We start from the raw sequence: 115,343 nt of genomic DNA on the forward strand, positions 1-115,343 counted from the left end.
CCAGGTGCGGCGCGGCGGTCACCAGGTCGTAGGTGCGGACGCGGGTCGCCAGCAGCGACTGGTGCGCGTCGCGGAACGTGGTGTCGGTGACGGCCAGCGCGTCCTGCGCGCGGAGTTGTTCGGCGAACGCGCGCGGCCCGAGCGCCAGCAGCCGGTCGCGGGAGCCCTCGGGGAACGGCGCGTCGGCGTCGAGCGCGGGGAGCTTGCCGGCCGGGTCGAGGTCGGTGGGCGCCTCGCCGTTCGGCCGGTTCACGGTGACGTCGGCGAGGAAGCGGACCAGCCGGGTCGCGCGGTCGCCGCTGGACCGGGCGGTGAGCAGCTCGGGATGCTCGGCGATGTAGGCGGTGGTGACGCCGCCGGCGTCGAAGTCGGGCTCGTCCAGCAGGGCCTGGAGGAAGGGGATGTTGGTGGCGACGCCGCGGATGCGGAACTCGGCGACCGCGCGCCGGGCCCGCCGCACCGCCTCCTCGAACGTCCGGCCCCGGCAGGTCAGCTTGACCAGCAGCGAGTCGAAGTGCGGGGTGACGACGGCGCCCGCGTGGGTGGTGCCGGTGTCCAGCCGCACCCCGGCGCCGCCCGGCGACCGGTAGGTGGAGATCTTGCCGGTGTCGGGACGGAACCCGTTCGCCGGGTTCTCGGTGGTGATGCGGCACTGCACGGCGAACCCGGAGACCTGCACGCTCTCCTGCGCGATGCCGAGGCCGGCGAGGGTCTCGCCGCCCGCGACGCGCAACTGGGCCTGCACCAGGTCGATGCCGGTGACCTCCTCGGTCACGGTGTGCTCGACCTGGATCCGGGGGTTCATCTCGATGAAGACGTGCCGGCCGCGGTCGTCCAGGAGGAACTCGACCGTGCCCGCGTTGACGTAGCCGATCTCGCGGGCGAACGTCACCGCGTCCTGGCAGAGCCGCTCGGCGACGGCGGGGTCGAGCCGCGGCGCGGGCGCGATCTCGACGACCTTCTGGTGCCGGCGCTGCACCGAGCAGTCGCGCTCGCGCAGGTGCACGGTGTGCCCGGCGCCGTCGGCGAGGACCTGCACCTCGATGTGCCGGGGCCGGTCGACGGCCTGCTCCAGGAACACCGTCGCGTCGCCGAAGGCGCTCTCTGCCTCGCGGCGCGCGGCGTCGACCGCGGCCTCCAGGTCCTCGCGCCGGTCGACGCGGCGCAGCCCGCGCCCGCCGCCGCCCGCGGCGGCCTTGACGAACAGCGGGAAGCCGACCTCGTCGGCGCAGGCCAGCTCGGCGCCCGGCTCCGGGGTGGCCGAGCCGAGCACCGGCAGGCCCGCGCGCCGGGCCGCCGCCACCGCCTCGATCTTGTTGCCGGCCAGGTTCAGCACGGCCGAGGACGGGCCGACGAACGTCAGCCCGTTGCGCTCGCACGCCTCGGCCAGCTCGGGGCTCTCGGACAGGAATCCGTAGCCGGGGTAGACGGCGTCGGCGCCGACGCGCAGCGCGGTCTCCACGATGCCCGCGACGTCGAGGTAGGCGCGGACCGGGTGCCCGTGCTCGCCGATCTCGTACGCCTCGTCGGCCTTCTGGCGGTGCAGGGACAGTCGGTCTTCGTAGGCGTACACCGCCACGCTGGCGATGCCGAGTTCGTAGGCGGCGCGGAACGCCCGTACGGCGATCTCACCCCGGTTGGCGACGAGTACTTTCCTGATCACGGCGTCCCCCAGGAGAGGAGTTGTGCGAGACCGATCCCGGGGGGTGCTAGCGAAGGCGTCGGCGGATTTCCCGGGGTCGGCCCCTCGGTGAAGGTGACCGGCCGGCCCAGGACGATGACCCCGGGAACGGCTTCGAGCGTGGCCAACATAGCGGGCCGTCGATGGACGGGCTTTACCCGGCCTCGCCGAGGTCATGCATCGCCCGGCACTTCCGGCACTCCCGGCGCGAGCAGTAGGGAACGCTGCATACCCCCCGGACCGTCGTACTCGTTACGCTACTCGGGCAAGATCGCCGATTCCGGGGGGACTTCGTGAGTGTCGGGCACCCATCGCCGGGACCCGCAGAACGGTCATCGGCCGACGACGACCCGCAGGTCATCGGCGAGCACCGCCTGGTGGGACGTCTCGGCGCGGGCGGCATGGGCGCGGTCTACCTGGGCGAGGACCCGGCCGGACGGCAGGTCGCGATCAAGGTCATCCGGCGCGAGCTGGCGCTCGACGACTCCTTCCGTGCCCGCTTCGCCGGCGAGGTCGCCAACGCCCGCCGCGTCGCCTCGTTCTGCACCGCGCGGGTCCTCGGCCACGGCGAGGACGACGGCCGCCCCTACATGGTCACCGAGTACATCGACGGCGTCTCGCTCGGCGACCTGGTCGAGCGGGACGGGGCGCTGGACCAGGCCCGGGTGCGGGGCCTGGCCATCGGCATCGCCACCGCGCTCACCGCGATCCACGCCGTCCGGCTGGTGCACCGCGACCTCAAGCCCGGCAACGTGCTGCTGTCGGCCACCGGCCCGCGCGTCATCGACTTCGGCATCGCCCGCGCGCTCGACTCCCCCGAGAAGCACACCCAGACCGGGTTCATCGTCGGCAGCCCCGGCTGGATCGCTCCTGAGCAGGTCTTCGAGGGCACCGTCGACACCGCCGCCGACGTGTTCGCCTGGGGCACCCTGGTCGCCTACGCCGCGACCGGCGCCCACCCCTTCGGCACCGGCACCATGATGGTGCTCGCCTCCCGCGCGCAGCAGCGCAAGCACGACCTGGACAAGGTCCCGGACGACCTGCGGCCCCTCGTCCACTCCGCGCTCACCCCCTCGCCCGCCGCCCGGCCGAGCGCCGAGGAGCTGCTCGTCGCGCTCGTCGGCGCCGAGGACCCCGAGCACACCGCCAGCCGGATCATCACCAACGAGTGGGCGCCCGTCCCGGCCGCCGCGTCCCTGGCCTCCGCGGCGTCCCCGGCCTCGACCCGGCCGCCGGAGGCGTCGCCGGCCACGCATCCGCCGCCCCCGCGGTCCGCCTCCCAGACGCCGGCGCCCGCGCCCGCGTCCTTGGTCGCGCCGCCGCCACCGGCACCACCGCCGTCGGCCCCGGCGACGACCGCGCCGCCCTCGTTGTCACCGCCGTTCCCGGCCCCGCCGCCGGGACGGTCCCGGCACGCGCCGCCCGCGGGCGCCCACCTGGCCGGGCCGCACACCGCGCCCGTCCTCCCCGGGACGAGGAGCGGGCGGCAGCGGAAGAGGTACACGCTGCCGGTCATAATCGTCGTGGGCGTCGCCGCCACAGCCGGCATAGCCCAGACCACGGCGCTGGTCATGGGGGGGTTCCTCGACGCCGCCGACAAGGCCGACCAGCCCCGGGAGCCTCGGGCGCTCAGCAGCCTGCCCGACCCGTGCAAGCTGCTGGGGTCCGCGGAACAGGCCCGGATCGTCCCCAAGGCGAAGTCCCGCGCCGGGAAGAAGGCGGGCGACGGCATCTTCCCGGGGAAGCAGACCGCTTACTGCCTCTGGACGTCCCCCGCGCGGAACGCCAAGGGGCAGCCGACGGCGCGGAAGCTGACCCTGCGGCTGACCCTCGTCGACAAGGCCGCCGCCGGGAAGGAGCTCAAGGCGGGCAGCAGGCGCCTGACCGCGCGCGTCCGCGAGTCGTCCGGCGCCGGCGCCGTCGGCGCGATGGACGAGATCGGCAGCCTCCCCCGGAGCGGCTTCGGCACCGGTAAGGGCTCGGCCTCGACCGCCACCATGGCCGGGCGGCACGGCAACGTCCTCATCGAGGTCGGCTACAAGAACCCGTCCGTCAAGCCCGTCAAGGCCGGCGACCCGCTGCTCGGCCCCCCGTACTCCCCCGAGGACCAGCGCGCCCCCTCGGTCGCCTGGCGAGTGGTGAACATCGCGGCGAAGGGCCTGGAGGGTTGCGACCCCTGCCACACCGACCCGGCCTCCTCGCCCTGACCGACGCTCTAGGCTGTTCCGCGCCGATTGATGCGTTTACGAGGGGATCGCGGTGCGTCTGCCGGAGCATCTGGAATTACTGGTCACCGATGAGCCGGTCCTGGACCTGTACTCGTACGGCCCCTGGCGGGTGCCGGACGGGCTGTTCGAGGAGATCCGCGCGCGCCTCGACAAGCTCGTGTCCGACCCGCGCTTCAGCGACCTCACCACCGACGAGCACTCGCTGCTCACCGCGCCCGCGCCACTGGTCGTCGCCGACCTGCTCCTGACGGTCGACTTCCTGTCCGGATCGGCGGCCATCAACTCCGGCACCCACGCCCGGCTCCAGCACCTGATCTTCGGCCGCTACCACCGCGAGCCGCGCGACCCGCTGCGCGCCCGCACCGACTGGGGCGTCACCGGCGGCGGCTTCCGCCCGCTGGAATGGCTGGAGGACATCCCCGACAAGGACCTCGCCCTCACCCTCGCCCGCGAGTCCCTCGACGTGCTCGAGGGGCTGGAGCCGCTCGAGGCGCGGCGCGCCGCGCTGGCCCGGCTGTACGACGACCCGCCGCCCGAGCTGGAGATCAAGGCGACGCAGGAGGACCGCGACCGCTGGGCCGCGCACGCCCCCGACGACGTCCTCGCGGCGCTGCCCGAGCTGGCCGGGCCGATCGGCTACCTCGACTGGGTGTGCTCGGGGCTGCTGCCCGTGCACGAGCACCTGCTGGAGGTCGCGCCGCACGACGAGCCCGTCCTCGATCTGCTCGTCAACCTGCTGCTCCAGGGCGGGCTCGACCAGGTCCCCGCCGAGCTGTCGGTCGCGCTGGACCAGGACCGCTACGGCGAACTGCTCGAACGGTTCGCCGCCCGGCGGGACGGGTTCGAGGCGCAGCCGTGGTTCGTCAAGGCCCGCGCCTGGCTGTCGCGCGCCCTCGGCGCCGGCGCCGCCGACGCCTGCCGCGCGTGGCTCGACATGTCGATGCGCTTCACCGGGACGGTGCAGGGCCTCCCCGGCGAGCCCCGCGTCCCCGAGCCGGAGTGGATCCCGGTCGGCGAGTTCCAGGCCGACCTGCGCCGGCTGTGCACCCCGCGGCGGCGCGTCGTCAACCCCCTCGCCGCCGACATGGGCAAGGCCCCGCAGCCGCGCACCCGCCGCCGGCGCGCCCCCGAGGCCGGCTCCGAGCTGGTCGGGCAGCCCGACGTCGTCGCCGCGCTCGCCGAGATCCCCGACGGCACCAAGCCCGTCCGGCTGCTGCTGGTCGGGCCGGACGGCACCGGCAAGCGGGACGCCGCGCAGGAGATCGCCCGGCTGCTCCAGGAGCGGCTGATCACCGCGCCGCCGCTGTGGCTGGCCGACGACTTCTTCGCCGGGAAGGAGGTGTCGGCCGCGACCACCCACCTGTACAACGACGCCCGCGAGTCCGCCGGGGCCCGGCTGATGGTCATCGACGGGCTCGACGACATGTCGCAGGACCCGCGCAGCGGCGAGGCCATCGTCGAGGAGCTGCACCGCGCCCTGGACGTCCACGAGGACCTGCACGTCGTCGCGCTGTGCGAGCCCGGCGGCGACGAGCGGATCCGCGAGATCAACCCCGGCCTCGCGCTCCGCTTCACCGTGGTGCACACGCACGGTTTCACCGCCGACGGCTACGCCGAGCTGTTCGACCGCGCCCTGCACCAGCGCGGCGCCCGCGCGCACAAGCGCGCCCTCGCCGCCGCGGGCGAGCTGCTCGTCCGCACCCCGCCCGTCCGCAACCTGCGGAACGCTCGGCTCGCGCACCGCCTCGCCGACGTCGTGGTGGCGGACGTCCGCGAACGCACCGAGCCCGGCGCCGAGCTGGTCGTCAAGCGCGCCGACGTTCCCGGCGCCTTCGACACCGCCGGGACCGCCGGCGACCCGATGGCCGAGCTCGCCGCGCTCACCGGGCTGCGCAGCGTCAAGCAGGAGATCGAGCTCCTCATCGCCGGCACCCGCGCCGCCGGGCTGCGCCGCGACGCCGGGCTGCCCGCCGCCACCCCGTCCCGCCACATGGTGTTCACCGGTAACCCGGGCACCGGCAAGACCGAGGTGGCGCGGCTGCTCGCCCGCATCTACAAGGACCTCGGCGTGCTGTCGTCCGGGCACCTGGTCGAGGCGTCCCGCGCGCAGCTCGTCGGCCAGTACATCGGGGAGACCTCCGTCAAGGCCCGCGCCGTGGTGCAGCGCGCCGTCGGCGGCGTGCTGTTCATCGACGAGGCGTACTCCCTCACCCACTCCGAGCTGAGCGAGGACTACGGCCCCGAGGCCATCGCCGAGCTGGTCAAGATGATGGAGGACCACCGCGAGGACCTGGTGGTGATCGTCGCCGGATACGAGCGCGAGATGCAGCGCTTCATCGCCTCCGACCCCGGCCTGGCCTCCCGCTTCCCCACCACCGTGCGGTTCCCCGACTTCACCGACGACGAGCTCCTGACCATCTTCGACGGCCAGGCCGCGCGCGTCGGGCTGGCCCCGGACCCGGCCGCCCGCGACAAGATCACCGGGCTGCTCCGGCGGGCCCCGCGCGGCCGGTCCTTCGGCAACGCCCGGCTCATGCGCAACCTGTGCGAACGCGCCATCGCCCTCCAGGCCCGCCGCATCACCAGCAAGAAGAAGACCACCCCCGGCGAGCTGACCGCGCTGCTCCCGGACGACGTCCCCGACACCCTCAGCGGCGTCACCCGCGCCGTCCCCGTCACCGACCCGCTCACCACGCTGGACGGGCTGATCGGGCTGCGCGAGGTCAAGCAGGAGGTGCACCGCCTGGTCGCCGAGGCGCGCGGCACCGAACTGCGCCGCGCCGCCGGGCAGCCCGTCACCGCCCCCACCCGGCACATGGTGTTCACCGGCAACCCCGGCACCGCCAAGACCACCGTCGCCCGGCTCATCGCCGCCGTGTACGCCCAGCTCGGACTGCTGTCGTCCGGCCACCTGGTCGAGGTCGACCGCGCCGCCCTCGTCGGCCCCTACCTCGGGCAGACCGCGCCCAAGGTCCAGGCCGCCGTCGAGCAGGCCCTCGGCGGCGTGCTGTTCATCGACGAGGCGTACGCCCTCACCGGCGACGCCTACGGTCAGGAGGCCGTCGCCGCGCTCGCCCGGCTGATGGAGGAGTACCGCGGCGACCTGCTGGTCATCGCCGCCGGCTACGAGCGCGAGATGGCCGGTTTCCTCACCGCCAACTCCGGCCTGGAGTCACGGTTCGCCAAGCGGCTGGCCTTCCCCGACTACGCCGACGGCGAGCTCGTCGCGATCTTCGCGCACCTCGCCGCCGCCGACGGGTTCACCCTCGCCCCCGACCTCACCGGCGCCCTGCGCGCCCTCCTGGCCACCGCCCCCCGCGGCGCCTCGTTCGGCAACGGCCGGCTGATGCGCAACCTCCTCGACGCCGCCATCGCCGCCCAGGCCCAGCGCCTCACCTCGGGCGACCGTCCGGCGAACGACGAGGTCGTCACCCTCCGCGCCGCCGACCTCCCGTCCACCGCACCCGGCACCGCCGACCGCCACGGCTTCTACCTGTGAACCGCGCCGGAGCAGCCCTTCACGGGGTCCCTGACGACCCCTGACGCCACCGGTGCGGACGGGCGCGAAGCGGTGCTCTCCCCTTGTCTAGACTCGTGCCATCACATCCGCCGACGAGGCCCTGAAAGGTGATCGGTGACCGTTCGGGACTGGCAGCACACCGTGCTGCACCACCTCGGTGCCACGGAGACCGGACTCGTCCCGCCCACCGCCCGGCCGGCGCCGAGCCCCCCGCCCGTCCGGCGTCCGGATCCCTCCCGCGTCGGCACGATGATCTTCCCCCCGGCGCCGTCCCCGGTCGAAGCGGCAGCACCGGCGTGGAACGGCACACAGCACACGCACAACGTGGCACCCCAGATGCAGGGCGCCGCGCCCCGAACGCCACCCCGGAGCGCTCCTCCTCAGCCGCCCCACGCACCACCACCTGCCCAAGCCCCAGCACCCCAGCCGCCCCACGCGGCACCACCACCTGTCCAAACCCCGGCACCCCAGCCGCCCCACGCAGCACCACCACCTGCCCGAGCCCCGGCACCCCAGTCGCCGCCCCCGGCGCCCCACGCGCCCGGGCCAGCCCCACAGACGCAGCGAGCCGCACCACAGCTCGCAGCGCCGCCAGTATCGGGGGGAGGCGGGACGGCACCTCGAGTGCCGCCTTCCTGGGGCGGGACGGCGCCGGGGATCGCCTCGCCGCCGGTGCGGAGCCCAGGGGCCGGGGCACCTGCGGTCCCACCGGCTGAGGCGTGGGCGCAGGGGCAGGACCTCGTCCGCCGCAATCCGCACGGTGATCCGATGCTGCGGCGGCTGGGACGCGGGATGCGGAAGGGGATCGGGGCCTCCGCGGCGGGCCAGGCCAGGGAGCTGGCGCGGCTCACGGCGCAGCTCGGCGCGCCCGTGCCGTCCTGCCGCCGGATCGTGGTCACCAGCGTGCGGGGCGGCGCGGGGAAGTCGACGATCGCGGCGCTCGTCGCGGGCGTCATCCGGCGGCACCGCGACGACCGGGTGATCGCGATCGACGCCGACCCCGGACTGGGCTCGCTGCCGCTCCGGCTGGACGTGCGGGGGGCGCGCTCGCTCCGCGACCTGGCCGCGGCGCGCCCGCAGAGCTGGGACGAGACGGCCGCGTTCCTCACCCGTACCGAGGAGGGCCTGTGGGTGCTGCCCGCGCATTCCGAGCGGAAGCTCGGCGGTGATCTGGACGATGAGATCTTCCGGGCCGGCGCGGGCAGGCTGGGCCGCTACTTCTCCACCTCGGTGATCGACTGCGGCGCCGGGCTGGTGTCGGGGTTGCAGCGCGGCGTCCTGTCCGGCGCCCACGCGCAGGTGTTCGTCGCGCCCGGCACCACGGACGGGGCGGCGAGCGCGCGGGCGGCGCTGGGGTGGTTCGCGCAGAACGGCCACGGGCCGCTGCTGTCGCGCACGGTCATCGCGCTCGTGGCGCACACCCCGAGTCCGGGCGCCGAGCTGGAACGGGCCGCGGAGGAGCTGAGCGCCGCGGGCCTGCTGGTCGTGCACATCCCCTACGACCGGCATCTCGCCGCCGGGATCGCGATCACCCCCGAACGGGTCGGCGGGGCGGCCCGCGACGCCGCGACGCTGATCGCGGCCGAGGCGTTCGCCCGTTCGCTCTCGGGAGGCGCGACGTGAGCAGGGAACTGGTGGTGCTGACCCGGGAACGTCCCGACCTGGCCGTCCTGCCCGATCTGGTCGGCGGCAGGGGCCTGAGCGTGGGCGGGGCGTACGTGTTCGACGCCGGCGACCGGTTGCTCGTGCGCGTGCGCGAACCGATCCTGGTGATGGTCCCCGGCGAAGTCGAACGGCTCCTGGACACCGATGTCGAAGCGCCGGTGTGGTGGACGGACGTACGGGCGGCGGCCGACCTCGCAGAGGCGCGGATGGTCGCGCGGCACTGCGCGGAACAGCTCGCGTCCCGCCACGACGGCACGGTTTGGAGCGAGAGCAGCTCGTGACGGAACGGACCGGGCAGCCCACCGCGGGCGGGGCCGACGCGCTGACCGAACGCGCCATGGTAGTCCTGCTGGAACGGCCCGTCGTGGCCCTGAACGCCGACCTGGCCGAGATGCTCGCCGAGTGCGAACGCTCTGGGCGCGTCCTTCAAATCGTCACGCCGCCCGGCAGCCGCTTGACCCTTCCGCTGCACAGGGTCGTCACGGGAACCGAGGCCCGGTGGGTCGTCTGCGACGGCGACGCGTACTACGAGGGCGCGACCGGACGGCCGCTGTACTGGGACGGCTCGTCCTTCGCCCTCGTCCCCGACGCGCTCGACTACGCGCCGGGCTTCATCGCGCGTCCGACCGCGCCGACCGGCGCACAGGTCGCGCTGACGTTCCAGGTGCGGCACCCGTCGGACGGGACGCTCGGCGGACAGGTGGAACGGCTGATGGTGATGCTGACCGGCCGTCCGCCGATCGGCTGGGGCGCCACCGAACCCCTCGAACACCGCTGGGAACCGGCCGCCCTCACCGCGTCCGCCCGCGACGCGGTGCGGCGCGGCGGCATCGCCAAGCTGATCGCGATCGGCGCCGGCCCGCGTACCGCCATCGCGACACTGGAGTTCTCCGCGTTCGCGCCGCCCGCGACCGGGATCGCGGAGATGTCGGTACTGACGGTCGGTTACGCGCCGGACGATCCACCGCCGGTCGCGGACCTCCCGGCGCTGGTGGACCGGCTCGCCGCCGAACACCACCTCGGCGCCCTGCTCGCCCAGCTCACCCCGGGCAGCGCGGACCTGACCACCGAACCGCGCTGGACGGGTTCGCCCGCGCCCATCGGCCTGGCCGCCGCGGGCGCGCTCACCGGTCCCCCCGGCTTCACCAGGCAGCGCATCGGACCGGAGCACGCGCCGATGACCTGGTTCGGCCTGGGCGACGGCCGTTCGCCCGAGTACTGGCGGCGGCATCAGGAACTGCTCCGCCACCTTCGCTCGACGTCCTGACCCAGAAGGCGGACGGCGAGCAGCGTCTGCCACGTCCAGCCGATGGTGAGGGCGACGCGCTGGAGCAACCCGCCCACGTCCGCCAGTCCGGCGTCCTGCCCGTACGCCCGGGACGCCAGCACCATCGTCCCCGCGAAGAGCACCCCGCTCGCGACCGAGTAGAGCGCCCACCCTCGCGCGCCCGCGCGAGCGAACATCCGTGCGAACACCAGGCACGCTGCGGTGAGCGCCACGAATCCGGCGAACGAGAAGAGGTCATGGAGAACACCGTGCACGGAGGCGTCCACGACCCGGTCGGGCGTGCCGGACGGGTAGCCGCCCACCGGGTCGGTCACGAAGGTCCCGGCGCAGAGCAGCCCGACCCCCCACGCGCCGACCAGCAGCGGCCCCCGGACCGACGCACCGGCCGCCCGCTCCCCGGACGCGCGGCGCAGACCGGTCGCGAACGCCAGCGTGAGCAGCCCCGCGGCGAGGAAGGCGGCGCCCTGCGTCCAGCCCGCGTCACCGAGCGCCAGCGAGCTGACCGGATGGCGCAGCGGACGGTAGTGCGCACGGGTGACGCCCTCGACGAGGTAGGTGACGGTGAACAGCGGTCCGGCGAGGGCACCGCAGAGCAGCGGCAGCCGGACGGATGGATCAGCCATAGGTGTCAACATAGGTTGACATCACCAGCGCGTCAACCAACATTGACACCCCACCATCTCAGCCCGAACGCGTCCGGATCTCGTTGACCAGCTTCTGCATCGTCCTCTTCTGGTCAGGCGGACCCGTGAGCACCACGGCGACACCGCTGTCGGGCCGCCGGCCGCCGTCCCCGAAGACGTGGCTCATCGCGACCCGCAGGATGCGCCCGCCCTCGTCGTCGGTGCCCTCGACCTCCGCGTACATCGTCGTCGCGTCGGTCCGGCGCCAATCGCCGGCCTCGAGGGCGAGCTCCTCGCGCAGCGCGGCGCGCTCGCCGTTCCGGCACGGCTTCGGGCACTCCTGCACCGCGACCAGCCCGCCCGCCCCGCCGAGGTCATCGTCGTCGGCGCACACCCAGCGGCTGACGAACGGCGCCTCGTCGCTGACCATGCACCCCCACGTGCCCGGCGCGTCGAAGACGAACGGCAGGCCCTCCGGCTTCATCCGGTAGGTGTCCTCGTCCTTCCCGAACGTCGGACCCGCGACCGGACCCGGCGGCCCGTCCTTCCCCTTCTGACGCGGCGGCGTCCTCCGCGGCGAGGACGGAAGCGGCGCGGGCACGGTGGGTTCGGCCGCCTGGCCGCTCCCGGTCTCGCTCCTGCGCAGGCCCGGCCCGCTGAGCGAGAAGGCCGCCCACACCACCAGCAGCAGCACCGACACCACGAACACCGCCAGCCCGACCACGAGCGCCCCGCGCCGCGCGGGCCGACCCCCCGCGGACGCGTCCGGAACCGGATCCGGTAGCGCCCACCCCTTGTCCGGAACGTCCGCCCAGTGCGGAGCGAAAGCGGGCCCGCCGCCGTCACCCGAGGTCAGCGCGACGGCGTCGAGCAGCGCCACGGCGTCCTCGAGAGCGCCGCCGGCCACCGCCGCCCAGGCCACCGGGTCACGCGGCCCCGCCGACGGCACCCTCCCGCGCCGCGCGAGCGCCCCCACCGCCGCCTCGAACCGGTCCCGCGCCGCCGAGTCGTCCGCGGCAGCCGGATGCAGGACGACGACCTGCGCCTCCGCACCGTTCCCGTCGGCGCCTGCGAGAACGAGTCCCGCGTCGTGCTCGGACAGCCGGGCGCGCAGCCGGAACGGTCCGAGAACCTCCGGATCCCGAGGCCGCAATGGGTCGTTCACCGACGACATCACCCTCCCTACGATCGCCCGTCCAGAAAATAGACGTCCGCGATCGGTCACCGGTTCGAGAGTGCCATTCGTCCGCGAATGCGTTTCGGTACGCTCACCCGATCCGTGCCGACCGGAAGGAACCATGAAGCGTCCGACGACGTCCCTTCTGGCCGCCCTGACGAGCGCGTTCCTCCTCGTCTCCTGCACCGCGCCCGCCGAGGACGAGGTCGGCCCGGCCGTGCGCGCCGTCCGCACCACGGCCGGATCGGGCGTCCCGCCGCTGTCCGAAACCGGCCCCGCCCCCGGTGGCCTCCAGACGGCCTGGCGGCTCGGCGGCGACCGCGGCCACAGCGTCGTGGACGGCCAGCTCGTCATCGCGAAGCCCGAAGGCATCGAGGTCCGCGACGTCAGAACGGGCAAGGTCCGCTGGCATTACGCCGAAATCCGCCGCCATCTCATCGCGTCCACGGTCACCGGCGGCGCGATCCTGGTCGCGACCGGCTCCCGGAAGGCCATCCCGGACCGGTGGGTCAGCCTGGACGCCGCCACCGGAAAGGTCAACTGGACCAAGGCGAGTCAAGGCTTCACCTTCCCGTCCGGAATGCAGACCCGAGCCGCCGCCGCGGCCGGCGTCGTGCCCGCGCTGAACGGCTTCAACGCCAGAATTCTGAAGGCGATCGACCTCCGCACCGGACACGTCCGCTGGGCGACCGGCAAGCTCGCCGCATCGGGCTGCGTCATCGACACGCTCGACACCGCCGTCAGGACGGTGCACGGCGACGACAGCCTCTTCCTCGTCCCGGTCGGCTGCGGCTCGAAGCGATGGACCATCGCCGTCGACCCCGCGACCGGCGCCGAACGCTGGCGCCACGCCGGCTCCACCGACGACGCCGCCGAGGCGACCGTCCACAACGGCGTCACCCAGCTCACGACCGACTCCAAGTCCCTGCTCCTGGACGCCAACGGCCGCGAACTGCTCCGCGACGGCAGCACCTGCCAGGGCGAATGCGCCTTCTACGCCGCCCCCGACCGCGTCTTCATCTCCAGGGACCGCCTCCTGGCCATCGACCGCCGCACCAGCAAGCAGCACAGTCTCCCCCTCGGCCCGTACTCGCTCCTCACCATGACCGGCGACCGCCTCTACGGCCTCCGCGACACCATCGCGCCCGGCCTCCTCGCCCCCGGGCTCGACACCATCGACCCCGCCACCGGCGACGCCACCACCATGCCCATGCCCCTGGCCGTGGGCCACCACCGCTTCGGCTCCACCGCCCCCGCGGCACTGCGGGTCGCCGGCGGCCGAGCCATCCTCACCCTCCGGGACACCGCGGACATGAACTGGTCCACCTCGTCGTCCGCCCCGCTCCCCCGCGCCCACGGCCCCGCCGAACTCGGCGGCGTCCCCGTCGCCGACTGGCCGGACGCCTGCAAGATCGCCCCCAGCGTCCGCCCGCCCCGGTACCTGGACGACGAGTCCGAGGACGCGCACATCGGCCCCGTCAAACTGACCAACGTCACATGCAACTTGGACGCCCCGTCCGGCACCTCACCCGTCACGCTCACCGTCGCCTGGGTAGCCCGCACTCCCGAGCTGGCCAAGGCGTACCTCCCCACCGCCCCGCTCCCCGAGAACACCGAAAGCGTCCACCTGGGCGACGACGCCTTCCGCACCAAGGACGGCATCATCATGCGCTCAGGCCGCTACATCTTCCGCCTCACCGGAACCGACACCACAGCCCTGGCCCGCAAAATCAACCAAGCCCACTCCACCCCCTGACCCGACTGCCAGTGTCATCCACCCGCACCAAGGTCCGCGCAATGCCGAACGACCCGCTCAACAACCTCGATCCCGTCGCACAACGCGTGCCGAGCCACACCGCCTCCGGGAACGCAGTATGAGATCCCCCTTTCCCCCACCCACACATTCACCGCCGCCTGCACGCAGATGACCGCCATCCCGTGCCCCAGAGAACACCGGACCTCCCCCACCCCGCGCGCCTCCAGCAGGGCATAGAGCTCCCAGGCCACCTGCCGTACAGGCCGAGACTCCGTACTCACCACTCCGGACACCGGCACAGATACGAACACCGCCTTCCCAGGTGCCGACGCCCCCAGCCTCGAACGCGTGCGGTGCATCCCCCAGGCACCGCCATGCTCGACGGCCAGCGCATCGACGACTTCGAACCCGCGCCCGCCCTCCGACTCCGTCCCGGGCCGCAACGGCCCGTACCGGATCGGCCCTCGCCACGGAGCGGTGTCGAACACCTTCACCACGAGCTCGGACCGCGCCCTCCGCACGTAGATCCACATCTCCGCCGGCCCGGCCTCCTGCGGACCCGCATGCACGAACGCGTTGGTGGCGATCTCCGAGACCGCGACCGCCAAGTCATAGGCGAGCCCGTCCGGCATCCCCAGCCCACCGGCGACCTGCCGGACCACCCTCCGCGCGAACCCCGCGCAGGTCCCGTCGCCGGGCAGAGCCCAGACGGCGCACCCTCCGGCCAGGATCAACGTCACCGGACCGCCCATGGCCTACCTCCGTCTCACGCGTCCGCCAGTGGCAGCGCGACGCCCTCTACGTCCAGCACGCCCACACCAAGCCCTACGCTGTGTGCACGCTTGACTACGGGCACAATGTAGATGCAAATCGCACGACGGTCGTGCGAGTTGCACGATTGGTGACCGGATCCGGCCACAAGACGACAGCGACCTTGAAGGGTTCGATCATGGCTTTCGTATCCAGCCCCACGACACGTGGACGACGCCTGGCCTTTGAGCTTCGCAACCTCCGTAGCCGGACCGGCCTGACCCCCACACAGGCCGCCCGGCAGCTCGGCTGGTCATTGAGCAAGCTGACCCGGATCGAAAGGGCTCAGACCCAACCCAAGATCGCGGACATTGAGGCCGCCCTCGCCCTCTACGGGGTGGACACCGCCAAGCGCGCCGCCCTGATCCAACTCGCCAAGGAATCCTGGAAGCGCGGCTGGTGGACCGCCTACGCCGACGTCTTCAGCGGGAGCATCGTCGCGCTGGAGGACGAGGCCAGCCTCATCCACGCCTGGGAGCCCCAACTCGTCCCAGGACTCCTCCAGACCGAGGAGTACGCGAGCGCGATCATCGGTCTACTCCGCCTCGATGCGGAGTCCGTGCACCGCCGTGTCGTGGCCAGGATGAATCGAGGGATGCTCCTGCGGCGACCGAACGGACCGAACCTGCACGCTCTGCTTGACGAGTCGGTGCTCCGCCGCATCATCGGCAGCCATGAAGTGATGCGCGGTCAGCTCTCGGCGCTGGTCCGGGCAGCGGAACGCCCGAACATCACCATCCAGGTCGTCCGCCTCGATGCCGGAGCGCACATCGGATTGGAAGGCGCCATGGAGCTCATCAGCTTCGCCGAGGACTCGGAACTCGACGTCGCCTACGCCGAGGGGCCCATGGGAGACATCTACCTCGAGAGCACCGAAGAAGTGAACCGTATTAGAGTTGATCTCGAGTCCATCCGCAGCACGGCAATGTCCCCCTCGGCATCGGTCGAACTCATCACCGCTCTTGCCGGGGAGTAGTCCCCACCCTCCAGGAGCACAGCACATGACTGCCCCCAGCCGCGTTCAATGGCGCAAGTCCCGTCGAAGCGGCACCGGCGACAACTGCGTTGAGGTCGCTCAGTTTCGGCACAGCATCGGTGTACGCGACTCAAAGGCCCCCAACGCCGGCACCCTAGTCTTCTCCCACCAAGCCTGGGCCGTCTTCATCACGCACATCAAACAGAACAACGAGGACGCATAGAGCACTTTCATCTCCTCTCCCCATCAGCCCAATGAGAACTCAATCAGAAGAGACGTGCGACCCTAGCTCCGCATCGACCATCCATGTCGATCGAACATCGTCGTGATCTCCATGTCCATGGGGCTCCAGCACCGAGCGCAGGCGACTCAGTCGGCGATCCGCCCCACATCAGCCGATTCCTCGGCGAGTTGGCGCAATCTCTCAGCGACGTCCCGGACTCGAAGATCCCCCCGCCGCCCTCGAACCATCGCCCCAGCCAATGCAGAGATCTGATCAGCGGGTAGTAGCGCCTGACGGCGGCCGGGATCACGTATCCACAGTTTGATCGTTGGCTGCCCCACGACCAACCGGGGCAGTGGCCCACCAACCCCCATCGGAGCCGGCGAGGCCATCTCTAGCGCAACCGAGTCCACACTGAGGTCACACTGGCGCATCCCGCTCACCCGTCTCTGCATAAGTACCGTTCCCTCAAGCCAGTACGCCTTTCGACGCATCTTGACCCCGAGACCAGCGACCGCACCACACAAAGCAAGAATCACTAGACCGAATACAATTGCCAGCAGCCAGCCAAAAAGACCGGCATATCGAACTCCAAAGACCAATCCCATAACGGCGATCAACCCGGAGGGGAGAGCAGCAGCCACGACAAGAAAGCACAACAGCCAATCCAAAGCCCCCAACCCGACCGCCAGCCGCACGCGACCTGTATCGCAGGACATCACAACCTCCTAGAGGCCTACAGGGCAAACGACCCGCCTCGCCCGGCCACAAACCAGCCCAAGCCGACTCTGATCTGCCTCTCTAAATACGACCATGAACGATCCACGACGACCTCTTCAGCATCGTTTCGCCCCCCACGAGACGACCGAGAGCAAGACCACTCATCGTGCAACCCCGCCTCGCCCACCATCCAACCTGCCGCAAATCATGACTTAGAGACCGGTAGTCGGTAAAGTCATCCGCGATCTTTGCCTTCAGGACGCCCCCACGGGAGGAAATCCGTGCAAGCCGAACCGGCCTCGTGGTCCCCCGGTGCGCATCCGCTCACCGCGGAAGACCCCCCGTCCATCGGCGCGTACCGCCTCCTCGGCAGGCTCGGCGAAGGCGGTATGGGCGCCGTCTACCTGGGCCTCAGCGACTCAGGACAAAAGGTCGCCGTCAAAGTGATCCGCCGCGAGCTCGCCGGCACCGCGTCCTTCCGTGCCCGATTCGGCAGCGAGGTCGACCACGCTCAGCGCGTCGCCTCGTTCTGCACCGCCCGCGTCCTCGAACACGGGGAGCTGAACGGCCGTCCATACCTGGTGACCGAGCACATCGACGGCCCGTCTCTCGCCGACTACGTAGAGGCCAACGGCGCTCTCTCCGCCGGCCCGCTCCGCAGTCTCGCCGTCGGCGTCGCCACCGCGCTCACCGCGATCCACGCCGTACGTCTGGTGCACCGCGATCTCAAACCGGGAAACGTCCTGCTCTCCCCGACGGGCCCCCGCGTCATCGATTTCGGCATCGCCCGCGCCCTCGATTCCGATGAGCGCCACACCCAGACCGGCGGCTTCGTCGGCAGCCCCGGCTGGGTGGCGCCCGAGCAGCTCTTCGACGGCCAGGTCAGCACCGCCGTGGACGTCTTCGCCTGGGGCACCCTCATCGCCTACGCCGCCACCGGCCGCCACCCCTACGGCACCGGCAATCTGGCGACCCTCGCCGCCCGCGCCCAGCAGGGCCAGCACGATCTGACCGGCGTCCCCGCCGAACTCCTCCCCCTGGTCCGCGCCGCTCTCGCACCCACCTCAGCCGGACGCCCCAGAGCCGACGCCCTCCTCACCGGCCTGGTCGGCACCAGCACCGACCCCCAGCACGCGGCAACCGACATCATCAGCCGCGAATGGACCCCGGGCCAGTTCTCCCCGATGCCCAACCACTTCGCTCCAGCGCAGACCGCCACCCGCGAGGACCGACTCACCCTGCCAGCCGCCCCATCACGGCCTCACGGTCGAACCTGGGTCCTCACGGCCATCGCGGCCGTCTCCACCGCCGTCCTCGTCGGAGGCGTCAGTGTCGCCGTATTGTCCCTCCGGAACGACAAGAACAGCGGAAGCCCCCCACCCGCGAGACAGGTCTCGGCGAGCGCCTCCACACAACCGCCGGCCGCCTTCACCAGAGTCTCCGACCCCTGCGGCACCGTCTCCAAGGTCACGGCAAGCGAACTCGCCCCGAACGCGACGCCGACCCCATCAGAGAACGTGGCCGACGGCGTCTTCGGCTCCTCCGGTGTGGGATCGGGCTGCACCTGGACATCCAGCAAGCAGCCCGGCTCCGAAGTGCAGAAGGCCCGAAGTCTCACCGTTGAGCTGGTCATCAGCCCCGAGACCACCGGGGGCGCCAACCGGACGGGACAGGATTTCGCGACCGGACGGTCGAAGCTCCAAGGACGCGCCAACACAACCATGGACGAAGTCGAGTACGGACCGATCACACCTCTCCTCGGCGTCGGCGACGAAGCCTTCAGCGCGACGTCACAAGGAAAACAGGGCAAATTCACCATCGGCAGCGCGGCCGTGGGCGTTCGTCTCAAGAACGTCCTCATCGAGGTCCGCTACGGGGGCGGCGACCACCCGTCCGACCCCAAGAAGAAGGCTGCGGCCAATCTCACCGCGCTCCCTCAGCAGCAGGTGCGTGAGGCCGCAGAAAGGGTCGCGCGCGAACTCGTGAAGAACCTCATCGACTGCCCCCACTGCTACAACGAATGACCAGCACCAACAGGCGGCCCCTCCGGAGGACTCCATGACCCACGGTCCAGGATCATCCCCCACTGTGTGGGACCAGCCACCGAAACCACCCCGACGCCGCCCGCCCTGGCTTATGCCTATTGTCGCCTCAGTCATTGCCGGTCTTCTCACCGCCGGGACTGTATTCCTTACCTCAGCTATGCAAGGAGAACAGACCAAGGAACATCTGCACACTACGCCAAGCACACCGGTTGGTCCCGCGCCTCTCCAATCACAGAAACGGCAGTTTACCAAGCTAAGTGAAATCTGCGACACTGTGCCGATAGGAACGCTCACCGCACTAGTACCAGACCACGATGAGCCACACTCTGAGCCACTTCGACACAGCTCAAATGGTGGGTCCAATACATACTGCGAGTGGAGCGCAAGATACGATGAAAGTAGTGCAATCCAGAGAGAACGTACTCTAAAGGTTCAACTCTCACTGTTCCCCAACACAAATGAAGCGGCCAGCACCACCAACTTTGAGCGCGGTTTGGCAAAGCGGCGTTCAAGTACTAAGGACATTACCGCCCGAGGCGAGTTCAAGACAGGCCCCTACATCGAACTCCAGGGCTTCGGCGACGAAGCCTTTGTACAGCAGACCAACCAGGAAGAACAAAGGCGCGTGACGGCGAGCCTCTCGCTTTGGGCGCGGCACGCCAATGTCGCTATCAGTATCGACTACAGCGGAGCTGATACTCCAACCGCCGGAAACAGGAGATCAACCCCGCTGAACGCACAACTATTGCGCTCCGGAGTCGAAACTGCGGTCCGCGACGTTATTAATTATCTCTCGACCTGCACAAGCTGCCACGACTGATAGCGCCATCACAATCATCCGGTTGTACGGAGCTTGTCGACAGCCCCCTTCACCAAGGTGACACAGTTCTGTGCGTTGATCATTCCAAGTGGAGACTTCGTCTCTCCCTGACTCGCGACCCCACGCGTGCAGGAGATAGCCAAGATTATATTACGGTCAATGACACGAAGCCCAACAGATGAGCCGGGCTCGATTGCGCCTATCATCAAGGAACTTCCTGTCAGGTAGGCACCGTCACCAATACCTGGAGAGTTTTGACAGGAAGGCCCGACATTATCGCACGAGGAGGGTTTGTCGCGTTCAAATGCCTTCTTAGCCGCAGAGACACCGCCATTCTTCTTGGCGTAGATTCTCCCCGCGAGATCGACAGAATTCCCACCTGACGAGGCAAGACTCCAGGAGCACGCTGATTGCTCATCCCCAGGTCGAACATCGGGTGGCGTTGATGCCTCTGGGCGGATTTGAGGGCCAGTGAACTGCTGAACAGCATTTAGATTGATCAACGAACACGCAGATCCAATATGGGTATACGCGGTAGCGCCATCACCCGCCGCCATGGAACACGCCGACAGAATCAGTGTGACCGCAAATATTCCCAGCCACGCGAGGGCCTTCACGCGGGCTTCCAGATGTTTAGATCGGCCATGGCGGGAACTGGCCCTGGAACCGGCTTTATCGCATTGATATTCTTCACAACTTCCCCCAAAGCCGAATTATATCCCGCAGTGATATCTACAGCTCCATCAATGAGATCATTAACGTGACCGGCGAAGCTCGACAGCAAATCCGTAAAATGGTTCATGATAAGCGCTAGTGACGCTCCATCAGTTGGGCCGGCGGCAGCTACGGCCAGAACAGCCTTCCAGTCACCAAGTAGACCTCCCCCGAGATTGAGGATATCTTGCGCACAATTTGTAATGAACCGAGTCGCTGTCTTATAGGCAGCAATTACCGCCAGGTACATTTGATTTGTCGCGGTAATCGCACCTTGAAACGCAGCGACGTTCGAACTCACAGCAAGTTTCGCGTCGCCAGCAAAGGTACTAAATGATGCCGAGGCACCTCCCGACCATTGAGCGAGAACTTGACTGTGAGCCCTGGAAATGTTCTCGTACGATTCATTCATGACTCGTACGGCTTCTCCCCAACTATCTACCGCGCGTTGGACATTATTGGGGTGTCCTATCATGTCGCGGACCAAATCCAACGCATCTAGTGCATCATTATGCAACGTCAGGCGAGCGGCCTTTCGAACTATTGATGCGTTTTTTTCGGGAAATGGGACAGGTGCCTCAAGGGTCATTGCATAGCCTTCTTCAGTTCGTTGATTGCACGATGGTCGGCTCGTCCATAGCTAGCCGCTACAGCCTCGAGAGCGAGCGCCATCATATTTATGTGACCAACCCCGTCACTTATTCGCTGCCAAACTTGATCGACGCCAGCATTATACTTGGCTACAATATTGGCCTTTTCTCCAATTATGCCGAGGTCATCACTGGCCAGCTTTGCATTACCGAGACCACTACCTATAACTACCCATTTCTCTCCAGCCTCAGCAATATAGCCGGCGGCAGTACGCAACGCCGATTTATGTACACTATATTGATCGCCCATTAAAATCTCCTAGCGTTTCGTATTTCACTAGAAACGGTCTACTATTTTCTGGGCATCTTTCTTTAGAGTGTCTCTCACGGAGTCTTCTGCATCATTTATACTTGACATCAAGCGATTAGCCAGATGGCCGATCGAGCAACTTCTCATCTTTTTTTCATCTAGGTGAATTTCCCGAACACTGCCGAACCTGTCAACTTTGATCTCGCCATATTCGCCTTGAATCTGGAAAGTAGAATAAGATTCTGATTCAGGAGATGTACGCGACCGAATTTCGCTCGTCTCCGCCTCCAGAGCGTCAACGAAATGCTTCAGCGAGCGCAACGAATCTTCAATTTCGTCACTTGGTGCCATTTCATCAATCCTTATTGTCCATATTCCTTGTCGACGACTACTCCTTGATATATGCGAGCCAACCACTGCTCAGTTGCTGCCGCCTTAGCCGTTGAGATCGCTGCCATGACTGCACTCTCGACGGCTCGACTCGAAGAGCGACCCATGTCGTCGTCTATATGCAGATTGATCAATCGACCATTTCCATTGACCATGGCCACGACTTTGTTATCGTCACTATATCCCGAGAAGCTTATTGCCAAATTCTCCTTCAGGATCGATTCAAGTCGCCTGCTTTGCATGTCGGCATTGATCGATATCTCGTCTTTCTCGGAACTTTCTCGGAGAAAATTTGAGTCTTGACGCCTTCCTTCGGAGATTCCCTCGAGCTCCTCTCGGCTGGAACGCTCAGACTGAACAGTCGCCGAGAAGACGGATCGTGACGATGACTGTGGCTTGTCTAGGTTCTTTAGCTTTTCTAGAATCGCAGACAGCTCTGGATCACTAGGTTCGTGGCCAGCAGAGCTAGGCGCCACTTCCTTGCCTCTGATTTTAGCTGCTTCCAAACGAGCCGATACCTCACTCTGTGTAAGCGGGGCCTTAGAGACATTGACATTCAATGCTCGTTTTATATTACTCTTCTCGTCTACCACTTGACTCTCCATAGAATACAAGATATGTCGCAACCGTCGAATCAGAATTATTCAATGACTTTTGCATCCTGTCGTAGATATCATCAAATTCCATGGCCAGCACCGTCTCTCGCCAGATTCATCCCCTAGCCTTCATTCGTCGAAGTCCATAGAAGCCGAGGCCCACCACAATGGCTGTCAGCATAATTATCCCTGACCAGATCCACGACGACGATTTCTCGAGTCCGGTTGTCCGTGATTTTTCACTCGATGTACTTGGAGACCGGCTGGGCGAGGCCAGTCCTCCAGGGGACAATCGCTCGAGGCGGTCGTATACAGGGTTTGGGGCGTCAGCGGGAACGTCGGCGGTTAGCGCCAGGTAGGGAATGAGAGCACCGTAACCCGCACGTTCATCCCAGCCCTCCGGGCCGACATCCTTAGCCGTGGCAATGAGGCGTTGGACCACTTGACGGGCCGGCATCCTGGGGAAGCGGGATCGCATCAGCGCTATCACCCCCGACGTTAGCGCCGTCGCTTGGCTAGTCCCGTTGTTCTTCCAGCTGAATGTTCCGTCTTTGCCAATGGAGCCAACCGACACACCCGGCGCGGCGAGCATGACATTATCTCCGGGAGTCGTCTTCGACCAGATCTTGAGGTTCGAGTCGACTGCTCCGGCTCCTAGAACACCCGGACAGTTCGCTGGAGCGTTGATGGAGGTCGTAAGGTTCCCGTCGTTGCCGGCAGCCGCGACGATCACCACGTCGTGTTGAAGTGCATATGTGACTGACCGTTGTATCGCAATGGGGCATCGCGCCGCAGGCGTGCTCGAAGATATGCTGATCACCTTGGCGCCGTGGTCAACGGCATAGCGAATGGTATCCGCGTAATTGAACTTGGGTTCGCTGATCGGGAGTATCCGACTATCGGGGGCGACTCCCATCATGCCAGTGCCACGGCCCTGACCTGCAATGAGAGCCGCCATCGCCGTTCCGTGACCACCGTGTTCCTTATCATGGTCTCGGCGGCCATCCCCATTTTGGGTTCCGCCGTACTCATAACCGTGGAGTACAGCACCCTCGAGATCGGGGAGAGATGCCTCAACACCCGTGTCGATCACGGCAACGACAATTCCACGTCCTCGGGTGAGCGGCCATACTTTCTCTTCAATCTCCCATGCGTCGAACCACCACTCCTCCGAGCGAGGTTGCGGGGTTGCGAGTGCAGGGTCCGAGTGGAGTACGAGAAGAGCCGAGCACGAGATCAGCGCGATCAACCTTCGCCCAAGTACCATGCGTTTCCCCGCTCCTCGCTCATCACCCTCGCCATCCGCGAACCGGGTCAGCCCATGTCCCCAAGAACCCGAGGTGCGATGTCTCGCTCATCACTCCACAGATCCTCATCATCTACTAGCCAGTCCTTGCGTTCCCGCTCTTCACTGAACCCGGCTGCTGGTTTCCTGCCTCCTGGCATACCGCCTCCCAAGGTGCGATCCTGTCTGGCAATCCGCCCACCCCTCTCCTCACTTTCGGTCGGCCTGGCCCCGCTGCCTATAACCCCCCCAGTGGACAGGCCCGGGCGTGCCGCCCGGGCACCGTACCCTGGTCCACTTCCAGAACCGCCGGGTCCAACCGCTGGCGAACCACCCAACACTCCGCCCGCTCTTAGCGAGCTGGTGCCGCCGGAGTTTTTCACCATTCCCATCCCTGGGTTTACTACGGCTGGCGGCGCCGGCCGGATCTCACCTGTGAGCGGCGGGTAGCCGCCAAGGCGTTCTAGGCCGAGGACTGGAGGTATGAGGCTAAGCCCAGGCGGGAGGCCCCCTATCCCGGGACCGCCACCACCTCCAATTCCTGGAAGAGCTGGGCCTGAAATCCCTGGAACTGGGCCGGGGAGGCCATGAGGCGCCGACTCCATTCCTTCGAGATTTGTTGGATCACTCATTCCGGCGATGCCCTGTGGGGACGAGGCAACACTGCCAGGACCACTTGCCTGGTCCGCATATGCTGTGGGCTGAATGCCGGCGAGCGCGCCGCCATTTCCATATCCGCCCCCGAGGTGGCTCGGTGTTGAAATGTGACCAATACCCCCGATGGCTGAGCCGCCTCCACCTGCACCTCCACGTCCGGCTGGGTCGCTCTCAGACGCTCCTCCACCGAACCGCTCTTCCCCACGGCCCGGTTCGGGCAACTCGATGGTGAGTGATGTGGGAATCTGATCGAAAGCGGAGGCTAGCCCGGAATTGGTCTTGGCTAGGTGCTCCTGGGCCAGCTTGTCATCAGCCGTCCTGGTGGCCTGGGCCTGGACCGGGTCCGTGGATGGAAGCACGCCAAGGGGAGTGCTCCTGGTCGGCAGATTCGCCTGCGAGATCTTCACCGTCGAATAGGCGCTGGACATGGCCTTGCCGAACTGCCCGCTCGTTTCCGCCAGGGTTCCCGACGCTTGACTCAAGCGTCGGATGTCCGCAATCCCGAGTTCCTGAGCGTCTCCCTGCCAGACGGAGTTCAGGCGTCTCACATGTTGTGCGAGACCTTGTTCGGCCCTCTGAAATGCGGCATGGGCCTGAGCGTACGCACGTTCCACCGCAGCGAGCGAAGTCGGATTTGCTCCCTGGAGGTAGGCGACGATCGTGTCGTAGCCATAGCTCGCTGGATTCCCGTGTCCCAGCGTGCCTGACCTGACGTTTGTCTGGAACTCCTGACCACCCATGGGCTAAGCCTCCTCGTAGGCGATACCGACGTTCACCTGTTCTGCCATGGCGTCACATGAGAAGGAGGCGTTGCCGCTCCAGCACCGCGAGCAGCCTCAGTGGCCAACTGCTCTGACTTTCCATAGTTCTTCGCAGCCTGCTCAACCTTCCGGATCGCGGCGGCGTACGCCTCGCAGAACTGGTTGATGCCTGCGAGCATGCCTCGGTGCGCGGTATCCACTTTTGGGCCGAGTTGCTGGGCAACGTCCCAGGCTCCGATCATTCCCGCCTCCGTTTGCAGCCCGGTCAGCGAATACTGAAGCGCGTCGAGATCCTTGCGCATCTGGCGCGCGACCTGGAGGAGCTGCTCGCGCTGGACCTCGACCTTGTTCGCCCCCCTGCTCCCCTGGCCGCCGGGGGCGCCCTTGGGGATGGGCCACGTCTTGGGGTCGGCGGGGTCGATCCCCGGCCCCTGCGGGAGCACCCCCGGGAGGAGGTCGTTGAGATCGGGTTGCTTGTCCTGGGGCGCCATCTTGTGTCCTCCCCGTGTGATGGCTGCATGTCGCCGCATCGGTGGCCGCTGTCAGCGTGTGGAGCGGGCGGAGTACGTCCGGAGACGGGTGGTGCGCGGTCAGCCGCCGAACATCTGGGTGTTCCGGTTCTCGGTGGTGCGGTAGCCGTCGTGGGACTCACCGATGGCCTGGCCCATCTTGTGCACGCTGTCGCCCAGCTTCGCGCCCGCCCTGTTCCACTCGTCCTGCTTCACCTCGTATGCACGTCGGGCGTCGCCCTCCCAGTCGGCGAGCGTGGTCTGGATCTTCCCCTTCAGGTCGTCGAGGATCGCCGTGTACGAGCTCAGGGCCTTCTGGAAGTTGGCCTGGGCCTCCTTCATCGCGGCGAAGTCAACGCGGGTGTAGTCACTGGTCACGGCTTTGATCCTCCAGTTCGATGGGGTGCGGTGCGACGGGTCGCGGTCCTAGCTGTTGATCAGACCGCTGAGCCTGTTGACCCGGGCGGTGGTCTCCGCCTCGTTGGCGTCGTACTTGACGCGGGCGTCCCCAATCTTCTGCTGGATCATGTTCAGGTCGGTCAGGACCCTGACGAACTGCTCGTCGAACTGCTGGAAGACCTTGACGAAGGCTTGCGAGCCCTCGCCCTGCCACCGAGTGGCCAGGGACTGCTGCTCGCTGTTCAACTGGGAGCGGGTGCGCCTCAGGTCGTCCTCCGCCTTCTGGAGTGCGTCGCCGGCCTTCCGCATGCTTTCGCGGCTGTGGGCTGAGGTCTGTGCCATGCGTGGTTCCTCCCCATGTGTCGTACTTATGACATATCGGCTTAATGGCCCTGAAACTGTCGGTATTGCGACACTCCCCGTGACTGTCAGCAAGGTCGAGGGTAGAGAGGGGGCGGAAGGGCTGTCCACCGGAAGAAGGGGCTTGGAACGGCCTGCTGGGGTGGTGGTTTTGGTGGCGGATCGCTGAACAGGGTGGCCCTTGTCAAGAGGGTTCTTGACAAAGGGATCACGTGGCCGGAACCGGTCGGAGGGCCGCCGCGGAGGCCAGGGCCGGGCCCTCTCGGAAGAGTTGCAGCAGGTTGGCCGGTACGGGGACCGCGGTGGACGTGGAGTATCCGAGCTTGGTGACTTCGTCCTGGGTCGGGACGGGGTAGCGCAGGCCCTGGTCGGTGATCAGGGAGAAGGTCTGCGGGCGTTGCCCCGGTCCGGAGAGGGTGCCGGCGAAGGTGCCGCCGCCGGGGAGGGACACCTCGTCCAGGCCGGCCGCGCCCCCGGTGGACGGGGGAACAGCGCCGCCGATGGTGAAGCGGGCTTCGGCCGACAGCCTGTCGGTGTCGCGATAGACGGCGCAGAGGGGGTCGGTCTGGGTGTACGGGACGATCTTGGGCGGTGTCTCAGGGAGGTCTCGGCTGTGCAGGTTGGTCTTGGACGGATTCGAGGCCGCGACGCCCGGGGTGATCTCGCGGGGCTGGCCTGGGGCGTTGGGGCCCGCGCCGGCCTCGTCCAGGAGGAGGCGGGCCTGGCTCTCGGAGATGCTGGAGAGGCCGCCGTCCGCCAGGAGGACGTAGTAGCGCTGACCGGTGCCCGCCACGGCGGCCACCCGGTAGGTCTGGCCCACGGGGGACGGTGTTCCGTCGGGGCCGGGGACGCGGGTCGACCATTTGGGGATGGGCGGTGCGGCGAAGTCGGGGCCCTGCGGGAGGCCGTTCAGCCAGCGTTCGTCGACCGGGACGGGCTGGTCGAGGCTGAGGACGCGGGCGGCCTTGGGCGAGATGCGCATGCGGGTGTTGTGCCAGATCAGCCAGGCTTGGGCGCCGCCGTGGACGACCAGTCCCTGACCCTCGCCCAGGGGGCGTCCGCCCACGTCACGGCCGCCGACCAGGGAGACGCGGGAGCCGTTCACGGCGCCGGAGTCGCGGACACAGAGGGACCAGGGGGCCTTGGCCGGTTTGTTGGGGTCCGGGAGGGATTCGGGGGCGCCCTGGATTCCGGTCATCGGGCCGCGCCCGTACTTGGCGAGGGACTTGGCGGAGACCAGTTTGCGCTCGATCGAGGTGCTCGACATCGCCAGGCGCGCGGAGGTGTAGTTGAGGAACGGGGTGAGCTTGCCGCTGTCGGCGCTGTAGGCGTAGCTGGCGCCGGTCTCCTTCTCGATGATCAGAACGCCGGGCTTCTCCAGGTTGCGGGCGCCGCCCTTGAAGAGCAGGCCGGAGATGCCGAAGCCCGCGGCGACCAGGACGGCGACCATGACGCCGCAGAGGGCGCCGACGCCGGTGCGGCGGAGGGGCGACTCGGCGGCGCCGGGGCGGCCCTGGAGGAGGGCGAGGGCGACGCGCTGCGTCATCAGGCGGTGGGCCTGGTAGAGGTCCTTGCGGGTCTGCATCAGCCGGCCAGCCCGCGGAGCCAGGAGTAGAGGTTCAGCAGGCCCATGGCCAGCGGGAACAGGGCGACGATCAGGGCCAGGTCGACGATGTCGCCGGCCCGTCCCCAGAACGGCGAGGGCTTGTGCGCGGGCAGTCGGAGCGCCATCACGATCATGACGGTGACCGCGACCAGGGTGGGCAGGACGACGGCGGCGAGGGTTGTGCCCGGGGCGGACGTGGCGGCGCCGCGGAGCGCGAGGAGGGTGAGTCCGCCGAGGCCGGAGCCCAGCATCCACAGCCGTTGCGGGCGCCTGAGGAAGACCCGGGCGCGGAGCAGGAGGACGAGCGAGATGCAGAGGCTCATCGTGAGGGCGAGCCAGCCGGTGGAGGTCACCAGGGCGAGCTGCGCGCCGACGCTGACGAGGCCGACGGCGGCGACCAGGCCGGTGGCGAAGCGGTCGGCCTCGCGGGTGCGGCGCAGGAGGGTCGGGCCGTCGAAGGTCTGGGAGCCGCGGAGCTCTTCGGCGTTCTCCGGGACGGGCGGCAGAGGCAGCCTCGCCAGCCGGAAGGCCAGCGACGGGATGAGGGCGGTCAGCGCGAGGCAGAGCGCCGAGGCGAGGGACGCCGCGCCCTGGGGGGCGAGGCCGAGGCCCTGCACGAAAGCCGTGGCGATCACGCCGAGGAGGGCGGTGAACGCGACGCCGAGGAAGGTCGGGAGCCCTTCGGCGATGGCGAAGGCGGCGACGACGGCGGCCAGCGTCGCGGCGCCGAGGGCGGCGAGCAGGTGCGGTGCGCCGAGGTCGAGGATCGCGATGGGACGGGCCGGCGCGAGGAGGCCGCCGAGGAACGCGTACGGGAGCGAGCTGTAGCCGAGCACCGCGCCGGCGCCGGAGTCTCCGAGGGCGCGTGACAGCACGGTCCCGGTGACGAGCAGGAGCATCGCGACACCGCCGGCGGCGATCGCGAGGAGGCCCCAGGGCGGTCCGGTCAGGGCGATGCCGGCGGCGCCGGCGGCCAGGACGGCGGCGCCGCCGAGCAGGCCGAACCGGCGGGTGGTCTCGGGGCGCCAGCGGTCGGCGTGCTCGTTGATGCCGGTGGCGACGACATCGGCGACGTCGTCGAAGGTCACCTCGGGGAGCTGGGCCAGTTCGGGCCGGAAGTAGAGGAGCTCGCCGTCGCGGACGCCGAGGGCCGACAGCGACCGGGACTCGTCCAGGGGGCCCTCGTCGAGGCGTTGCAGGATCCAGCCGGAATGGCCGAGTCCGGCGTTCGCCAGATTCTGCCCGGCGACCTGCAACAACGTCGGGAGCATATGGGCCAGCGGAATATCCGCGGGGAGGGAGAGGTCGAGACGGCGATGGGGGGCGACGATGACCACACGGCACAGATCGGCCCCAGTCGTCGTATTCACACGGCCTCCGGTCTTTCTGAACCAACGAGTCCTGGGCGCTCGCGATGACCGGACCTTGACTATCAGCCGTACCGGTTTTCCGCCACCTCGGGATTCGACCACGGATGGCGGTGCGGCAGCAGGGTGAATGACAATTCGGCTTCGCGGTTCGGAGCCGCGGATCACTAGGATGACGCGTCATTGACTTCCGGTCATGATGATCAGTGCCGGTACGGCGAAGGGATCGGGCCTTGGGCATCGTTCTGGTTAGGCGGCCGGAACGGCGCCCGCCGCCGCGGCTGCCCGAGGGCGAGATCATGCTGGAGCCGCCGCCGGAGCTGCCCGAGACGGTGGGCCAGGGGTTCGCCAACGCGCTGATGTACCTGCCGATGGCGGCCAGCGGCGGCGCCATGGGGCTGATGTTCATGGGCGGCGCGGGCGGCGCCGGCGGCGGCAACCCCATCATGTGGGTGGCGAGCGGGCTGTTCGTGCTGTCGATGGTCGGGATGGGCTTCGGCCAGATGGGGCAAGGCTCGGGCGAGCGCAAGCAGCGGCTGAACGGCGCCCGTCGCGACTACTACCGCTACCTCGACCAGATCAGGGCGCGGGTGCGGAAGGCGGCGGCGCAGCAGCGGGAGGCGCTGGAGTGGAGCGGGCCGGCGCCGCGGACGCTGTGGTCGCTGGCGATGAGCAACCGGCTGTGGGAGCGCCGGCCGGCCGACGCCGACTTCGGGCAGGTGCGCCTCGGCCGCGGCCGGCAGCGGCTCGCGGTCGAGCTGATCACACCGGAGACCAAGCCGATCGAGGACCTCGAGCCGATGTGCGCGGGGGCGCTGCGCCGGTTCCTGCGCGCGCACGCGACCGTCCCGGACCTGCCGGTGGCGGTGTCGCTGCCGGCGTTCGCGCGGATCGTGCCCACCGGTGACCCGGAGGCGGTGCGGGGGATGGTGCGGGCGCTGGTCGCGCAGCTCGTCACGTTCCACACGCCCGACGACGTGCGCGTCGCGGTGTGCGCGTCGCCGGAGCGGATGCGCGACTGGCAGTGGGCGAAGTGGCTGCCGCACTGCCTGCACGGCACCGCGCACGACGCGGCGGGACCGGTGCGGCTCATCGCGAACTCGCTGACCGACCTGGAACCGCTGCTGGAGGACGATCTCAAGGACCGTCCCCGCTTCTCCCCCGGCACGGGCACGCAGGACCTGCCGTTCTTCGTCGTGGTCGTCGACGACGGGATCGTCCCGCCCGATTCGCAGCTCGCCGCGGACGGCATCAAGGGCGTGTGCGTCATCGACCTGACCGGGGCGGTCGCGCCGACGTCCGACGCGACGATGCTGCGGCTCCAGGTGACGCCGGACGGCATGGAGATGCTGGAGCGCGACCACACCGGCAAGGACGTGTCCAGCCCGCTGGGACGCGCCGACCGGTTCACGCCCGTCCAGTCGGAGGGTCTCGCGTTGCGGCTGGCGCCCCTGCGCGCGGGGGCCAACGAGGAACCCGACCAGAACGCGCTGGCGGGCAACCTCACACTGACGTCGCTGCTGGGGCTGCGCGACCCGTACGGCATCGACCTGCGCGCCTCGTGGCAGCCGCGGGCGCCGCGGAACCGGCTGCGGGTGCCGATCGGGGTCGACTCCGAGGGCCGCGCGATCGAGCTGGACATCAAGGAGTCGGCGCAGGGCGGCATGGGCCCGCACGGGCTGCTCATCGGGGCGACGGGGTCGGGCAAGTCCGAGCTGCTGCGCACGCTCGTGCTGGCGATGGCGGTCACCCATTCGTCCGAGACGCTCAACTTCGTGCTGGTCGACTTCAAGGGCGGCGCGACGTTCCTCGGGCTGGAGCGGTTGCAGCACGTGTCGGCGGTCATCACCAACCTGGAGGAGGAGCTCCCCCTCGTCGACCGCATGTACGACGCGTTGCACGGCGAGATGATCCGGCGGCAGGAGCTGCTGCGCGCCTCGGGCAACCACGCGTCGCTGCGCGACTACGAGAAGGCGCGCGAGCAGGGGGCTCGGCTCGCGCCGATGCCGACGCTGTTCGTGGTGCTGGACGAGTTCTCCGAGCTGCTGTCGGCCAAGCCCGAGTTCGCCGACCTGTTCGTGATGATCGGACGGCTCGGCCGGTCGCTCGGGGTGCATCTGCTGCTGGCCTCGCAGCGGCTGGAGGAGGGCAAGCTCCGCGGGCTCGACTCGCACCTGTCGTACCGGATCGGGCTGCGGACGTTCTCGGCGATGGAGTCGCGGGTCGTCCTCGGAGTGCCCGACGCGTACGAGCTGCCGTCCCAGCCGGGCAACGGCTACCTCAAGGTGGACGTCAGCGACATGGTGCGGTTCAAGGCCGCGTACGTGTCCGGCCCGGTGAGCGAGGAGGCCCGGGCGCCGGGCCGGGCGAGCGGGACCGCGACGCGGCGGCAGATCCTCCCGTACGGGACGGCGTTCATCCCGCCGCCGGCGTCCGAGCGGCCCGCGTCCGAGACACCGGAGGAGCAGGGCGGCGGAGAGAGCCTGTTCACCGCGATGATCGACCAGGTCGCCGGGCAAGGGCCCGCCGCGCACCGGATCTGGCTGCCGCCGCTGGACGTCCCGCCGTCGGTCGACCTGCTCCTGCCGCCGCTGTCGGCCACCCCCGACCTCGGGCTGACCACCGTGGGCTGGGAGGGGCGCGGCCGGCTGGCGGCGGTCGTCGGGATCGTCGACCGGCCGTTCGACCAGCAGCGCGACCCGTTCTGGGTGGACCTGTCGGCCGCCGCCGGGCATGTGGGCATCGCGGGCGCGACGCAGACCGGCAAGTCGACCATGCTGCGCTCGCTGATCACCTCGCTGGCGCTGCTGCACACCCCCGAGGAGGTGCAGTTCTACTGCCTGGACTTCGGCGGCGGCACGCTGAGCTCGCTCGCCGGGCTGCCGCACGTCGGCGGGGTGTCCAGCCGGCTGAACGCCGACCGGGTGCGCCGCACCGTCGCCGAGGTGTCCACGCTGCTGGAGCGGCGCGAGCGGGAGTTCACCGATCGCGGCATCGACTCGATCTCCACCTACCGGCGGCTGCGCGCGTCCGGCGAGCTGCCCGGCGACGGGTTCGGCGACGTGTTCCTGGTGGTGGACGGCTGGATGACGCTGCGCCAGGAGTACGAGCGGCTGGAGGAGGTCGTCACCGACCTCGCCGCGCGCGGCCTCGGGTTCGGCGTGCACGTGGTGGCGACGGCGGGCAAGTGGTCGGAGTTCCGGATGGGCATCCGGGACGTGTTCGGCACCCGTCTCGAACTGCGGCTCGGCGACTCCTACGAGTCCGAGATCGACCGGCGGCTCGCCGGGAACGTGCCCGAGGGACGGCCCGGACGCGGCCTCACCCGCGACGGCCTGCACTTCCTGGCGGCGCTGCCGCGGCTGGACGGGCGCGGCGGGACCGAGGACCTGACCGAAGGCGTGGCCGGGCTGGTGGAGGCGGTCACCGCCGCCTGGTCCGGTCCGGTGGCGCCGCCGGTCCGGCTGCTGCCCGACCTGCTGCCCGTGGCGGCGTTCGCGGACGAGCCGGCCGAGCGGTGGCGGGTGCCGATCGGGATCGACGAGGCGGCGCTGGCCACCGTCCGGCTCGACTTCGCGGCCGACCCGCACTTCGTGGTCGTCGGCGACACCGAGTGCGGCAAGTCGAACCTGCTGCGGGTGATCGCGGAGAGCGTCGTCGCCGGGCACACCCCGGCGGAGGCCAGGCTGATCGTGATCGACTACCGGCGGGCGCTGCTCGATACCGCGGACACCGAGCACCGGATCGGGTACGCCGCCTCCCCGTCCGCCGCCGCCGACCTGGTCGCCGACCTGGTGGAGGCGCTGAACGACCGGCTGCCCCCGGCCGACCTGCCGGCCGAGCAGCTTCGCGACCGGTCGTGGTGGAAGGGCTCGGACGTCTTCCTCTTCGTCGACGACTACGACCTGGTGGCGACGGCCGGGAACCCGCTGCTCCCGCTGCTCGACCTGCTGCCCCAGGCGCGCGACCTCGGCGTCCACCTGGTGCTGTCGCGGACCATGGGCGGGATGGGCCGGGCGCTGTACGACCCGGTGATCCAGCAGCTCAAGGACATGGCGGCGCCGGCGCTGATCATGTCCGGGAGCCGCGAGGAGGGGCCGCTGTTCGGCGAGGTCCGCCCGGGACCGCTGCCGGCGGGCCGGGGCACCCTCACCGACCGGCGCACCGGCGCCCGCCTGATCCAGACCGCCGCCCTCGACGCGTGACGGCGCCGTCCCTGCGGGGACGGGCGGCTCGTTCGGGGCGCCGCGGCCTGCCGGGACGGGCGGTCAGTTCGGGGCGCCGATGGTCCCCCGGTCGGGGCCCTCGGGGACGGGGTCGTCCTCGATGGGCCGCTCGCTGAGGACCACCCGGCCGGGGCGCCAGCCGCGCCTGCGCCCCAGCGGGACCACCACCCCGGCGAGCGCCGCGACGCCGGCGGTGCCGAGCGCGCCCGCGGCGACGGTGATGGAGATGCCGCGCGTGCGGCCGTCCACGGGCACCGGGGCCGCCAGCCGGGCGGGGCTCGCGGACGGGCGCGGCGCCATGGCGGGCGCCGCGTTCTCGTCCGGGACGACGGCGGTGACGGCCTGGACGGGGTTGACCATCCCGCGTCCGGTGCCGGCCCCGACGTTGCCCTCGGCCGTCGCCAGGATCCGCTGGACGACCTGCTTCTGGTCGAGCCGCGGACGGTAGGAGCGCACGAGCGAGGCCACGCCCGAGACGAACGCGGCGGCGTAGCTGGTGCCTTCGGCGCCCGCTTTGTAGCCGCCGCCCGTCCAGGCGACGGGGACGCCCTGGCCGGGGGCCCCGAGGTCCACCCTGGACTGGAGGCTGGAGCTCTCGACCCTGCCGCCGCCCGTCCCGAGGGAGGCGACGGAGAGCACGCCCGGGTAGCTCGCCGGGTACGCGGGGCCGTCGTCGCCGTTCTTCTTCTTGGCGTTGCCGGCGGCGGCCACGATCACCGCGTCCTTGCCCTGCGCGTAGTGGACGGCCGCCAGGAGCGCGGGCGACGGGACGGTGCGGATGGACACGTTGATCACCTGGGCGCCGGCGTCGGCGGCCTTCCGGATCGCGGTGGGCAGCCGGTCGCCGCCGCCGTCGTCGCGGTCGGCGTTCTGCTGCTTGACGATCAGCAGCCGGACGGCCGGCGCGACGCCGCTCAGCGGGACCTCGCCGGCGGAGAGGTCGCGTCCGCCGATGAGGGCCGCGACGCCGGTGCCGTGCCCGACGCAGTCGCGCTTGCCGGTGCCGGTGAGGTCGAGCGCGTCCGGGACGCGGCCCGACAGCATCGGGTGGCCGGAATCGGCCCCGCTGTCGACCACGGCCGTGGTCACGCCCTGCCCCATCGTGAGGCCCCAGGCCCGCTGGAAGCCGAGCCGCTTCTGAGCCCAGGACTCCCCCACCGGCCCCGGATCGGCGCGCTCGGGACTGCACTCGGCCGCGGGCGGCGGGGCAGCCGCTGGGGACGGCGAACCGGAGGGCTTGCCGGACGGTTGGGTCGAGGGCTTGGTCGAGGGCGAGTGAGGGGTCGGCGCCGCCCCAGGCCGCGCCGGCAGCCCGGACGCGGCGGACGCAGCGGACGCTCCTGGGAGGAGTGCGGCGGAAGCCAGGGCGGCCATCGACGCTAAGAGTGCGATTCCGCGCATCGGCCATCTCCCCGGGGCGATCGGCCCGGCTCGGCTCTGTGCGGCCGGCTCGGCTCAGCGCACGAATCTAGGGGATGACGCCCGGACTCGGCGATCGCGCAGGCAGCCGCGACCGCGCAGGCAGCCGCGACCGAGCGGGTCAGCCGCGGCGGACCGCTTTGCGCCGGTGGCGGGTGATGCCGACGGCGAGAAGGGCGAGTCCCAGCAGGGAACCGACCGGGAAGCCCATGAGGAACCCCCGGACGGCGCCGTGGCCGGGGGTCTCTCCGGTGGTGAGCACGCTGAGGCCGAAGACGAGCGCTTCGACACCGGCGATGACAAGGACCAGGTAGACGGCCAGGCCACGGCTCCAGTACATGCGGCGGCGCGGGGCGTCGGGCGGGGCGTCGATTTCGGCGGCGGGCCCCACGGTCGCGGCGGCGGGACGCTTGAAGTAGAGCCAGATCGTCCACGCCGCGGCGACCTCCCAGCCGTCGTCCGCGAGCCGTTCGGCCGCCGCCCGGCGGCGCGGCGGCGGGACGATCTCGCGCCGGTACTCCCAGCGCTGCGGCCGGTCGAGGGAGCGGCGGCAGGCGAAGCCCGCCTTGGCGTCGTAGGAGAGCACCTCCCAGCCCTGCCCGCCGAACTCGTTGAGCTTCCCGACCTCGTTGAACGCGTCGGCGTGGAAGTCCCAGGTCTCGGCGTCCGGGTCGGGGGCGTCCGGCGTGCCGTCCGGCGCGGTGTCCGGCGCGGTGTCCGGCGCGGCGGCGAGTTCCGCGGCGAAGTCGGCGACCGGGCCGAACTCGTCCTCGGGGGCCGTCCCGGACTCGGCGAGGTAGGCGGCCAGGTCGTCGACGGTGCCCGCCACCTCGGCGGCGGGGACGCCGCAGTCGCGGAGGCGTGCGGCCAGCTCGTCGAAGTAGCCGGCGGCGGTCATCAGATTCCTCCCTGGGCGAGCACGGACCGGACCGAGGCGTCGAACGCCAGCCAGAGGCCGCCCTGCTCGGCGAGGGTGTCGCGGCCCTGCTGGGTGAGGTGGTAGTAGCGGCGGCCGGGGCCCCGGTCGGCGACCCGGAACTCGGCGGAGACCAGGCCGGCCTCTTCGAGCCGGTTGAGCACGGGGTAGAGGGTGCCGCCCTTGATCTGGCCGAGTCCGGATCCGGCCAGCGTCTTGGCGATCTCGTAGCCGTAGCTCTCGCCCCCGGTGAGGCTGGAGAGCACGAGCAGATCGAGGACGCCCTTGAGCCAGCTCGCACGGCGGTCAGTGGCCATGAGCTTCATCTTCACAGTCATCCAGGTAGCGCCGCAATCTAGCCGGCCTGCGGGACGGCATCGACCGGCCGGGACGGCACGGGGCGGGCGGGGGCGGGCATGACGACCAGGCCGCGGACGTCGATCAGGATGTGCGCGACGATCGGCACCAGCAGGCTGCCGGTGGCCAGGTAGGTCGCGGTGAAGAGGTAGCCGAGCGCGGCCACCGCGAGCATGCCCTTCCAGCCCTGGTAGAGGTGCCCGAGGACGAAGACCGCCAGGGCCGCCCCGGCGGCCGTCGTGAGGTCGAGGCCGGCGGCCACGCCGAGAGCGATGAGCAGGCCGCGGAACACCAGCTCCTCGCAGACGCCCGCGGTGACCGACATCGCGAGCGCGGCGCCGCGCTCGGCGCGGGTCCGCGGGAGCATCGCGGCGTAGGCGCCCTGGCCCGGGGCCGCCCGCCCCGAGCGGGCCCGCAGGTGGAACAGCACCGCGGTGATCACGACCATCAGTGCCAGACCGGTGAGCATGCCGAGTACAGCGCTCATGTCGTCCGGCGGGGCCAGTCCCACATCCGCGGCGCGGACGCCGGGCGAGACGAGCACGATGACGGCGGCCACCCCGGTGAGCGCCCAGGAGTCCGCGATCCAGCGGGTGAACATCCTGGTCAGCGCCCTGGGGTCGTGGTCGCGCGTCCGGCGGAGCCGCTCGTAGGAGCGCTTGCCGTACACCGACTCGACGATGACCAGGTAGGCCACCAGGGGGGCGGCCAGGGCCAGTCCGAGGGGCGAGAAGTCCGGGGTGATCTGCATCGTTCCGCCGCTTCCGGTCGTGCGCCGACGCGCATCGTCGCCTGAACGATCTAAACGGTAGAGCAAGCTAGTTAGAAATACAACCTATGTAGTCACGAATAGAACGATCACTCGGAATAGGGCGAAGGATCTTGCGGTTGCAACTAACGCATCCAAGATCTGGAATCCGGATCACCCACCCCCGGCACCGACCACGGAGGTACCCGTGCCCAGCAGCATCCCCAGGCCACGACCGCACACCGGACGCAAGCACGTGAAGACCACGTCGCTGCGCGCCCTCGCGGTCGCGGCACGACTCGAACAGCGCCACGCCCCGGAGGGTCCCCCGGGCCATGGGGGCGGCCGGGCGGCGCACCGTCCCTCGCGGCGTACGCCCGACCCGGCCTGACGACACCCCCCGCACAACCCCGGATGGCCATATCCGGCCGGACCGTGCGCGAAGCCCCCGCGGCGATCACGGCTCCGTGATCGCCGCGGGGGCTTTCGGTGCGCCGCCGCCGGGGCGCCGGCGGGCGGTCCCGAAGCCGCGCGAGGGCCGGGCGCCGCCCCCGACCAAGATCCCTGAGCATGGCCGCGGGGCCGTCCGGGCCTGCCGACCTGCGCGGCGTACCGCTGGCCGCGCCGTCCGGACGATGCCGCACCGCGCCCGCCGGGATGAGAGGATGTGCGGACGTCTTCGTCCGACGCTTCCTCACATTTCGGAGCAAATACCATCTTCTGGCCATAGGCTTGCGGGGCATGTGCCAGTAGCGACGGGGAGCGAGTGGTGTGACGGACAGGACGATGCCGGACGCCCATCCGCTGCGGTCGGGCGATCCGACCCAGCTGAGCGGATACGAGATCCTGGGCCGCTTGGGCGAGGGCGGCCAGGGCGCGGTGTTCCTGGCCCGCCGCACCGGGCAGGCCGCAGACGCGCGCACCGCCGACCACGTCGCGATCAAGCTGCTGCACGCCGGGCTCACCGGCGACGACTCGGCGCGGGCGCGGTTCGTCCGCGAGCTCGAGGTCGCCAAGCGGGTCGCGCGGTTCTGTACGGCGCAGGTGCTGGACGCCGACGTCGCGGGCGACCAGCCGTACATCATCAGCGAGTACGTCCCGGGCCTGTCCCTGCACCTGGTGGTGCGGCACGAGGGCCCGCGCACCGGCGGCGCGCTGGAACGGCTCGCGATCAGCACGCTGACCGCGCTCATGGCGATCCACCAGGCCGGGATCGTGCACCGCGACTTCAAGCCGCACAACGTGATGATGGGCCCGGACGGCCCCCGCGTCATCGACTTCGGGGTGGCGCGGGCGCTCGGCGCGGCCGGCGAGACGCAGAACGTCGGCACGCCCGCCTACATGGCGCCCGAGCACTTCACCGGCGGCGAGGTCGGTCCCGCCACCGACATGTTCGCCTGGGGCACCACGATGGCGTTCGCCGCGACCGGGCGTCCCGCGTTCGGGAACGACGAGATGGCCTCGGTGATGCACCGCATCATCACCGCCGACCCCGATCTCGGCGACCTGCCGAGCCCGCTGCGCGACCTGGTGCTGGCCTGCCTGCACAAGGAGCCCGCGGAACGGCCCACCGCGCGCGAGGCGCAGGAACGCCTGGTCGGCGCGGCCACCGGCGGGCCTCCGGCCGTGCAGCCGCTCGCGCCGCTCCCGGCGTTCGGCGGAGGAGGCGCTCCCGCACCCGGGGCGGCGCCGGTGATGCCGGTGCCGCTGGGCGGCTCGACCGACCCCGGCGCCATGGCCGGTGCCGTCCTGCCGCCCGACCAGATCACCGACGCGAACGGCGTCCGTGGACGGACGGCTCCGCAGCCGGCGTCGTCCCCCGACATGGCGCCGCAGCCGAACGGCCCCCACGGACCGCCTCTACCCGGTTCCGGCCACAACGGCCATGGGGCCGTTCCGCACGGCAACCCCAGCGGACCGTATGGCCAGGGCGCGCGTCAGAAGGGCCACAACAGGCTGGTGCCGGTCATCGCCGCAGTGGCCGTGCTCGCCGTGGTGGGAGCCGGTTCGGCATGGGCCGCGACCCGTTCCGGGGGCGGTGCGGAGGACGGCGGTCCCGCCGCCGCGGGCCCGGCCGCTAACGACGGTCCCGCCGAAGCCGCTCCGGGCGACCCCGCCAACAAGGACCCGAAGAAGCGCACCGGGCAGCCGCAGGGGAAGCAGACCCCTGGGAAGCCCTCCCCCTCGCAGCAGCCCGGTTCGGGACAGCCTTCCCGGCCAGGCCAGCCCCAGGCCCCCGGCACCAGCCAGCCTCCTGCAAAGGGAGGCGGCGCACCGCCCCCCAAGGAGCCGGCCAACAAGTACTCGCCGCAGAGCGTGTGCAACTCCGGCGGCCATGGAGGCGGCTACTACGTGCAGCGCTCCGTGGCCGGTTCGGGCGGAACGGCGTACTTGCTCTACAACAGCTCGGGGTACAACTGCGCCGTCACGCTCAAGACCAAGAGCGTGGGCAAGGCGTCCCCGGTGTCGGTGTGGATCCAGCGCCAGGGCTCGGGCCAGATCAAGGACGGCGGATCGTTCGCCTGGTACGCCGGGCCGGTCTACGTGTCGGCGGCCAAGAAGTGCGTCCGCTTCGGCGGCGACGGCGGCACCGCTCCCTACGGCAACTGCGGCTGAGCGCCGCACTGAGCCGCTCGCAGGCGCGGAGGGTCACTCAGACCTGGGGCGGCGGTTCCGTGGCGGGACGGCGCCGTACTGCGCGGCTCGACGCCGCGGGCTGTTGACGGGCCGGTAGGGGACGCGGCGATCGCTCGGAGCGATAGACCGCTCCATGCCGCGCACCCCGTCCGGACGGGGTGTACCACGCCCGAGAGCTGCGGCGAGTCGACGTCGGGAGCGCCGGCTCGCCGCGACCCGATGAGCCGCGCGGCGGGCCGGACGGGATTCCGGAGTCGAACCGGGGAATCCCGCGGCGGCCCGTTCAGCGGGGGGCGGACGGTCAGTTGCGGGAAGCGATGAGATGGTCGAAGTCGCCGTCCTTGGCCCCCAGGATCAGGGCCTCGATCTCAGGACGGGTGTAGATGAGGGCCGGGCCCTCCGGGTGGCGGGAATTGCGCATCGCCACTCGCCCGCCGGGCAGTTCGGCGATCTCGACGCAGTTCCCCTGGGAGTTGCTTCGCTGGGACTTCAGCCACCGCGCTCCGTGGAGCTTGGTCGCGGGCATCCCGTTGTCGTAGGTGTTCGGACCGGCCTTGAACTGGCCGTGATCGGTCTTGAGCATCATGTCTCTCTGAGAAGATCACCGAGAAGCTCGACGGTGCGCTCCGGGGTCGCACTGTCGACGCACAGGCGTTCCATCGCCTGGAGGTACGTGTCGACGTCGTCGCGCTTGTCCAGGTACATGGCGCCGGTGAGGTTCTCTACGTAAACCACGTCCGGCAGGTCCTGCTCGGGAAAGCGCAGGATCGTGAAAGCCCCACCCTCGGCGGCGTGGCCACCGAATCTGAACGGCATGATCTGGATGGTGACGTTGGGCAGCTTGGACATCTCGATGAGATGCTCGAACTGGCCCCGCATCACCTCCGGACCCCCGATGGGACGCCTGAGCGCCCCCTCGTCCAGCACCGCCCACAGGCGCGGCGCCTCCGGGCCCGTGAGCCGTTCCTGCCGCTGCATGCGCAACTCGACCCGCTGGTCGAGCTCCTGCTCGGTGGCGCCGGCGTTGCCCAGGCGGATCACCGCACGCGAATACCCCTCCGATTGCAGCAGTCCCGGGACGAACTGCAACTCGTACGTGCGGATCAGCGCCGCCGACTCCTCCAGACCGACGTAGGTCTGGAACCAGCCGGGCAGAACGTCGTTGTACCGGTGCCACCATCCGGGGGTGTTGGCCTCCCGCGCGAGCTGTAGCAGCGCCTCGCGTTCGGTCTTGTCGCCGACGCCGTACAGCGTGAGCAGGTCGTCAACGTCGCGTTCCTTGAAACTGACCCGCCCGAGCTCCAGGCGGCTGATCTTGGACTCTGACGCGCGGATGACGTAACCGGCCTCCTGACGGGTCACGCTCCGCGCCTCTCGAAGGCGACGGAGCTGTGAACCGAGCAGGATCCGACGCACCGTCGACCCGGTCCCCGGCGTCTCTGGAGCCACGCCCAACCTCCCGGCTAAATGGCGGACAGCGAACCTAGTGTGCCACTGGCCTCCGTGTCCTGCGGATACCTCCGATCTTCCACCCGCAGCGCGCTGCCCGGCATCCGCACGAGTCGGATGCACGTGCATTGGGCCTTGCATTCGCACGCTACGATGCGCAGGATAACGCACGAGACTTCCGAGCCATGGCTGCACAACGAGATCACTCTGCGGGGTCCGGGGAATGACGTCACGCCACGCGCACGAGGACACGCGGTGGGGAGCTGGCCCCGTCGTGGGACCGGCGGACCCACAGGACCACGCCGTGAACTCGACGCCCATACCCGAGTCACGTGATCTGCCCGCGCGCCTCGACACCGCGCTGACCGCGCTCACCGAGCCGTCCGGGCCGACCGTCACCTTCACCGTCCTCCCCGACCCCGAGTCGGTCACCGAGGCCCGCCACTTCACCATCTCCCGCCTCTGCGAATGGGGCGTGGGCGCCCTCGTCGACGATGTCGGCCTGGTGGTCTCCGAACTCGTCACCAACGCACTGCGGCACAGCGGCGGCGTGGCGCGGTGGCGGCGGCCCGGCTCCCCCGTCCGCCAGCGTTCGAACGGCCCCGCGCACCAGCGGCCGTCCGGGCCCGCACACCAGCCGAACCAGCCCAACCGGTTCGCCGACCCCACCGACCCGATCGGCTCCGCGCCGTCCGCGATCCGGCTGCGGCTGGTCCACGAGGCCCCCTGGGTGCTCTGCGGGATCATCGACGCCAGCCCGGCCGCGCCCCGGCGCAAGGAGCCCGACTACATCGCCGAGACCGGGCGCGGCCTGCACCTGGTCGAATCGTTCAGCGTCCGCTGGGGCTGGCGCGGCCTCGCCCACGGCAAGGTCGTCTGGGCGCTGTTCCGCACACCGTGATGGACGGCGGGACGCGGGCCGTGATGGACGGCGTACGCGCGGGCGCGTGTGGCCGAGGTCGCATCCGCCCACGCGGATAACGGCCGGGCCCGCGGGTATGGGGCCCTTCCCATGAGCAGCCGACAGGGAGTGACCGGTGGAATTCGCCGTCGAGCATCGCGTCGAGAAGGACCTCACCGTCGTGAAGATCAGCGGTGAGATCGACGTCTTCACCAGCCCCCGGCTGCGCGAGATGCTGCTCGACATCATGGACGGCGGCGGGACGCACCTGGTGGTCGACCTCGGCGAGGTCACCTTCCTCGACTCCACCGGGCTCGGCGTGCTGGTCGGCGTCTACCACCGGCTCCGCGCCCGCGCCGGCTCGATGTCGTTCATGGGGGTGAACGACCGGGTGCGCCGGGTCCTCCACGTCACCCAGCTCACGAAGATCTTCGTCCTGCACCGGTCGCTGGAGGACGCCGTCGCCGCGCACGAGGCCGGCGCCGGGTCCGGCCCGGACACCCGCGCCCAGGGGCCGCGGGCCTCTCGCTGACGGGCTTCCCGCCCCGGACGACCCGGTACGGTGAGACGGAGATCAAGCCCGCCGCCGGGCTCCCGTCCTGAACACGGTCCCGCCCACGCGCGCGGTGCTGTTCCGTCAACCGAATCATCGACCGGACGGGAGCGCTCCGTGGCAGAACAGCCGCTGCATGAGCACACGCTCGGCAATGGCCTGCGCGTGGTGGTCTGTGAAGACCATGTCGTACCGCTGGCCGCCGTGAACATCTGGTACGGCGTGGGCTCGCGGCACGAGCGGGCCGGCCGCACCGGGCTTGCGCACCTCTTCGAGCACCTGATGTTCCAGGGCTCGTCCAACGTCGCCGAGGGCGAGCACGCCGCGCTCCTGGAGAGCGCCGGCGCCGCGTTCAACGCCAGCACCTCCTTCGAGCGCACCAACTACTACGAGACGGTTCCGGTCAGCCACCTGGAGCTGGCGCTCTGGCTGGAGGCCGACCGGATGGGCACGCTGCCCGCGGCGCTCACCCAGGCCAACCTCGACAACCAGCGCGACGTGGTGAAGAACGAGCGCCGCCAGCGTTACGACAACCAGCCGTACGGCACCGCCTTCGAGCGGCTGTGCAGGCTGACCTTCCCGGCGGGCCACCCGTACGCGCACACCCCCATCGGCTCGATGGAGGACCTCGACGCGACGACGCTCGAAGACTGCACCGACTTCTTCGGCACCTGGTACGCGCCGGGCAACGCGGTGCTGTCGATCGTCGGCGACGTCGACCCCGAGCAGGCCGTCAAGGCGGTCGAGCGCTACTTCGGCGGACTCCCGACCGGACCGGCGACGCCGCCCGCGCGTCCCGGCGACCTCGGGCCCCTCGGCGGCGTCACCGCCGAGGACGTCGACGAGGACGTGCCGTCGCCCGCGTACTTCGCGATGTTCCCGCTGCCGTCCGACGGCGGCGGCGACATCGAGGCCGCCGAGCTGGCGGTCGAGATCCTCGGCGGCGGCTCGGGCTCGCGCCTCTACGACCGGATGGTGCGCCGCGACGAGATCGCCACCGAGGTCTGGGCCGGGGTGACCCGGCTGGCCTCCGGCCAGTCGCTGGCCATCGTGGACGCGGTCGGGCCGGACCCGGCCAAGATCGCCGAGGTGCTGGACGAGGAGCTGGGCCGGTTCGCCACCGAGGGCCCGGACGCCGACGAGGCCGCCCGGGCCACCGCCCAGGCCGAGCGCGGTTTCCTGGAGCAGACCGAGACCGTCACCGGCCTCGCCAACGCGCTGTCGCAGAACGCGACCCAGTTCGGCGACCCGTCCCGGGTGTTCACCGCGCCGGGCCGCGCCGCCGCGGTCACCGCGGGCGAGATCAAGGACATGGCGGAGCGGTGGATGGCACCCGGCTCCCGCACCGCGCTGATCTACGGAGGTGCCTCGTGACCCAGTCCCCAGGCGCGGGCCCGGCCTTGCAGCCCCGTCCCGTCCCCGGCCCGGTCCCCGCGTGGGCGTTCCCGGCCGGCGACGCGGGACGGATCCCGTCCGGCCCCGCGACGCTCCGCTGTGACCTGCCCGGACGGCGGCTGGCGGCCGTCCGGCTGATCCTCAAGGCCGGTGCCGGACGCGAGCCCGGCGGCGCCGAGGGCGTCGCCGCGCTCACCGCGCACGCGCTGCTGGAGGGCACCGAGCCCGGCGGCGGCACCGCGCTGACCGCCGCGTTCGAGCGGCTCGGCGCCAGCCTGTACGCGTCGGCCGACCTCACCGCGCTGCGGATCGCGCTGGACGTCCCGGTGACCCGGCTCGGTCCGGCGCTGGAGCTGTTCTCCGCGGTGGTGCGCGACCCCGCGCTCGCCGACGCCGACGTCGCGCGCCTCGGCCGCGAGCGGCTGGAGGAGATCGCGCAGGAGGACGCCGACCCGGGCAGCCGCGCCATGCGCGAGCTGCGCGCGGTGATGTTCCCGGACGAGTCGCGCGCGTCGCGGCCGACGGGCGGATCCCGTGCGTCGGTCGAGGCCCTCGGCGGCGCCGACGTGCGCGCCTTCTACGGCTCCGTGGTCCCCGCCGAGGCGACCGCGGTCGTCGCCGGAGACCTTTCCGGGACCGACGCCGACGCGGCGCTCACCGCGGCCCTGAAGGGCTGGGGAGGGGCGGGCGCCGCCGCGCTGCCGTCCGCCGACACGATCCCGCCGTCGTCGGCCGCGCGCATCGTCGTCGTCGACCGTCCGGGATCGGTGCAGACGTACCTGAGCCTGGGGCACGGCGTGCCCGACCGGTCGCACCCCGACTGGCCGTCCCTCATGGTGGCCTCGCACGTGCTGGGCGGCGGGCTCACGTCCCGCCTCAACGCGGTGCTGCGCGAGGACAAGGGCTACACCTACGGCGTCCGGGCCGGGCTGCTGAGGCTGCGGCACTGCGGCCTGTTCATCACCCAGGGCGCCGTGCACACCGAGGTCACCGCCGACGCCGTGGCCGACGCGCTCACCGAACTGCGCGGCGTCGTCTCCCGCGGCATCTCCGACGAAGAGCACGGCTCGTCGGTACGGGCACTCGCCGACCGCGCGCCCGCAGAGTACGAGACGGCCCGCGCGGTCGCCGCCGAACTCGCCGACGTCTCCGCCAACGGACTGGGCGCCGACTACCCGAGCCGCTACCTGGAGGCCGTCCGCTCGTCCACCCCGGACGGTGTCGCCCGCGCCTACCGCGAGCACATCGACCCGGAGGCGCTGACCATCATCGCCGTGGGCGACGCCGAGCAGATCCGCGAACCGCTGGAGAAGCTCGGCTACGCCACCGTGACGGTCGCCGCCGCCGAGTAGCGCCGCCCCACGCCGTTCGTGTGGCGGCCCGTTCTGCGACGAACGGGCCGCCACACGTCCGCGTCCGCGTCCGGAACGGCGTGAACTTCTGCCCGTGATGTGCCGCTGTCGGTGTGAACCGATGGCATGGTGGATTCCATCCGATGGTGGACTCCGTCGGGAGAGGGGAATGACCGGTGTCCTACGGGCAGATGGGCGGGTACGGAGCGGCTGGTCCCTCCGTCGACGCGATCCTGGCGGAGCCTAACTGCCGGCCCGGCGGGGTCGTCTCGGGCAAGGTCCACCTTCGAGGCGGCGACCGGCCGCTCGACATCCGGCACGTGACGCTGGCGCTCATGCCGCGCATGCAGACCGGCCACGGCGGCGAGAGCGCCGGGCCGGAGGTCTACCGCGGCGCGCTCACCCGGCCGTTCCGGCTCGACGCCGGGACGGACCACGCCCTCCCCTTCTCCATCCCGCTTCCGTACGAGCTGCCGTTCACCACGGTGCTCGGCCGCGAACTGCCGGGCTTCACCATCGGCCTGTGCACCGAGGTGGACGTCCAGGGGCGGCCCGACCCCGGCGACGTCGACCGGATCTCGGTGGAGCCGCTCGATTCCCAGCAGTGGGTGCTCACCGCGATCGCCCGGCTCGGCTTCAGGATCCAGAACGTCACGTTCGAGTCCCGCACGCTGCGCGGCGTCGCCCAGCGGCTGCCGTTCCACCAGGAGATCCACCTCGTCCCGCCGCCCGCGTTCCAGGGGCGGCTCGACCAGGTCGGGCTGAGCTTCGTGGCGAGCCCGAACACCATGGCCTTCGTCCTGCGCGCGGAAGACCGGTCCGCTCCGTCGGACGAGTCGTTCGGCGTCTTCCAGAGCGGCCACAAGGAGGCCGGCGAGACCGACTGGAACGCCAAGATCGGCCGGTGGCTCGAAGCCGCGGCGGCCCTCCCTCCCGCGCCCTCCCACCACGCTGCCCCGCCGCCTCACCCTGGTGGCCCGCCGCCCGGTGGCCCACCGCCGCAGGCCGGTCCGCCGCAGGCCGGTCCGCTGCCTCACCCTGGCCAGTCGTTCCACGGCGGACCGCCTCCCCCGGAGGGCCAGGGAGCCTTCCCTCCTCCGGCTCCGCCACCCGCGCCGGGTGGGCCGCCGCCGTACTCGTATGGTGCACCGCCCGCCCCTTACCCGCATGGTGCGCCTCCCGCGTATGGCGGGATCCCTCCGGCGCCTCCGGCCGCGCCACCCGCGGCCTACCCGCCCGCCGCCTACCCGCCCGCCGCCTATCCGCCCACCGCCTATCCGCCCGCGCCGATCGGGCATCCCGCGCCTCCGCCGCCCGTTCATGTGCATCACACCGGGCCTCCTGCGCACTACGGTCACCACGGCCACGGCTGGGCCGGAGGCGCCGCCGCGGCCGGAGTCGTCGGCGGGGTCGCCGCCGTGGGCATCGCCGGGGGCCTGGCCGCCGGCGCGATGGGGCACGCGGCCGGTGAGGCGGTCGGGTTCGCGGGCGACGTGGCAAGCGATGTGGCGGGCGGCATGGCCGGTGACTTCGCGGGCGACGTGGCCGGAGACATCGCAGGTGGCGCCGCGGATGTCCTGGGCGGGCTGCTGGGCGGGCTGTTCGGCTGAACCCGCCGCCGGAGGTCCCGATCGTCCCGCCGGAATATGACGGGTCATTCGGACGAGATGCGGCGGCTCCGCGCCAAGGCCGCCACGGATGGTTAGGGTCGAGAGCGCAGCCCGCCCCCCGAGGAGCTACATGACCACCGTGATCCTGGTCCTGCTCTGCCTGGCGATCGCCGGACGCGAGCTCTATCTGGCCTCCGACAAGCGACTCCCCCGCGCGCAGGCGGAGCTGCGCGAGCTACGCACCCAGGTGGCCGACCTGTCCAAACGGCAGAACGCCCTGTCCTCCGAGGTCGCCGCGTCGAACGAGCCGTCCGGGATCCCGATCCCGCAGCCGCTCCAGAGCGAGGCCGTGCCCGCCGGGACAGTGCAGATGATCGACGCGCTGAGCGGCCGGGTGGACCGGCTGGAGAAGGAGATCGGCGAGGTCTCGTCCGAGCTCGCCGGTCTCGAGCTCGACCGCGACGCGCAGCGCGCCCTGGCACGGTCCCTCGACTCGGCCGAGCAGGACATCCGCGAACTGCACCGCGAGATGCTCGACCGCCTCGACCGCGAGGAGGGCGTGGTCCCCGGGCTGCTGCTCAGCGAGGGGGGCGAGGCCGAGGCCCTGCTCGCCGAGGCGTACGAGCGCTGCGCGTCCGAGTACGGCCTCCGGGTCCGGATCCGCGACCAGCGTTCCGCGGAGGCGGCCGACGGCGGCTACTGGGGCACGTCCTACCGCCTGTCGGGACGGCGTCCGGGCGCGCTCACCGAGGAGCTGTTCTCCTACGTGCAGGGGATGTACGACCAGCAGGACCCCTCGGCGCTCGGCGCGCTGCTCATCGAGCTGGCGCACCTGCGCGGCGGCGGCATCGTCCGGTTCGGCTCCTTCACCATCGTCCGCACGCCCAACTCGCTGCTCTGCGGAGTGCTGCCGGACGACCTCGCCGCGCCCGGCGAGCCATGGGAGCTCGCCTCCCAGCTTCGCGAGCTCCCCGGCGAGGGCCGGATCGACCTCTCCTGGCTCCGCACGGAGGAGTGACCTAGGGCCGCACGAAGCGCGGCGAGCCCACCTCGGTCGCGTCGACGCCGAACGCCAGCAGGCAGCGCGGCGTCCGCGCCGAGTCGATCTGGAGGCACACGCCCAGCCCCAGCTCGGGATCGACGAGCACCACCCGCCGCAGCGCCCGCAGGGCGCGGCGGGCGCGGGCCCGCGTCTCGGGCCGCGCCGGCTCATGCAGCGTCGCCGCCACCACCCGCCCCGCGTACCGCCACAGCGCGGACGAGTCGAGCACCCGCACGCCCGCCGAGGTCAGGTTCGCGACGATCACGACGCCGCTGTCGTCCTCCTCGCCGACCGGCGCCCGGGGCGCGGTGAGGTCACCCTCGCCCGGCGCCAGCGGACCGCCGACGGCACGGTGGTAGCGGAGCGGATCGAGGGTGTCGACGACGAACGCGCCCGCGTACGGGCGTGACGCGCGCGGTGGGGCGGCCACCCTGGAGCCGCCCACGGACTCGCGCCCGTTCAGGTGGGCGCTGAGGTCGAAGACCATGCCCGCGGCGTCGAGCCATACGGGGAGGCCGAGCTTCTTCGCGCCCGCGCGGTCGAGGCCGTCCATGTTGCGCCACAGCTCATCGGTACGGCGCGACAGGGTCGCCGCCATCCCGAGCCCGGGGAAGGCCCCTTCGAGAACCGCCAGGGTGGCCCGCCAGGTGGTGCTGGCCACGAACTCCGCGACGAACGCGTCCGCCTGTGCCTTCCGCTGCACCGGCCCCTCGGGACGGGGCGGATTCGGAGGACGCACCACTGGAGGCGTCGACTTGATGAGCGGTACCTCCGCAGGAGGCCGCGCCGGAGCGGGCCGATCTGCCGACAGTCCCCGCGGGGGCATCGGTGGCCGTGCAGGCTCGGACCACTGGGGACGCAGCGGCAGGTCCGGAACCGTGTCCGAAAGAGGCGGACTGGGCGAGGCCAGATCAGGCGGAGGGGGCTCGGCCGGGGGCGAATCAGATCGAGGCGGCTCGGCCGCCAGTCCCTTCCCTGGGAGGAACGGCTCGTCCGCCCCCGTCTCACGCCCCTGCCAGCGACCCGGACCGGACTGCCCGAACGTCGAAGGCGCAGACGGCGGGGGCGCAGACGGCGGGGGCGCAGACGGCGGGGGCGCAGACGACGGGGGCGCAGACGACGGAGGCACGGGCGGCGGAGGCACCGGTGGCGGAGGCACGGGCGCCTCGGTCTCGCCGCCATGCGTCGGCTGTACGTGCACCCACTCCGTCGGCCCTGCGGGGGCCCTTGGCCCTGTGGGGCCTCCAGGTCCTCCAGGGGCCCCGGGAACTCCGGGCCCCCCGGGTGCGCCGGTGGGGCCGGCGGGCGGCGGCTCCTCGGCCGGTCTGCGGCGTCCCGCCACGTGGACGTCGCCCGGGTGGGGGGCCTGGCGGGGGTCGCTCAAGTCGCGGGCCCCCCGCGGATCGCCGGTATCGCCGGTGCCACGGGGGTCCTCTGGGTCGCGGGAGTCCTCGGGTTCAGGGCTCGGACGGTCACGCGGGCCGGTTCTCACGGGCACGATCCTGCGCCGAGAACAAGATCATCGGCAAGGTCGCAGGTCAGCGGCGCCCGTTGAGGACGCACCGAACAGCCCGGTGCACAGGGCCTCCAGCCGGTCGGGCCCGCCGTCGGCGGCCTGGACGGTCAGCGCGCCCGACGCGGCCGGATTCAGCCGCACCCGCACCTCGCGCGGAGCCCGCCCCGACGCCCGCTCCGAGCCGCGCTCCGAGCCCCGCTCCAGGCCGCGTTCCGATGCCTGCTCCGAGCCATGTTCCCCGGCGCCCTGCGCGGCGGCCACATCCCGCAGGGAGACCGAGACGATCGCGGGGAGGTCGACCACGACGCGCTGCTCACCGGCCGGAAGCTCGGCCAGCCACAGGTCGAGCACCCGGCGGGCCAGGCCGTTCATCAGCTTCCCCCAGGGTTCGAGCAGGCGCGGCGGGACGTTCTCGGTCTGCAACTCCGGCAGGCCGAACCGGGCCAGGCCCTTGGTCGTGAACCAGAAGCCGCGCGGTCCGGCGGTGTGCGGCAGGAGCATCCAGTCGGTCAGCCGGACGGCGCCGTCCGGGCCCGGCAGCGACCGGTAGACCTCGGCGCGGGTGAGCGTCTGCGGGGTGAAGACGTCGACCACGTGCTCGGCGATCGACCCGGCGATGGCCCGGGTGGCCCACTCGTGCGCGGGGGGCCAGCCGGGACGGTAAGCGGCGCGGACGGCCAGCAGGTGGGAGGCGGACTCGATGGCGGCGAGCTCGGCCGGTGCGGCACCGTAGGCGGCCAGCAGGTCGGCGGGCAGCGGCGGGAACCCGGCGGCGGGGCGCAGGTCGAGGGTGACCATGGGGCTGTCGAGCATGCCGAGGACCAGGTCGCGGAGCGGCGCCGCGACGCGCCTGGTCACCTGCTCGCGGGCGAGTTCCCGGGGGTCGGCGGGGGGCGCGGCGAAGGCGACCGCATAGGTGGCGTGAAGCGTCTCTGGAACCGGCAATGTCAGAAACTCACCCAACGCGTCCCCCGACCCCGCCCCGGGACCCGGCCCGGCCCGGGTCCCTCGATCCGACACCCTCGATCAGAGCCGAAAAGGACGTTGGACGGTATCTGTCGCAGAAGCGACAATCCCCTACCACGTTCGCGAGCGGGGTGCCGCGTCAGCCGGCCAGCGGGTGCTCGAACCACACCACCTTGCCGTGCTCGGTCCGGTTGGTGCCCCAGCGCTCGGCCAGGTGGCTGACGAGCTGGAGGCCGCGGCCGGACTCGTCGGTGGCGTCGGCGTGACACAGCCGGGGCAGCTCGTGACCGTCGTCGTAGACCTCGCAGAGCAGCGCGCTGCCCTTGATCAGCCGCATCCCGATGGCGCCCGCGCCGTGCACCAGGGCGTTGGTGACCAGCTCGCTGACCATGAGCAGGACACTGTCGGTGAGGTCGGCGAGCCGCCATTCGGCGAGCCGGTCGGCGACCTGGGCGCGGGCCCGCGGGACCATGCTCGCCTCCGCGTCCAGGTTCCAGACCGCCACGTCGCCCGCGGCGATGCCGTCGAGGCCGACCGCGACGAGCGCGACGTCGTCGGCGGGGACGGCGGTGGTGAGCGCGTCCAGCACGGCGTCGCAGGTGCTCTCCAGGGGCTGGGTGGAGCCGGCGAGATGGGCGCGCAGCTCCTCCAGGCCCTCGTCGATGTCGCGGTCGCGGCGCTCCAGCAGGCCGTCGGTGCACAGGACGAGCCGGGAGCCGTCCTCGACCTGGACCTCGACCGTCTCGAACGGCTCGCCGCCCACCCCGATCGGCACCCCGGACGGCGCGGGCAGCACCCGGCTCTCACCGGACGGCGAGACCAGCACCGGCGGGATGTGCCCGGCGTTGGCGAACCGGAAGCGCCGCTCCACCGGGTCGTACACCGCGTAGAGGCAGGTGGCCAGGTAGCCCTCGCCGAGCCGCTGCGCGAGGCCGTCGAGCTGGCGCAGCAGCCGGTCGGGCCGCAGGTCCTGGGCGGCCAGGGTGCGGACGGCGGTGCGGAACTGGCCCATGATCGCGGCGGAGGTGACGCCGTGCCCCATCACGTCGCCGACGATGATGCCGAGCCGCGACCCGGGCAGCGGGATCGCGTCGAACCAGTCGCCGCCGACCTGGGCGGTCTGCCCGGCCGGCCGGTAGCGGAAGCAGACCCGCGCCCCGGCGATCTCGGGCGGGACGGTGGGCAGCATGCTGCGCTGCAACTCCTGCGCCGTCTGCGCCTCGCGCCGGTAGAGCCGCCCGTTGTCGATGCACAGCGCGGCGTGCCGGGCGAGCTCCTCGATCAGGGCGAGGTCGGGCTCGTCGAAGCCGGGCCGGTCGGACCTGCGCAGCAGCCGGAAGGTGCCGAGCACCTGCCCGCGCGCGATCAGCGGCATGATCAGCATGGCCCGGCCGGCGAGCAGCGGGCGCAGGTCGCGGTCGCCGTGCGAGGCGGAGAGCTCCTCGGCGCGCTCCCTCCCGATCCGCGGGATGTGCACGCCGCGGCCGGTGCGCATCGCCTGGACGGGCGGCGTGCGCTCGGCCAGGTAGAGCAGCTCCCCCTCGGGGACGGTGTCGTCCCAGCGGCCGGGCTCGTCATCGTGCACGACCGCGATCCGGCGCATCAGGGTCGTCTCGCCCACCGTGCGGGACGGCTGCTCCCAGTCGGCCGAGGCCACCTGCTCCAGCAGTTCGACTTCGGCGAAGTCGCCGAGCCTTGGTACCAGGACCTCGGCCAGTGTCCGCGCGGCCTGAAGATGGTCGAGCGAACTGCCGATCTGCTGTCCGGCCTCACCCAGGAACGTGAATCGATCCGGCACGGCCTTCGCCTCCGATTCCTGTCTGGGGGGGCCCGGCGATGTACACGAGCCTTCTGGGGAACGGCGGGTGGCGTATACGCCCTTGGCCGCGCCCGCGTCCGGCTGGGGCGGCGCCGGCGCCGGGACCGGCACGCGTGTGACGCGCGGCTTGAGCCGCAGGGCGCGCGGCATGCCGCCCCAGTACGGGACGATGGGCAGCCGGACGGTGAGGCTGAGGTTGAGCGCCGGGTAGCCCAGTTCCAGGACGCGCGCGGTGACCTGCTCGGCCGCCACGGGACCGGTCAGGGGCAGCATCTCGGCGAGACGGCGGCCGAGCGGCGCGGCGTCCGGCCCGGCCATCCGCACCAGCGCGGGATCGGCCCGGAGCACCCGGGCGGCGGGGGCGGCCTCGCGCCGGTCCCGGCCCGGCGGGACCACGAGGACGTCGCCGAGGCCGAGCCCGAGGCCCTCGTCGCGCAGCCGGCGCAGATCGGCCGCCAGCGCCAGGACGCGGATGCCGGGGGCGCCCGGCGCCCCGCACTCGGTGGCGTCGCCGCCGGGCCGCTCGATCGGGTAGACCCACCAGGCGACCTCGGCGTGCTGACCGTTGTCGACCCGCGGGACGGCGCAGGTGCCGCACCACACGGCCCCGAACGCCTCGGGCTCGAACACGCCGCGGTGCTCGGGCGGCAGGCTGAGCAGCGCGGTGAGCGACCGGCCCAGCGCCTGCACCCGGCCGACACCGAACAGCTCGTCGGCGACCTGGCTCCACTGGCTGATGCGGCCGTGCCCGTTCAGCGCGATGACGGCCATGCGCGCGACGCCGAGCACCTGCTGTTCGAGTAGGCGCGGCGGGGGCGCCTCGGCACCGCGCGCCCCGGCCGGCTCTCCCCTCCCGGGGCCGACGGCCTTCTGTGCGGACGCCATCGGCTGACCTTGAGCGATGCCCACACGGACCCCTCCCTGGGCGGCTGAGAATCGAGTGCCCGACACCCGCAGTAAGGAGGACGCTACCCCGGGTGAGGGATCGTCGCTGGCCGTCTGCTGAACTGACGGCGGCCCGTCCCCGGCGGCGCGCCCGCCGCACCCCGGCCGCGTCGCCCGGCCGCGTCGCCCGGACGGCGGCATGGGTGGGCGCTCACTCAGTGACTTGCCCGTGCTAGTGTCCACCCGCGCGGGAGGCCGCGCAGGGGGAGGCGAACCAAGGTGGCACCGGTGGCGGAGACGATGCGGGACCGGATCCTGACCGCGGCGATCCAGGTGATCAGCGGGCGCGGGATCGTCGCCGCGACCACCAAGGAGATCGCGCGCACGGCGGGCGTCTCCGAGGGCAGCCTCTACAACCACTTCGCCAACAAGACCGCGCTCTTCGCCGCGGCGCTGGGCGAGGTGACCGGGACCGCGCGGACGGCGATGATGACGCTGATGGGCTCGGCCGGGCAGGGCACCGTCGAGGCCAACCTCACCCGCCTCGCCGCCGAGATGACCGCCTTCTATGGCGAGCTCCTCCCGATGACCGGGCCCGTCCTGGCCGATCCCGATCTGATCGCCTGGCTCCGCGCCGACGGCCCCGCCAAAGCGGGCGCTCCGGGCGGAGGCGCTCCGGCCACAGGCCCTGCGGGCGGAGTCCCTGCGGGCGGGGCGATGGCGCGGGCCGGGGCGGCGAGCGGGCCGATACTCGGCCACGCGGGCCTGATCGGCTACCTGGAGGCCGAGCAGCGCGCCGGACGGATGGCGGCCGACGCGCCACTGGCGTTCATGGCCGCGGCCCTGCTGGGCGGGTGCCAGCAGCACGCGTTCCTGACGCGGCTGGCCGGCGCGGAGGCGGTGGCGGAGGGTGCGCGACTGCCCGCCGATCACCAGGAGTTCGCGTCCGGGCTGGTCCGGACGGTCCTGGCCGGCCACCTCACATGACCCTGGGGTGACCTCGGTCACGGAGATCGCCCGTTACCATGACGGAACGGCGCCTATACCGTCATTCGCGGGCTTGGACGGACATTTTCCCAGGATTTGTGAGTGACGTCACGCAACCCCTTGGGGCGCATCGTGCGTCTTACTAAGCGGGAACACCACTGACGAGTGAAGGCGCCCGACCGGGCAAGGCCCGCGACGTCCCGGACCAACGGGGTCGCCCTGGCGAAGCCCACCGGCGCCACTCGCTCGGCCCACCCTCCAAGCGCGGCCGAGTCCAGACCCGGTACCACCGGCTTCCCGGAGCGTCCGCTCCGTAAGGAACGTCACGGCCCGCGACAGGTATTTCGCCTCGGCCGCGTCATGAACCGGAGCCGAACCCGTCGGGAGCGGTGGAACGACCTGAACACGGGGGGCGGCCCGTCCGCCCGGCCCGCGTGCGTCCCGGCGCACGCCAGCAACCGGCCCTGCGGGGCCATGACCAACGGGGGAGCGCAGATGAACACTGTCACCGCGCCTGCGGACACCGAGAACAGCCGGCGTTACGAGCGTGACGTGCTTCCGCTCGCGGACCCGCTTTACATCAGCGCCGTGCGGATGACCCGCAACAGCGCCGACGCCGAGGACCTGGTGCAGGAGACGCTGACCAAGGCGTACGTGAACTTCCACCAGTTCCAGGAGGGCACGAACCTCAAGGCGTGGCTGCACCGGATCCTCACCAACAACTTCATCAACATCTACCGCAAGCGGCAGCGCGAGCCGCAGCGGGCCGGCTCCGAGGAGCTGGAGGAGTGGCAGATCGCCCGTGCCGAGTCGCACGCCGAGGGCTTCCGCTCCGCCGAGTCCGAGGCGCTGGACCGGATCCCGGACACCGAGGTCGTCACGGCACTGCGCGCCCTGCCGAAGGACTTCCGGGACGCGGTCTACCTCGCCGACGTCGAGGGCTACGCCTACAAGGAGATCGCCGAGATGATGGGCACCCCGATCGGCACGGTGATGTCCCGCCTGCACCGCGGCCGCAAGCAGTTGCGCGAGGCGCTCGCCGACCACCACCGGGCGCACACGCTCGCCGCGTAGTCCCGCAGCCATATAACCGCATAGCCACGCGCGCCGTGTGACCCCTTGCACGCCGCGCGCGTGGCGTACCGAACCGCGGGCACCACGTGTAGTCATGTGGATACATTGAGCGATGATCCGTACCGATCATCGGGAGTATCGATGCCGCACCTCGTCGCCACCGCCCTCGCCGGCGCCGCACTCGCCCTGCTGCCCGCCGTCCCCGCGGGGGCCGCGACCCGGCCGGCCACCGCGCCCGCGGCCGTCGGGCGGCTACCCGCGGCGGGCACCTCGCTGCGCCTCACGCTGACCTACCCCGGCGCCGCCGCGTCCGGTACGCGGAGCGTCACGCTGTCGTGCGACCCGCCTGGAGGGAGCCATCCCGAGGCGGCGCGGGCGTGCGCGCAACTGAGCCGTTCCGGTGGGAAGTTCACCCGCGAGCCGGCCGACATCGCCTGCACGACGATCTACTCACCGGTCGTCGCCAAGGCCGACGGCCTATGGCGCGGGCGCCCGGCACGGTTCCGCGCCGAGTACGCCAACGACTGCGCGCTGCACGCGAGCACCGGTGCCATCTTCGCCTTCTGAACGGGCACTATGCGCAAACCCGCATAGGCCCGCTCACTGTGGGTAGAGCGCGCCTAGGCCACGACGAACGGTGAGGTGGGGCGCATGGCCGAGATCAGCAAGGCCCCGCCCAACAACTGAGGCGGCCATGGGGCGGCGAGAAGGACGCGATCGGATCCCGGGATGCCGGGCGCCAGGCGCGCACGCGTGCGCGGACGGTACGGCGGACCGTCCCCCAAGCGCGTACGTCGAGCGCGCCGCGCAGGATACCTTCGGTGGCGTGCCGCCCGTCGAAGCCGTCCTGACCGACCAGCTCGCCCTGGAGATCGCCCGTCTCGGGCTCGTCGGGGAATCCTCCGACGCGGGCACCCTGCACCGCGTCACCGAGCTGGCCTCCCGCACCGTTCCCGGCTGCGCGGGCGCGTCCGGGATCCGGTGGGCGCTGCCCGCCGGGGGCGACGACCGTCCCGAGCCGCTCGCCACCGCGTCCAGCCACCCCGACCTCGCCGAGCTGGTCGACCGGCAGCTCGCCCGCGGGGAGGGCCCGGTCTTCGACGTGGTCGGCAGCCGGCAGCCGGTCCACTCCGGCGACATCCTCGCCGAGACCCGCTGGCCCAAGGCGATGGCCGAGATGCTCCGCCGGGGGGTGCGCTGCTTCACCACCTCCCCGCACCTGAACCCGCCAGTCCTGGTGACGCTGACGCTGTACGGCGTGACGCCGCGGGCGCTCGACCCGAAGCAGAACGCCCTGGCGGCGCTGCTGGTGGCCCAGGGCAGCGCCGCGGTGTCGAACTCCTTGCAGTACGACACCGTGCACCGCACCGCCGTCCAGCTCCAGGAGGCGGTCGAGGCGAGGGCGCTGGTCGACCAGGCCAAGGGCATCCTGATGCACGCGCTCGGCTGCGACGCCGACGAGGCCTTCGCGGAGATGCGCAAAATCTCCCAGACCCGGCATGTGAAGCTCACCGCGCTGGCCCAGCGCATCATCGGTGACCAGGGACTGTCTTAGGTCACGAACCAGGCCGTCGGCTCCGATCAGGGCATAAGCTTCGCACGGCGGTCCTGGTGACCGCGGGACTGCTAGATCCGGGCGCCACCGGGTCTGGTCTCACCCGTGCCCCCCGGACCACAGGGAGTCTGGATGCCCGATCAGCCGGATCAGCTTGAACCCGAGACCGTCATGCGGGAGATCGCCGACCTGGAGGGCAGGATCGGCGAGCTGCGCCAGGCGGCCGGGATGCCCGATCCCGACTTGCGGGCGACCCTGGACGCGGCGCTGGTCGAGCTGGAGCTCACCCTGACGGCGCTGCGCACCATGGGCAACGACCACACCGCCTCGGCGGGCCTGTCGGCGACGGCCGAGTCCGAGCGGCGGGTGCTGCGCACCGTCTTCCAGGACGCGCCCGTCCCGCTGTTCCTGCTCGACCGCGACGCCGGCGTGCGGCGGGTCAACAAGCAGGCCGCGGCGCTGCTCGGCACCTCCCCCGGGTACGTGTCGGGCAAGCAGTTCACCGCGTTCTGCGACCTGGCGACGCGGGCGGCGCTCCGGTCCCAGCTCGCCGCGGTCGTCCGGACCGGGCGGCGGCGCCGCGCGCAGGTCCGGTTCCTCGGCCGCGACCACCCGATCGACGCGGTGGTGACGCTGGCGCGGGTGTGGATCCGCGGCGAGCCCGACCCGATGGTCGTCGCCGCGGCCGGGTCCACCGACACCCCGACCGAGGAGCCACCGGCCCGGCGCGGCGACGCGCCGTCCCCGGGTGACGACGAGGCGGTGGCGACGATCGTGCACCGGATGGACGTGCTCGCGACCGCCAGCGAGCTGCTGCTCGACGAGCCGGTGCTGAACGAGACCGTGGCGATGCGGCGCTGCGCCCGGCTGCTGGCCGCCGAGCTGGCCGACTGGGCGTTCATCGACCTGGCCCCGGGCCCGGCCCCGCTCGGGCAGCCCGTCCAGCCGGGCGGGACCGGTCCCGCCGCGCTGCGCCGGCAGGTGGTGATCGGCCCCGAGGGCGAGCACGCGCACGAGGCGGCCCGGACGCTGGAGGACCTGGTCTCGGACCGGGACACGCTGCCGTACACCGTCTACGCGAGCCGGCAGAGCGCGCTGCGCCCGCACGTCGAGGACCTCGACCTGCTCGGCCGGTTCCCGGACGGGCAGCCGGTACTGGCGCGGATCGGCGCGACGTCGGTGCTGTGCGTCCCGGTGGAGGACGGCGACCGCTGCATCGGCGCGATCACCCTGGCCGGGAGCGGCGAGCAGGGCCCGTTCGACCTGACCGACCTCGCGGTCGTCCAACGGCTGGGCCGGTACCTGGCGCTGGTCATCCGGGCGTCCCGGCTCTACCGGCGGCGCGCCGAGGTCGCCGACACGCTCCAGGCCAGCCTGCTGCCCAAGGAGCTGCCGTCGATCCCCGGGCTCGCGCTGGCCGCGCGGTACATGACCGCGACGCACGGCGCCGAGGTCGGCGGCGACTTCTACGACGTGTTCCGCACCCGGGACGGATGGGGGCTGGTGCTCGGCGACGTGTGCGGCAAGGGCGAGGACGCCGCCGCGGTCACCGCCACCGCCCGGCACTGCGTGCGGCTGGCCTCGCGCTGGAAGTCGCGTCCCCGCGAGGTGCTGGGCATGGTCAACGAGACGCTGCTGGACGAGGACCGCTTCGTCACCGCCGTGCTGGCCGGGCTGGAGCCGGACGCCGACGGGATCACGGTCTCGCTCGGCACCGCGGGGCACCCGCCGGCGATCGTGGTCCGCGCCGACGGGGTGATCCGCACCGCGTCCCGCGGCGGCGTCCCGCTCGGGCTCTTCGACGACTTCGAGGCCGGGCACGACACGCTCGCCCTCAGTGTCGGCGACACGCTGTTCCTGCACTCGGACGGGGTGCTGGACGCCTGCGACATGGCACGGCACCAGTTCGGGCAGGAGCGGCTACTGGAGTCGCTGGCGGCGCACGCCGGCGACTCGGTGGAGGACATGCTCGGCGCGGTCGAGCGGACGCTGCTGGAGTTCTGCGACGGCGACCTGCGCGACGACGTGTCGATGCTCGCGCTGCGCGTGCTGCCCAAGTCGCTCACCTGACGCCCGTTCACGCGGCCACGGCCACGGCCGCCGGCACCGGTGACGGTGGTGGCGGCCGGGGCGGAGACGTGCCCAGGTGGAGACGTGCTCCAGTCGCGGGACGTGCTCTAGTACGCCTTGCCGAAGATGACGCGCTTGCCGTAGGCGGACGGCTCGCCGCACTTCACGCAGGCGCCAGTCTCCTCGGGCGCCTCGGCCGGGATGACGCGCGGGGTGGCCGCGGTGTCGGCCTTGATCTCGTCTTCGCAGTCGGTCCGGCCGCAGTGGAACGAGCGGGCCCAGCCGGTGCCGACCTGCTCGGCGAACGCCTCCCAGGTGTCCGCCGTCGCCGTGTGCTCCTCGCGGAACGTCTCGGCGCGGGCCAGCAGGAACGACTGGAAGTCGGCGAGGATGCCGGGCAGCAGCTCGGGCACCTTCTCCAGCGGGATCTGCTCCTTGCCCTGCCCCTCGGCGGTCGGCAGCCGCCGGACCAGGGTGGCGACGCCGGCCTCGATGTCGCGCTTGCCGAGCTCGATGCGGACCGGGACGCCGCGCATCTCCCACTCGTTGAACTTGAAGCCCGGGGAGAGCTGCGGCCGGTTGTCGTCGACGTGCACCCGGATGCCCATCGACTTGATCGCCGCGCCGAGCTTGCGCGCCTCGGCGGCGGCCTGCTCGCCCTGCTCCTTGCGTCCGATCGGAACGATCACCACCTGGTGCGGGGCCATCCGCGGCGGCAGCACCAGGCCCTTGTCGTCGCCGTGCGTCATGATGACGGCGCCGATCATGCGGGTGGTCATGCCCCAGGAGGTGGTGTGGGCGAGGGTGAGCTCGCCGCCCTCGTCCTGGTACTTGATCTCGAACGCCTTGGCGAAGTTGGTGCCGAGGTAGTGCGAGGTGCCGCACTGGAGGGCGCGGCCGTCGCGCATCATGCCCTCGATCGTGTACGTGCGGACCGCGCCGGCGAACCGCTCGCCGGGGGTCTTCTCGCCCGCCACCACCGGGATCGCGGCCAGGTCGCGGGACACCGCCGCGTAGGCGTCCAGCGCCCAGCGCGTCTCGCGCATCGCGTCGTCCTCGCCGGCGTGGGCGGTGTGGCCCTCCTGCCAGAGGAACTCGGTGGTGCGCAGGAACATCCGGGGCCGCATCTCCCAGCGGACCACGTTGGTCCACTGGTTGAGCAGCAGCGGCAGGTCGCGGTGCGAGTCGATCCACTTGGCCATGTACTCGCCGATGACGGTCTCGGAGGTGGGCCGCACGACCAGCGGCTCCTCCAGCTCCTTGCCGCCCGCGATGGTCACCACGGCCAGCTCCGGGGAGAACCCCTCGACGTGCTCGGCCTCGCGCTTGAAGTAGGACTCCGGGATGAACATCGGGAAGGACACGTTGTCGTGCCCGGCATCCTTGATCCGCCGGTCCAGGTCGGCCTGGAGCAGCTCCCACACGCGGTAGCCGTACGGTCGGATGACCATCGTGCCGCGCACCGGGCCACGGTCGACGAGCTGCGCCCTGACGACCAGCTCGTTGTACCAGGCGGAGAAATCCTCGCTCTGCGGCGTCACACCTTCTCGACTCACGTTGACGAGGGTACTAACAGCGACACCCCGGTCAGCACCGGTTCATCGTTCCGGCCGGTGTAAGGTCCGCCAATGCGCTGGTCCCAGATGTTCGTGCCCACCCTGCGTGACGATCCGGCCGAGGCCGACGCCGCCAGCCACCGGCTGCTGCTGCGCGCGGGATACATCCGCCAGCTCACGGCGGGCCACTACTCGATGCTGCCGCTGGCGGTACGGGTCCGGGCGAAGGTGATCGGCATCGTCCGCGCGGAGATGGACGCGATCGGCGCGCAGGAGATGCTGCTCCCCGAGATGCACCCGGCCGAGCCGTGGCGGAAGTCGGGCCGCTGGGACCAGATGGGCCAGGAGATGTTCCGGCTGCGGGACCGGCGGGGCGCCGACATGGCGCTCGGCATGACCCACGAGGAGATCTTCGCGACGGTCGCGCAGGAGCTCGGCTCGTACAAGCGGCTGCCGCAGCAGTGGTACCAGTTCCAGACCAAGTTCCGCGACGAGCCGCGTCCCAAGGGCGGGCTCATGCGCACGCGCGAGTTCACGATGAAGGACGCCTACAGCTTCGACATCGACCAGGCGGGCCTGGACGCCTCGTTCCAGACCTACCACGGCGCCTACACGCGGATCTTCGAGCGGCTCGGGCTGCCGGCCCTGGCGGTGGACGCGTCCAGCGGCATGATGGGCGGGGCCGGGTCGACCGAGTTCATGTGCCCCGCCGAGATCGGCGAGGACCTCGTCGTGCACTCCCCCGCCTGCGGATACGCGGCCAACATCGAGCGCGCCACGTCCCGGCTGGCCGAGGCCGAGGTCGCGGGCGAGGCCGGGCCGGCCGCGCCCGAGCCGTTCGGCACGCCCGGGGTGCGGACCATCGAGGACCTCGCCACCGGGTACGCGGCGCCGGCCGACCGGCAGATCAAGACCCTGGTGTACGTCCTGGACGGCGCGCTCACCCTGATCCTGCTGCGCGGCGACCATCCGCTGAACGAGCAGAAGCTGGTCGACGCGACCGGCGCCGCGGACCTGCGGGCCGCGACGGCCGAGGAGATCCGCGACGCGCTCGGCGCGCTGCCGGGCAGCCTCGGCGCGGTCGGCGTCACCGCGCTCCCGGTGATCGCCGACGAGGCGCTGCGGGGCCGCCGGTCGATGTTCACCGGCGCCAACGTCGACGGGACGCACCTGCGCGGCGTGGACGTCGAACGCGACATCGCCGTCGGGACCTGGGCCGACCTGCGCGAGGTCGCGGCCGGGGAGCCGTGCGTGCGCTGCGGCGAGCCCCTCCAGGTCGAGCGGGCGATCGAGGTCGGGCACATCTTCAAGCTCGGCGACAAGTACGCGCGGGCGCTCGGCGCCGAGGTGCTCGACCCGGACGGCAAGCTCGTCCCGCTGGTGATGGGCAGCTACGGCATCGGGATCGAGCGGGCGATGGCGACGATCGTGGAGATCCACCACGACGAGCGCGGGATCGTGTGGCCGGTCGCGGTCGCGCCGTTCCACGTGGCGGTCGTGCTCGCCCAGTCCGACGACGGGGCGGTCACGGCCGCGGGCGAGGAGATCTACGCCGCGCTCGGCGCCGCGGGCGTCGAGGTGATCATCGACGATCGGGCCGAGCGGGCCGGGGTGAAGTTCCGCGACGTGGAGCTGACCGGCATCCCGTACCGCGTCACGGTCGGACGGCGCGGGCTGGCGGACGGCGTCGCGGAGGTCACCGCCCGGTCCACCGGGGAGACCGTCAAGATCGCGCTCGACGAGGTCGTCCCGCACGTGCGGGGCCTGCTCGGGCTGTAGCCGGGCCCAGGCGGCGCCGGGGTCACCGGATGGGGTCGACGTGCCGGCTCGCCAGGCTGTCGGAGACGAGTTCGGCGAGACGGACCTCGTAGGGCGGGAACGCGCGGGCCTCGCCGTCCTCCCCCTGGTCGCCTGCCTGGTCGCCGTGCTCGCGCCGGATCGCGGTGAGCGCGGGCCCGACCTCGGGGGCGGCGGCGAGCGCCTCGGCGGGCATCCCGGCGAGCACGTCGAGCAGGATGGTGTAGTCCCAGGCGTCCTCGTCGCCCGGGTCGGCCTCGGCACGCCGTCGGATCTCGGCGGCGATCACGTCGGCGGTCTCCGGGAGGCCGATCGCCCGGAGGGTGAGCTTCGCCTGGTGGCGGGTGTCGCGGTAGATCTCCTCGTCCTCCAGCACGTCCAGCAGGGTCGGCGTGACCGGTGCCGCGGCCGGGCCGACCCAGGCGAGGGCGCTCATCAGGTCGTACTTGGTCGACTCGTCGCGGAACCAGTGTCCTGTGTCGTCCTGCGCCGGGAAAGGGAAAGCGCGCAGGGCGTCGTGCAGGGCGGGCACCACCGCGGCGCCTCGTTCGGCCAAGGCCGCCGTGGTCAGCCGGCTGAGGAAATTGCCGAGGGCGGGGAGGCTCGCTATGAGCGCCTCCGTCGTCGGCGCGGTCTCGCCGGTGAAGTGGGCCAGCAGCCTTCCACCTCCTTCGGGACCGTGCCGGTTGAACATCTGGCTGAGTCTCATGGTGGCCGTGTCCCTCTCGACCTCCGCCAGGGCGATCGCGGCCGTCTCCCTGATGTGCCGCTCCTCGGCGACGACGACCAGTTCGCTGAGAGCGTCGACCGCCCGCGTCCGCAGCGACCGGTCGACGAGCCCTTCCACGCCGCCCGGCGTCCCCAGCACGCGTGCCGCGCGGGCGGCGGCCCGGGCGTCGGAGCGGTGGCCGCGGACGTCGTCGATGAGCGTCTCCGCGTCCAGGGCCTCGGTGGGCCCGGACGAGCTGCCGGTGCGCAGCGGGACGAGCGCGCCCTCCAGAAGGTGCACCTGGCCGCCGGCGCCGCCGATGAGCCAGTGCCGTCCGTCCGGCGTTCCGGTGGCGGCAGTGAGCGCCCACGGGTCCTCGTGGCCGTACGGCACGGCGGGACGGTACCGGGGCGCGGGGGCGAAACGGGCGACGGGTCCGCGGCCGTGCAGGCGCCACAGCGCGGCCGTCCCGTCCTCGGACGCGGAGAGCACCAGGTCGGTGCGCGGGGCGAGGGCCAGGGCCCGGATCCGTCCGGTGTGCGCGCGGGCGACGCGTCCCAGGCGATGCCCGGTGCACGCGTCCCACCAGGTCAGCGAGCCGTCCCGGTCGCCGAGGACCACCAGCGGCGCGTCCGGGTGCGCCGCGATCGCCGTCGGCCGCCCGTCCGGGACGAACGAGGCGACGGGCGCGCCGGTCTCGGCGTCGAGGACGGCCACGCGGCCGTGGCGCGGCGACACCACCAGCCGTCCCCGGTCGCAGCAGCGCATCAGCCGCTGGCCGGACGGCTCCCGCTCCCGGAACGTCCACACCTGTTCGGGGTCGGACCACCGGTCGAGCGGCGGCATCCGCCACGCCCCGACCTCGCCGTCGTCGCCGCCCGTGATGATCAGGCCCGTCCCGGAGAGCGCCAGCGCGTCGAGTCTGCCGAACCGCTGGAACCGGCCGTGCTGGGAGCCGTCCAGGCTCCACCAGCGCAGGTCGCCGTCCTGCACGACCATGACGGACCGCCCGCCGTGCCCGAGGACCGGCGACCGCGAGCCGGGCTCGTGGCTGATCCGCCGCCCTTCGAGGCCGTCGCCGCGCAGCGTCCAGCGGGCGGCGCCGCCACCGGTGGTGATCAGGCTCGTCCCGGCGAGGACGGCACCGGCGACCGGCTCGTCGCCGAAGCCGCCGACAGACGCGTGGAGCCGTCCCCCGGGCGGGTCCCAGAACCGGACCTCCCCGGACCGCGAGCCGGTCGCGCCGAGCCGTCCGTCCGGGGAGATCGCCACCGCCGTGACGGGATCGCCATGATCGTCAGAACGCATGCGCAGAGTGAAGCAGCCGTATCCTCGGTTGTCGCCTGAAAATGCGTTTGACGGGGTCGGCGGGCCTTCTGGAGACTCGAAGGCCGGACGGCGGTCGGCAAGGAGGAACCGGTGGGGCACGTTGAGGCGGGGCACGTCAGCCATACGCTCCCTGACGGGCGGGTGCTGCTCGACGACGTCTCGTTCCGCGTGGGCGAGGGGGTCACCGCCGCGCTGGTGGGCCCGAACGGCGCCGGGAAGACCACCCTCCTGCGCCTGGTCGCCGGTGATCTCACCCCGCAGGACGGCACGGTCGCGCACAGCGGCGGGCTCGGCGTGATGCGGCAGTTCGTCGGGAACGTGCGGGACGCCTCGTCCGTCCACGACCTGCTCCTGACCACCGCTGCGCCCCAGGTGCGGGAGGCCGCGGCCGTCCTGGACGCCGCCGAGCTGGCCATGATGGAGCGCGACGACGAGCCGGCCCAGATGCGGTACGCCAACGCGCTCACCGGGTGGGGCGACGCGGGCGGCTACGACGCCGAGGTGCTGTGGGACGCGTGCTGCGTGGCGGCGCTCGGCGTCCCCTACGACAAGTGCCGCTACCGCGACGCCGGGACGCTGTCGGGCGGCGAGCAGAAGCGGCTCGTCCTGGAGGCGCTGCTCCGCGGCCCCGACGAGGTCCTGCTGCTCGACGAGCCCGACAACTACCTCGACGTGCCCGGCAAGCTGTGGCTGGAGGAGCGGCTCCGCGAGACGTCCAAGACCGTCCTGCTGGTCTCGCACGACCGCGAGCTGCTCGACCGGGCCGCCGACCGCATCGTCACGGTCGAGGCGGGCCGGGCGTGGATCCACGGCGGCCGGTTCGCCACCTACGCCGAGGCCCGCCAGGACCGCAACGAGCGGCTGGAGGAGCTGCGCCGCCGCTGGGACGAGGAGCACGCCAAACTCAGGCAGCTCGTCATGATGCTCAAGAACAAGGCCACCTTCAACGACGGGCTGGCCTCCCGCTACCAGGCGGCGCAGACCCGGCTGCGCAAGTTCGAGGAGGCGGGGCCGCCGGAGGTCCCGCCGCGCGACCAGAGCATCAAGATGCGGCTGCGCGGCGGCCGGACGGGCAAGCGCGCGGTGGTCTGCGAGGGGCTGGAGCTCACCGGCCTGATGAGGCCGTTCGACACCGAGGTCTGGTACGGCGAGCGCGTCGCGGTGCTCGGCTCCAACGGCTCGGGCAAGTCGCACTTCCTGCGCCTGCTGGCCGGCGTCGCCGAGACCCTCCCGCGCGGCGCGACCCCGGTCGAGCCGGTCGCGCACACCGGCGTGGGCCGCCTGGGCGCGCGCGTCGTCCCGGGCCTGTTCGCGCAGACCCACGCCCGTCCCGACCTGGCCGGACGGACGCCGTGCGAGATCGTGATGACCGAGCACGCACGGCTCCAGAACGCCGCGATGAACGCCCTGGCCCGCTACGAGCTCCAGCTCTGCGCCGAGCAGCCCTTCGAGACCCTGTCGGGCGGCCAGCAGGCCCGGTTGCAGATCCTCCTGCTGGAGCTGGGCGGCGCCACCCTCCTCCTCCTGGACGAGCCCACCGACAACCTCGACCTGGCCAGCGCCGAGGCCCTCCAGGAGGGGCTGGAGTACTACGAGGGCACCGTCCTGGCGGTGACACACGACCGCTGGTTCGCCCGCTCCTTCGACCGCTTCCTGGTCTTCGGCGCCGACGGCTCGGTCTACGAGTCCCCCGACCCCGTCTGGGACGAGACCCGCGTCACCCGCCCCCGCTGACCGCTTCGGGTCGCGCCGTCGGTCAGGACGGGACGGAGCGGAGCCAGCGGGCTACGCCGCCGTGGTGGCTGCACGTTCCTCGGCGGTGCGCCGAATAGGAGATGTTGCCGTCACGGCAGACCGCCGTCGCGCCGGCCGGGTAAGCGGGCTTCACCTTCTTGGGCGTCCTGGGCCGCGCTCTTGGGCGGCTCGGTTTCGGGGTCGGCCGGGTACGGGTCCGCGTCGGCGCCGGCCTCACGCGGGTGGGTGCGGGGGTGGCGGTCGGCGTGGACTCCGTCGGGGTCGGCGATTCGGCCGGGGGCTCCGTGGACGGGATGGACGACTCGGCCACGGGTTCGGAGGTCGGCGCCGCCGTCGGGGTGCCGGCACCGCATCCGGCCGCGGACAGCACGGTCGCCAGTGCGGCGACGAGTAGGGCGAGACGCTTGGGCAAGGGGGCCTCCCAGAATGTCGATGCACCGGGAAGACGCCGCGTCGCCTCCGGCGGATGGCGGCGGACCCGGTTGCGGCCAGTGGGGGACGCCGCTCTCCGGAAGGCGGTAGACGCGCGGTCGCCCGATCGGGCCCGGCGGTTGCCCCGGCGTCCGGCATCGGTCAGGCACCGACCCCCTGACCTGCCCGTTTTAGGTGATTTTGGGTAAGGTGCTCTGGTGCGCGTAGTGGTGACGGGGGCGGCCGGGTTCATCGGGGGGCAGGTGACCGATGCGCTCTCGCACGCCGGGCACGAGGTCCTCGCGGTCGACGCGCCGGGACGGGCACTGTGCCCGGACGCGGCGCGGCCGGGCTGGGCCCGGCTGGCCGGACGGCCCGGCGTCACCCGGATCGAGGCCGATCTGGCGCTGGACGATCTGGCCGGGCTGGTCGAGGCCGACGCGATCGTCCACCTGGCGGGACGTCCCGGCGTCCGCAGCTCGTGGGGGGCAGGGCGGGCCCTGGCCGAGCGCGACAACGTGACGGCGACGCGGCGCCTTCTGGAAGCGTGTGCCGGACGGCCCGCGCGGCTGCGGCCACGCGTGGTGGTCGCGTCCAGTTCCTCTGTGTACGGGTCCGCGGGGCTCCGTCCCAACCGGGAGGACGACGCGCTGGACCCCGCGAGCCCCTACGCGGTCAGCAAGGTCGAGGTGGAGCGGCTCACCCGGCAGGCCGCGCGGGACGGGCTGCGCACGGTGCTGCTGCGCTACTTCTCGGTGTACGGGCCCCGGCAGCGGCCCGACATGGCCTTCCACCGGTTCGTGGAGGCGGTGCTGGACGGGCGTCCGCTGCCGGTGTTCGGCGACGGGCGGCGGTCCCGGTCGTTCACGCACGTCGGGGACGTGGCGGCGGCGACCCTCGCGGCGGTCGCGGCGGAGCTGCCGCCCGGGATCGCGATCAACGTCGGGCATCCCGAGCCGGTGCGGGTGCGGGCGGCGATCGAACTGCTGACCGGCGTGCTGGGCGTCCCGGCGGAGATCCGCAGCGAGACGCCGGTCGCCGGGGACGCGACGCGGACCTGGGCCGATCCGGGACGGGCCGCGCGGCTCCTCGGCTGGACGGCGCAGACCGCACTGGCGGGCGGCCTCGCCGACCAGATCTCCTGGCACCGGGGACTGCGCGTCCACGAGGAGGTGCGGGCCGGATGAGGCCGCCGTTCCGGCACCGCGCCGCGTACGCGGCGTTCGACCGGTTCCCGTCGAGCAAGGGGTCGGCGGTGCACATCGCGCAGATGGCCGACGAGCTGTTCGACCGGTTCGGCGGCGGGCTGCTGGGCGTGCTCGGCGGCGGGCTGCCGCGCTACCAGTGGGAGGGCGGCCGGGAGATCGCCCGGTTCGACGCGCGGATCCCCAACCTGATCGACCGGGCCGAGGCGTTCTCGGGCTGGCTCGCCGGGCACCTGGCGCCGCACCTGGACACGCTGGAGGTCTGCCACGTCCGCGACCCGTGGAGCGCCCTGCCCGTGGTCACCGCGGAGGGGCGGCGGCACCGGGTGGTGTACGAGGTGAACGGGCTGCCGTCGATCGAGATGAGCCACACCTGGCCGTGGGCCGCGCCCGCGACGCTGGCGAAGATCCGCGAGCTGGAGCGGTTCTGCCTGGAGCGCAGCGACGCCGTGGTGGTGCCGTCCGCGGTGATCGGCGACGCGGTCCGGAGGCTGGGCGTGCCGGCCGGGCGGGTCCACCTGGTGCCGAACGGCGCGGATGTCGTCCCGCGGCCGGCCCGCCCGGCGGACGCGCCGGGCCGCTACCTGATCTACGTCGGCGCCTTCCAGCCCTGGCAGGGCCTGGACGTGCTGCTGCGCGCGTTCGCGCGGCTGGCCGACCTGGACGATCTGCGCCTGGTGATCTGCGCGTCGGTGCCGGAGCGGCGGGCCAAGCCGGTGCGGCGGATGGCCGAGCGGCTCGGCGTCGCCGAGCGGGTCGACTGGCGGTTCACGCTGCCGCATCACGAGGTCGCGGCGTGGCTGGCGCACGCGGAGGCGTCGGTGGCGCCGCTCACCGGCTGCGCCCGGAACCTGGACCAGGGCTGCGCGCCACTGAAGGTGATCGAGTCGATGGCGGCGGGCGTGCCGGTCGTCGCCTCGGACCTGCCGGTGGTGCGCGAGCTGATGGCGGGCGGCGAGCACGGACGGCTCGTCCCGGCCGACCGTCCGGCCGAGCTGGCCCGCGCCGTCCGGATCCTGCTGGAGTATCCGGACGAGGCCGCGGCCATGGGCGGACGGGCCCGGCGCCGCGTCCAGGACGGGCTGACCTGGACGCACTCGCGCGCCCGGCTCGCCGAGGTCTACCGTACGGTCGCGCCATCGCGGCCGGCGCCCACGTCGGAGGGCCGTCCCGCCGAAGACCACATGCCCGACCCGACCTGACCGATTGATGGTGTTCCGTCCAATGTTCTGGCGCAAGCAACGTGCGGCCATCGAAGGATTCCACCCCCTGCACCAATCGCTGATCTGGCATCGGAGCTTCTCGGTGTCGATGCGGCCGGCGGAGTGGGACGCGCTGATCCGGGGGCTGGCCCGGCACGAGTCGGTGGTGCGGCGCCGCAGGTGGCGGCTCCCCGCGCGCACCCGCACGGCGCTGGTGCCGCTGGTGCGGGTGCTGACCGAGGACATGCGCCCCGACGGCGTGCTGTCGGTCGCGCTGGACCTGCGCGGGCCGAAATTCCCGGAGAAGACCGGGCCCAGGCACGAGATGCCCGTCCAGCGGCCGGTGACGTCGATGAAGCAGTGGTTCGTCGTCGATCCCTGGCTGCGGCTGCGGGCCGAGCTGCGCGACGGCAGCGTGCTGGAGCTGGCGGTCACCGACCGGATCAGGTACCGCCGGATCCGCAAGCGCAACCCCCGCGGCAAGATCAAGGTCAAGTACAAGACCAAGAAGGTGCTGCGCGTGGACGCCACCCGCCGGTTGGCGAAGGCCGCCGCGGTGCGGCGGCCCGCGAGCCCGCCCCCGGGCTGGATCGTGGTCCGGGTCAAGGACGGCCCCCGGCCGGTGATCCGCGCAACCGCGAAGATCCCGGCCGCCGCCGACGAGCGCGCGCTGGTCGAGCCGATCCTGACCGTGTCGACCGAGCTGTTCCGGTGGACGCCGCCCGGAACCGGCGCGCAGAGGAGGACCGCGTGACCCGCTGCACCGTGACCACGGGCTTCTTCGTGCTGGGCCGCTGCGGACGGCCGTCCGTCGCGGCGTGCCCGCAGTGCGCCCGTCCCGTCTGCGACGAGCACGCGGCCGGACCCAACGGGCTCTGCCCCGAGTGCGCCGCCGCGCAGGGGTACGGGTCGCACGACGCGCACGACCCGGGATGGGCCGGGGGCTACCGGCGCCACTTCTACCAGAGCACCTCGTCCACCTATCAGGACCGCGCCTGGTACTCCTCGTTCGACTCCTACGACCGGGGCTCGTTCGAGCGGGGCGGCGACCACTCCTTCGCCGAGGGCGACTTCGACGACGACGACACCGGTTTCGTGGACAGCTGATGGCGCGGATCCTGTGGATCACCGAGCACTACCCGCCGGGCAAGGGCGGGATGGCCGAGTCCTGCGACCGCATCGTGCGCGGGCTGCGCGCGGCCAGGGCCGAGGTCGACGTCGCCCACCTGACCCGGCGGGCCCGGCCGTGGAAGGTCGAGCGCGAACACGGCGGCCGGCTGCTGACCGCACCCCTGGAGGACGATCCCGAGCACGCGCTGCGCCGGTTGTGGACCGCGCTGACCGCCGAGAACGCCGCATACACCCACGTGGTCGCGTTCGGCGGCACGCACTCGATGCTCGCCGCGCCCGTCCTGGCGGCGCTGCTGGAGGCGCCGCTGGTCACGCTGCTGCGCGGCAACGACATCGACGTCGGCGCGTTCTCGATGCGGCGCCGGGGCGTGCTGGCCGACGCGCTGCGCGCCTCCGCCCGGGTGTGCGTGGTCGCCCGCTCGCACGCGCCGCTGGTCAAGGCGCTGGCGCCGGACGCCGCGGTGACGTTCGTGGCCAACAGCGTCGACACCGCGCAGTGGCGCGTCCTGCCGTCCGAGCGGGAGCGGGGCGAGCGGTGGCGGGCCGCGAACGTCGCGGCGGGGCGCCGCACGATCGGGATCATCGGGCAGCTCAAGAGCAAGAAGGGCGTGGGGTTCCTGCTCGGCGCGCTGCACGCGTCCGGCCACGCCGGGGCGTTCCACCTGCTGCTCGTCGGCGAGGTCGAGGAGGCCGTGACCGGCTGGCTGGACGACCGGGCCGGCGAGGTGCCGCACTCGTTCCTGCCGTTCCTCGAACGGTACGACCTGCCGGCCGTGTACGCCTCGTGCGACCTGGTCGCGCTGCCCTCGTTCTACGACGGGATGCCCAACGTGGCGCTGGAGGCGGCGGCGCTCGGCGTCCCGCTGCTGGCCTCGGACGCCGGGGGCCTCGCGGACGTGGCGGGCGACGGGATCGGGTTCGCCTTCCCCGCGGGCGACGCGCACGCCTGCCGCGCCGCGATCGACCGCGCCGCGCGGGCGGACGGCGCCGAGCTCGCTCGGCTCGGCGCGGCGGGCGCGGCACGGGTCCGCGACCGGTTCACCCCGGCCGCCGAGACCGCCGGCTACCTGGCGGTCCTCGCGGAGGCGGCCGGTCGTTGATCGCCTGCTACGCGAGCGGCGGCGGGCTCGGCCACCTCACCCGGCTCCGCGCGTATCTGCACACCACCGGCCCGCACGAAGGGGCCACCCCGGTCACCGTCCTGACCCCGTCGCCGTTCGCGGCCGACCCCCGGGTGGCGGGCGGCTGGACGGTGCGCCGCGCGCCCGCCGGGCTGGACCGCGCCGGCCTGACCCGCTGGACGGCCGCGACGCTGGCGGAGACGGCACCGCGCGAGCTGATCATCGACGCGTTCCCGGCCGGGCTGCGCGGCGAGCTCACGGCCGGCTCCGTGCCGCCTGGGACGACCGTGACGCACCTGGCCCGGCTGCTGCGCTGGGACGCGTACTCGCGCCTCCTCCCCGCCGCCCCGCCGCGCCTGGACCGCACCCTCGTCCTCGAACCGCTGGCGGCGGAGCACGCCGCGTATCTGCGCGCGGCGTCCGGCTCGGTCACCGTCCTGGACGACCTCACCGACCCGCCCCCGGACTCCCCGGACGGTGGGCCGGGCGGCTGGCTGATCGTGCACGCCGGGCCGGACGCCGAGATCCTCGAACTCGCCGCCTACGCGCAGGACATGGCGGCGCTGGAAGGCGTCCGTCCGCGGCTGACACTGGTCGCCCCGCGCCGTCCCGCCGGGCTGCCCGGCGAGATCGCGCACCTGGACCGCTACCCGGCCTGGCCGCTCGCCGCGCGCGCCGAGCGGATCGTCACCGCGGCCGGGTTCAACGCCGTCCGGCAGTTCGCGCCGTGGCGGGACCGGCACCGGATGCTCCCGTTCCCGCGCAACCTGGACGACCAGTTCCGCCGCGCCGCGCGGGCGCGGTCACTGGACGGCGCGCTCAGCGGGGCGCGGGCGGAGGCGCGGGCGTCAGGCGCAGGTGACCTCTAGCTGAGGTTCGTACTCGGTGTGGAACCGCTGCCGCCTGATCTCGCGGCCCCCCAGCACCAGCACGCGCCACACGTCGATCTGGAAGCCCTGCCCGCCCCGCATCGGGACGCAGGCGTGGCCGCGGTCGGCCTCCGACCCGTACGCGGTCAGGCCGTAGCGCCGCGACGACCGGGAGCGGACCTCGTAGCGCCGCGTCCCCCAGAGCGCGACGGTGAGCGCCGTGCCGGTGAACTCGGTCGTGACCATCACCGGCCGGCCGGTGTCGTTGCGCCAGGTGAAGTCGAGGTCGGGGAACGCCACCGCCGCCTCCCGGCCCTGCGGGTACTCGGGCATCCACAGGGTGTGCGCGCGGGCGTCGCGGATGTCGAGGCCGGCGTCGAAGACCGCGTTGAACAGCGTGGTGGAGACCTGGCAGATGCCGCCGCCCACGTCGTCCACCAGCCGCCGGCCGATGATCGTCGGGGCCGGCACGTAGCCGCGCCGCTTGGTCCGCGCCCCGATGGCGCGGTTGAACGAGAACGTGCTGCCCGGCGAGGCGACCTGCCCGTTCAGGGCCCGCGCGGCGAGCTCGATGTTGCGCACCCGCGGCTCGCCCGCGGTGTAGCGGGTGGTGTAGGCGCTGATCCGGCCGGTGATGCCGAGGGCCCGCATCTGCGGCGTGACCGCCGCGGCGGCGCCGCCCGCCCGCCGCGCGTCGAACCGCGGCTCGGTCCGCCGCTCGGCCGCCGACGCCCCGGTCTCGCGCGGCACCATCAGGTACGCCCCGAGCAGGACGGCCGTCACACCGAGGGATCCGACCACGAACGGCCACCAGCGGCGCGCGCACTCGACCAGTCCGGGCTGGCCGTCGCGGCGGTCGTACCGAGCGCACTGGGCTGGACGGCCTCGCCCCACGGACCACACCCCCAAGATCGGCCATCGCTCCCGGCGGGCGCGGTGCGGTCCCGTCTGGCTCGGGGACCCGCGCGTCCGGGACTGCGAAGCCGATCCTTACAGGGGTGGGGGGCCGGGCGCAGAGGATTGACGCCCGGCTTTACCTAATGTGAGGACTTAATTGACCTTCGCATGCCCGTCGCGGGGGTAGGGCCATGCCGGATCAGCGGGCGCGGGCGCCCTCCCTCAGCCGCGCGGGGTCGATCTCGCGGCCCGGCCGGCGGCGCAGGTACTCGGCCTCGAGCTGGTTCGTCCGCCGCGTGTGCTCGGCGTACGCCTGATCGGCGGCGTGCCGCAGGGCGTCGAGCCTGGTGTCGTACAGGCTGCCCAGCTCCCGGAGCAGGTCCTCGTCACTGAGCACGCCCGGATCGTTCCCTGCCGTCATGTCTCACACCCTCCAGCCGTGGTCGGCCCGTCTCTTACCCGCTGCCCGGCGGACGAATCGCGGGGGGACTTGCGGCCGGGCCGTCTACCTACCTAGCGTTTGTTCATGGACCCCACGCTCCCGGCGGGCTTCCCCGACGGGCACTTCGCGCACGGCCACCCGCACGCGCTGTACGAGCGGATCCGCGCGCACGGCGGCCCCGTCCGCCATCCCGCTCCGCCGCCGGGCACCGGGGGCGCGCTGTGGGTCGCCGGGACGCACGCCGCGGTGCGCGCGGCGGCCGGCGACCCGGCGGCCTTCCGGTCCGGCGCCGGCATCCTGCTCGGCGAGCTCGGCCACGCCTACGCCGCACCGCCGACGATCATGCACACCGATCCGCCGGACCACGCCCGCTACCGGGCGCTGGTCGCCCCGGCGTTCCGCCCCTCGGCGATGCGGCGGCTGGAGGGCGCGGTCCGGGACCGGACCCGGGCGCTGCTCCGGCGGGTCGAGCCGGGACGGCCGTTCGACGTGGTCGGCGGCCTGGCCGTGCCGCTCCCCCTCCAGGTGATCTGCTTGCTCCTCGGCATCCCGGAGGACGACTGGCCGCGCTTCTTCCGCTGGTCCGAGGCGATCGTCCCGGGCGCCGCGCCGGACCTGCCGGACCCGGACCGCGAGGCGCTGCGGGCCGAGTGCGGCGGCTACCTCGTCCGCACCGCGCACGAGCGCCGCGCCGCCCCGCGCGACGACGTGATCTCCCAGCTCGCGCGCACCGAACCGGACGGGGACCGGCTGACCGACCTGGAACTGGTGATGTTCCTGATCCAGCTCCTGGTCGCCGGGAACGAGACGACCCGGCACGCCCTGTCGGGCGGGCTGCTGGCGTTCGCGCGCGACCCCGCGCAGTGGGCGGCGCTGCGCTCCCGGCCCGAGCTGATGCCGGGCGCCGTCGAGGAGATCCTCCGCTGGACCTCCCCGGTGGTGTACTTCCTGCGCACCGCGACCCGTCCGGTCACGCTGGAGGGGACGGACCTGGCCGCCGGCGACCGGGTCATGCTGCTCTACGGGTCGGCCGGCCTGGACCCCGCCGCGTTCGGCCCGGACGCCGGCCGCTTCGACGTCGCGCGCCGCGCCGACGCGGCGGGCCTGGCGTTCGGCCACGGCCCGCACTTCTGCCTCGGCGCGGCGCTCGCCCGGATGGAGATCCGCGTCCTGCTGGAGGAGCTCCTCGCCCGGCACGGGCACATCGCCCCGGACGAGGGCTCCGTCCCGTCCTACAACGGCTCGCCGGTCGTCACCGGCCTGCGCGACTGCCGGCTCGTACTCGGGTGACTCGGCGGGGGCTCACCGGGGGCTCATCGGGGGACGGGCGGGCAGAAGACCGGCAGCCCGCCGGGGTGCTTGCCGAAGCGCAGCACCGACGAGAGCGTGGAGACCTCGCCGTCGCGGGCCACCGGCAGCCCGCCGTCCAGCGACACCAGCTCCAGCGAGCCGCCCGTCCAGGCGCGGTAGCCGGGCGTCAGGTGCAGGTGGCCCGCCAGGATCGCGGCGACGGCACGGACACGGGGCACCCGGTGCCCGGTGGTGACCATCCGGATGTCGAGCCGTCCGTCGTCCAGATGCTCACGCCAGGTCGGCGCGGGGCCGCGCGAGCCGTAGGCGCAGTTGCCGACGAACCCCAGCCACACCCGGCGCCGGCGCCCGTCCACCACCACCTCGACCGGCTCGGAGTGCCGCAGGGTGCGGACGGCGGCCACGGCCAGGGCGGGCCACTTCCCGAGCCGGTCCTCCAGCCGCTCGCGGCGCTCCACCAGCTCGGTGTAGGCGCCGAAGCTCGCGGTGTTGAGGAAGGGAAGCGCCTCGTCGGCGTCCGGGCCCGCGCCGGTTCCGCCGCGGGTGGGCAGGACGAAGGCCACGTCGACCCGGCCGAGCAGCGCTCCCCGGTAGGCGGCCACCGCGTCCGCCGCCGTCTCGATGCCGAGCGCGCGGGCGAAATGGTCGAACGTGCCGCCGGGGACCACCAGCAACGGCACCTCGTGCCTGAGCGCGGCCCGCGCGGCGGCGTTGACGCTGCCGTCGCCGCCCACCACCGCCAGCACGGCGGCCCGCCCGGCCGCCTCGTCGAAGACCTTCTCGATGTCGTCACCGGGCTCCAGCCGGACGATCTCGGCGGCCGGAAGCTCACGCGCCAGCAGCTCCAGGGGCGGCTCCCCCATGGACGGGACGAACGCCGTCGCCCCGGCGCTCCGCTCGTCCACCCCCGCCCCCGGACCCGGCCCGGACCCGGGGTTGGCGACCACCACGACCCCCTGCCCGTCCTCGGTGATCTGCACCGGCTCGGTGGTGGTGCGCGTTACATGCGCCACCGGCGGGCGCGCGGGCCAGAGCAGCCGGGTGCCGAACCCGGCCAGCGCGCCGATGCCCAGCCCGGCCAGGACGTCACCCGGGTAGTGCGCCCCGGTGTAGATGCGGGAGAACGCCACCGCGACGGCCGTCACGGCGACCGGCGCCGCGACCGCGGCCGGCGCCTCCAGCGCCACCCCGGTGGCGAACGCGGCGGCCGAGGCCGAGTGGCCGGACGGGAAGGCGTGCGAGGTCGGCGGCTTCCACCGGATCCGGATCGGGGGCACCAGGTCCAGGACCGGGCGCTTGCGGCGGAACGCGTGCTTGCCCGCGATGTTCACCAGAGGGCTCGCCACGGCGATCGCCAGCGACCCGCGCAGCGACGCGCGGCGCAGCCGGGCCCGGTTGCTCGCGCCCAGCACGGCGGCGCCGGAGAACCACAGCAGACCGTGATCGGCAAGCCGCGACAGCCTCGGCAGCACGTACTCCAGCCCGGGGAGCCGGGCGGAGGCCACCCGGTCGAACGCCCACCGGTCGAGCCGGCCGAGCCGGCGCAGCAGCACGGGCCCGCGTTCCGCCGCCGGGATCCGGCCCCGGCCGGTACGGGACCGGCCGATCCTGAACCGGCCGGCACGGGGCCCGAACCGGACTCGCAGCGACGCTCCGCACACGGATCGTGATCTCGGGGTTCGCTTTCGGTGATTCGCCAGCATGACCGGGGTATCCCCTGAGAGGCGGGCATGACTCCGAAAGATCTCAAATCAGGGGTCACATCCGTGCGAACGTCCCTGACATATCGCCGACTGCAATAGGCTTCCCCGCATGAGTCACCCGGAACGGCTCAGCTCCTCGGGTGGCGAACCGGTCAGCACGATCTCTGAGCCTCCTCGCATGAACGGGATGAGCAGCGAGTCGCTGGCCCAATTCGCCGCGCGCAACGGACTGAAGCAGAGCGCAGCCCGCCCCTCGCTGCGCATGTACATCACCCAGGTCTGGCAACGGCGCACCTTCATCTGGAACTTCGCGTCCGCCAAGACCTCCTCGATGTACACCAGCTCCCGCCTCGGGCAGCTCTGGCAGGTGCTGACACCGCTGCTGAACGTGGCGGTCTACTTCCTGATCTTCGGGCTGCTGCTGAGCACCAGCCGGGGGGTCAGCAACTTCATCCCGTTCCTGGTGACCGGGGTGTTCATCTTCACCTTCACCCAGCGTTCGGTGACGGCCGGTGCCAAGTCGGTCAGCAGCAACCTCTCGCTGATCAGGGCGCTGCACTTCCCGCGCGCCTCGCTGCCGTTCTCGTACGTGATCATCGAGTTGCAGCAGCTGCTGATCTCGATGGTGGTGCTGTTCGCCATCGTGCTCGGCTTCGGCGAGCCGCTCGGCTTCCAGTGGCTGCTGATCATCCCGACGCTGGCACTCCAGCTCGTCTTCAACATGGGGCTCAGCCTGGCGCTGGCCCGGGTCGGGGCCTTCACCCCCGACGTCCAGCAGCTGCTCCCGTTCGTGCTGCGGACCTGGCTCTACACCTCGGGCGTCATCTTCGCCATCCCCGAGGTGGCCAAGAAGATGCACAACCACCAGTGGCTGATCGAGATCCTCAAGGCCAATCCGGGCTCGATCTACATCGAGCTCGCCCGGACGTCGCTGATCAAGTCCTACCGCGGTGACCTGGCCGGATGGCACTGGAGCGACAATCATCTGTGGTGGTACGCGATCGCCTGGGCCGTGATCGCCTTCGTCGGGGGCTTCTGGTACTTCCACCGCGCGGAGGAGAGGTACGGCCGTGGCTAAGGCGCTGAAGGAGAAGGCCACGGTGAACGACGCCCAGCCCGAGGTGGTGCTCGACCCCACCCGCGAGCCGATCGTGGTCGTCGACGGCCTGCACATCGTCTACCGGGTGTACGGCGGCGGTGGCAACAAGGGCAGCGCGGCGACCGCGCTGATGCGCGTCGTCCGCCGCGAGGGCCGGCCGCAGATGAAGGAGGTCCACGCCGTCAAGGGCGTCTCCTTCGTCGCCTACCGCGGTGACGCGATCGGCGTCATCGGCACCAACGGCTCGGGCAAGTCGACGCTGCTGAAGGCCATCGCGGGGCTGCTCCCGCCCGCGCGCGGCGGCGTCTACACCGACGGGCAGCCGTCGCTGCTGGGCGTCAACGCCGCGCTGATGAAGGACCTGTCGGGGTCCCGCAACATCACCCTCGGCTGCCTGGCGATGGGCCTCAACATGGAGGAGACCCGGGCCCGCTACGAGGAGATCGTCAAGTTCGCCGACCTCAAGCCGGGCTTCATCGAGTATCCGATGAGCACCTACTCCTCCGGCATGGGCGCCCGGCTGCGGTTCGCGATCGCGGCGGCCCGCACCCACGACGTGATGCTCATCGACGAGGCGCTGGCCACCGGCGACGCCAAGTTCAAGCGGCGCAGCAAGGCCAAGATCGACGAGCTGCGCAAGGACGCCGGCGCGGTGTTCCTGGTCGCGCACAACCTGGACGTGATCGAGGAGACCTGCAACCGGGTCATCTGGCTCGACGAGGGCCGGATCCATATGGACGGCGACCCCGACGAGGTCATCGCCGCCTACACCGAGGCGTCCGGCAAGTAGCCGGGCGCGGCGGCCGGCCCTGGGGCCCCTGAGGGGCGGGCGACCCCTGATAGGTATGGGGAGACCAACCGCACCGAACATCGAGGAGTCGTCATGACCGGCCGGCCGCCACTTCCGCACGAGTTCCTGCCCGAGGTCCCCTCGTTCACCCTGAAGAGCGACGACATCGCCGAGGGGCGGACGCTCGGCGACCCGCAGGTGTTCGACGACTGGGGGTTCAGCGGCGGCAACCGGTCCCCGCACCTGCGCTGGTCGGGGTTCCCCGCCGGGACCAGGAGCTTCGCGGTGACCTGCTTCGACCCCGACGCGCCCACCGGCAGCGGGTTCTGGCACTGGTCGCTGTTCGACGTCCCGGCCGGGGTGACCGAGCTGCCCACCGGCGCCGGCACCGCCGACACCAAGGTCGGCGTGCACGCCCGCACCGACTACGGCACCAAGGCGTACGGCGGCGCCGCCCCGCCGCCCGGCGAGCCGCACCGGTACGTGTTCACCGTGCACGCCCTCGACGTCGACTCGCTCGGCGTCGACTCCGACACCTCGCCGGCCGTGGTGGGCTTCAACATCACCGCGCACACGCTGGCGCGCGCGTCGATCGTCCCCGTCTACGGGTCCTGACCGCCCGCTGATCCTCACGTTCCCCCTGGGGCCGTCCGTACCGCGGGCGGCCCCAGCCCTTTGCCCACGGACGTAGGGGGTGCTGTGATCGCTCTCTATGGGGGCGCCCTTGGGGTGAGGGGGCGGTCAGCGCGGGTCGCCGCGCCCGGCCCGGGCCAGGAGGTCGGCGAAGGCGGCCCGCGAGAGGGCCAGCGTCCCGTCCGCCGGGGCCTTGGAGTCGCGCATGGCGACCAGGCCGCCCAGCGCCGCCACCTCGACGCACTGGCCGCTGCCGCTGCTCCGGGAGCTCTTCCGCCACTGGACGCCGGGCAGGTCATGGGGGGTGCTCATGTCGCCACTCTTCCTGTCTAGGTCTCGCCCGAAGCCTGCCATGGTGACGGTACGAAATCAGGCGATCGCACAAGGTTCATCCCTGGCCAAGCCCTGACATGCGATCGGCGCCGGTGGCATTTGTCCTGCTCACTGGGGCACGTACTGACTTACGAGGACATTGAGCCCTCTGCACCGGACGGGAGGCGGTGGTGATGATCATGGAGGCGAGGCCGTCATGACCGTCCAGGCCATGCTCGGCTCGGTGACGCTGCCGGGCGCGCCCGAGAGCGTCGGGCACGCGCGGCGGTTCGCGCTGGACGTGCTCGACTCCGACGCACGGGCCGACACCGCCGAGCTGCTGGTATCGGAGGCGTGCACCAACAGCGTGCGGCACTCCCGGTCGCGCTTCGGCGGGACGATCACGCTGACGCTGCACGAGGCGGAGGGGGTGCTGCGGTGCGAGGTGGTCGACGACGGCGCCGCGACCCGGCCGGTCGCGCGCACCGGCGACGAGCTGCGCGAGCACGGCTACGGGGTGATGCTGATCGAGACCCTGGCCGACCGGTTCGGCCACTTCATGGGGGACGAGGGCCGGCTGCACACCTGGTTCGAGCTCGGCTGAGGATGCAGCGTGCCGCCCGCCTTCCGGGCGGCACGCCACATCCTTAACGCGAGGTGATGGCCGAGACCGGGGCGGCCGGGGTCAGGACTGCCAGGGGAAGCGGTCGGCGAAGGCGGGCTTGAGCTCGTCCAGCCAGACGGCCTGCGGGTCGTACTTGGCGTAGAAGGGCTTGCCGACCAGGTCGGCGTCACGGCACTGGATGAAGTGCAGGGCGAAGACCTTCTCGCCGAACAGGTCCAGGACGCCGTCCACGCAGACCTTGCCCGGGGTGGCCGACATGGAGGGGCCGCGGACGGTGCGGGAGAGCCCGGAGACGTTCTTGTAGGCGTCCCGGAAGACCTCGTAGGCGCGGACGAGCGGCACCGCGAAGTAGTCCTGCGGGCCCGTGTCGCGCTCGACGAACATGTAGTAGGGCACCATGCCCATCCGGGTCTGGGTGCCCCACATGCTCTGCCAGGCGGCCGGATCGTCGTTGATCGACCGGATCAGCGGGGACTGGGTCCGGATCACCGCGCCGGTGTCGCGGATGCGGCGCACCGCCTCGCCGAGCACCAGCGGCTCCAGCTCGCGCGGGTGGGTGAAGTGCGCCATGAACGCGAGGTTCTTGCCCGCCTCTGAGACCTGCTCGAACAGCCGGAGCATCCCGTCGGCGTCCGGGTCGGTGACGAACTTCTGCGGCCAGTACGCCAGCGACTTGGTACCGATCCGGATCGATTCGAGCTGCTCCAGCTCCAGCAGCGGCTCGATGTAGCGGCGGATCACTCCCTCCCCCATGATCATCGCGTCGCCGCCGGTGAACAGCACGCTGGTCACCTCGGGGTGCGCGACCAGGTAGTCGCGGAGCTGGAGCGGGTCGTCGCCGGCCATCTTGAGGTCGGCCTCGCCGACGAACTGCGCCCAGCGGAAGCAGTACGTGCAGTACGCATGGCACGTCTGGCCCTGCTTGGGGAAGTACAGGACGGTCTCGTCGTACTTGTGCTGCATCCCGGGGATCTTGCCGTCACCGAAGGTCGGGATGTTGAGCTCCATCTGCCCGGCCGGGTGCGGATTGAGCTTCATCCGCACCTCGTGGGCGACGGCCTCGACCTCGGCCTTGGGCGCCTCGCGGCGCAGCAGGTCGGACAGGCGGGCGACGTCCTCGGCCGGCAGCATGTCCTCCTGGGGGAAGGTCAGCCGGTAGATCGGATCGTCGGGGGCCGCGGACCAGTCGATGAGCTCATCGAGGACGTAGGCGTTGGTCCGGAAGGGCAGCACGGTCGCCACGGCCCGGGTCGCGAGCTGCTGCTCGGGCGACAGCCCCGCACGCGCGGTCAGCTCGTCCAGGTGCTTCGCCGTGAAGGCGCGGTACTTGCGACCAGTCGATCGCACTGCGGGAGCCGCGTCGTTCACCAGTGTCACGTGTTGGTACTCCTTGAATCAGCGGGGGACGTACCGGGGGGCACGCCATCACGGACAGTGATCACTATGGCCCAGGTCACTCTATTGAAGCGCCCGGTCGACGGCCATGTGACACAGATACCCACCTAAGCGTACAAAGATGCTGGTCAACACCGAACAAGACATTTCATTCTTATCCAGATTAAGTGGGATCCGCCCCACGTGCAGTGACTACCTGAGGTAAAGGGCGCCCCCGGTGCCGTGCCTATGCTGGGTGGGGAAATACTGAGCGGGGACAGCACCGGGGCGATCACGGGGACCACGGGGGGTGGACGCCGGTAACGCCCAGTGGAAGCGGGGGGTCGTCCCCCCGAGGATCCGGAGGGGGTCCGAGTGGGCACGCGGCCACACGAGGTGGGCACGCGGTCACCGGCCGGCCGGCCGGGCGCGGTCCCGGGGTTCGCGATCGTCCTGAACGGGGTGGCGGCGGTGGCCTACGCCACGTTCTTCCTGGAACACCTGCTGAGCCCCGACCTCGACGTCATCAACGGCTACGTCAGCGAGCTGTCGGCCGTCGACCAGCCCTACGACGCCCTCTACAGCGGCGGCGACTTCGTCACCGGCCTGCTGATCATCATCGTCGCGGCCACCTGCCTGCTGACGCTGCGGCGCAGGCCGTGGGCCACCGCCGGCTGGACGCTGCTGATGCTGTTCGGCGTCTGCGCCATCGGCGACGCGGTGTTCCCGCTCGACTGCGCGCCCAGCCTGGAGAGCCGCTGCGCGCTGCTCGAACGGTCGGAGAACGTCTCGTTCTCCCACGAGTTCCACTCGGTCACCAGCAGCGCGGTGGTGATGTTCGGGGTGGCCTCGCTGTTCACCCTGTCGATCGCCGCCCACCGGTACGGCTGGTGGCCGTTCCTGGCCCGCTGGGGCTGGGTGCTGGCCGCGCTGGAGTCGGCCGCCGGGCTCGCCACCCTGCTGGCGATGCTGCTCGGCCAGTGGCTGGGGATCATCCAGCGCATCCAGATCGGCATCCTGTGCCTGGGCCTGCTCGTCATCGGCTGGGCGCTGTACACCGACTGGCGTGCCGCGCGGAGCGACCGGCGGCGGCCGGGCGCCGAGCCCGGCACCGGCCACGAGCGAGAAGAGGCGACGCCATGAGCCCCCAGGCCGGCACGGTCGTGGACGCCGGCGGCGAACGGGTGCACGTGGTCGAGACCGGCCCCCCGGGCGGTCCCCCGCTGCTGCTGAGCTCCGGGCTCGGCGGCGCGTGGTTCGACTGGCGCCCCAGCGCGGACCTGCTGGACGGCGCCCACCGGGTGGCCGTCTTCGACCGGCCGGGGCTGGGGCTGAGCCCGGCCGGCCGCGCGGCGCCCAGTCTGCGCCGCGAGACCGCGATCCTGGCCGGGCTCGCCGAGCGGGCGGGCGGCCGGGTCGTGGTGGTCGCGCACTCGCTGGCGGGCTTTCACGCCGAGGCGTTCGCGCGGCAGTGGCCCGACCTGGTGCGGGGCCTGGTGCTGGTCGATCCCAGCTACGAGCGCGATCCGTCCGGCGGGGCCTGGCGGCCCCGGTTCAGCCGGGTCGCCACCCACCCGGCGGCCCCGCGCGTCCAGGCGCCGCCGCGGGTCTCCGCCGCGGCCGTCCCGGCCACCCGGGCGCTGGGCGCGGTGGTCGGGGCGACCCGGATCCCCTGGCTCGCCGCCCCCGCCGGGCGGCGGCTGGCCATGCGGTTCCTGACCCGTCGCAGGGTGCCCGTCCCCGATGGCGAAGTGCGCGCGGTGTACGGGCGCGGCACGGTGCTCGGCGGGATCCTCGCCGAGGAGCTGGCCTACCGTGAGATGGCCGCCGACCTCGCCGCACTGCGCGTCCGGCTGCCGTTCCCGCCGGTCCCGCTGGTGGTGCTGACGGCGCTCGGGGACGTGAAGGACCCCGCCAAGGCGCGCGAGTGGGCCGAGGGCCATCGGACGCTCGCGGAGATGAGCCCCTACGGCAGGCAGGTCGAGCTGCCCACCGAGCTGCATCTGCTGCATGTCGACCGTCCGGACGTCGTGGCCGAGGCCGTCGCCGAGGTGCTGGGACGCGGCGAGGCCGGGGAGGAGGGATGAAGCGGGTCCCCGCGGTGCTGCTGGCCGCGCTGCTCGTCCTGTCCCTGTCGGGCTGCAAGGTGATGAAGCGCATCTCCGACGGCGCCTATGAGAACGCCGTGGCCGACGGGTCCGCCACGCTGTTGGGCGACCGCGGCGTCCGGCTGAAGGCGCGGCCGATGTGCAGGATGCCCGACACCCGTTCCGACGCGCTGCTGCGGGTGCACTGCACGGCCCGGACGACCGCCGGCGTCCCGGTCGTGGTGACCGGCACCGCCACCGATGCTGACACCGAGCACCCGCAGGAGGTGTACATCGTCACCGTCGGAGGGCGCGAGGCGCTGCGCACGCACTGCCTCGGCCCCGGCTGCCGACCTTCCTGAACAGGTAACGACATGGTTCGCACCGGGTAAAACTCGCGCGCGGCGCGCTTGACCGGGCCCGGCCCGGGTGACGTTACCGCTGTGAAGATCACCCGTGTGAAGGCCCTGATCATGGGCGGTGCCACCGTGCTCGTGCTCGCGGTGGGCGCCGCCCTGGCCTATGTGACGCTCATCGACACCACCGAGCTGCGCTACAAGACGCAGACGGCCCTGCGCGGCGGGCTGCCGGACGCCGCCGCCGCCGAGCTGCGCGCCCGCGGCGTCACCCTGACGGGTCCGCTGAGCTGCCGGGACATGCCGGGCTGGACCAAGCGCAAGATGCGCGCCATGTGCACCGGCACCGCCTCCGACAAGCGGCAGGTGCAGGTCATCGGCAGCGGTGAGGACGAGACGAAGGCCAACTACTACACGATCCTCGTCGGCGGGCGCCCCATGGTCGAGAACGCGACCTGCCTGGCCGCCGACTGCCACAAGAAGAAGAACTGAGGTCCGATCCCGGCCGCGGAGTGAGCACCGTCACTCTCGGCCGCCGCCGTCCAGGGCGGTGAAAGAACGTCCTACGATGCGATGAGCTGCGTTCTTGCGGCGCACCCGCGTACTTTCACCCCACCTGGAGCGGCCATGACCGGCAATGGCGAGCCGTCGCGCTCCGCCACGGCCCGTCCCGCGGCGGCCCGTCCGCTGCCGGTCGCGGTGGACACGATGGGCGGCGACCACGCGCCCGAGGAGATCATCGCGGGGGCGGTCGCGGCGGTCCGCGAGCACGGCGTCCGCGCGGTCCTGGTGGGGCAGGCGCCGCGGATCCGGCGCGAGCTCGACCGGCACGGCATCGTCGGTGAGATCCCGATCGTGCACGCCGACGAGGCCCTCGACATGGGCGAGGGCGCCCTGGCGAGCTGGCGCAAGCCGCGCTCGTCCATCGCGATCGCCTGCCACCTGGTCAAGCAGGGCCGGGCGGCGGCGCTGGTGTCGGCGGGCAGCACCGCCGGGGTGGTGGCCACCTCGCGGCTGCGGCTGAAGGGCCAGCAGGGCGTGCTGCGGCCCGCGATCGCGGTGACGCTGCCGACCCGGCCCCGACCGACGGTGCTGCTCGACGCCGGCGCCACGGCCGACGTCAAGCCCGAGACGCTCGTGCAGTTCGCCGCGCTCGGCACCGCGTACGCGCAGATCCGGCTGGGCCTGGAGCGGCCCCGGGTCGGGCTGCTCAGCATCGGCGCCGAGCCCGCCAAGGGCGACAAGGTGACCAAGCGCGCCCACGAGCTGCTGGCCGGGGGGCACCACGGGATCGAGTTCACCGGCAACGTGGAGGGCCACGACCTGCTGGCCGGCACGGTCGACGTCGTGGTGACCGACGGGTTCACCGGCAACGTCGCGCTCAAGACGATGGAGGGCACCATCGCGATGGCCTTCACCGAGATCAGGTCGGCGATGACCGGCAGCCGGACGGCCAAGGTCGGCGCGCTGCTCCAGCGCCGCCGCCTCCAGGAGCTCAAGGACCGGCTCGACTCCGACACCTACGGCGGCGGGGTGCTGCTCGGGCTGAACGGCACCGTGGTCATCGCGCACGGCGCGTCCCGGGCCCGCGCGATCACCTCGGCCTGCCTGCTCGCCCACGAGCTGGCCGCCGGACGCATCGTCGAGCGCATCCGCGAGCAGGTGGCCGCCACCCGCACATCCCGCTTCGGCCGCTGGACGCACGGCGACCGCGACGCCGCCGACAAGCCCGCCGACAGGCCCGCTGAGAAGGCCGCCGAGAAGGTGTCCGGCAAGCCGTCCGACGGGACGGCCGAGAGGGCACCCGAGAGGCCCGCTGAGAAGACACCCGAGACGGAGCCGGCCAGAGACCCCGAGACGCCCGCCGAGGGCCGGGCGGCGATCGAGGCGGCTCAGGAGTCCCCGGAGGGTCCCGGCGCGCCGTCAGGTCCCGACCTCGCGCCCGTCGTCCCCCCTGCGGCCCCTCCCCCGGACGCTCCGCCGCCCGCGCCGGAGACCGGTCCCCGGTAGGCGGCGGGCCGGGATTGCCCTTAGCGATCATGGGGAATGACGCAGGCATCCAACGGGGGCGAAGTGACGGGTGCACAGGCACCGGGCGGCGGCCTGACCGCCGCGCAGGTGCGCGAGCGGGTCGAGGCCGGGCAGACCAACGACGTGCCCCGGCGGACCAGCCGGTCGGTCGGTGAGATCGTCCGGGCGAACGTCCTCACCCGGTTCAACGCGCTGATCGGCTCGCTGTTCGTGCTCATCATGATCTTCGGGCAGTGGCAGGACGGGCTGTTCGGCGGGATCATCGTCGCCAACTCCGCCATCGGGGTCGTCCAGGAGCTGCGCGCCAAGCGGACCCTCGACCGGCTGGCGGTGGTGGGCGAGACGCCGGTGCGGGTGCTGCGCGACAGCGCCGAGCGCGAGGTCCCCCAGCAGGAGGTCGTGCTCGGCGACCTGATCCTGCTCGGCACCGGCGACCGGATCACCGTGGACGGGACGGTCACCGGGTCCGAGGGCCTGGAGATCGACGAGTCGCTGCTGACCGGCGAGGCCGACCCGGTGCTGAAGACGCCCGGCGACCAGGTGCAGTCCGGCAGCTTCGCGGTGGCCGGCGGCGGCGCGTTCACCGCCGAGAAGGTGGGCCGCGACGCCTACGCGGCCCGGCTCGTCGAGGAGGCCAGCCGGTTCTCCCTGTCGCACTCGGAGCTGATGTCGGGCATCAACCGGTTCCTGAAGTACGTGACCTGGCTGATCGTGCCGATCGCGATCCTGCTGTTCGCCAGCCAGCTCTCCTCGGCGGACAGCGTGCCGGACGCGGTCGTGGGCGCGGTCGCCGGGGTGGTGACGATGGTCCCCGAGGGCCTGGTGCTGATGACCAGCATCGCGTTCGCCGTCGGCGTGGTGCGGCTCGGCCGCCGGCAGTGCCTGGTGCAGGAGCTGCCCGCGATCGAGGGCCTCGCCCGGGTGGACGTGCTGTGCGTCGACAAGACCGGCACGCTGACCGAGCCCGGCATGGACCTCGACCGGGTGGTGCCGCTGCGCGCGGACCTGCCCGGACGGGAGGCGCTGGCCGCGCTCGCGGCCTCCGACCCGGACCCGAACCCGACGATGCTGGCCGTCCGGGAGGGGCTCGGCACCACCGCCCCCGGCTGGGAGGCGACGGGCACGGTGCCGTTCTCGTCGGCCCGCAAGTGGAGCGGCGCCGAGTACGGCGGGCACGGCGCCTGGGTGTTCGGCGCCGCCGACGTGCTGCTCGCGGCGGACGACCCGTCCCGCACGCGGGCCGAGGAGCTGGGCTCGACCGGGCTGCGGGTGCTGACCGTCGCCCGCGTCCCGGACGGCTCCCTGGCCTCCCCCGGCACCCTGGACGTGACCGCCGGCGCCGAGCCCGCCGCACTGGTCGTGCTGCGGCAGCGGCTGCGCGCCGAGGCGCCCGCCACGCTGCGCTACTTCGCCGAGCAGGGCGTCGAGGTCAAGGTGATCTCCGGCGACAACCCGGTGTCGGTCGGCGCCATCGCCCGTTCGCTGGACCTGCCGGGCGCGGACCGTCCCGTCGACGCCCGGACGCTGCCCGGCGGCGTCGCGGAGATGGCGGACGTGCTGGCGGAGCACTCGGTGTTCGGGCGGGTCGGCCCGCAGCAGAAGCGGGCCATGGTCAAGGCGTTGCAGTCCCGCGGTCACGTGGTGGCGATGACCGGCGACGGCGTCAACGACGTGCTGGCGCTCAAGGACGCCGACCTCGGCGTGTCGATGGGGTCGGGCAGCGGCGCGACCCGCGCGGTCGCGCAGATCGTCCTGCTGGACAACAGCTTCGCCACGCTGCCACAAGTGGTCGGCGAGGGCCGCCGGGTACTCGGCAACATCGAGCGGGTCGCCAACCTGTTCCTCACCAAGACCGTCTACTCGATCATCCTGGCGTTGCTGGTGGGGGTGGTGCACGTCCGGTTCCCCTTCCTGCCCCGGCACCTGACCCTGATCAGCTCCCTGACCATCGGTATCCCGGCGTTCTGCCTGGCCCTGGCGCCCAACCCGGAACGCGCCCGGACCGGGTTCGTGCCGCGGGTGCTGCGGTTCGCCATCCCGGCCGGGGCCGCCTGCGGCATCGCCACGTTCTCCGGCTACCTGCTGGCCACCGAGCGCCCCGGCGGCGGCTTCGAGCAGGACAGCTCCACCGCCTCGCTGGCGCTGTTCGTGCTGGCGCTGTGGGTGCTGGCGCTGATCGCCCGCCCGTGGAACTGGTGGCGGCTCGGCCTGGTCGGGCTGATGGGCGCCGCGTTCGTGCTCGTGCTGGCGGTGCCGTGGCTGTCGGAGTTCTTCGCGCTCCACCCGGGCGGGCTGGACAACGACGCCACCGCCCTCGGGATCGCGCTGGGCGCGGCGGTGCTGCTGTCGCTGTTCCTGCGCCTGGCCCCCGACCTGCTCCGCCGCGTCCGCGACGCGCGCCGCCACGCGGGCGCCTCCCCCTGACAATCCGATACTGATCTGCACCTCGACGCCGATAACCTTGGGCCATGCCCGATCCGCAACTCGCACTCGCCGCCCGGGTCCAGGCCGCGCTGGGCGCCGCCTTCGGACCCTCCCACGCCGGCGCCGACCCGGTCATCCGGCCGTCGCAGTTCGCCGACCTCCAGGCCAACGTGGCACTGCCACTGGCCAAGAGGCTGGGCCGAAAGCCGCGCGACGTCGCGAACGAGATCGTGGCCAACCTCGACCGCACCGGCCTGGTGTCGAACGTGGAGGTCAGCGGCCCCGGGTTCATCAACCTGACGCTCGACGACGGGTGGATCGCCGGGCAGGCGCAGGAGGTCCTGGCCGACGAGCGGCTCGGGGTGCCGCGCGTCGAGGCGCCGCAGCGGGTCGTGGTGGAGTACTCCTCGCCCAACGTGGCCAAGGAGATGCACGTCGGGCACCTGCGCACCACGATCGTCGGCGACGCGATCGCCCGGATCCTGGAGTTCGCCGGGCACGACGTCGTCCGCGACAACCACGTCGGCGACTGGGGCACCCCGTTCGGCATGCTGATCGAGCACCTGCTCGACCTCGGCGAGGAGGCCGCCGCCCGCGACGACGCCTCGGTCTCCGACCTGACCGCGTTCTACCAGGCCGCACGGCACAAGTTCGACGGCGACCCCGAGTTCGCCGACCGGTCGCGGCGGCGCGTGGTGGCGCTCCAGGCCGGCGACCCCGAGACGCTGCGGCTGTGGCACGTGCTGGTCGAGGCGTCCACCCGGTACTTCAACACGGTGTACCGGCGGCTCGGCGTCTCGCTGACCGACGCCGACATCAAGGGCGAGAGCTTCTACAACGACCTGCTGGCCCCGACCGTCCAGGAGCTGGAGGACAAGGGCATCGCGGTGATCAGCGACGGGGCGCTGTGCGCGTTCCCGCCCGGGTTCACCGGCCGGGAGGGCGAGCCGCTGCCGGTCATCCTGCGCAAGAGCGACGGCGGCTACAACTACTCCACCTCCGACCTGGCCACCATCCGCTACCGGGTCGACACCGAGCACATCGACCGGATGATCTACGTGGTGGGCGCGCCGCAGGCGCTGCACTTCCAGATGGCCTTCGCGGTCGCCCGGATGGCCGGCTGGCTGGACGAGGGCGTGCGGGCCGAGCACGCGCAGATCGGCAACGTGCTCGGCACCGACGGCAAGATCCTGCGCACCCGGGCGGGCGGCACGGTCAAGCTGGCCGAGCTGGTCGACGAGGCAATCGAGCGGGCCGGCCGGGAGTTCGACGAGATCGAGCACCAGGAGCCGTTCGACGCCGCGACCCGCGCGGACATCGTGGAGAAGGTCGGGGTCGGCGCGGTCAAGTACGCCGACCTGTCGGTGGCGCTGGACAGCGAGTACGTCTTCGACTTCGACCGGATGATCTCCTTCCACGGCAAGACCGGCCCCTACCTCCAGTACGCGACGGTGCGGATCCGGTCGATCTTCCGCAGGGGCGGGCTGGAGCCGGAGGCCGCGACGGGCCCGATCACGCTGGGCGAGCCGGCCGAGCGGGCACTGGCGCTGAAGCTGCTCGACTTCGGGGCGGTGGTCACGCAGGCGGGCGAGCTGTCCGAACCGCACCGGCTGGCCGGGTACCTGTTCGAGCTGGCCCAGGCCTACACCGGATTCTTCGAGAACTGCCCGGTGCTCAAGGCGCCGGACGAGGCCACCAGGACGTCCCGGTTGGCGCTGTGCGCGGCGACGCTGCGCACCCTGGTCACGGGCCTCGACCTGCTCGGTGTGCCGACGCCCGAACGCATGTAGGCACGGCACGGCCCGGGGGCTCGGCAGGGTGCGCACGGCCCTGAGGACTCGGAGCGGGCGCCGGGGTCAGCCGGCGCGTTCGCGGGCGACCTGCTCGCGGACCGCCGGCGCGACCTCCATCGCGAACGCGCCGAGCTGGTCGGGGTCGCCGGCGAAGACGAAGGTGTCGACGCCGTAGGTGACGGCCAGCTCGGTGAGCTGGTCGGCCCACTGCCGCACCGGCCCGTTCAGGAAGCCCTGCGAGCCGCTCTCGTCGATCGAGCCGGCCAGGTTGTAGAGCCGCCGGATCTCGGCGGGGTCGCGGCCCGCCTCCGCGGCGGAGTCGTCGACCCGCCGCTGCCCCTCCAGCAGCTTCTGCGGCGGGACGTGCGACGACGACACGATCCAGCCGTCGGCGACGCGGCCGGCCAGCTCCAGCGAGCGCGGCCCGGTCACGCCGAGCCAGATGCCGATCTTGTGCGCGGGCGGCGGGCCGGGCTGCGCGCCCGCCAGCCGGTAGTGCGCCCCGTCGAACCGCAGCCCCCGCTGGTCGCTCCAGAGCATCCGGATGACCTGCACCGCCTCCTCCAGCGCGGCGCGGGCCGCACCGGGCGCGAGCCGGACGCCGCCGTACGCCTCGATCGCGTCCCAGAAGGCTCCGGCGCCGAGGCCGAGCTCCACCCGGCCGTCGCTGAGCCGGTCCATCGAGGCCATCGCCTTGGCCAGCGTCGCGGGCGGACGCAGCGGCAGGCAGGCCACCGCCGGGAACACCCTGACCCGCGAGGTGGCGGCCAGCAGCGCCCCCATCAGCGTCGGCATGTCGACGAACCGGCGCTGGTACGGATGGTCCTGCACGCCGATGAGGTCGAGCCCGAGCCGGTCGGCCTCCTGCGCGGTACGGATCAGCGGCGCGGACGCGTCCGGGGCCAGGAAGAGGCCGAACCGCGGCGGACGCCCATAATCGGTCATCGCTACTGGAGGTAGCCTTCGACCTCGCCGGCCGAGCGGACCCGCGCGCCGTCCGGGCTCTCCCCCGCCTCCATCCGGGCGCGGCGCTGCCGGAGCAGGTCCCAGCACTGGTCCAGCGCCACCTCGAGCTGCTCCAGGCGGCGCCGTTCCGCGCCCTGGGTTAGCTCATCGCGCCGGTACCGCTCGCGCAGGCTCTGCTCCTCCCCGACGAACTCGTTGATGCGCGCCAGGATCTCCTTGTCGTCCACGGCCCCTCCGTCGACTGGTCGGACTCCGGCAGAGCCCCGTCCCCGCACGCGGGCCGGGGCCCCACCGGCGGGCTCCGCCTCTCACTTGCGCCCGGCGGCGCCCGTCAGGCCGGTCAGGAACCCGCCGTCAGAGCTCGTCGAGTGCTGCATCGAGCGTACGCCCGTCTTCGGTTCGACCAGGCGACCGGACGACGCCGTGTTGGACGCCGCCGGTCGGCGCGCGGGGGACTTCCCGCCCCCCGCGCTCTTGCCCGTGGCGCTCTTGCCGCCCGCCGTCCTGCCGGCGGGCGTCCGGCCGGCCCGTGCGCGTGCGGTGCCCGTGGCGGGCTTGCGCGCGGACGAGGTCCCGGTCGCACGGCTGCTGACCGTGGACCGCGACCGCGCCGCCGACGTCGTCTTCCGCGCGGTGGCGGGCCGGGCCTTGGCCGGCCCCTTCCGCGCCGTCGTCGACGAGCTCTTGCGCGCCGTCGCGGTGCTCCTGCGCGCGGTCGTGGAGCCGGACGCCGGCTTCCTGGCGGCGGTCGTGGTCTTGCGCGCCGCCGACGTCCTGGGCTTGGCGACACGGGCCGTGGCCGTCGTCCTGGTCCGGCTCGTGGCGGCCGTGGTGCGCGCACGCGACGTGCCGGCCCGGGACGTACCGGACCTGGCCGTCGTGGTCTTCCGCGCGGCCGGTCTGCCGGCCGCCGACCTCGTGCCGGACGCCCTGGTCGTGGACGCCTTGCTGGTCGACGACCTGCTGGTCGACGCCTTGCTGGTGGACGGTTTGGCCGCCGACCTCGCGGCGGGTTTGGCGGCCGTCCGGGTGCGCGTGACCCGGGTGCCCGCGGGCCGCTTGGCGGCGGTGGTGCGGGCGGCCGTGGTGCGGGCGGCCGACGCCCTGGCGGCGGTCATGACCTTCGCCGCCGAGTTCATCGCCTTGGCGGCCTCGGTCATCGCCTTGGTCGCGCTGGTCATCGACCGCGTCATCGCGGTCATGGCCTTGGCCGACGAGGACGCCTTGGTCGCCACCGACTTCATCTGCGTGGCGGCGGCCTTGGCCTGCGTCGCGGCCTTGGTGACCTTGGTGACCGCCGCCGCACCGCCGCGGCTGGACGCGGCGCTGGTACGCGCCGTGCCGGACCGGGTGGTGCGGGCGGTGGTCGCGGGCTTGCGCGCCGCCGTGGTGCTCTTCTTGGCGGTGGACCTGGTCGTGCTCTTGGCCGCGGTCCTGGTCGTCGCGGGCCGCTTGGCCGTGGACGCCCGGACCGTGCCGCGCGCCGCCGTGCTCTTGCCGGCCGCGCTGGTCCGCCGGGCCGCCGTGGTCTTCTTGGCGGCGCCGGTCTTGGTGGCTGTGGTGCCCTTGCCTGTGGTGCGCGTCGTACGGGCGGCCGTCCCTCGGCCGGTGGCCGTACGCGATGCGACATTGGTAGCCACTGATCTCCCCCCCGTGATGATCAGTTACGGGGAGATCTATTCCACACTTCGTGACGCTCTACACACACACGGCAAATTCTGGGATCACACGCCCACCGGATGCCACACGGTCTTGGTCTCCAGAAACGCGGTCATACGGGCGGTTCCCGGCTCCTCGGACCAGTCGCCGGAACCCGGCCGAATCACCCGCTTGAGATTTCCCGCGGCGGCCTCCTCCAGCTCCGCGCCGCCCGAGACGATCCCGGCCAGGTCGAGCGCGTCGACGTCCATGTGCGAGGCCAGCCACGGCGCGAGCTCGGCGCGCCGTCCGGTCAGCAGGTTGACCACCCCGCCGGGCAGGTCGGAGGTGGCCAGCACCTCGGCGAGCGTGATCGCGGGCAGCGGCGCGGGCTCGGCCGCGACCACCACGCAGGTGTTGCCGGACACGATCGCCGGCGCGACCACCGAGACCAGGCCGAGCAGCGGCGAGTCGGGCGCGATGACCCCCACGACGCCGGTGGGCTCGGGCGTGGAGAAGTTGAAGAACGGGCCGGCGACCGGGTTGGCCGAGCCCACCACCGCGCCGAGCTTGTCGGCCCAGCCCGCGTACCAGACCCACCGGTCGACGGCCTGGTCGACCTCGGTGGACGCCGCGGACTTGGCCTGCCCGGCGGCGCGCAGCTCGTCCACGAACTGCGCGCGGCGCCCCTCCAGCATTTCGGCGACCCGATAGAGGATCTGACCGCGGTTGTACGGGGTACGTTCCGACCAGGCGCCGAACGCCTTGCGGGCCGCGCCGACGGCGTCGCGCACGTCCTTGCGCGACGCCTGCGACGCGTTGGCGACGAAGCGGCCCTTGGCGTCGTTCACCACGTACGACCTGCCGGACTCGGACCGGGGGAACGCGCCCCCGATGAACAGCTTGTAGGTCTTCCGGACGCCGATCCGACCGGTGCCGGGCGGGGCGGTGCTGATCGGGTCGGTGCTCGTCGGCTCAGACATCGAGGTAGGCCTCCAGTCCGTGGCGTCCGCCCTCGCGGCCGAAGCCGGACTCCTTGTAGCCGCCGAACGGCGACGCGGGATCGAACTTGTTGAAGGTGTTGGCCCAGACGACGCCCGCGCGGAGCCGCTCGGCCGTCCACAGGACGCGGGAGCCCTTCTCGGTCCAGACCCCGGCCGACAGGCCGTACGGCGTGTTGTTGGCCTTCTCGACGGCCTCGGCGGGGGTACGGAAGGTCAGCACCGACAGCACCGGGCCGAAGATCTCCTCGCGCGCGATCCGGTGCGACTGCGCGACGCCGGTGAACAGGGTCGGCGCGAACCAGAAGCCGCGCTCGGGCAGCTCGCAGGGCGGCGACCAGCGCTCGGCGCCCTCCAGCTCGCCGGCCTCCGACAGCGCGGTGATCCGGTCGAGCTGCTCGGCGGAGTTGATCGCGCCGACGTCGGTGTTCTTGTCGAGCGGGTCGCCGACGCGGAGGGTGGCCATCCGGGTCCTGAGCCGGCCGAGCAGCTCGTCCGCGATCGACTCCTGCACCAGCAGCCGGGACCCGGCGCAGCAGACGTGCCCCTGGTTGAAAAAGATCCCGTTGACGACGCCCTCGACGGCCTGGTCGAGCGCCGCGTCGTCGTAGACGATGTTGGCGGCCTTGCCGCCGAGCTCCAGGGTGAGCCGCTTGCGGGTGCCGGCCACGGTGCGGGCGATCTGCCGTCCGACATCGGTGGAACCGGTGAAGGCGACCTTGTCGACGCCGTCGTGCGCGACCAGCGCGCGGCCGGTCTCGCCCGCCCCGGTGACGATGTTGACCACGCCGGGCGGCAGCTCGGCCTGGCGGCAGATCTCGGCGAACGCCAGCGCGGTCAGCGGGGTGGTCTCGGCGGGCTTGAGCACCACGGTGTTGCCGCACGCCAGCGCCGGGGCGATCTTCCAGGCCAGCATCAGCAGCGGGAAGTTCCACGGGATCACCTGGGCGGCGACGCCGAGCGGGCGCGGGTCGGGGCCGAACCCGGCGTGCCCGAGCTTGTCGGCCCAGCCGGCGTTGTAGAAGAAGTGCGCGGCGACCAGCGGCAGGTCGACGTCGCGCGACTCGCGGATCGGCTTGCCGTTGTCGATCGACTCCAGCACCGCCAGCTCGCGGGAGCGCTCCTGGATGATCCGGGCGATCCGGTAGAGGTACTTGGCGCGCTCGCGGCCCGGCATCGGGCCCCAGACGCGGTCGTGGGCGGCCCGCGCGGCGGCCACCGCCCGGTCGACGTCGGCGGCGGTGGCCACCACGAACTCGGCGAGCGGCTCCTCGGTGGCCGGGTCGATCGTCTTGCGCCGGTCGCCGCCGGAGCCGTCGGTCCACTCGCCGCCGATGAACAGCCCGTACGAGGGGCGGATGTCGACGACGGCGCGCGACTCCGGTGCCGGGGCGTACTCGAAGTCCATCGCTAGTCCTTGGTGAAGTGGTCGGGCCCGGAGTAGACACCGGTGGCCAGCTTGCGGCGCTGCATCAGCAGGTCGTTGAGCACGCTGGACGCGCCGAGCCGGAACCACGCGGGCGACAGCCAGTCGGGGCCGGCCGTCTCGTTCACCAGCACCAGGTACTTGATCGCGTCCTTGGTGGTGCGGATGCCGCCGGCCGGCTTGACGCCGACCTGCCGCCCGGTGCGGTCGCGGAAGTCGCGGACCGCCTCCAGCATCACCAGCGTCACCGGCAGCGTCGCGGCGGGCGAGATCTTGCCGGTGGAGGTCTTGATGAAGTCGGCGCCGGCCCGCATCGCCAGCCAGGACGCGCGCCGCACGTTGTCGTAGGTGGCCAGCTCGCCGGTCTCGAAGATCACCTTGAGGTGCGCCGCACCGCACGCCGCCTTGGTGGCGGCGATCTGCTCGTACACCGTCAGGTAGTCGCCGGCCAGGAACGCGCCCCGGTCGATCACCATGTCGATCTCGGTGGCGCCGGCCTCGACCGCCGCCCGGGTGTCGGCCAGCTTGGCCTCCATCGGCGCCCGCCCGGACGGGAAGGCGGTCGCGACGCTCGCGACGCCGACGCCGGTGCCCTGGAGCGCCTCGACCGCGACGCCGACCAGGTCGGGGTAGACGCAGATCGCCGCGACCCGCGGCACGCCCGGGTCGGACGGGTCGGGCCGCGCGCCCTTGGCGCACAGCGCCCGCACCTTGCCGGGGGTGTCGGCGCCCTCCAGCGTGGTGAGGTCGACCATGGAGATCGCCATGTCGATGGCCTGGGCCTTGGCCGAGGTCTTGATCGAGCGGGTGGCCAGCCGCGCGGCCCGCTCGTCGGCGCCGACCTGGTCGACGCCCGGCAGGCCGTGCAGGAACGCGCGCAGCTCGGCCCCGCTCGGTCGCGCGCCGGTGAGAGTCTCCGTTGACACGCCCCCAGCATCACCCACCCGCGGCTCCGACACAAAACAACCGAATCCCGTTTGGGTCACGACCTGATTCGGCATACCGACGGCAGGGCCCTGGTGAGGCCGGACCGGTGCAGGACGTCCAGGCGGCGTTCGGTCCCGGCGCGGGCGGACGCCTCGATCAGTTCGGGCGCGCACGAGGCGCTCGCGCGCACGTGGGCGGTCCGCTGGAGTTCGGCGAGGATCGCGCCGGTGAGCCGGTCGAGCGCGGGCCGCACCTCCTTGCCGAGATCCGGGCGCCGGGACGGGGCCGTCGAGGGACGGGCCGTCCAGCGCCGGTGCAGACCCCGCTGGACGAGCTTGCCCGCCTCGATCTGGTCGCGGAAGACGCGGACGGCGGCGTCCGGGTCGAGGCCGAGCGCCGCCGAACGCGCCGTCACGTCGTCCAGGACCGCCCGCTCTCGGACCGGGTCCTCGATCGGCGTGGCCGTCCCCCACTTGGCCGCCGCCACCTCGTCCGCCAGCGCGAGGCGATCGGCGGAGAGCCCGACCAGCGGCGCCAGCGGCTCCGCGCGCAGCGGCGAAGCGTCGGCGGCGGGAGTTCCGGAGACGGCCAGCACCAAGGGGACGAGGAGGGACGGCAGAAGCCACGGAACGTGAAGGGGCATGCCAGGTGAGCCTTCCGCCCGCCCCGTCACGGAACAAGGGGCCACGCGGACCCAGGAGGTGCGATGGCCGCGCCGAGTCGCGAAATGACAAACAAGCGCTCGCTTGACATATCCGCCGGCGGGACGGCAGCGTGGGGCGATCACCGCGACGCGCGAGGGGGCCTCGATGGCACTGCTGGACGGGCTGCGGGTGCTGGACCTGACGATGTGGCGCCCCGGGCCGTACGCCACCCAGCTCCTCGCCCAGCTCGGCGCGGACGTGATCAAGGTGGAGCCGCCCGGCGGCGAGCCGATGCGCGCGTTCCGGAGCCACTTCGACCTGCTCAACCAGCGCAAGCGCAGCATCGAGCTGAACCTCAAGGACGACGCCGGGCGGGACCGCTGCCTGGAGCTCGCGCGCACCGCCGAGGTGTTCGTCGAGGGCTTCCGGCCGGGGGTCGCGGACCGCCTCGGCGTCGGCCACGAGGCGCTGCGCGCCGCCAACCCCGCTCTGGTCTACTGCTCCCTCTCCGGGTACGGGGCGGAAGGCCCCCTGGCGCACGTGCCCGGACACGACGTCAACTACCGCGCGTACGCCTCAGCGCTGCCCCAGGACGCGGTCTCGCCCGGCGACGAGCTCCCCGTCGCCGACATGGCGGGGGCGACCATGGCCGCGTTCGCGATCACCGCGGCCTGCCTCAAGGCCCGCGCCACCGGAACCGGCGACCGGATCGATCTCGGGATGGCCGACGTCCTGGCCAACTGGGCCGGCACCGTACCGGCCGGCACCGGACCGGCCACCACCGGGCCGCCCACCGGGGCCGCCCGCGCGGGCGGCCCCGTCCCGGGGTACGGGATCTACCCCACCCGCGACGGCCACAAGATCACGCTGGGCGTGGTGTCGGAGGAACGGCTGTGGGCGGCGACCTGCGGCGCGCTCGGCCTGCCCGAGCACGCGGGCGTCCCCTTCGCGGCCCGCCTCGGCCGGGTGGCCGAGCTGGACGCGGACGTGGCGGCGGCCGTCGCACGGCTCACCAGGGACGAGGCCGTCGAGCGCCTCACCGCCGCCGGAGCGCCGGTCGCGCCGCTGCTGACCCGCGCGGAGCTGATGGACCACGACCACTTCCGCGAACGCGGCGTGATCGGCGACGGCACCGTGGGCAGCCCGGTCCGCACCCTCACCCACCCGCCGCTACCGCCCGGCCCGGTCGCCGAGCTCGACGGGCACCGCGGCCAGGGCTGGGGCGCGGACCGTCTCACGGACTGATATTCGGAGTGGTGTACCGGCCGCGTTTGGCATGCTTATGAGGTGAATGTGAGCATGACGAGCCCCGTCCTGGTGGGCCGGTCGGCCGAGCTGGACCGGCTGCGGTCGGCGTTCGCCGCCGCGCCCGGGGCCGTCCTGGTCGGCGGCGAGGCCGGGCTGGGCAAGACCCGCCTGATCAGGGAGTTCGCGGCCACGCTGGAACCCGACGCGCGGCTGCTGGTCGGCGGCTGCCTGGAGCTGGGCTCGGACGGCCTGCCGTTCGCCCCGTTCACCACCGTGCTGCGCGACCTGGTCCGCGACATCGGCATCGCGGGCGTCGCCGAGCTGCTGCCCCGGTCGGGCACCGCGGGGCTGGCCCGGCTGCTGCCCGAGTTTGGCGAGCCCGAGACCGACCCCGCGTCCGGCGAGGAGCGGGCCCGGCTGTTCGAGCTGATGCTGACGCTGCTGGAGCGGCTGGCCGAGCGCGGCCCGGTGCTGCTGGTGATCGAGGACGCGCACTGGGCCGACCGGTCCACCCGCGACCTGCTGACCTTCCTGATCCGCAACGTCGGCGTCGCGCCGCTGCTGATCGTGGTGACGTTCCGGACCGACGAGCTGCACCGCACCCACCCGCTGCGGACGATGCTCGCCGGGCTCGACCGGGTCGACCGCGTCCACCGGATCGAGCTGACCAGGCTCTCGCACGCCGACGTCGCCGCGCTGGCCGCCCGGCGGCTCGGGCACGAGCCGGCGCCGGACCTGGTCGACCGGGTGCACGCGCGCAGCGAGGGCAACCCGCTGTTCGTCGAGGCGCTGCTCGACGAGGACGGCACGCTGGCCTGCGAGCTGCCCGAGTCGCTGCGCGACCTGCTGCTGATCGGCGTGCAGCGGCTGCCCGAGGAGACCCAGGACGTGCTCCGCGACGCCTCCGGCGGCGGCACCCGCCTCGAGCACGCGCTCCTCAGCGCCGTGTCCGGGCTGGACGACCCCGCGCTGACCCGGGTGCTCAGGCCCGCCGTCGCGGCCGGCGTGCTGGTCGTCGACGGCGACGGCTACGCGTTCCGGCACGCGCTGATCCGCGAGGCCATCCACGACGACCTGCTGCCCGGCGAGCACACCCGCCTGCACACCCGCTACGCCCAGGCGCTGGAGAACGACGCCGGGCTCGTCCCGCCCGGACGGCTCTGGGTCGAGCTGAGCCACCACTGGAACTCGGCGCACGACGCCACCTGGGCGCTGGTGAGCGCGTGGCGGGCGGCGGGCGACACCCGCAAGGCCGCCGCCTACGCCGAGTGCCTGACCATGCTGTCGCGCGTCCTGAAACTCTGGGACCGGGTGCCGGACGCCGCCGAACGCCTCGGCGCGTCCCATCTGCGGGTGCTGGAGAAGGCGGTCGCCACCGCCGACCTGGCCGGCGAGTTCGAGCTCGGCATCAAGCTGGCCACCGCGGCCCTCCGCGTGCTCGACGACGCCGACCCGCCGCACGCCCCGCAGACCCGCGTCACGCACCGCGCCAGGCTGCTGGAGCAGCGCGGCAAGATGTCCTACCAGCTGGCCAAGCACGGCTTCATCGAGGACCTGCGCGAGGCGGTCGAGCTGCTGCCGGCCGACCCGCCGAACCTCGACCGGGCCGGCGCGCTCAACACCCTGGCCCAGTACGGGCGGCTGCTGCACGGCACCGAGGAGGCGACCCGCGCCGCCCGCGAGTCGCTCGCCATCGCGCGCGAGCTCGGCGACATCACGGCCGAGGCGCACGCGCTGCTCACCCTGTCCTGCGTCAACATCGACTACGGCGAGGGCGCCGACCAGGACGCCGACGAGCACCGGCAGACCGAGAACTCGCTCCGCAAGGCGCACGAGATCGCCCATCAGGCCGGCGGCACGGCCCTGCGGATGCGCGTCGCGGTCAACCTGTCGCACTACCTGGAGGGCGCCGGACGGCACGAGGAGGCCATCAAGGTCGCCGGCGAGGGCATCGAGCACGCCCGGGAACGCGGGCTGGGACGCACCCACGGATCGTTCCTGGCCATCAACATGGCCGAGCCGATGGTGGCCCTCGGCCGCTGGGACGAGGCGCACGAGGTGCTGCGGCAGGCCCTCGACCAGAACCCGCCGCTCACCATCCGCACCTCGCTGTTCGTGCTCGCGGGCGAGATCGCGCTCGGCCGCGGCGACCTCGCCGAGGCCGCGGCCAGGCTCGCCCAGGCCCGCACCGTGATGTGGCGCAAGACCCAGGACCTGTTCGCGGGCATCCGGCTGGAGACGGCCCTCGCCCTGGCCGAGGGCCGGCCCGCCGAGGCGCTCGAGGCGCTGCGTCCGGTGCTCGCCCACCCGGGGCTGCCCGACGACGCCCGCTACTCCTGGCCAGTGCTGGTGCTCGGCGCGGCGGCCTGCGCCGAACTGGGCGAGCAGGCCCGGCTGGACGGACGGCCCGCGTTCCCGCTGCTCGAGGAGCGGGCCGCCGCCCTCCAAACGCGCGGCGCCGCGCAGCGGGCCCACCGCGCCACCTTCCACGCGCACACCACCCGCGTGCACGGCGAATCCGATCCGCGCGCCTGGGACGACGCCGCCGCGGCATGGGCGGAGCTCGGCCGCGTCTACCCGTGGGCCGAGACGCTGACCTACGCCGCCGAGGCCGCGATCGGAGTCGGCGACCGCGAGCGCGCCGCCGACCGGCTGCGCCGCGCCGCCGAGCTCGCCGACGGCCTGCGCGCCCGGCCGCTGCGCGACCGCATCACCGCGCTGTCGCGCCGCGCCCGGCTGCCCGGCGAGGCCAACGGCCACGCGCCCCGCCGCGGCGGCGGCACGCTCGGGCTGACCCCGCGCGAGCTGGAGGTGCTCAGGCTGGTCGCCGACGGGCACAGCAACCGCGACATCGCCACGGCCCTGTTCATCTCGGCGAAGACGGCCAGCGTGCACGTCTCGAACATCCTGGCCAAGCTGGAGGTGGCCAGCCGGGGCGAGGCCGCCGCGACGGCCCACCGCCTGTCCCTTTTCGCGCCCGGCACCTGAGCCGCCGCGCCCGGCCCTGAACCACCGCGCCCGGCACCTGAGCGGGCCGGGACCGGCTGGAACCGGCTGCCGGGACGGCTGGGCGCCCCGGGCACGCAGTGCCTCGGGGCGCCGGCTCTGGAGCGGCCACCGAATCCGTGCGCGGTCCGGATCCGACGGCGGGGACCACCCCTCCCGGGCCCCCGTCGCCGGATCGTCGGACCACACGGGAACTTCAGTGGCTGGCCTTCTGAGAACACGACCCGCGGAAGTACGCGGCACTTCTCCGCATGGAGAGGCGGTCCGTGGCTCGTCCGGCCGCTGCCCAGTCTTCTAGGAGCGGGCACGGGCGGGCATCGGGAGACATCCCGATGTGAGTACCTAAAAGCCGTCGGTAGGGCGTCAGGCCCTTCCCGCACGGGGCTGCCGGCGGAGTACCGACCACCCGGCGCCGGGAACCCGCGCGGGGACAGGTCCCGTGTGGAGGGACCTGTCCCCGAAAGTATGCCGGCGCGGCACCGGCCCGGACTCCGCCGTCCGAGGGCCGTGCTGCCGAAGAGACGCGGCGCCGAAGGCGAACGGCGCCGGAAGGAGAGGCGACGCCGGAGAGCCCGGCGCCTTGAGAGTGCGGCACCTGCGCATTCGACGCCGGAAGACGCGGCGTCGGCGGGGTGCAGGGCCGGCGGGATCAGCGGGTTTGGTCGGCGCGGCTCGGGTGAGCCGCTCGGATGAGCGGGCTGGTCGAGCGGATCCCGTCGAGCGGTCTGCCGAGCGGATCCCGGTCGAGCGGTGAGCGGGTTCGGTAGGGGTCAGCGCGGGACGCGCGCGACGCAGAAGACGGTCTGCCCGAACGGCGGCCGGATGGCGCGCTCCAGGGTCCGGGTGACCGGGATGACGGTCCGGTCGTAGATCTTGACCAGCCGCGGGTCGGGGTAGCCGGCGCCGCCGCGGCGCACCGCGAACCACCAGGCGAGCCCGCCCAGGAAATTGATCGGCTTGAGCACCTCGGGCACCAGCCCCGCCTCGCGGACCGACCGGCCCAGCGTCTGCGGCGTGTACCGGGTGACGTGCCCGACCTTGCGGTCGAACTCGCCGTAGAGCTGCATGTAACCGGGCACCCAGACGACGATCCGGCCGCCCGGCTCGGTCACCGCGGCGAGGTCGCGCAGCGCCTGGACGTCGTCCTTGATGTGCTCCAGGACGTTCATCATCACGACGGTGTCGACCTTCTGCCGGATGTCGATCTCGGCCGGCAGTTCCAGGTCGAGCACCTCGACGGCGTCGTTGCCGTCGTAGCGCTTGCGCAGCTCCCCGACGCAGTACGGGTCGTTGTCGCTGACGGCGAGGTAGTCGAGGCGTCCGGAGAACTGCTCGGAGAAGTGCCCGAGGCCGGACCCGATCTCCAGCAGGGACCGGCCCACGTGCGGGGCCACGGTCTCGTACTCGTACTTGCGGTAGTTGCGGGCCTCGTCGCCGCCGAGGTGGTTCTCCAGGGCACCTTCCCCGGCGGCCGGCTGGACGAGCTCGCCGTCCCCGGCGGTGCGGACGGGCGCAGGCTTCTCAGGGCCGCTGCCGAGAACCTTCAGGAGCGTGCCTGCGATGGACTTGTTCTGAACAGGTGACTGCATACATCCCACTCGCTGAGTGCGTGTGCGTTCGGCTTGTCGTTCGCCTCACCGGAGGCCGAGTCTCGCTCGGGCGTATCCGATCTCTGGCGCAAGGTCGCGCTAGTCTACCTACCCGGGTCGTCCGGCGACGCCGTGTGGTGCCTTTTTCGCTAGTGGGACCCCTCGCCGCTGTCGTCCGGCAACGCCAGACCCCTCCCGTACAGACCGCCTGACCCGGCAAGATGCCAGGCCCTCTCGCCGTAGCGGACGGTGTGCAGGTGGTCGCGGACCGCCCGCTCGACCGCGTCCGGACGGCGGGTGCAGGCGGCTCCGTACTCGTCCACCACGACGCTGAGCACCGCGGCGCGCACCGCGTCGAGCGTCACCTCGGGCTCGAAGTCGGCCAGCGTGCGGCGGCCCGGCCGCGGCCCGCCCGGGGCCGGATCCGACACGCCGGCGGGGACGATGTAGCGGCGGCCGTGGGGCGGCATCCGCCGCACGTGGACGGCGACGTGGGTGAGCGACGCCGAACGGGTGCGCAGCCGCGCCGCCTGGACGACGGTGCCGTCGCCGAGCGCGGCGGCGGGCAGACCGAACTCCTCGACCGCCCTCGCCACCAGCACGTCGAGGTCGGGCCGCGCGCCGGGCCGGGGGTAGGGGATCCGCGCGGGCCCGCGGCGGTGGTCCTGGTGGTGGACGAGTGTGAAGCAGAGCGTGCCGGAGTCGGTGTAGACCGCGCCCCCGCCGGTGGCCCGCCGGGCGACCTGGATCCCGTCGCGCGCGCAGGCGGCCAGGTCGGCGGCGACCGCCGCGTCCTGGAACCGGCCGAGCATCACGGTGGGCAGGGTCTGCCAGACGCGCAGCATCGGGGACGGGCGCGGCGCCGGCCCGGCGCGCACCAGCGCCTCGTCGAGGGCCAGGTTGCGAGGCGGATCACGGGTGTCGTCGACGATGACGTTGAGCACCGATCCGCCCCCTGACGCTCTGCCGTACCTGAAAGATATCCACATACCGCGACGAGTGCGGGCAGAGAGTTTTCAGATGGCGACACTCCGCGACACTTCCCTGGCCGGAGCGGTACGGGCGGCGGGAGGGCCACTTCCGGGAACCGCCCACCAAGCCATGACAGAAGTGATCCAATGGACCAAGTATCACCAAAGGTCTTGACCCTTGGGGGCCGGAGGGGTTCGCTGTGCGTGATGGATGAGACACGGAGACCAACTCTCATCGCCTCTGTGCAGCGGGCGCTGCACCTGATGGAGGCGGTCGCGTCGCATCCGAGCGGCGCCCCCGCCAAGCAGCTCTCGCGCGAGACCGGGCTCCCCCTGGCCACCACCTACCACCTGCTGCGCACCCTCGCCCACGAGGGCTACGCGACGCGGCTGTCCGACGGCGTGTGGGTGCTCGGCGACCGGGTGCAGTCCCTGCACGGGCAGAGCCGCACCCAGCAGCTCCTCGCCCGCATCCGCCCGACCCTAGTCTCGCTGCGGGACGAGCTCGGCGCCGCGTCCTACTTCGGCATGCACGTCGACGACGAGATCCGCATCATCGACATCGCCGACGGGCCGCGCACGCCCCGGGTCGACCTGTGGGTCGGGTTCGACGAGGCCGCGCACGCCACCGCGATCGGCAAGTGCATCCTGAGCCAGCTCGGCGAGGACCGCCGCCGCGACCACCTGGCCCGGCATCCGCTGGTCGACCTGACCCCGCACACCATCACCGAGCCGCATCGCCTGCTGAGCGCGCTGCGCACCTCCGCCGGGGTGTCCGTCGACCGCGAGGAGTACGCGCTCGGCACGAGCTGCGTGGCGGTGCCGGTGACCGACGCCACCGGCACCGCGATCGGCGCGCTGGCCGTCTCCTGCCGGGCGGGCCGGCTGCCCAAGGCCGAGGCGTCGATCCACCGGCTGCGGGCCACGGCCGCCCGCATCCAGCGCACGCTCAGCCTCAGCCTCACCTAAGGCGTGTCTGGCAAATGCATCGCGGCGCGGCCGAGAGCCTGGAGCGGTGTCGAGGTCTCGGCGGGGAGCACTGAGGTCGAGACGGTCAGCGCTCCCGGACTGCGTAGGTCAGGTGCGTCACCTTCGGGGAGGGCTCCGCGCGAACCGGCTCCAGGGCCACGCGGCCCGCGTCCACACCCTCGAACAGGCGAACTCCGGAGCCGAACAGCACGGGCGACAGCGCGATCGAGAACTCGTCGATCAGGCCGGCGTTTACGTACTCCACGATCGTCGCGCCGCCGCCCGAGATGCGGACGTCCCGGTCGCCGGCGGCCTCGCGGGCCTGGTCGAGCGCGGACTCGATGCCGTCGTTGACGAAGTGGAATGTGGTTCCACCCGGCCGCTCCCAGGGGTCACGCTTCTCGTGCGTCACGACGAAGACCGGCGTGTGGAACGGCGGCTCCTCCGGCCACATCTGCTCGCCGGCGTCGAACATGCGCTTGCCCATCACGTTCGCGCCGGTGCGCTCGAACGTCTCCCGCACGATGTCGTTGTCGCGCCCCTCCTTGCCGCCCTCGCCGAGCTTCAGGTTCTCCCGGAAGAATCGCTGCGGGAAGACCCACGCCTGCAGTTCCATCCACTGCCGCTGCATCAATTCCTCGGGGGACTCGGGCGCGATGAACCCGTCCAGGGACATCGACACGCTGAAGAACACTTTCCCGGCCATCAGTCCTCAACTCCCTTTCGAACGATCTCGGTGACGTAGGCGGCCAGGTTGCTCAGGGTCTGCCGGCCGCCCTCGATCGCGTGGTACTTCTCGGCCGCCTCGTCGCGCAGTTCCTTGGTGGGGAACACCGTGCGCATCTCGATCCGGGTCGCCGCACCGTCGGGCTCGAACGTGAGGACCGACTCGAAGGCGTTCGGGTCGCCGCGGGACTCACCGTGCAGCAGCGCGATCCGCTCCGGCAGGTTGATCTCGGTCCAGGAGATCCACTCCTGGTAGTCTGTCCCGTCCGGTCCGTGCATCACGAAGTCCCACACCCCGCCGACGCGGAACTCGAACGCCCGCGTGGTGGTGGTGAACCCCTCCGGCCCCCACCATCGCGACAGGTGCCGCACCTCGGTGAACGCCTCGAACACCAGTTCCCGCGGTGCGTCGATGGCCCGGGAGATCACGATCTCGCGGTCAGCCGTCGCGGACTGGGCCGGCGCTCCTCGTCCTCTCTCGCTCATCGGCTACTCCTCCTGCCTTTCCTGCTTCAGGTCCTGCACATATGCGTCCAGCCGGTCGAAGCTCTCGTCCCAGAACCGCTCGAACCCGCCGGTCCACTCGTGAACCGGCCGCAGCCCGCGGGCGTCAAGGCCGTACAGGCGCTGCTTGCCTGCCCTGCGGTCCCGCACCAGCCCCACCTCCCGGAGCACCCGCAGGTGCTTGGACGCCCCCGGCTGGGTCATCCCCAGTTCCTGGGCCAACTCGGTCACCGGCCGCTCACCCGCCCGCAGCAGCATCAGGATCTCCCTGCGCTGCGGCTCGGCGACCGCATTGAAGACGTCCGACGTCGTCGCTGCTCGTGCCATGGCACCATCATATGCACATATCGGCATGTGTTAGCCCGCGCCCCGCGCGATCCGCGGCCATCTGCGCGCCCGCCGGAGTCGACGCCGCCGTCTACCGCGCCGCCGTCGTCCTCAACGCCGTCATCGCCTGGACCCGGCAATTGTCAGAGACATGCCCTGGCCTGCATCTTCCAAGCCCCCGGCCCCGCGTCCTCGCCTGGCGGCTCGGACGCCAGCCGCGCTCGGGCGAGCGCGACATCGCTCCGCGCTCTGCCCGGTCCTCCTGTCCTGCGGACGTTCAGCGGCCCTGGAAGTCGGGGGCGCGGCCTTCGAGGAAAGCGGTGACGCCCTCCTGGGCGTCCTCGGTCTCGGCGAGCTCCACCAGCTCGCCGAGCAGGTGCGCGATCTGGTCCTCCAGCGGGCGGCCCTCGATGGCGAAGAACGCGTCGCGACCCCGACGCAGCCCGATCGGGCTCTTGGCGGCGATGTCGCGGGCCAGCTCGTCCACCCTGGCGTCCAGCCCGGCACGCGGGACGACCTCGGTGACCAGGCCGATGTCGCGACCCTCGGCCGCGGTGACGCGGCGTCCGGTGTAGTAGAGCTTGAACGCCTGCTTGGGCGGCACGTTCCGGTTGATCACGGCCATGATCATCATCGGCCAGAGCCCGACGTTGACCTCGGGGGTGCCGAGCGTGACGTCGTCGGCGGCCACCACCAGGTCGCAGGACGCGGCCAGCCCCAGCCCGCCGGCGACCGCGTGCCCGGCCAGCCGGGCGATGATCGGCTTGCCCAGCCCGGGGAACGCGGTGAACAGCCGGTACGGGCCGCTCTCCCTGATCGCGTCCGCCGCGGCGACGCCCCGGCCGGCGCGCTGCGCCGCGCCGAGCCCGCCGAGGTCGGCGCCGGCGCAGAAGGCCCGGTCGCCCGCCCCGGTCAGCACGATCACCCGCGCGCCGTCGTCGGCCTTGACCCGCTCGAACGCGTCGAGCAGCTCGTCGATCATCGCGTCGCTGAGCGCGTTGCGCGCCTCCGGCCGGTTCAGCGTGATCCGCGCGACCCGATCGGCCACCTCGTAGACGATCGTCTCGTACATGCCCCTCCTCGGTGAGCGCGACGGCGCGCACGGACGGCGCGCGGACGCGACGGCGGGCGGGCCCGCACCGGACCCGCCCGCCGTCGATCATGCCCGTGCCGGACGGGTCAGACGCGCTCGATGATGGTGGCGTTGGCCTGGCCGCCGCCCTCGCACATCGTCTGGAGGCCGTACCGGCCGCCGGTCCGCTCCAGCTCGTGCAGCAGCTTGGTCATCAGGATGCCGCCGGTGGCGCCCAGCGGGTGGCCGAGCGCGATCGCGCCACCGTTGGGGTTGGTCTTCTCCAGCGAGGCGCCGGTGTCCTTGGCCCACGCCATCGGCACCGGGGCGAACGCCTCGTTCACCTCGAAGGCGTCGAACTCGTCGATCTTCAGGCCGCTCTTGGCGAGCGCCTTCTCGGTCGCCGGGATCGGGCCGGTCAGCATGTAGACCGGGTCCGAGCCGCACAGCGCGAGGGTGTGGATCCGCGCCCGCGGGGTCAGGTTGTGCCGCTTGACGGCCTCCTCGGAGGCGATCAGCAGCGCCGAGGAGCCGACCGAGATCTGCGAGGCGACGGCCGCGGTGATGTCCCAGCCCTCGCGCAGCGGCTTGAGCCCGGCCATCTTCTCCATCGTGGTGTCGGGCCGCGGGCCCTCGTCCCGGCTGAGCCCGGCGATCGGGGCGATCTCCCGGTCGAAGTAGCCGGCCTCGATGGCCTTGGCCGCGCGCCGGTGGCTCTCCAGCGCGAACCCCTCCAGGTCGGTCCGACTGAAGCCCCACTTCTCGGCCATCAGCTGGGCGCCGCGGAACTGCGACACCTCCTGCATGCCGTACCGCTCGACCCAGCCGTCGCCGTACGGGAAGGGCATCCCCTTCTCCATCGCCATGGCGACCGAGGACCCCATCGGGACGATGGCCATCTGCTCGACGCCCGCCGCGACGACCAGGTCCTGGGTGCCCGACAGCACGCCCTGCGCGGCGAAGTGGATCGCCTGCTGGGACGATCCGCACTGCCGGTCGATGGTCACGCCGGGCACCGACTCGGGCAGGCCCGCCGACAGCCACGCGGTGCGCGCGATGTCCAGCGACTGCGGCCCGACCTGCATCACGCAGCCCATGATCACGTCTTCGACCGCGGCCGGGTCGACCCCGGTCCGGTCCACGAGCTCCTTGAGCACGTGCGCGCCGAGGTCGGCGGGGTGCACGTCCTTGAGAGCGCCCTTCTTGGTACCGACGGGGGTACGGACCGCGCCGACGATGTACGCCTCGGCCACTACGCCTCCAAAACCAGGGGTTGGGTTCCGTCCCGAAACCGAGTGAGATTCGGTCAGTCGGTACGAGATTACATCGCCGCGGGCGCGACGCCACGTGTGACCCTGCTCTCGGTCCCGATCAGGCCCGGCGGCGGTGGCGGTGGCGGCCGGGCGCGGCGTGCACGTCCGGGCCGTCGGCATCGTCCCCGAGGGAGTCGCGCGACAGCTGCGACAGCAGCTCGGACAGCTCGGGGTGGTCCTCGGGCGACCAGCCCTCCAGGTGCTCGGCCAGCCCGGCCCGCCGCGCCTCGATCAGCCGGTCCGCGACGCTCTGACCGGCGCCGGTGACGCTGATCCGCCCCTCACCGTGCCGCACCACATAGCCGTCGGCCACCAGCCGGTCGATGAACGGGGTGCCCGCCTCGGGCTCGACGCCCGCCCGCTCGGCCAGCTCCGGCCCCGAGACCGTGCCGTCGCGGGCGATCCGGCACAGCGCCCACATGCTCCCGGCGGGCAGGTCGACCCCGGCGTGCGCGCCGAGCCGGGAGTACATCTCCTTGGCCCGGCGATCCCGGCGCATCAGCGTGCTGAGCGACCGTTCGATCTCGTGCCTGGACGAGCGGACGGTCGGCGCCCCGCCGAGCCCCTCCCCGTAGTCGTGGGTCTGCGAGGTCTCCCGCAGCGGCACCTCGCGCAGGAACCAGGTGAGCACGAACGCGATGATCGCGGCGGGGACCGCGTACAGGAACACGGTGTCGATCGACTGGGCGTAGGCGTGCAGCACCTCGCTCTTCACCTGCGGCGGGTACCGGTCCATCAGGTTGGGGTTCCCCTGCACCGCGGCGGGGTCGAACCCGGGCGGCAGCACCCGCTTCCGCGCCAGGTCCTCGATGTTGCTCGCCAGCCGGTTGCTGAAGACCGAACCGAACACCGCGACGCCGAACGAACCGCCGATCTGCCGGAAGAAGGTCACCCCCGAGGTCGCCGACCCGAGGTCCTCGTACGCCACCGCGTTCTGCACCGCGATCACCAGGACCTGCATCACCAGCCCGAGGCCGAAGCCGAGCAGCGCGAAGCGCAGGCTCATCTGGAGGGTCGAGCTGGTCTCGTCCAGCCCGGACAGCAGGAACAGCGCCGCCGCGATGATCGGCGTGCCGACCACCGGATAGATCTTGTAATGGCCGGTGCGGCTGATCAACTGCCCGGACCCGACCGACGCGACGAGCAGGCCGAGCATCATCGGCAGCAGGTACACACCCGACATCGTCGGGCTGACCCCGTGCACCACCTGGAGGAAGATCGGCAGGAAGGTCAGCGCGCCGAACATCGCGAAGCCGACCACGAAGCTGATCGCCGAGCCCAGCGAGAACACCGAGCTGGCGAACAGCCGCGGCGGCATGACCGGCTCGGCCGCGCGCCGCTCCACCAGCACCCACACCGCGATGAGCAGCAGCGACACGGCGGTGAGCGTGATGATCTGCGGGGACGTCCAGGCGTACCGCGTCCCGCCCCAGGTCGTCATCAGCACCAGCCCGACCGACCAGCCGACGATCAGCAGGATGCCGAGGTAGTCGATCCGGTGCCGCTCCCGCTGGGACGGGGTGTGCAGCACCAGCGCGACGGCCACGAGCGCGAGCACCCCGACGGGCAGGTTGATGTAGAACACCCAGCGCCATGACAGGTTGTCGACGAACCAGCCGCCGAGCAGCGGCCCGCACACACTGGCGACGCCGAAGACCGCGCCGAACATGCCCTGGTAGCGGCCCCGCTCGCGGGGCGGCACCACGTCCCCGACGATCGCCACCACCAGCACCATGAGCCCGCCGCCGCCGAGCCCCTGGAGCGCGCGGAACACGATGAGCTGGAGCATGTCCCCGGCCTGGCCGCACGCCGCCGACCCGATCAGGAACAGCACGATCGAGGTCTGGAAGAGCCGCTTGCGCCCGTACTGGTCGCCGAGCTTGCCCCACAGCGGGGTCGAGGCCGTCGCGGCGAGCAGGTAGGCGGTGACCACCCAGGACAGGTGGTTGAGCCCGCCGAGGTCGCTGACGATCGTGGGCAGCGCGGTCGACACGATCGTCTGGTCCAGCGCCGCGAGCAGCATGGCGAGCATCAGCGCGCCGAGGATGACGAAGAGGTTCCTGCCCTTGGGCATGGGCTCGCTCGCCCTGGTCACACTGTCAGCGGTCATCCCAGCGCCCCCCGGTGCCTGAACGTACGGGGAGATCTACCCACCGTGCCCGTGGAGATCACACCGCGGGGCGCCGGGGCGGGTCAGCGGACGATGTCCCTGGCGACCTTGGCGGCACCGATCGCGGCGGTCCCGCCGGAGACGCCGACCGCGCCGGCCGCCACCCACAGCGGGAGACCCGGACGGCTGCGCAGCCCGTTCACGGGGTCGAGGGAGTCGACGACCAGACCGAGCCGCGCCCAGAGCTTGCGGCCGGAGCCCTTGCTGAGCAGGTATCCGGCACCGAGGGCGATCTCCCGGGCGGCGAACATCCGAGTGACGTAGTCACGGCCCGGGTCGGACGGACCGCAGCGAAGCGAGGACCGCCCGACCCGGAGACGGGGGCCCGGGGGTCGCCCCCCGGATGAGGACCGGTCGGACGGACCGCCGCCCATTCCCATCAGCTTCACCGTCAGCCCCGGGGCGACGAACGCGGCGGCGCCGATGGCGATCCGGCCGCGAGCCACGGTGAGCATGAGGTCGTCGAGACGGTCCCGCCGCTGTTCTTCCTTCGCATCTGCCACAGCGCGAGGCTATCCCGGCCAGAACCCGGTTCGGCCATCAGGGCAAGCCTTCCCTTACCCGTTTAGGCTGCTGGGGACAGACCCCGTCCTCCCGAACGAAGGTGGCCATGGAAGGGATCCTCAGCCTTGCCGTGATGTCGCTCCTGTGCGCGTTCTGCGTGCGCTGGGCGGCGGTCCGGCTGCGTGTGCCGGCCCCTACCCGGGTGGCGGTCGTGATCGTGTTCGTGCTGGTGGCGCTGGCGATGTGGGGGCAGAGCATGCGGTAGCGGCGGCATGGCGTATTTTCCACCGGAGAGCGGCGAACTTCCGGGCCGCCAGGAGAGTCATACCTGGCGAGACCGGCTTCAATACCGCTCGACGCCCACCGGAGACGCGCGTCCGCCACCGGTGGGCCGGGCGGGACCCCGCCAGGTGAGACCGGCCCGAGCCGAGGGAGAGCAGACGTGCCGCAACCGGCTACCGAGATCCAGGAGTCCGGTGGCGTGGTCACCCCTCATCTCCGGCGCCTCTTGGAGTTCGTCGAGCCCGCCCGCGACGACGTCTGCCTGGACGTCGCGCGCGGACCCGGCCCGCTGCCGGCCGCCCTCGGCCCGCGGGTCCGGCACGTCACCGCCGTCGAGGCGGCGCGGGCGGCGGCGAGTCCGGGCCGCGGGCGGACCTCCACCGTCATGTTCGGCACCGGGCCGGTCCGCATCTCCGGCTCCGGCGACCTCGTCGGGACGCCCGCCCACTCCGCGCGCCTCGCGCACGCCGGGACGGCGCGGCATCGCGACATCCCCCACGGCGCCCAGATCCAGGCCGACGCCCGCAGGCTGCCGTACCGGAACGGCGCGTTCTCACTGGTGACAGCCCGGTTCTCGCTCTACCGCCTGGGCGATCCCGACCGCGTGCTGCGCGAGCTGCTGCGGGTCTGCCGGCCGGGCGGACGGCTGATCATCGCCGATCTGGTGCAGGGCACCCGGGCCGGGCCCGGCCGCGACCGGATCGAGCGGATCCGCGATCCCGACCATCCCGGCACGCCGTCCATCACCCGGCTCACCGAGCTGATCTCCGGGGCGGGCGCGACGGTCCGGCGGCTGGACGCCTTCACCGTGGAACGCCCCGTCGAGCCCTGGCTGGCCGGGGCGCACGACGCCGGCGCCGCCGACCGGATCCGCGCGGCGCTCACCGCCGAGGTCGACGGCGGCCCCCGGACCGGCACCAAGCCCAGGGTGATCGGCGGCGAGCTGTGGTTCACCCAGTCGTGGGCGCACATCGCCGCCGAGCCGGTCTGACCACCGGGGCGCCTGACCACCGGGCCGATCTCACCACCGGCGCGGACGGTCCTGGCCGGTTCCGGCCAGATCAGGGCACGAGCACCGCGGCGCCGGTGAAGCGGCCCGCCGCAAGGTCGCCGAGCGCCAGATCGGCCTCGTCCAGCCCGTAGGAACGGGTCGTGACCGCCACCGAGAGCCGCGCCGCCAGCCTGAGGAACTCCTCGCCGTCCGCGCGCGTGTTCGCCGTCACCGAGCGGACCTGGCGTTCCTGGAACAGGTGCCGCTCGTAATTCAGCGGCGGGACGTCGGTCAGGTGGATCCCCGCGATGGCGAGCGTGCCGCCGCGGTCCAGCCGCTCCAGCGCGAGGGGCACCAGCGGCCCCGCCGGAGCGAAGATGATCGCCGAGTCGAGCGCGCCGGGCGGGATCCCGTCGGGGCCGCCGGCCCAGACCGCGCCGAGCGACAGGGCCAGCTCGCGCGCCTCCGCGCTGCGGGTGAAGACGTGCACGGCGGCGCCCTCGGCGACGGCGATCTGCGCGGCGAGGTGCGCCGACCCGCCGAACCCCCAGAGGCCGAGCGCGCCGCCGGGCGGCAGCTCGGCCCGGCGCAGCGCCCGGTAGCCGACGATCCCCGCGCAGAGCAGCGGCGCGGCGCGCACGTCGTCGATCTCGTCGGGCAGCGAGTACGCGAACGCGTCGACGGCCAGCGTGAACTCCGCGTAGCCGCCGTGCGCGTCCCATCCGGTGTAGACCGACCACGGGCACAGGTTCTCGGTGCCGCGGCGGCAGTAGCGGCAGGTCCCGCAGGTGCCGCGCAGCCACGCCACGCCGACCCGGTCGCCGGGCGCCCGGCGGCAGTCCGGTCCCGCGGCCACGACCTCGCCGACGATCTCGTGGCCGGGCGTCACCCCCGGCAGGTGGACGGGGAGGTCGCCCTCGGCGACGTGCAGGTCGGTGCGGCAGACACCGCAGGCCAGCACCCGGACGAGCAGCTCGCCGCGGCCCGGTTCGGGGACCTCGCGGTCGGCGCGCCGCAGCGGCCCGGTCTCGACCGGTCCCGGCTTCTCGACCACCCACGCGCGCACCCTCCCACCGTACGCCGGGTGGCCGCTTGCGGTCAGGGGCCAGGGGGCCGGGCGATCAGGAGGCGGGCAATCAGGAGGTGGGCGGTCAGGAGCCGGGGGCGAGGGGCAGCTCGAACCAGACGGCCTTGCCATCGGCGGTCGGCCGGGCGCCCCAGCGGCTCGCGAGCTGGTCGACCAGGTAGAGCCCCCGGCCGCCCTCGTCGGTCTCGCCCGCGCTGCGGATGCGCGGGAGCCGCATGTCGGAGTCGAACACCTCGACCCAGATCGCGTCGGCGCCGCGCCGCAGCCGGAGCCGGAACTCCTTGGTGGGCGGCTCGCGCCGGCCGAGGTCGGCGCCCAGGTTCCAGTCGTCCTCGTCGAAGGCGCCGCTGTCGAACGCGCCGTCGTCGAAGCCCGGCGGGTTGAACTGGACCGGCGACCCGCCGCCGCGCCCCTCGCCGCCGGGGCCCGGCCCGACCACCACCGGGAGCATCAGCTCGCGGCGCGGCGCGGGGCTCGTGGTGGCGTGCAGCACCACGTTGGTGACGACCTCGGAGACCAACAGGCAGGCCAGCTCGGCCTGCTCGTCCAGGATCCCCCAGGTGACGAAGGTGTCGGCGGCCATCCGGCGGGCCTCCGACACCATGATCGGCTCGGCCGGGAAGCTGCGCTCCTCGACCGCCAGCTCGTCCGCCGCGGTACGGATCACCACGATGGCCACGTCGTCGTCGATGTCGCCCTCGACCGCCTCGTAGGCGGCGTTGGCGATCGCCTCCACGCCGTTGCGGGCCACCTCGGACACGGCCGCGCGGACCAGCTCGCGGGACTCCTCGCGGGTGTAGTAGTCGCCGTTCTCGCGGGGACGCCGGTCGATCAGCCCATCGGTGTAGAGCACCAGCGTCGCGCCCGGCTTGAGCTCGGCGGTCTCCTCGTTGAAGAGGATCTCGCCGCCCAGTCCGGGGGCGCGGACGCCGAGCATCGCGCCCTCGCTCTCGAAGTCCAGCTCGCTGACCTGGCCGTCGACGATCAGCAGCGGCGGGTCGTGGCCGGCGTTGGCGAACTCCAGCACCCGCGACCAGGCGTCGTACACGAAGTAGGTGCACGACACCAACGGCGGGCGGACCAGGTCGTCGCTGTTCCAGCCGGACCGCATCCGCTCGGGGCGGGTCATCGTGCGGACCCACTCGTCGAGCTTGCGCAGGATGTCGGCGGGGGCGCGGTCGTCCTGGGCGAACGCGCGCAGCGCGGCGCGGAGCTGCCCCATCACCGCGGCGGCGCGGGCGCCGCGGCCCTCGACGTCGCCGATGACCAGCCCGACCCGGCCGGCCGAAAGCGGGATCACGTCGTACCAGTCGCCGCCGACCTGGGTCTGGATGCCGTGCCCGTGCGACTCCAGCGGGCGCGCCGGCTCGTACCGCCAGGCGATCTGGAGGCCGTCGAGGCGGGGCGGCCGGTCGCCGGGGAGCAGGTGCTTCTGGAACGCCAGCGCGGTCTCGCGCTCCTCTTCGAACAGCAGGGCGTTGTCGACGGCGAGCGCGACCCGGCCCGCGATGGCGCCGAGCAGGTCGCGGTCGAAGCCGTCGTAGTGCGGGTCGGTGCGCTTGGTGAGGTTGGACAGCGCCAGGCTCATCACGCCCAGCAGCTCACCGCGGACCAGCAGCGGCGCCGAGATCACCGAGGTGATGCCCATCTCGTCGCCGAGCCGCTTGGACGACTCGTTCGGCGCGGAGAACCGGTGCTGCACCATGTCCTCGACCAGCACCGCGTCGCGCCGGCTCATCGCCTTGGCGCTGAAGTGGCCGGGCGGATAGGAGATCGGCTCGCCGATCTCGGCCCAGGTGCCGGGCGGCGGGGTCCAGTCGCCCGCGTGCCGCGACACCCGCCGGAAGAGCCGGTCGCCGCTGAACAGGTCGATGAAGCAGTGGTCGGCGAGCTGCGGGACGAGGGTGTCGGCCACCCGGCGCAACGTGGTCTCCAGTTCCAGCGACCCGGCGAGCCGCTCGCCGACCCGTTCGATCAGGCCGTAGCGGTCCTGCTCGCGCTGGTTGGAGCGGAGCGCCTCGCGCGCGAAGATCACGATGCCGTCGACCGAGCCCGACGGGTGCCGCAGCGGCACGGCGTGCGCGCGCGTGTAGACGGTGGTGCCGTCGGCGCGCAGGTTGCAGAACGTGCCCTCCCACACCCCGCCCTTGAGGACGTGCCGGGCCAGCTCGGTGGCCTGCTCGTGGTCCTCCTCGGCGATGCCGAGCGACAGGATGGAGTGCCCGATGACGTCGTCGCCGCCGAACCCGAAGAGCTGCCGCGCGAACGCGTTGCCGTAGATGACGTTGCTGAAGCGGTCGCAGACGATGACCGCCATCTCCATCTGGGTGAGGACGGTCTCGGGTGGCAGATGCGCCTCGACCGGCGCTTCCCCCCAACGCTTCATGTCCCCATCCTGATCACAGGAGCGGTCCGCCGGTGACCGCTCTCGTCACGCACCGCACCGCTCTGCCCGGAGGCGCCTGTC

At 72.2% G+C, this 115,343-nt stretch carries 95 protein-coding genes and 1 pseudogene (1 of these 96 only partly in view); 47 read left to right on the forward strand and 49 right to left on the reverse strand.

What is annotated here, in order from left to right; all coding sequences use genetic code 11:
• Positions 1–1,663, reverse strand: the 5' portion of a protein-coding gene (locus QP090_RS10465; RefSeq protein ID WP_285938397.1) for a pyruvate carboxylase. Its footprint begins 1,709 nt before the window's first position; 1,663 of the gene's 3,372 nt are visible here — the first part of the coding sequence; its start codon is at positions 1,661–1,663; its stop codon lies beyond the left edge, outside the window.
• 311 nt (positions 1,664–1,974) lie between these two features.
• On the opposite strand from QP090_RS10465, the gene QP090_RS10470 reads away from it, so the two are divergent.
• From QP090_RS10470 to QP090_RS10490, 5 genes are all read left to right on the forward strand, one after another.
• Entirely contained in the window at positions 1,975–3,888 is a 1,914-nt protein-coding gene (locus QP090_RS10470) for a serine/threonine-protein kinase (RefSeq protein WP_285938398.1), read from the forward strand.
• A gap of 52 nt (positions 3,889–3,940) precedes the next feature.
• Positions 3,941–7,408, forward strand: coding sequence for an AAA family ATPase (locus tag QP090_RS10475; RefSeq protein ID WP_285938399.1), 3,468 nt, complete (start codon positions 3,941–3,943; stop codon positions 7,406–7,408).
• Positions 7,409–8,197: 789 nt separating this feature from the next.
• Positions 8,198–9,052: a MinD/ParA family ATP-binding protein gene (locus QP090_RS10480; RefSeq protein ID WP_285938400.1), complete on the forward strand. Its 855-nt coding sequence runs from the start codon at positions 8,198–8,200 to the stop codon at positions 9,050–9,052.
• Positions 9,049–9,375: a hypothetical protein gene (locus QP090_RS10485; protein ID WP_285938402.1), complete on the forward strand. Its 327-nt coding sequence runs from the start codon at positions 9,049–9,051 to the stop codon at positions 9,373–9,375. Before QP090_RS10480 ends, QP090_RS10485 begins: the two co-directional genes overlap by 4 nt.
• Positions 9,372–10,361, forward strand: coding sequence for a DUF6177 family protein (locus tag QP090_RS10490; RefSeq protein ID WP_285938404.1), 990 nt, complete (start codon positions 9,372–9,374; stop codon positions 10,359–10,361). The genes QP090_RS10485 and QP090_RS10490 overlap by 4 nt, the downstream gene beginning before the upstream one ends.
• Here the strand turns inward: QP090_RS10490 and QP090_RS10495 are convergent.
• Both QP090_RS10495 and QP090_RS10500 read right to left on the reverse strand, forming a co-directional pair.
• Complete coding sequence (locus tag QP090_RS10495; RefSeq protein ID WP_285938405.1) at positions 10,325–11,005, reverse strand: DUF998 domain-containing protein; 681 nt, start codon at positions 11,003–11,005, stop codon at positions 10,325–10,327. The two genes, QP090_RS10490 and QP090_RS10495, sit on opposite strands and share 37 nt — an antisense overlap.
• 58 nt (positions 11,006–11,063) lie before the next feature.
• On the reverse strand, positions 11,064–12,170 hold the full coding sequence (locus QP090_RS10500; protein ID WP_285938407.1) for a hypothetical protein: 1,107 nt from the start codon (positions 12,168–12,170) through the stop codon (positions 11,064–11,066).
• 133 nt (positions 12,171–12,303) lie between these two features.
• Between QP090_RS10500 and QP090_RS10505 the strand changes: the two genes are divergently transcribed.
• Positions 12,304–13,938 (forward strand): outer membrane protein assembly factor BamB family protein, encoded by a 1,635-nt coding sequence (locus QP090_RS10505; protein ID WP_285938409.1) that lies wholly within the window; start codon positions 12,304–12,306, stop codon positions 13,936–13,938.
• Between the two features lie 14 nt (positions 13,939–13,952).
• Here the strand turns inward: QP090_RS10505 and QP090_RS10510 are convergent, their stop codons facing one another.
• Positions 13,953–14,690, reverse strand: coding sequence for an ATP-binding protein (locus QP090_RS10510; RefSeq protein ID WP_285938411.1), 738 nt, complete (start codon positions 14,688–14,690; stop codon positions 13,953–13,955).
• Between the two features lie 197 nt (positions 14,691–14,887).
• Between QP090_RS10510 and QP090_RS10515 the strand changes: the two genes are divergently transcribed.
• The 3 genes from QP090_RS10515 (at position 14,888) to QP090_RS10525 (ending at position 18,691) form a co-directional block, all read left to right on the forward strand.
• Positions 14,888–15,724 (forward strand): helix-turn-helix domain-containing protein, encoded by an 837-nt coding sequence (locus tag QP090_RS10515; RefSeq protein ID WP_285938412.1) that lies wholly within the window; start codon positions 14,888–14,890, stop codon positions 15,722–15,724.
• Positions 15,725–15,749: 25 nt separating this feature from the next.
• A complete protein-coding gene (locus QP090_RS10520; RefSeq protein ID WP_285938413.1) occupies positions 15,750–15,947 on the forward strand; it encodes a DUF397 domain-containing protein in 198 nt (65 codons plus the stop codon).
• 1,001 nt (positions 15,948–16,948) lie between these two features.
• Positions 16,949–18,691 (forward strand): serine/threonine-protein kinase, encoded by a 1,743-nt coding sequence (locus QP090_RS10525; RefSeq protein ID WP_285938414.1) that lies wholly within the window; start codon positions 16,949–16,951, stop codon positions 18,689–18,691.
• Positions 18,692–20,145: 1,454 nt separating this feature from the next.
• Here QP090_RS10525 and QP090_RS10530 read toward each other — a convergent pair.
• The 10 genes from QP090_RS10530 to eccD all read right to left on the reverse strand — a co-directional run bounded on the left by QP090_RS10530 (position 20,146) and on the right by eccD (position 29,079).
• Positions 20,146–20,835, reverse strand: a complete 690-nt coding sequence (locus QP090_RS10530; RefSeq protein ID WP_285938416.1) for a hypothetical protein — start codon at positions 20,833–20,835, stop codon at positions 20,146–20,148.
• Positions 20,832–21,146: a hypothetical protein gene (locus tag QP090_RS10535; protein WP_285938417.1), complete on the reverse strand. Its 315-nt coding sequence runs from the start codon at positions 21,144–21,146 to the stop codon at positions 20,832–20,834. The genes QP090_RS10530 and QP090_RS10535 overlap by 4 nt, the downstream gene beginning before the upstream one ends.
• 27 nt (positions 21,147–21,173) lie before the next feature.
• Positions 21,174–21,497: a hypothetical protein gene (locus QP090_RS10540; protein ID WP_285938419.1), complete on the reverse strand. Its 324-nt coding sequence runs from the start codon at positions 21,495–21,497 to the stop codon at positions 21,174–21,176.
• An 11-nt stretch (positions 21,498–21,508) separates the two neighbouring features.
• Positions 21,509–22,141: a YbaB/EbfC family nucleoid-associated protein gene (locus QP090_RS10545; RefSeq protein ID WP_285938421.1), complete on the reverse strand. Its 633-nt coding sequence runs from the start codon at positions 22,139–22,141 to the stop codon at positions 21,509–21,511.
• A 106-nt stretch (positions 22,142–22,247) separates the two neighbouring features.
• Complete coding sequence (locus QP090_RS10550; RefSeq protein WP_285938422.1) at positions 22,248–23,399, reverse strand: S8 family serine peptidase; 1,152 nt, start codon at positions 23,397–23,399, stop codon at positions 22,248–22,250.
• Between the two features lie 1,447 nt (positions 23,400–24,846).
• The gene (locus QP090_RS10555; protein WP_285938423.1) at positions 24,847–25,326 is read right to left on the reverse strand and encodes a DUF2563 family protein; all 480 of its coding nucleotides are present in this window, start codon (positions 25,324–25,326) and stop codon (positions 24,847–24,849) included.
• Between the two features lie 99 nt (positions 25,327–25,425).
• Complete coding sequence (locus QP090_RS10560; RefSeq protein ID WP_285938424.1) at positions 25,426–25,722, reverse strand: WXG100 family type VII secretion target; 297 nt, start codon at positions 25,720–25,722, stop codon at positions 25,426–25,428.
• Positions 25,723–25,770: 48 nt separating this feature from the next.
• Positions 25,771–26,085: a WXG100 family type VII secretion target gene (locus QP090_RS10565; protein ID WP_285938426.1), complete on the reverse strand. Its 315-nt coding sequence runs from the start codon at positions 26,083–26,085 to the stop codon at positions 25,771–25,773.
• Positions 26,086–26,311: 226 nt separating this feature from the next.
• Positions 26,312–27,688, reverse strand: a complete 1,377-nt coding sequence (eccB, locus tag QP090_RS10570; RefSeq protein ID WP_285938428.1) for a type VII secretion protein EccB — start codon at positions 27,686–27,688, stop codon at positions 26,312–26,314.
• Positions 27,688–29,079, reverse strand: a complete 1,392-nt coding sequence (eccD, locus tag QP090_RS10575) for a type VII secretion integral membrane protein EccD (protein WP_285938430.1) — start codon at positions 29,077–29,079, stop codon at positions 27,688–27,690. Before eccD ends, eccB begins: the two co-directional genes overlap by 1 nt.
• Positions 29,080–29,309: 230 nt before the next feature.
• On the opposite strand from eccD, the gene eccCa reads away from it, so the two are divergent.
• Entirely contained in the window at positions 29,310–33,281 is a 3,972-nt protein-coding gene (eccCa, locus tag QP090_RS10580) for a type VII secretion protein EccCa (RefSeq protein WP_285938431.1), read from the forward strand.
• Positions 33,282–33,344: 63 nt separating this feature from the next.
• On the opposite strand, the gene QP090_RS10585 is transcribed toward eccCa, so the two are convergent.
• The 4 genes from QP090_RS10585 to QP090_RS10600 form a co-directional block, all read right to left on the reverse strand.
• Positions 33,345–34,460, reverse strand: coding sequence for a S8 family serine peptidase (locus QP090_RS10585; RefSeq protein ID WP_285938432.1), 1,116 nt, complete (start codon positions 34,458–34,460; stop codon positions 33,345–33,347).
• Between the two features lie 382 nt (positions 34,461–34,842).
• Positions 34,843–35,619, reverse strand: a complete 777-nt coding sequence (locus QP090_RS10590; RefSeq protein WP_285938433.1) for a hypothetical protein — start codon at positions 35,617–35,619, stop codon at positions 34,843–34,845.
• Entirely contained in the window at positions 35,619–35,954 is a 336-nt protein-coding gene (locus QP090_RS10595) for a PadR family transcriptional regulator (protein WP_285938434.1), read from the reverse strand. The genes QP090_RS10590 and QP090_RS10595 overlap by 1 nt, the downstream gene beginning before the upstream one ends.
• Positions 35,955–35,992: 38 nt before the next feature.
• Positions 35,993–36,745, reverse strand: a complete 753-nt coding sequence (locus QP090_RS10600) for a CPBP family intramembrane glutamic endopeptidase (protein ID WP_285938435.1) — start codon at positions 36,743–36,745, stop codon at positions 35,993–35,995.
• 768 nt (positions 36,746–37,513) lie between these two features.
• Between QP090_RS10600 and QP090_RS10605 the strand changes: the two genes are divergently transcribed.
• A complete protein-coding gene (locus QP090_RS10605; RefSeq protein ID WP_285938437.1) occupies positions 37,514–39,358 on the forward strand; it encodes a serine/threonine protein kinase in 1,845 nt (614 codons plus the stop codon).
• A 322-nt stretch (positions 39,359–39,680) separates the two neighbouring features.
• Here the strand turns inward: QP090_RS10605 and QP090_RS10610 are convergent, their stop codons facing one another.
• On the reverse strand, positions 39,681–39,965 hold the full coding sequence (locus QP090_RS10610; RefSeq protein ID WP_285938439.1) for a DUF397 domain-containing protein: 285 nt from the start codon (positions 39,963–39,965) through the stop codon (positions 39,681–39,683).
• Positions 39,962–40,795 carry a Sco1979 family transcriptional regulator gene (locus QP090_RS10615; RefSeq protein ID WP_490393314.1) on the reverse strand — a complete coding sequence of 278 codons (834 nt, stop codon included), beginning with the start codon at positions 40,793–40,795 and terminating at the stop codon, positions 39,962–39,964. Before QP090_RS10615 ends, QP090_RS10610 begins: the two co-directional genes overlap by 4 nt.
• A gap of 337 nt (positions 40,796–41,132) precedes the next feature.
• Here QP090_RS10615 and QP090_RS10620 point away from each other — a divergent pair, with 337 nt between their 5' ends.
• From QP090_RS10620 to QP090_RS10645, 6 genes are all read left to right on the forward strand, one after another.
• A complete protein-coding gene (locus tag QP090_RS10620; protein WP_285938440.1) occupies positions 41,133–41,729 on the forward strand; it encodes an ATP-binding protein in 597 nt (198 codons plus the stop codon).
• Positions 41,730–41,865: 136 nt separating this feature from the next.
• Complete coding sequence (locus tag QP090_RS10625) at positions 41,866–42,261, forward strand: STAS domain-containing protein (RefSeq protein WP_285938441.1); 396 nt, start codon at positions 41,866–41,868, stop codon at positions 42,259–42,261.
• Between the two features lie 138 nt (positions 42,262–42,399).
• On the forward strand, positions 42,400–43,656 hold the full coding sequence (locus QP090_RS10630) for a M16 family metallopeptidase (protein ID WP_285938442.1): 1,257 nt from the start codon (positions 42,400–42,402) through the stop codon (positions 43,654–43,656).
• Positions 43,653–45,029, forward strand: a complete 1,377-nt coding sequence (locus QP090_RS10635) for a M16 family metallopeptidase (RefSeq protein ID WP_285938443.1) — start codon at positions 43,653–43,655, stop codon at positions 45,027–45,029. Before QP090_RS10630 ends, QP090_RS10635 begins: the two co-directional genes overlap by 4 nt.
• Positions 45,030–45,205: 176 nt before the next feature.
• Positions 45,206–46,639 (forward strand): sporulation protein, encoded by a 1,434-nt coding sequence (locus QP090_RS10640; protein ID WP_285938444.1) that lies wholly within the window; start codon positions 45,206–45,208, stop codon positions 46,637–46,639.
• A 130-nt stretch (positions 46,640–46,769) separates the two neighbouring features.
• The gene (locus tag QP090_RS10645; RefSeq protein WP_285938445.1) at positions 46,770–47,657 is read left to right on the forward strand and encodes a hypothetical protein; all 888 of its coding nucleotides are present in this window, start codon (positions 46,770–46,772) and stop codon (positions 47,655–47,657) included.
• Position 47,658: 1 nt separating this feature from the next.
• Here the strand turns inward: QP090_RS10645 and QP090_RS10650 are convergent, their stop codons facing one another.
• The 3 genes from QP090_RS10650 to QP090_RS10660 form a co-directional block, all read right to left on the reverse strand.
• On the reverse strand, positions 47,659–48,384 hold the full coding sequence (locus QP090_RS10650; RefSeq protein ID WP_285938446.1) for a hypothetical protein: 726 nt from the start codon (positions 48,382–48,384) through the stop codon (positions 47,659–47,661).
• 816 nt (positions 48,385–49,200) lie between these two features.
• On the reverse strand, positions 49,201–50,142 hold the full coding sequence (locus tag QP090_RS10655) for a hypothetical protein (protein ID WP_285938447.1): 942 nt from the start codon (positions 50,140–50,142) through the stop codon (positions 49,201–49,203).
• A gap of 160 nt (positions 50,143–50,302) precedes the next feature.
• Positions 50,303–52,867, reverse strand: a complete 2,565-nt coding sequence (locus QP090_RS10660) for an ATP-binding SpoIIE family protein phosphatase (protein ID WP_285938448.1) — start codon at positions 52,865–52,867, stop codon at positions 50,303–50,305.
• Positions 52,868–53,155: 288 nt separating this feature from the next.
• Here QP090_RS10660 and QP090_RS10665 point away from each other — a divergent pair, with 288 nt between their 5' ends.
• From QP090_RS10665 to QP090_RS10685, 5 genes are all read left to right on the forward strand, one after another.
• Positions 53,156–53,854 (forward strand): TetR/AcrR family transcriptional regulator, encoded by a 699-nt coding sequence (locus QP090_RS10665; RefSeq protein ID WP_285938450.1) that lies wholly within the window; start codon positions 53,156–53,158, stop codon positions 53,852–53,854.
• 495 nt (positions 53,855–54,349) lie between these two features.
• Positions 54,350–54,928 carry a sigma-70 family RNA polymerase sigma factor gene (locus tag QP090_RS10670; protein ID WP_285938451.1) on the forward strand — a complete coding sequence of 193 codons (579 nt, stop codon included), beginning with the start codon at positions 54,350–54,352 and terminating at the stop codon, positions 54,926–54,928.
• A gap of 141 nt (positions 54,929–55,069) precedes the next feature.
• Positions 55,070–55,495: an SSI family serine proteinase inhibitor gene (locus QP090_RS10675; RefSeq protein ID WP_285938452.1), complete on the forward strand. Its 426-nt coding sequence runs from the start codon at positions 55,070–55,072 to the stop codon at positions 55,493–55,495.
• Positions 55,496–55,754: 259 nt separating this feature from the next.
• Complete coding sequence (locus tag QP090_RS10680) at positions 55,755–56,483, forward strand: ANTAR domain-containing response regulator (RefSeq protein WP_285938453.1); 729 nt, start codon at positions 55,755–55,757, stop codon at positions 56,481–56,483.
• Between the two features lie 132 nt (positions 56,484–56,615).
• Complete coding sequence (locus QP090_RS10685; protein WP_285938454.1) at positions 56,616–58,553, forward strand: SpoIIE family protein phosphatase; 1,938 nt, start codon at positions 56,616–56,618, stop codon at positions 58,551–58,553.
• A 107-nt stretch (positions 58,554–58,660) separates the two neighbouring features.
• Here QP090_RS10685 and proS read toward each other — a convergent pair whose 3' ends face one another.
• A complete protein-coding gene (gene proS / locus QP090_RS10690; RefSeq protein WP_285938455.1) occupies positions 58,661–60,109 on the reverse strand; it encodes a proline--tRNA ligase in 1,449 nt (482 codons plus the stop codon).
• Positions 60,110–60,181: 72 nt separating this feature from the next.
• Here proS and QP090_RS10695 point away from each other — a divergent pair, with 72 nt between their 5' ends.
• Positions 60,182–61,888: a proline--tRNA ligase gene (locus QP090_RS10695; protein WP_285938456.1), complete on the forward strand. Its 1,707-nt coding sequence runs from the start codon at positions 60,182–60,184 to the stop codon at positions 61,886–61,888.
• Between the two features lie 22 nt (positions 61,889–61,910).
• Here the strand turns inward: QP090_RS10695 and QP090_RS10700 are convergent, their stop codons facing one another.
• On the reverse strand, positions 61,911–63,923 hold the full coding sequence (locus tag QP090_RS10700) for a WD40 repeat domain-containing protein (RefSeq protein ID WP_285938457.1): 2,013 nt from the start codon (positions 63,921–63,923) through the stop codon (positions 61,911–61,913).
• 111 nt (positions 63,924–64,034) lie between these two features.
• Here QP090_RS10700 and QP090_RS10705 point away from each other — a divergent pair, with 111 nt between their 5' ends.
• Positions 64,035–65,678 carry an ABC-F family ATP-binding cassette domain-containing protein gene (locus QP090_RS10705; protein WP_285938458.1) on the forward strand — a complete coding sequence of 548 codons (1,644 nt, stop codon included), beginning with the start codon at positions 64,035–64,037 and terminating at the stop codon, positions 65,676–65,678.
• Between the two features lie 22 nt (positions 65,679–65,700).
• Here the strand turns inward: QP090_RS10705 and QP090_RS37630 are convergent, their stop codons facing one another.
• Complete coding sequence (locus tag QP090_RS37630) at positions 65,701–66,363, reverse strand: DUF3761 domain-containing protein (RefSeq protein ID WP_432763020.1); 663 nt, start codon at positions 66,361–66,363, stop codon at positions 65,701–65,703.
• Between QP090_RS37630 and QP090_RS10710 the strand changes: the two genes are divergently transcribed.
• From QP090_RS10710 to QP090_RS10735, 6 genes are read left to right on the forward strand one after another with little or no spacing between them, the layout of a single operon-like run.
• A complete protein-coding gene (locus QP090_RS10710) occupies positions 66,329–67,297 on the forward strand; it encodes an NAD-dependent epimerase/dehydratase family protein (protein WP_285938460.1) in 969 nt (322 codons plus the stop codon). The two genes, QP090_RS37630 and QP090_RS10710, sit on opposite strands and share 35 nt — an antisense overlap.
• On the forward strand, positions 67,294–68,517 hold the full coding sequence (locus QP090_RS10715; protein WP_285938461.1) for a glycosyltransferase family 4 protein: 1,224 nt from the start codon (positions 67,294–67,296) through the stop codon (positions 68,515–68,517). The genes QP090_RS10710 and QP090_RS10715 overlap by 4 nt, the downstream gene beginning before the upstream one ends.
• 22 nt (positions 68,518–68,539) lie before the next feature.
• Positions 68,540–69,271 carry a hypothetical protein gene (locus QP090_RS10720; protein ID WP_285938462.1) on the forward strand — a complete coding sequence of 244 codons (732 nt, stop codon included), beginning with the start codon at positions 68,540–68,542 and terminating at the stop codon, positions 69,269–69,271.
• Positions 69,268–69,624 (forward strand): hypothetical protein, encoded by a 357-nt coding sequence (locus tag QP090_RS10725; protein WP_285938463.1) that lies wholly within the window; start codon positions 69,268–69,270, stop codon positions 69,622–69,624. The genes QP090_RS10720 and QP090_RS10725 overlap by 4 nt, the downstream gene beginning before the upstream one ends.
• Positions 69,624–70,748 carry a glycosyltransferase family 4 protein gene (locus QP090_RS10730; protein ID WP_285938465.1) on the forward strand — a complete coding sequence of 375 codons (1,125 nt, stop codon included), beginning with the start codon at positions 69,624–69,626 and terminating at the stop codon, positions 70,746–70,748. The genes QP090_RS10725 and QP090_RS10730 overlap by 1 nt, the downstream gene beginning before the upstream one ends.
• A complete protein-coding gene (locus QP090_RS10735) occupies positions 70,745–71,638 on the forward strand; it encodes a hypothetical protein (RefSeq protein WP_285938466.1) in 894 nt (297 codons plus the stop codon). The genes QP090_RS10730 and QP090_RS10735 overlap by 4 nt, the downstream gene beginning before the upstream one ends.
• Here the strand turns inward: QP090_RS10735 and QP090_RS10740 are convergent.
• Together QP090_RS10740 and QP090_RS10745 are read right to left on the reverse strand one after the other, a co-directional pair.
• A complete protein-coding gene (locus QP090_RS10740) occupies positions 71,618–72,532 on the reverse strand; it encodes a VanW family protein (protein WP_285938468.1) in 915 nt (304 codons plus the stop codon). The genes QP090_RS10735 and QP090_RS10740 overlap by 21 nt on opposite strands.
• Positions 72,533–72,734: 202 nt before the next feature.
• Positions 72,735–72,956: a DUF6158 family protein gene (locus tag QP090_RS10745; protein WP_285938469.1), complete on the reverse strand. Its 222-nt coding sequence runs from the start codon at positions 72,954–72,956 to the stop codon at positions 72,735–72,737.
• A gap of 105 nt (positions 72,957–73,061) precedes the next feature.
• Between QP090_RS10745 and QP090_RS10750 the strand changes: the two genes are divergently transcribed.
• Entirely contained in the window at positions 73,062–74,267 is a 1,206-nt protein-coding gene (locus tag QP090_RS10750; protein WP_285938470.1) for a cytochrome P450, read from the forward strand.
• A gap of 23 nt (positions 74,268–74,290) precedes the next feature.
• On the opposite strand, the gene QP090_RS10755 is transcribed toward QP090_RS10750, so the two are convergent.
• Entirely contained in the window at positions 74,291–75,841 is a 1,551-nt protein-coding gene (locus QP090_RS10755; protein WP_285938471.1) for a bifunctional phosphatase PAP2/diacylglycerol kinase family protein, read from the reverse strand.
• Between the two features lie 328 nt (positions 75,842–76,169).
• On the opposite strand from QP090_RS10755, the gene QP090_RS10760 reads away from it, so the two are divergent.
• From QP090_RS10760 to QP090_RS10770, 3 genes are all read left to right on the forward strand, one after another.
• On the forward strand, positions 76,170–77,069 hold the full coding sequence (locus tag QP090_RS10760) for an ABC transporter permease (RefSeq protein WP_285938472.1): 900 nt from the start codon (positions 76,170–76,172) through the stop codon (positions 77,067–77,069).
• Positions 77,070–77,091: 22 nt separating this feature from the next.
• Entirely contained in the window at positions 77,092–77,880 is a 789-nt protein-coding gene (locus QP090_RS10765) for an ABC transporter ATP-binding protein (protein WP_285938632.1), read from the forward strand.
• A gap of 93 nt (positions 77,881–77,973) precedes the next feature.
• The gene (locus QP090_RS10770; RefSeq protein WP_285938474.1) at positions 77,974–78,495 is read left to right on the forward strand and encodes a YbhB/YbcL family Raf kinase inhibitor-like protein; all 522 of its coding nucleotides are present in this window, start codon (positions 77,974–77,976) and stop codon (positions 78,493–78,495) included.
• 126 nt (positions 78,496–78,621) lie between these two features.
• On the opposite strand, the gene QP090_RS10775 is transcribed toward QP090_RS10770, so the two are convergent.
• Positions 78,622–78,825, reverse strand: coding sequence for a DUF397 domain-containing protein (locus tag QP090_RS10775; protein ID WP_285938475.1), 204 nt, complete (start codon positions 78,823–78,825; stop codon positions 78,622–78,624).
• A gap of 217 nt (positions 78,826–79,042) precedes the next feature.
• Here QP090_RS10775 and QP090_RS10780 point away from each other — a divergent pair, with 217 nt between their 5' ends.
• Positions 79,043–79,429, forward strand: a complete 387-nt coding sequence (locus QP090_RS10780; protein ID WP_285938476.1) for an ATP-binding protein — start codon at positions 79,043–79,045, stop codon at positions 79,427–79,429.
• An 81-nt stretch (positions 79,430–79,510) separates the two neighbouring features.
• On the opposite strand, the gene QP090_RS10785 is transcribed toward QP090_RS10780, so the two are convergent.
• Positions 79,511–80,827, reverse strand: coding sequence for a KamA family radical SAM protein (locus QP090_RS10785; RefSeq protein ID WP_285938477.1), 1,317 nt, complete (start codon positions 80,825–80,827; stop codon positions 79,511–79,513).
• A 372-nt stretch (positions 80,828–81,199) separates the two neighbouring features.
• Here QP090_RS10785 and QP090_RS10790 point away from each other — a divergent pair, with 372 nt between their 5' ends.
• The 7 genes and pseudogenes from QP090_RS10790 to argS all read left to right on the forward strand — a co-directional run bounded on the left by QP090_RS10790 (position 81,200) and on the right by argS (position 89,512).
• Positions 81,200–81,967 (forward strand): DUF998 domain-containing protein, encoded by a 768-nt coding sequence (locus QP090_RS10790; protein ID WP_285938478.1) that lies wholly within the window; start codon positions 81,200–81,202, stop codon positions 81,965–81,967.
• Positions 81,964–82,911, forward strand: coding sequence for an alpha/beta fold hydrolase (locus QP090_RS10795; protein WP_285938479.1), 948 nt, complete (start codon positions 81,964–81,966; stop codon positions 82,909–82,911). Before QP090_RS10790 ends, QP090_RS10795 begins: the two co-directional genes overlap by 4 nt.
• Complete coding sequence (locus tag QP090_RS10800) at positions 82,908–83,273, forward strand: hypothetical protein (RefSeq protein ID WP_285938480.1); 366 nt, start codon at positions 82,908–82,910, stop codon at positions 83,271–83,273. Before QP090_RS10795 ends, QP090_RS10800 begins: the two co-directional genes overlap by 4 nt.
• Positions 83,274–83,354: 81 nt before the next feature.
• A complete protein-coding gene (locus QP090_RS10805) occupies positions 83,355–83,759 on the forward strand; it encodes a hypothetical protein (RefSeq protein WP_285938481.1) in 405 nt (134 codons plus the stop codon).
• 135 nt (positions 83,760–83,894) lie between these two features.
• Positions 83,895–84,971 (forward strand): annotated as a pseudogene (gene plsX, locus QP090_RS10810) (phosphate acyltransferase PlsX); the annotation flags it as partial.
• Positions 84,972–85,313: 342 nt separating this feature from the next.
• Positions 85,314–87,722, forward strand: coding sequence for a cation-translocating P-type ATPase (locus QP090_RS10815; protein ID WP_432763021.1), 2,409 nt, complete (start codon positions 85,314–85,316; stop codon positions 87,720–87,722).
• A 44-nt stretch (positions 87,723–87,766) separates the two neighbouring features.
• Complete coding sequence (gene argS / locus QP090_RS10820) at positions 87,767–89,512, forward strand: arginine--tRNA ligase (protein WP_285938483.1); 1,746 nt, start codon at positions 87,767–87,769, stop codon at positions 89,510–89,512.
• A 66-nt stretch (positions 89,513–89,578) separates the two neighbouring features.
• Here the strand turns inward: argS and QP090_RS10825 are convergent, their stop codons facing one another.
• The 7 genes from QP090_RS10825 to QP090_RS10855 form a co-directional block, all read right to left on the reverse strand.
• A complete protein-coding gene (locus QP090_RS10825; RefSeq protein WP_285938484.1) occupies positions 89,579–90,460 on the reverse strand; it encodes an LLM class flavin-dependent oxidoreductase in 882 nt (293 codons plus the stop codon).
• A gap of 2 nt (positions 90,461–90,462) precedes the next feature.
• Positions 90,463–90,708, reverse strand: coding sequence for a DUF2630 family protein (locus QP090_RS10830; protein ID WP_285938485.1), 246 nt, complete (start codon positions 90,706–90,708; stop codon positions 90,463–90,465).
• Positions 90,709–90,789: 81 nt separating this feature from the next.
• Positions 90,790–92,121, reverse strand: a complete 1,332-nt coding sequence (locus tag QP090_RS10835; protein ID WP_285938486.1) for a hypothetical protein — start codon at positions 92,119–92,121, stop codon at positions 90,790–90,792.
• Positions 92,122–92,205: 84 nt separating this feature from the next.
• On the reverse strand, positions 92,206–93,102 hold the full coding sequence (locus QP090_RS10840) for an aldehyde dehydrogenase family protein (protein WP_285938487.1): 897 nt from the start codon (positions 93,100–93,102) through the stop codon (positions 92,206–92,208).
• Positions 93,095–94,528, reverse strand: a complete 1,434-nt coding sequence (locus tag QP090_RS10845) for an aldehyde dehydrogenase family protein (protein ID WP_285938488.1) — start codon at positions 94,526–94,528, stop codon at positions 93,095–93,097. Before QP090_RS10845 ends, QP090_RS10840 begins: the two co-directional genes overlap by 8 nt.
• 2 nt (positions 94,529–94,530) lie before the next feature.
• Positions 94,531–95,472, reverse strand: a complete 942-nt coding sequence (deoC, locus tag QP090_RS10850) for a deoxyribose-phosphate aldolase (protein WP_285938489.1) — start codon at positions 95,470–95,472, stop codon at positions 94,531–94,533.
• A 56-nt stretch (positions 95,473–95,528) separates the two neighbouring features.
• Entirely contained in the window at positions 95,529–96,116 is a 588-nt protein-coding gene (locus QP090_RS10855; protein ID WP_285938490.1) for a chorismate mutase, read from the reverse strand.
• A gap of 166 nt (positions 96,117–96,282) precedes the next feature.
• Here QP090_RS10855 and QP090_RS10860 point away from each other — a divergent pair, with 166 nt between their 5' ends.
• Positions 96,283–97,362, forward strand: a complete 1,080-nt coding sequence (locus tag QP090_RS10860) for a CaiB/BaiF CoA transferase family protein (protein ID WP_285938491.1) — start codon at positions 96,283–96,285, stop codon at positions 97,360–97,362.
• Between the two features lie 54 nt (positions 97,363–97,416).
• Entirely contained in the window at positions 97,417–100,353 is a 2,937-nt protein-coding gene (locus QP090_RS10865) for a helix-turn-helix transcriptional regulator (RefSeq protein WP_285938492.1), read from the forward strand.
• 788 nt (positions 100,354–101,141) lie between these two features.
• On the opposite strand, the gene QP090_RS10870 is transcribed toward QP090_RS10865, so the two are convergent.
• On the reverse strand, positions 101,142–101,960 hold the full coding sequence (locus tag QP090_RS10870; protein ID WP_285938493.1) for a class I SAM-dependent methyltransferase: 819 nt from the start codon (positions 101,958–101,960) through the stop codon (positions 101,142–101,144).
• A gap of 149 nt (positions 101,961–102,109) precedes the next feature.
• Entirely contained in the window at positions 102,110–102,904 is a 795-nt protein-coding gene (locus tag QP090_RS10875; protein WP_285938494.1) for a lipoate--protein ligase family protein, read from the reverse strand.
• A 270-nt stretch (positions 102,905–103,174) separates the two neighbouring features.
• Here QP090_RS10875 and QP090_RS10880 point away from each other — a divergent pair, with 270 nt between their 5' ends.
• Positions 103,175–103,900 (forward strand): IclR family transcriptional regulator, encoded by a 726-nt coding sequence (locus QP090_RS10880; protein WP_285938495.1) that lies wholly within the window; start codon positions 103,175–103,177, stop codon positions 103,898–103,900.
• 85 nt (positions 103,901–103,985) lie between these two features.
• Here the strand turns inward: QP090_RS10880 and QP090_RS10885 are convergent, their stop codons facing one another.
• The 7 genes from QP090_RS10885 to QP090_RS10915 all read right to left on the reverse strand — a co-directional run bounded on the left by QP090_RS10885 (position 103,986) and on the right by QP090_RS10915 (position 110,515).
• Positions 103,986–104,606: a dihydrofolate reductase family protein gene (locus tag QP090_RS10885; protein WP_285938496.1), complete on the reverse strand. Its 621-nt coding sequence runs from the start codon at positions 104,604–104,606 to the stop codon at positions 103,986–103,988.
• Positions 104,606–105,112, reverse strand: a complete 507-nt coding sequence (locus tag QP090_RS10890; protein WP_285938497.1) for an SRPBCC family protein — start codon at positions 105,110–105,112, stop codon at positions 104,606–104,608. The genes QP090_RS10885 and QP090_RS10890 overlap by 1 nt, the downstream gene beginning before the upstream one ends.
• 3 nt (positions 105,113–105,115) lie before the next feature.
• Entirely contained in the window at positions 105,116–105,457 is a 342-nt protein-coding gene (locus QP090_RS10895; RefSeq protein ID WP_285938498.1) for an ArsR/SmtB family transcription factor, read from the reverse strand.
• 277 nt (positions 105,458–105,734) lie between these two features.
• Positions 105,735–106,529 carry an enoyl-CoA hydratase/isomerase family protein gene (locus QP090_RS10900; RefSeq protein ID WP_285938499.1) on the reverse strand — a complete coding sequence of 265 codons (795 nt, stop codon included), beginning with the start codon at positions 106,527–106,529 and terminating at the stop codon, positions 105,735–105,737.
• Positions 106,530–106,636: 107 nt separating this feature from the next.
• Complete coding sequence (locus tag QP090_RS10905; protein WP_285938500.1) at positions 106,637–107,782, reverse strand: acetyl-CoA C-acetyltransferase; 1,146 nt, start codon at positions 107,780–107,782, stop codon at positions 106,637–106,639.
• Positions 107,783–107,900: 118 nt separating this feature from the next.
• On the reverse strand, positions 107,901–109,952 hold the full coding sequence (locus tag QP090_RS10910; protein ID WP_285938501.1) for an MFS transporter: 2,052 nt from the start codon (positions 109,950–109,952) through the stop codon (positions 107,901–107,903).
• A gap of 83 nt (positions 109,953–110,035) precedes the next feature.
• The gene (locus tag QP090_RS10915) at positions 110,036–110,515 is read right to left on the reverse strand and encodes a hypothetical protein (RefSeq protein ID WP_285938502.1); all 480 of its coding nucleotides are present in this window, start codon (positions 110,513–110,515) and stop codon (positions 110,036–110,038) included.
• 107 nt (positions 110,516–110,622) lie between these two features.
• Between QP090_RS10915 and QP090_RS10920 the strand changes: the two genes are divergently transcribed.
• Together QP090_RS10920 and QP090_RS10925 are read left to right on the forward strand one after the other, a co-directional pair.
• Complete coding sequence (locus tag QP090_RS10920; RefSeq protein ID WP_285938503.1) at positions 110,623–110,781, forward strand: hypothetical protein; 159 nt, start codon at positions 110,623–110,625, stop codon at positions 110,779–110,781.
• A gap of 177 nt (positions 110,782–110,958) precedes the next feature.
• Complete coding sequence (locus QP090_RS10925; protein ID WP_285938504.1) at positions 110,959–111,789, forward strand: class I SAM-dependent methyltransferase; 831 nt, start codon at positions 110,959–110,961, stop codon at positions 111,787–111,789.
• A gap of 70 nt (positions 111,790–111,859) precedes the next feature.
• On the opposite strand, the gene QP090_RS10930 is transcribed toward QP090_RS10925, so the two are convergent.
• Positions 111,860–112,855, reverse strand: coding sequence for a zinc-dependent alcohol dehydrogenase family protein (locus QP090_RS10930; RefSeq protein WP_285938505.1), 996 nt, complete (start codon positions 112,853–112,855; stop codon positions 111,860–111,862).
• Positions 112,856–112,940: 85 nt separating this feature from the next.
• Positions 112,941–115,262: an ATP-binding SpoIIE family protein phosphatase gene (locus tag QP090_RS10935; RefSeq protein ID WP_285938506.1), complete on the reverse strand. Its 2,322-nt coding sequence runs from the start codon at positions 115,260–115,262 to the stop codon at positions 112,941–112,943.
• Positions 115,263–115,343 lie beyond the last annotated feature (81 nt).

Source organism: Actinomadura xylanilytica (genome assembly GCF_030283145.1).
Taxonomy (GTDB): Bacteria; Actinomycetota; Actinomycetes; order Streptosporangiales; family Streptosporangiaceae; genus Spirillospora; species Spirillospora xylanilytica.

Bases quoted from the DNA above. Each gene is read 5' to 3' on its own strand.
- QP090_RS10480 (WP_285938400.1), top strand. From the start codon at position 8,198: ATGCTGCGGCGGCTGGGACGCGGGATGCGGAAGGGGATCGGGGCCTCC.
- QP090_RS10495 (WP_285938405.1), bottom strand. From the start codon at position 11,005: ATGGCTGATCCATCCGTCCGGCTGCCGCTGCTCTGCGGTGCCCTCGCC.
- QP090_RS10505 (WP_285938409.1), top strand. From the start codon at position 12,304: ATGAAGCGTCCGACGACGTCCCTTCTGGCCGCCCTGACGAGCGCGTTC.
- QP090_RS10510 (WP_285938411.1), bottom strand. From the start codon at position 14,690: ATGGGCGGTCCGGTGACGTTGATCCTGGCCGGAGGGTGCGCCGTCTGG.
- QP090_RS10515 (WP_285938412.1), top strand. From the start codon at position 14,888: ATGGCTTTCGTATCCAGCCCCACGACACGTGGACGACGCCTGGCCTTT.
- QP090_RS10520 (WP_285938413.1), top strand. From the start codon at position 15,750: ATGACTGCCCCCAGCCGCGTTCAATGGCGCAAGTCCCGTCGAAGCGGC.
- QP090_RS10530 (WP_285938416.1), bottom strand. From the start codon at position 20,835: ATGACCCTTGAGGCACCTGTCCCATTTCCCGAAAAAAACGCATCAATA.
- QP090_RS10535 (WP_285938417.1), bottom strand. From the start codon at position 21,146: ATGGGCGATCAATATAGTGTACATAAATCGGCGTTGCGTACTGCCGCC.
- QP090_RS10540 (WP_285938419.1), bottom strand. From the start codon at position 21,497: ATGGCACCAAGTGACGAAATTGAAGATTCGTTGCGCTCGCTGAAGCAT.
- QP090_RS10545 (WP_285938421.1), bottom strand. From the start codon at position 22,141: ATGGAGAGTCAAGTGGTAGACGAGAAGAGTAATATAAAACGAGCATTG.
- QP090_RS10550 (WP_285938422.1), bottom strand. From the start codon at position 23,399: ATGGTACTTGGGCGAAGGTTGATCGCGCTGATCTCGTGCTCGGCTCTT.
- QP090_RS10555 (WP_285938423.1), bottom strand. From the start codon at position 25,326: ATGGCGCCCCAGGACAAGCAACCCGATCTCAACGACCTCCTCCCGGGG.
- QP090_RS10565 (WP_285938426.1), bottom strand. From the start codon at position 26,085: ATGGCACAGACCTCAGCCCACAGCCGCGAAAGCATGCGGAAGGCCGGC.
- eccB (WP_285938428.1), bottom strand. From the start codon at position 27,688: ATGCAGACCCGCAAGGACCTCTACCAGGCCCACCGCCTGATGACGCAG.
- QP090_RS10590 (WP_285938433.1), bottom strand. From the start codon at position 35,619: ATGACCGCCGCCGGCTACTTCGACGAGCTGGCCGCACGCCTCCGCGAC.
- QP090_RS10595 (WP_285938434.1), bottom strand. From the start codon at position 35,954: ATGGCCACTGACCGCCGTGCGAGCTGGCTCAAGGGCGTCCTCGATCTG.
- QP090_RS10600 (WP_285938435.1), bottom strand. From the start codon at position 36,745: ATGCAGATCACCCCGGACTTCTCGCCCCTCGGACTGGCCCTGGCCGCC.
- QP090_RS10610 (WP_285938439.1), bottom strand. From the start codon at position 39,965: ATGATGCTCAAGACCGATCACGGCCAGTTCAAGGCCGGTCCGAACACC.
- QP090_RS10645 (WP_285938445.1), top strand. From the start codon at position 46,770: ATGACCACCGTGATCCTGGTCCTGCTCTGCCTGGCGATCGCCGGACGC.
- QP090_RS10660 (WP_285938448.1), bottom strand. From the start codon at position 52,867: ATGGCGTCCGCACAGAAGGCCGTCGGCCCCGGGAGGGGAGAGCCGGCC.
- QP090_RS10670 (WP_285938451.1), top strand. From the start codon at position 54,350: ATGAACACTGTCACCGCGCCTGCGGACACCGAGAACAGCCGGCGTTAC.
- QP090_RS10675 (WP_285938452.1), top strand. From the start codon at position 55,070: ATGCCGCACCTCGTCGCCACCGCCCTCGCCGGCGCCGCACTCGCCCTG.
- QP090_RS10685 (WP_285938454.1), top strand. From the start codon at position 56,616: ATGCCCGATCAGCCGGATCAGCTTGAACCCGAGACCGTCATGCGGGAG.
- QP090_RS10695 (WP_285938456.1), top strand. From the start codon at position 60,182: ATGCGCTGGTCCCAGATGTTCGTGCCCACCCTGCGTGACGATCCGGCC.
- QP090_RS10700 (WP_285938457.1), bottom strand. From the start codon at position 63,923: ATGCGTTCTGACGATCATGGCGATCCCGTCACGGCGGTGGCGATCTCC.
- QP090_RS37630 (WP_432763020.1), bottom strand. From the start codon at position 66,363: ATGAACCCGGCCGCCCCCGTCACCACTACGCGCACCAGAGCACCTTAC.
- QP090_RS10715 (WP_285938461.1), top strand. From the start codon at position 67,294: ATGAGGCCGCCGTTCCGGCACCGCGCCGCGTACGCGGCGTTCGACCGG.
- QP090_RS10720 (WP_285938462.1), top strand. From the start codon at position 68,540: ATGTTCTGGCGCAAGCAACGTGCGGCCATCGAAGGATTCCACCCCCTG.
- QP090_RS10730 (WP_285938465.1), top strand. From the start codon at position 69,624: ATGGCGCGGATCCTGTGGATCACCGAGCACTACCCGCCGGGCAAGGGC.
- QP090_RS10745 (WP_285938469.1), bottom strand. From the start codon at position 72,956: ATGACGGCAGGGAACGATCCGGGCGTGCTCAGTGACGAGGACCTGCTC.
- QP090_RS10750 (WP_285938470.1), top strand. From the start codon at position 73,062: ATGGACCCCACGCTCCCGGCGGGCTTCCCCGACGGGCACTTCGCGCAC.
- QP090_RS10760 (WP_285938472.1), top strand. From the start codon at position 76,170: ATGAACGGGATGAGCAGCGAGTCGCTGGCCCAATTCGCCGCGCGCAAC.
- QP090_RS10770 (WP_285938474.1), top strand. From the start codon at position 77,974: ATGACCGGCCGGCCGCCACTTCCGCACGAGTTCCTGCCCGAGGTCCCC.
- QP090_RS10775 (WP_285938475.1), bottom strand. From the start codon at position 78,825: ATGAGCACCCCCCATGACCTGCCCGGCGTCCAGTGGCGGAAGAGCTCC.
- QP090_RS10780 (WP_285938476.1), top strand. From the start codon at position 79,043: ATGACCGTCCAGGCCATGCTCGGCTCGGTGACGCTGCCGGGCGCGCCC.
- QP090_RS10795 (WP_285938479.1), top strand. From the start codon at position 81,964: ATGAGCCCCCAGGCCGGCACGGTCGTGGACGCCGGCGGCGAACGGGTG.
- QP090_RS10800 (WP_285938480.1), top strand. From the start codon at position 82,908: ATGAAGCGGGTCCCCGCGGTGCTGCTGGCCGCGCTGCTCGTCCTGTCC.
- QP090_RS10815 (WP_432763021.1), top strand. From the start codon at position 85,314: ATGACGCAGGCATCCAACGGGGGCGAAGTGACGGGTGCACAGGCACCG.
- argS (WP_285938483.1), top strand. From the start codon at position 87,767: ATGCCCGATCCGCAACTCGCACTCGCCGCCCGGGTCCAGGCCGCGCTG.
- QP090_RS10825 (WP_285938484.1), bottom strand. From the start codon at position 90,460: ATGACCGATTATGGGCGTCCGCCGCGGTTCGGCCTCTTCCTGGCCCCG.
- QP090_RS10840 (WP_285938487.1), bottom strand. From the start codon at position 93,102: ATGTCTGAGCCGACGAGCACCGACCCGATCAGCACCGCCCCGCCCGGC.
- QP090_RS10845 (WP_285938488.1), bottom strand. From the start codon at position 94,528: ATGGACTTCGAGTACGCCCCGGCACCGGAGTCGCGCGCCGTCGTCGAC.
- QP090_RS10855 (WP_285938490.1), bottom strand. From the start codon at position 96,116: ATGCCCCTTCACGTTCCGTGGCTTCTGCCGTCCCTCCTCGTCCCCTTG.
- QP090_RS10860 (WP_285938491.1), top strand. From the start codon at position 96,283: ATGGCACTGCTGGACGGGCTGCGGGTGCTGGACCTGACGATGTGGCGC.
- QP090_RS10865 (WP_285938492.1), top strand. From the start codon at position 97,417: ATGACGAGCCCCGTCCTGGTGGGCCGGTCGGCCGAGCTGGACCGGCTG.
- QP090_RS10870 (WP_285938493.1), bottom strand. From the start codon at position 101,960: ATGCAGTCACCTGTTCAGAACAAGTCCATCGCAGGCACGCTCCTGAAG.
- QP090_RS10885 (WP_285938496.1), bottom strand. From the start codon at position 104,606: ATGGCCGGGAAAGTGTTCTTCAGCGTGTCGATGTCCCTGGACGGGTTC.
- QP090_RS10890 (WP_285938497.1), bottom strand. From the start codon at position 105,112: ATGAGCGAGAGAGGACGAGGAGCGCCGGCCCAGTCCGCGACGGCTGAC.
- QP090_RS10895 (WP_285938498.1), bottom strand. From the start codon at position 105,457: ATGGCACGAGCAGCGACGACGTCGGACGTCTTCAATGCGGTCGCCGAG.
- QP090_RS10900 (WP_285938499.1), bottom strand. From the start codon at position 106,529: ATGTACGAGACGATCGTCTACGAGGTGGCCGATCGGGTCGCGCGGATC.
- QP090_RS10910 (WP_285938501.1), bottom strand. From the start codon at position 109,952: ATGACCGCTGACAGTGTGACCAGGGCGAGCGAGCCCATGCCCAAGGGC.
- QP090_RS10920 (WP_285938503.1), top strand. From the start codon at position 110,623: ATGGAAGGGATCCTCAGCCTTGCCGTGATGTCGCTCCTGTGCGCGTTC.
- QP090_RS10935 (WP_285938506.1), bottom strand. From the start codon at position 115,262: ATGAAGCGTTGGGGGGAAGCGCCGGTCGAGGCGCATCTGCCACCCGAG.